The organism is Ruegeria sp. AM2 (assembly GCF_056540685.1).
Window position 1 is genome coordinate 733996 of the sequence record NZ_JBQFXE010000001.1, and the last position, 112593, is coordinate 846588.

A 112593-nucleotide genomic window follows, 5' to 3' on the forward strand; every position below is an offset into this window, starting at 1 on the left:
GGATCAAACCGCCAGAAACCCGCAAGTTGCTCTTAGGCGTTCAGCCAGCGTTTCGCCTAGGGTAGATCGTCAAGCAGCATTGGATATAGAAGGTTTCCGGCATTTGGGCCCGCGCCCAGGTAATCCACCCATTGGTCAGTGGACTCGTTATAGCGCCTGTACCGCTCGATTTTGTCGTAAAGCCCATTAACGATCGTTTGTTGTTGAGAAATCGGCAGGCGCACCCAGTCGTCCTCGGTGATTGACATGATCTGAGACTTGTAAGGCAAGTCAGAGAGATATTCGTCGAGGGCCACCGCCTCGGCGAGGCTGGGGTCTGACTGCCGTGAGACTTTATCAGGCCTACGGCTCATATCCGCAGCGACTCCCAGCACCTGGGTGAAGAACTGGTCTGGGTTGACCACGTTCCTTTCGGCCTGATCGACAATAATCCTGAGCGCTTCTTCCAGATTGCTCAGATCAGCTTTGGAAATCAGCAACCGGATCGATAACGGTTTCAGCCCGGTTCGATCAAAATCGCGATCCGCAACAAATGCTTCGAACAAATCCGGCGCGCGGGCGTTTTCCGTCTTTCCCAGATAGGCAAGCTGCATGGTGCGACCGGCAGTGTTCAACCCGCTGAACGTGCCGCCATCCTCGTTAACGATGGCATCTTCATTCAGCACTTCGTCCCCACCACTGCGACGGTACGACGAGGTTTGCTGCGCCACGATCTGCCCCAGATTGCGCGCCGTTTCCTGGTATAGCGCGGGATCCCCATTCTCAATCGGGAAATACAATGGTGCCGAATTCGGATAGGCTGTCAGCTGCTTATACGCCGCCTCGGCCGAGGGGTGATCCTTTGCGCCACGCGGTGTTCGCAGGTGCATAACGGCCATGGCACCTCCGATACGTTCCCGTATGATACGGTTCAGGCTTTCCGCGCTCAGTCCTGTGGCCGAGAATTGGTCGTCGAATTCGCGCGGACCCGCATCTGTGACAAGCACGATGAACCGCGCGCCGAATTCGCCCCAATCCATGTCTTCCAGAGCGTGCTCAATGCCGCGATAGCTGTCCTCGCGGAAATTCTTGCTGCTGGTATCGGCTTCTTGCATCTGATCGATACCGTTTAGGAAATTCTGAACAGACAAGCCCTCTTGCAGATCGACAAACGTGCGCACGTCGTAGCCCAGCGCGGGTGCCGCAGACAGGTTGTCGCGATAGCCGACCAGCCCGAAGCTGACGGCATCGGCTGCATCTGAGCCAGCGGCTTCCTTGTAGACCTCTTGCAATGCCTCGCGCGTGGCTCGGATGTAGGGTTCCATCGAAATCGTCGTGTCGACCACGAAAACAACGGCTGTTTTCAGGTCGCCTGCGTCTTGAGAAATCGGCAGGTCTGCGGGCTTTGGAGCATTTGCGCTGGCCACTGCCACCTGTAGCAGATTGACGAAGGGTCCGATGTCGAACACCGCTTCTTCGACCGAAAGGATCGGCATGACATACAGGTTCTGCCGCTGGTCAATCACCTCGCGCGGGCCAAGCGCAATCACCGTTTCAGATGGCGTGCCGCCGGTTTCGGCCTTTAGCGCTTCATCCCGCGCGCCCTCGGCCAATTGGGCGGGGTTTTCGCTTTCGATGATGTCGTAGATTGGATCAATGTCATTGAAGAACAAAACCCTGCCGACATTGTCGCTGCCTTCCAGCGTCGCGACAATGTTTTGGTTCCACGCAACGGACGCCGATTCAGGAATCCACACCAAGTTTTCACCCTGGTCATTGGGCCCGATCTGCATCCAGTCTCCGTTGCGATCATAAACGAAGAAAACTTGCAACGGTGACAGCGCCTGAACGCCCTGCTCGCTTTCTGGCTCGGCTGTAGCCTGCACTTGTTCACGGATGAGCACGCGCTGGAACAGATTGGTCTTCCCTTCGATCGGCAAGGGTGATGGGTTTTGTGCCACTGCAGCGCCTGCCGTGACCAACAAAAGCACGCCCAGAACATGGATCAGTTTTGGTAGATGCATCATATCACTCCCCCAGCCGATTCACGGCATCCTGAGCCGGTGCAGAACCCAGGTCCGCCGCCCGGCGATAAAAGCGCAGCGCCGCCGCCGGATCGGGGCGCGGAAATGGCGACGTTGTTGTGGTGTGCGTTTTCGGATCGTACATTTCGGCAATCAAAACGTTTGCGTCGGCTCGATCTTGTTGCGCGATCTCTTGATTGTTTGTGATCTCCATAAGCGCGCCAAGCGCAGCCTCAAGGTTTTGGGTGCCTCCCTCGTCCAACAAGGCTCGCGCAGAGGTCAATGGATCATCCGAAGCAACCGCCTCTCGCGCCACAACTACGGATTGGTCGACCTTAGCCGACGACCCGCCTGCACCGTTCAAGAAATACCAAGCGCCCCCGGCGATGATGGCAAGCCCGACCACAGCAGCAGCGATCAGGGGCATTTTGCTTCCGCCTTCGGTATCACCCTTAGGCTGGGGTTTTCCCGAAGGCTCGGCGCCAGAGGGCTTGGCCTGACCGGACGCACCGCCCAGCGCCTTTTGGAAGAGACCAGGAAGATCGCTGGGGCGATCCTTGGGATTAGCCTTCAGCAACTGTTCCAGAGCCATTTTCAAGCCAGGAGAAACCTTGGAGCCATCAATGTGCACATTCGTTTTGCGATCCTCGACAGCAGCGAACCCCTTGCCCTCTCCGGGTAATTCCAAACCAGCGGTTCGCATCAGGACCAGACCCAGAGCATAAGCATCAGTGGCCGCCGAAACATCATTCCCGAACAGACCCAGCTGTTCTGGAGCGCAATAGCGGAGTTTGCCCGCAAAACTATCTCCGATGATCGACTTGTCGGTGCCCACGCTGTCTGAGGCCAAACCGAAATCAATGAACTTGGCCTGGTTGATGTCTTCGTGCGAGATCATGACATTGTCGGGCGCCACGTCTCGGTGCACGATCCCCAGCTTGTGGATAGCCTCCAGCCCCTCGGACAGGCGCAGCCCCAGTTTCAGGACGTCCTCTGGCGACAGCCGCGCGCCCTTCTTCAGATAATGAGACAGCGGATGACCGGGAACGAATTCCATGACCAAAAACAAACGCCCGTCCTTGTCCAGCATCGAAGTTTCGAACCGCACGACCGCCTCGCTGCGGACAGTACGTAGCAGATTGGCCTCGCGGCGAAACAAATCCACCGCCTTTTTGTTTTTTGCGAATTCAGGGGTCATGACCTTTATGGCCACCTCGTGCCCACTGGCCCGGTTCAGGCCGCGAAAGGTCGCCCCCATGCCGCCTTCGCCCAACAGAGACTTGATCTCATACGTATCCTGAAGAACGCTGCCGGGGCGCAAACCCAGTACCGAATGTTCCATATCCCCTCACCTCCGGTTTTTCAGACTTATCGCGGCGTGTTTTGTAAAGTTGCGAATGTCCATGATTTGAAAACAGATCCCGGCGAATACCAGCGACCACGTGATGCCGAACACAACCGTCAGGAAGGCTCCGATGATAGTCTTGAAATCCGGTCCGAAAGGCGGGATCTGCAGCAACACAATCGCCGCGATGCAGAAGAACAAGATAAAAAACCCAGCCGCGATCCAGACTAGAACCTCAAGCGATTTACTCAAAACATCCCGCATCTCATCACCTTTCAATATCAATCTTCAACAAACGACAGCGCCACATCCTGAAAGTTCTGTGCAATCTCATCGAGGTCCGAGAACCCCGCAACAGTGCGTGCGCCGATATGATCCTGTACCATGGCAAGGCAATTCTCGCGCTCGCGACCGCGACCGGCCTCGGTCGGGTAGATGAAGTCGATTTGTTTGCGCAGCAGCGTCGGTGAATACTGGTCTACCAGACCCTCAATCAGGTTTGCGTATTCGACGATATCCGCTTTGGCCTTGGCCTCCAGTTCAGCCAGCTTTGCCTGCGCGTCGGCCTTGGCGGCAAGGACTTCTTCCAAAAACTCCTGATCGCCACTTTCCCGTGCCTCGGCTTCCAGCGCATCCAGCTCGGGCTGGATGGTCAGCGACGAGACCAAGGCATTCAGATAACGGCGGATGGCCTGACCGCAGACCAGAACGCCAGAGGTCAGGATCAACCGGATCGACTGGTCGCGCTGTGCGTTCCGCTCGACCCGCCCTCGATTAAGCGTGTCCTTGATGACCGCCAACTGAGTTTTGGTCCGGTCTGAAAGGGTTTCTGCTGAAATCTCGTCCAGCAAATCCATGGCTTCTTGTTCGCTGGCGGCAACGGCAAGGCCTTCATCGGGGCGTGCCAGTTGATCCAACCCGTCTATCAGCGCCTGATCCTGATCGGCTGACGTGATCGCCAAACCCTGTAAAACAAGCCGGGTGCCGGTGAACCGATCTACTGACGCCGTGTTCGAAAGAATGTCGAAAGGCGGAACTTCATACCGGGTGGCCGAGTTGATGTCGGCAAGCGGTGTGCGTGCGTCCCCGCCCCGTTTGACAAAACCACCCGCCTGACCGTGCAAACGCCCATGCCGCACCAAAGCAAATGGATCGCCCACGATCTCGGCAGCGTTTCCAAGCATGTCATGCAAGCCCAGCGGATTAGGCTTCAAAGACCCGATCACCTGAACCTTGCCGCCTGCTGACGCCGTTCCGCCATGGGCGATATACTCATCCTGAGGCGTGCCTTCGGGAACAGGCGGCAATGGCGCACGAAACAGCGCCTGGTCGACGGACAGGCCGCCACGAACGGAATATTCCCACTCTTCTTCCGTGGGCAGGCGCAGATAGCCACGTGTGTCGCCGACACGCGGCAAGGCCTCTGGCGCATTTTGCATGAGCCACAGTGTATAAGCCTCGGCGAAACGTTGAAAATCCAGCCGCGTCTGTTCTACGGCTGGAACAAAGGCGCGTCGGCGCGGTTCCTTTTCCGGACATGTCGCAGTCATGACGACGTCCCATTGCGCCTGTGCCAACTCATATTTGGCCATATAGAAGTAACCCTTGGCGGCGCCGTCCTCATCTTCGAAGGCCCCTGACACAAAAGCCCGCCGCAAACCGTTGAGATAGGGTTGCTCGCCACCTTCCTGCCCCAGTACAACGGCCACATCACCGATCACGCCATCGGTGTTCGGCGTTGCAACCTTTCGGAATGTCATCGCACCACCGCACGGCATCGGCAGCGTAAGATCTCCGTCGGCAGGTTGAGGGTTATAGTATTTTTCGCGCCAGGTGATGTCCTGTGCCTGTGCTGTAGTGGCCAGGACCACCAGGCCAATTAATGGGGCAAGTGTCAGTCTAAGCATGGGTCAGCACCTCTTGAGGTTCAACGTTGCGCACGGCGATCACCGCCCAAACCGCCGCCGTCACCGCAGTAACTGCACCCAGCAAAAGCGTTGCGGCAACATCGCCGACATAAAGGCGAGCGACAGCCTCGCCGGTGGTGTCGAAGGTCACATTGATGGCCAGCAAAAACGGAGCAATGATGACCAAAGTTGCAGCCACGCCGCCCATGACCAAAGCCAGGCTTTGCACGACCGGGATCAGACACCTTTGGCGTTCGGGCATTGTCAGCATCGAAAACAGGCTGAAAATCACACGCTGACGCTCGACCATGCCGCGCAAGTTTGCAGACATTGCCGCCCAAAACCCAAAAACGGCCAGCGCGGCAATTGCCGTGAACAGGATGTTGAGGTTGCGACGGAACGACAGCAACAAAGCTGCGTTTTCAGCGCGGGGCCTGGACTGCACCCCGACCGAGGTCAGGTATTCCGACACAGCGCCGATGTCGTCCAAAGATCGCGTATACAATCTGAAACTGGCGTAGTTTTCAGGTTCGTCCACCGGTTCGGTCCAATTTGCCGGGGTGGCTGAAAGGTCGTCGCGAAACCGCTCCACTGCAAGCAAATCCGGGACCGACAAAAAAACGGCCGCGCGGGGCCAGATTTCCGACGGCACAATGCCGATGATCTGTAGATCACGCCGGGCATTTTCGCGCTGACCATCGACTTCGCGGCCAATGATCATGTCCAGACTGTCTCCTGGCTGTGCGGAAAGATCCTCGGACAAGGTTTCTGAAATCCAGACCCGCCCGCCTTCGACCGGCTCACCGCTGATCAAGGGATCACCAGCCGCAGAGGGGATCAACGGCACGGCGCGTTCAAGCCTGCGGGCAGCCTCATGGCGAATGGCATTGGCAGAGGTGTTGATGGATCGTGTGGCTGGTACGACGAACGCAACATCGTCGCGCGCATTCAATGCAGCAAAGAACGCCGCATCATGTTGATCCGCGCCAATAGCCAGAATTTCCCGGTTCGACGGGTCCTCGATCAATCGACCAACCATGGTGCCAATCACGCCGTTCTTCAGGGCCAGAACAATCAGCAATGGTCCCAAAACCCCGGCAAGCGCGGCGATAAAACACAGCGCTGCCTGCCAGTCATGCCGCAGTTCACGCAACGCCAAAGTGACAGGTATCCGCATCGTCAGGCCACCTTTATCGCCGCCCGACCTGCGGTCGAGAAAATGGAATAAGCCTGCCCTTGATGATTGACTATCCGATGGTCGGCACGTGGCGTCAGCGCGAATTCTCCGGTCTGGGCCTGATGGCTGGCGAGAACGACAGCAGACCCAGCCTCGGCCGCCAGATGAACGATCAAAGCCTCGACCTCGGTGACATTTGCCGGGTCCAGCGCGGAAACCGGTTCATCAAGCAACAGCAGTGCAGGTTGGCCAAGCAACGCGCGCGCCACCGAGACCCGCTGTCTTTGCCCGACGGACAATTGACCGGGCTTCCGCGCGGTGAAGTCGCGCAATCCCAGTGCCCGGATCAAATGATCCAACCAGTCCCGGTCCACCGAACGTTCCGCGACTCGCATCGGCAGTGTGACATTTTCCAATAGATTAAGATAAGGTACCAACGTGTTGGTTTGCAGAACAAACCCCAATTTGTCCGGGCCCGCGAAATCGGAACGGGGCATCTTTGGGTTGATACGCACGCCGTCGATGATGTGCCGCGTGTCCGGCAGTTCAGCCAGAGGCAGCGCGCCCGCGATCAGACCCAACGCCGTGCTTTTACCCGCACCGCTTACGGCGTCCAGAACGATGCTTTCACCCGCGCGCAGGTCAAGTTCCTCGATCACCACAAAAAACCCCGGCGCACGTTCTATACCCAGATTCCGGACTGACAGAACGGTCCGTGCGGTGTCAGGTTCGTCTGAGGACAAGATCGATCCCTCCCAGCGCAACTTTGGATTTGGTGTTGATCTGCACCGGTTCGTTTGGTTTCAGGCGACGCCCGTCGACTTTGGTACCGTTGGACGAACCCAGGTCGGTCAACATGATCTTGCGTCCCTGCAACGAAAGGCTTGCGTGACGGCGGCTGAGGTCACGATCGCCGACCACAAATGTGTTCTCGCTGGCCCGACCGATCGTGACCCCTGCGCGCAGCTGGGCTGCACTGACATTCAGAGATTTGCCACCGAGTGACAGCGACAAGATTGCGGCACCCTTGGCCTTTGCAGCTTTGGTACTGCCAGATATCAGGCCAGCGCCTTCCCGAGAATTGGATGCGACATAGTACATACCGCCGACAACCGCCGCGCCAGCGCCACACAAAACCGCCAATATGACCCACAGATTGTCGGGCGATGCGCCAACGCGGACAATGTCTGGATTGTCAGGATCGCAGCTGTTCGGGTTGGACGTAAACGGAAAGTTGTTGTCCCTGAGGAATCTGCTGATCGAGTTTGCTGATGACGCGAAATACGTCCCGTCTGCCAGGGATGTATTAAGTCCAAGCGTCGTGCCGCAAGAATCAATCGTGGGACCGCCCGAATTTCCCTTGTTGAACGCGGCCGTGTGCTGAATAATCTCCTGTGTGCCGCGATCATCAAGAATTGTGCCCTGAGAGACCTTGCTTACATGGCCTTGCGTGAGGGTGGTTTCAAAAAGCGCCTGCTCATTGCGGCTTTCGTTGGACAAATCCGACGTGTAGGGAAACCCCACTGCGGCCACAGGTTCACCCTTTTTGATCTCGCCCTCTCGAATGGTCAGTATCTGAGGGGTGTGATCAAAGTTTTCTCTCGGCCTGATCTCCAGAACTGCCATATCCCTTTCGTATGAGACGGATGCAACTGAGACGTCGTATTTGTAGACCCTGTTATTCTTTTTGAAACCGACATAGGCGCTGACGAGGCCCTCAATGACGTGCTGGTTGGTCAGAAAGTAGTATCCATCACCGTCGGGCAACGGAGCGAATACAAATCCTGAACCGAACCCACAGCACCCCTGTTTGCCTGTGACCATTACGCGCCCGACCGCGCCATCGGCCAGTTCGACCACCTCAGAGTTCACCTGAGCATCCGCTTTGGGCGAACCAACGGCAATCATTACTGCGATTGCAAACTTCAAATATCTAAGACAAGTCACAATTTTCACAACATAATTCCACTTGCAATGACGGCGAGCGCCACAATCAGGATGAACATCAAAACCAGTATTGCTGCCCGCTGTCTGCCGCGCGGTCGGGTTGTTCCCGCCCCTGGACGGCGCTGCGGCTTCTTTTGGGCTTTGCGTTTGGGTTTTTCTTCTGACCGTTTCTGGCCACCAAGTTCGATTCCGGCAGCGCGGGCATAATCGCGGGCGGAATGGATACGATCCCGCGGCAACAGGTTGCAGCCCAGATCGATCACGTCCAGCAGCGCATCATCGTAACGCGCGGATACCCTGTTTCGGGTTAGGTTCTGTCTCACCGGCACATAAGGATCACGCCCGGATTTCCGGACCTCCCGCCAGCGTTCTTCTGCATTCGGCGGCAGGCTTTGCGACACCATTTCATAGAGGATCACCGACAACGCAAAGAGATCGCTCCAGGGACCTTCCTGAACATTGCCGCCCAACCCGGTCTTTTCCGGAGGAAACTGTTCTATGGCTGCATACTTACGCGTGAACATTGACCCCGTCGCACCAGCCTTTCCCATGACCCGCGCGGCGCCAAAATCGATCAGAATGGGTTGCCCGTCTTTACGGATCATCACATTGGCGGGCTTCATGTCCCGGTGGACCACACCAATGGTATGGACCGCATCCAGCGCGCCAAGCATGGATTGCAGAAAAGTCAGAACCAGCTCCTGCGGCACATGCCCCCGGGCATCGATCATGCGCGACAGCATTCGGTCCAGAGGATCGCCGTGGATATACTCCATGACGCAATAGGCCGTGCCATGTTTGCGAAAGGCCGCACGCACCCGCATCAACCCCTGTTGCGAAGGCAGATCGCGCAACAGTTCAGCCTCTTCCAAAAACGCCTCAAGGCCCAGCCGGAACAATTGCTGCCCTTCGTTGGTCGGCGTCACCAGGTTGTCGGCCGCGCGTTGCGCGTAATCTGCCGGGAAATACTCCTTAATGGCAAATTTTTCGCCGCTCTTGCGATTGCGCGATTGGTAGGTGATGCCAAACCCGCCCTGCCCCAGCACGCTACCAAGAACGTAACCGGCAAATGTCTCTCCCTTTGGCAGGTGAATAGACACAGGTGTCCTTACCTTTCTGGTTCAACGGGTTCGCCCGGCGTTTCGTTGATTTCGTCGGGTGCGCCTTCCGATTTCGGAGGCACCGTTTCGGAGTCCGGCGTCACGGATTCATCAGGCGGTTCCGTCGTCGAGCCGTCCTCGTCCGGCCCTTGCGGGTCGAGCGGCTCTTGCGGTTCCAAGACCTGGTCGTTTTCATTTATCGGAGCACCTTGCTCAGGCTCCTGTTCGACGGGGCGGTCACCGATTTGCTGTACTTGTCGCGGGGCGGTCTCTTCGGCCGGTTTTTGGGCCTCTTCAGATACCTCAGCGTCGTCACCGCCCGACATCGTTATCGCACCGATCGTTGCACCGATGGCCAGGGCACCCAACGCAATCGACGCGTATTTAAGGGTCTTGTTCCGCCCCGCGCCTTCGCCAAAATTCCACTGGCTGCCACGCAACAGACTGCTCATGCCCTCCTGGACATGAACGTAAACAACCACAGTCGTATTGTCCTGTTTGGGCTTATTCTTGGCTTCAACGGCATTCAGTAAATCCGACGCCACACCACGGGCGTCGTGCCCCTTGCCGCCTTTCAGCAGCGATGCAATCTCCGACGGTGCCAATGTGTCCAGCCCGTCCGAGCACGCCAGGATCATATCACCAGGCTTGAGGTGAACCGCGTTGGCGTCGATCAGCGAAATCTTGTCGCCCATCAAGGCCGAACGCAGCGCATTTCGACGAGGATGCCTATCGGCTTCGTCCTGGGTGATCGTTCCTGCGGCCACCATCTGCAGTAACTCGCCATAAAGCGAATGGTCGGCATTCAGCTTGCGTAACCGCCCTTCGCGCATCAGGTAAAGGCTGCTGTCGCCAACCGAGACCCAGACAAGCCGGTCACCCAGCTTGAGCGCGGCAATTAACGTGCACCCCATTCCTTTCAGGTCGGGTTGACTTGCAATCCGCTGACGCAGCGCTTCATTCGCCGCGTGCAACGCTTCCTGCAACCTTTCACGGGGGCGCGGCGCGGTCGAACCCTCGACGAAGTGCTTTTTGAATGCGGCCAATGCCAGGTTGGCCGCCACCTCGCCGCCTGCGTGACCACCCATTCCGTCCGCAACCAAGATCAGGATATCAGACTTTGGGTCACGTTCGTTCTGATAAACGACGTCAAACGCGTCTTCCTGATTGTCCCGCCGCCCCAGAAGCTGTTTGCCGCTTATCACTGCCATGTGGATCAGTCGTCAGAGCTTTCGGCCAGTTCCGACCAATCGAAATCTTGGTTGCAGAAGGCGACAAATCGGACATGCGTCTGTTTGGACAACTCGATCAAAGCATAGTTTTCAAGCGGCATCGTGTTGGCAACGATCTGGCCGTTTATGCGGCTGATATTGCGGCCCGTCCCTGGTGCAGCAAAAAACACGCGGTTGGCGTCGTCAAAGATGATGCGGAAATGGTCCTTGCCGGAAATCATCTTGTCACCAAAATCCAGCGAAACCCGTTCATCACCATCGCGGCCCAGCGTGTTCATGCCCGAACCCAGATTGACCGACTGGCCCAATCCTGGCCCTTTGACGACCACCAGCCAGCCCGTGATCGGATCAACCATCGGATCAAACTCTGCTTTGCCAGCAAAATTCTTGGCCAGACCGCCGTGATAAATTTCCGTCTTTTCGGATTCGACATATTCCGTCGGAGCCTCGCTGAACGAAGATCCGCCTATGGCATGCGTCGCATCATTGTCCGACCCTGAGATGCTTTCGGTGAAACCATCGCCCGCTTCGAAATCGAGGTCGTCATTTACGTCCTCTTCGTCCTTGTCGAACAACCAGCTTGTCTTGTTGTCATTCCCCATGTCTTTACCTTTCCTGTTCAATGGATCTCAGGCTCAGGCCCGGACCAGTTTCAGGCGTACGGACCCCAGGCCCACAATGTCACCTACGTTAATTCGCTGCGTTCCCTTGATCTTCCGGTCATTGACGAGCGTCCCGTTCAAGCTTCCCATATCATTCAGCGTGAAGCGCCCATCGGAAGAGCCGGTCAGCTCGGCATGAACGCGCGAGACACCGCCATCCGGGATCACGACAGCGTTCGAACTGCTGCGCCCCAGAGTCGCACGACCGGACGCCACAGGGAATCTGTGACCGTTATCCACGCGCACCAGAAATGCGATCGGAGGCTGCGCGGGGGCGACAATCGTCGCATCTCCTCCGCCCGAACGAACGCCCGGGTCATCAAGTTCCCCTTCAGAACCGTCAAGCTCCAGTTCGTCATCGCCTTCGCCCGAACCGCGGCGCAACAACAATACTGCCAGCAGAAGTAACAATAGCACCAGGACACCCGCCCCGATGTAAACATACATGGCTGGCAAGCCAAAAATCGTATCCTCATCGGTCTTGGTGTCGGTGTCGTCATCCACTACAGGCGCGGGTGGGACAACGGGACGGAATTCGGCAGAATACACCTGAGTTTTCGTGCGCCCCGGCCGCGCTAGGTCAGGCTCAATCATTTCAATGTTGATCCGCGCGGCGACCGGCTGGCCCACCGGCACGATCAGGCCGGACCCGCGGACCGAATTGCCGTAGGACCGGATGAAATCGGCAACCGCAGCGTCCACCGTTGCAGGGTTTTGCAAAAAGACCTCTTCGATCAGACCATCCTGCCCATCCTTCGGTTCGGTCAGCCGCTTGAGCACGTCAATCCCGCGCGTCGTGCGCGCATCGCCCTGCTCCCGCCAGAACATGCCGAGAGCAGAGACCGAGACACCGGCCGTTTCCGCCGCTTCCGTGATTTCCTCGACCGTGACCAGCCCCTCTTCGTCACCATCGGTGATCAGGATCAGGTTTTTCAGCAGCACATCGTTCTGCTGGTCAAGGATCTCAATCGCGCGGGCAGTGTTTGCGACAAGGCGCGTGTTCTTCTCGGTAATGTCGAGGTCGCTGATGACATCCTCGGCCCCCGAGCGGCGGGTGGAAAACGGAGATAACTCCACGATTTCGTTACCGAACCCGTAGATTGCCACCTTTTCGTCGGACGGAAGGTTCGAGACGACTTGCGCGATCAGGTCCCGTTCGCGATTCCATGTTCCGCGACGGCGGTTGAGCTCTCCTAAGGATAGGTCGATCAGCACCAGTGTCGCTGAAAGGGTCAAATCGCCAGGCAAATCGTCCAGCGACTTGACGAATTCAAACTCGGCCTCTTCGTTGCCCAGCGAAGAAAAGCTCATATTGCCGCGCTCATTGCCCGATGGAACACGAACCAGACAGCTGTCTTCGGGCGCGGGCGCGGCAGGTGCACAATCCAGGATGGCCAAACCTTCAGCCGGTGCCCGGGTTCGTCCGTCCTGTGCGTATGCAGATCCTGCGATGACAATTGCAGCCGCAGCAGCCAGCAGTTTTCGAGAAATTCCGTAAGCCAAAATCCAAGACCCCCCTCAGAAAACGTGCCCCGGACTGCGCGTGACATGGCAGGCGCAAACCGGGTATTTTGAACAACTTAAATTGACAGCGCGCGATATGCGGATTTGATCCGGCTCAGTTCGGACCGGGCAACCGCTGGATCCATGCCGCCCGAGATGTCGCGTTCGACCGCAATCAACTGGTTGTCCAGCGCTTTGACCTGCTGGAGTTTTTCCGGGCTCGACGCCGAAGCCGACCGTGCTTTTGCGCCCTGCGCCTTCACGTCCGCAATCTGCTTACGCAATGCGTCAATCTCACTTTGGTTGGAATTGCGCTGCGCAGCCAGTTGCGCATTGCGCTGCTCTGCCGCTTTGTTCTGCGCCAGAATTGCGTTGGCCTGCGCCTGGTTGCTGGCGATCTGCCGGTCATATTCCCCCGAGTTCAGGTTCGTGATGTTGTCAAACAAAGTCGCCGTGGTCGGATCGGTTGAACCCGTGCAAGCCGCAAGAAACCCTGCAGAAACAAACAATGCCGACCGGAATAAACGAGATTTAATGGATACCATCTTTTTCACTTTCACTTGGAAATTCCGCGCCCGAAACTCAGGCACGGAGTTTGAAAATCAAAGCAGCTTGATCGACGCCCGTGTCCGCGCAAGCCGGTTCTTATTGCTAACCGCGGCATTCGTTGCGCCTCCCAAACCAGGCTGACCCTTCTGCGAGGCCGCTCTTAGTTCGGTGATCGTGCCGTCCATGTTCTTTTCGCTGCGCGCGAGCTCATTCGAGACGACCTGACGGTTCGATTTAATCGCCTTCACTCGCTTGTTGTAGGCCGACTCGGACAGTTGACCGCCGTCCACTTGGCGGCGCAGAGACTTCAATTCGGCATCCTGAGACCGCAACACGGATCGCAGATTTGCTTCTACCGCATTCAATTGTTTGCTGACGTTGGACAGATCCGCAAGAACCTGTTTACTGTTTACGATTTCGACATTCTTGGCCGCAGTCTGCCGACCAACCTGATTGCCGCCAATGCCCCCGACAACGGCCCCGGCTGCGGCGGCAGTTGCGCAATCGCCACCGTCCCCGCCAAGCAACAATGCGACGCCGCACAGCGCGACCGCGCCGGCCAAAGCGCCTTGCACTGTATTGTTGACAATTATGTCTTTCGAGACTTGATCCAGGCTTTTGACCTGCTTCTCAAGCTGCTTTTCCTGTTGGGTTTTTCCTGCGGCGGACGACGAAGAAACCGATTGAAAGGCTTCGTCGGTACAGGCCGTCAAAAGCATGGATATGGAAGCAACGAGGGAAATCGTAACAGAACGCATCAACTTTCTCCGTAAGTACTTTTTTATTCATAATTGATTATGGAATCACATATTTTTTATTTTGGATCAACGATTCGCAAATTTTTACGACTGATTGAACACCCCGACGCGGCTCATGATCTGAGCCAATTTGATGAGTAACCTGCAGGTAAAAGCGATATGAAATTTCCCAAAGCCCTAAGGGACAAAGTGAATTTGACCAATGAACTGTTCGAGTTCGCAGGCAATATCGGTGCCGTTCTGGGGGCTGTTATGGCCTTTTTGGGCATCACATCGAATTTTGCCAGTAGAAAAGCAGGTTTAGCGCCCAGTATTGATGTAACCAGACTGTCGTTGCCGGTTCGTATGACCTTGTTGATGTTGACCGCCGCTGCGCTGGGATGGGGGATGGGCGCGTTGGTTGCCTGGCTCAGCAAAAGCCGGAAGGAAGCCCAGACATTCATCGCATATGTCGTCGCCTTAATTTGGGGTGGATTGATGGTTGGTGCGGCGGACTGGCTGGCGAATGTACCCATCCGACAAGTGTTGCCGGAAACTATGCTGTTCACGGTTGTCGGCTGCGGCGTCGCCTTGTGGGTGTCCGCTTTCCACTTTCGCAGCAACGCGGGACGCGACCGACGCGCCCTCCGTACTCGGTGCGATGCGCTTTTGCTGTTCTCGGTTGGATGTGCGGTGTTTTTGTTTCTGACGATGCTGGAGGCAGGTGCATGAAACTGGGAGGTGCTCTTGACGGTAAAAACGCAGCGCGTCTGCTGAGTGCTGCGGCGCTGTTGGACTTTATGTTTTTGGGGTTTGTTCTGGCGACCGCCGAACCAGCTTTGCGCCAGCTCGTGGGTGTCAGGGTCTCCAACCCGTCCCTTTTCATAGTCCCGTATATCGTTCTGGTTCTGATATATTGGCTGATCTGTGAGGTCATTCTAGGTGGGCACACTGTTGGCCGATTTGCGCTGCGCCTGACGATGCGAGACAAGAACGGAAAGCCCTTGTCATCGATCCGACGGTCGACACGGGCAGTAAAGAAGGTTCTCACTCTGGGTCTGACCGGTATTAACCCGAACGCTGCTTCTCGCTATGACAAAGCAGCAGGGGTAGTCTGGTACAGCCCGATGGCATCGCGGCCAATTGGTCATTGGCGTTTGACCGTATTGAATGGCGCCGATCGAGGTAAATCTTTGGTTTTCCACGAAGCTTCAGGATTGAAATCAACGCAAAGCATAAAAATCGGGCGCGATCCAGACTGGTCGGACCTTGCCCTGAGCCAAAGCGTCAAGGCCTCAGGTCGGCATTGCTTGTTACGCGTCGAAAAGTCGGGCGAATTGTTTCTGCGCGACATGGGCTCATCGAACGGTACCTGGGTCGGAAACCGCAAAGTTGGTCCGGACAGCTGGGTTCCGGTCGGCACCAGCGAGACGTTCCGCGTCGCCAATGTCCAGATTGGTATCCTTCGGTGACGCCTGCCGGAACCGGCGGTTCAGAGTGATCTGAACCCTTTGTCCAGAGATGCGACGATGACCGAAACGTCATCCTCGCTCAGGATCAACGGCGGGGAAAGGATGATGTTGTTTCCGGATACCCGCACCATTGCGCCAGCATCGTAGGCTGTTTTTTGGACCTGACCGATGGTCGCCTTGTCGATCGGCGTTTTGGTTGCGCGATCCGAAACCAATTCGAGTGCGCACATCAGGCCATATCCGCCGCGGACATCTCCGATCACGTCATATTGCTCGGCCAGTTCCTTAAAACCCTCGAACAGTTGTTGGCCACGTTTGGCGGCATTGTCCTTCACGTTCAGACGCTCGGTTTCCTTCAGGCAAGCGATGGCTGCGGCTGCGCCAACCGGATGGCCCGAATAGGTGTAACCCGATCCGATGGCGCCTTTGCCGCTGGTATCAGCCTCAAAAACCTCTGCGATTTCATCGCTGATCATCACGGCACCGAATGGGAAATACCCATTGGTAATCGCTTTGGCCGTGACCGCCATATCCGGCTGAACATCGAAACGTCGAGACCCGCTCCACGCTCCGGTTCGGCCATAGGCGGTGATCACCTCATCCGCGATCAGCAAGATTCCGTACCTTGAACAAATCTCGCGCACGCCGGGCATGAAGCTTTCATGCGGAGGGATCACCCCGCCCGCGCCCAGCACAGGTTCCATGATCATCGCTGCGATGGTCGACGGGTCCTGAAACTTGATTTCATCTTCCAGCGCAGCCAGGCAGAGTTGCGCCAGCTTCGCCGGGTCACTCTCACCGAACGGATTTCGGTAGGTGTACGGGGATGGGATGTGATGACAGCCCGGCATCAACGGTTCATATTGCGTGCGGAAATTGGGGTTGCCGTTGACCGAAGCGCCCAGCGTATGGGTTCCGTGATAGCCTTTCTTGAGGCTCAGGAATTTCACCCGTCCGCCATCACCCCGGACCTTGTGATATTGCCGCGCCAGGCGCAGGGCAATTTCCACCCCGTCCGATCCGCCTGATGTAAAAAAGGCGCGGGACAAGCCGTCAGGGGCAAAGAACTCTTGCAGCATCCAGCTGAGTTCGATGACCAGATCATTGGTCGTGCCTCGGAAGATCGAGTAGTAGGGCAAACGGTCCAGCTGCTTAGCAATCGCGTCTTTGACCGGTTGACAGGAATAGCCGAGGTTTACGTTCCACAACCCTCCGACCCCGTCGATCACGGTATGGCCATCTACATCCGTGATCTTGACGCCTTCACCGCCGACGATGATATCCGGCGGATTGGCCAGACTGTCGGCAGGATGCGCCATGGGATGCCACAGGTGGCGCGCGTTGTTTTCCTTAAGAAAATTGCTGTCCTTCATGAGATCACCTGTTTGTCCGTAGTTTCATTGCCCCATTCTGCCGGTAGCGGTTCGAAATCGGTGGGGAACCTGCCACCGAGGGCTGTTGAGGCGCGGCTTGCTTCTTTCAGAAGCATTAATGCGATGTCGTGCAGTTTGTTGGGCCTGATCCGCGCTGAGGGTACTGCGACAGCCAGCGATCCGACGACTCGACCGCCGTCGCCAAAAACCGGCGCACCGACGGAACTGACGCCTTCGTCAAAAGTTCCGGTCACGGTGCAGACACCGTATTGCCGGGCCATGTCGACCTTGGCTTTCAGTACAGCCGGGTCAGAAATTGTCTGGTCCGTAAATTTCGACAAAGGACGTGCCATGACTCGGCTGCGCAGGTCATCTGAAACAAACGCCAGTGCGGCAATGCCGGAAGATGTCGCGTGGAGGGGCAGCATCTCAGCGATGTCGAAATTCACTTGAACCCCATGCAGGCATGGGTCGGCATGGGCGACGGGGCTGAGTACCTCGCCCTGCAACAGGCTGGCATGCGCCAACTCTCCAATGGCCTCAGACAATTCGAACACAATCGGCTGCAGCAGTTTGCGCACAGGAAACAGAGTTTCACGCAGCGCAGACAATCGCAACAACGCCGGGCCCAAACGGTAGGCCCGTGTGTCGGGGTGCTGTTCCAGAAATCCGTTCTCGGCCAATTCGGTCAGATGGCGATGGACTGTCGCCTTGTCGCGACCGGTCAGCCGAACGAACTCGCCCAGCCCGATTTCAGCGCGATCCCGGTCGAAGAAACCCAACAGGTCCAGTGCTTTGGTGATCGTCCCCATTCAACGCACTCCGTTCTCGAAAAAGCCTGCGATCTCGCGCGCGAATTCCACGCGATCTACTGGCCCGGCTTCTACAGAATCCCGCGCGTCTTGCGTGACCTGCGGGCCAACGTGATCAGCATATTCTTCGATGAGGGACGCGATGAATTCCGCCGACATCTCGGGGTGATGCTGCACAGTGAAAACAGCGTCGCCTACGGCAAAACCTGCAATCGGACAACCAGGACTTTCGAAGATGCGCGAGGCACCAGCTGGCAACGCCCCAACCTGTTCGATATGCGAACCATAGAGGTGCAGGTCGCTCTCCGCGCGCGACCAGGGTGTCGCGCCCACGCGGCTCATTCCTATCCGACCATGCGCCCAGCCATTGGGGTTGCGAACAATAGGCGCGCCCAGCGACTTGGCGATGATCTGGTGACCAAAGCAAGCGCCGAACAAAGGAATTCCACCCCCAATGATCTGACCGATCAGGGTTTCAAGCTTTTGCATCCACGCTGCACCTTCGGTGACTGAGGCCGGGCTACCGGTGATCATCACACCGTCAAAAGCCGAAATATCGTCGGGGAATTCATCCCTGCTGACCCAGAACGCGGTGATGTCCCAATCCGGACGCACCTCATGAATGAGGGTGGCGAACTTCTCATCATCCAGCGGGTGCGCCTTGGCAAAGGCGCTGAAATCTGTGTTGGTGACAAGGGTTGCAAGTCTCATCTCAGACAAACCACACATAAAAATCCAGCAGAGCATCAGGCTCCAATTCGCGCGTCTTACGGAATTCGCGTTCCTTCATGAAGGCATGATTTTCGACAAGCTCGCGCCCGACCGCATCAACAAGCGGCGTGTCGGCCTGAAGATCTTGAATGGCTTTGCGCAGGTTGGGCGCAGTGCCGGTGCGAGCGTCCACCTTGTCAAACCCATCTCCGGTCTCGATGGACGGAAGGGTCATCTTGGCCTCGTATCCCAGACGCGCGGCCTGAAGAACGGCAGCACAGGCAGTGTATGGGTTCGCGCTGGCGTCTGCCATGCGGTGTTCCAGCCGTGCCTTTGCACCGCCTTCTCCAGAGACGCGCGTGGTCACTCCGCGGTGGTCCCCGCCCCAGTTCTTCCAATAGCCCGACAAGGACGCGGGTTGCAGGCGGCGGTAGGACCCGGCCGTTGGGGCGATCAACCCCGCCAACCCTTCGTGGTGATGCACCAGACCGGCCAGACATCCACGAGAGAGATCATTCAGATGATCTGGTCCTCCAACATCGCCAGTGGCGAGCGCGTTGTTGTCTTCGGCATCCTGGAACGAGAAATTGATGTGCATCCCAGATCCACCCAGCTCGGACAGAGGTTTGGGCAGGAAGGTCAGAACGATCCCATGATCCAACGCAATCTCGCGCGCCATCAGACGGAACAGCACGATATCGTCAACGGCCTTCAAAGCGTCATCGAAGGTCAGCGTGTATTCGAATTGCGGACTGTCATATTCGGCTGTGATCAGGTCCAGCTTGAACCCCATTTCCAGCGCCTTGTTCCAGATCACGTCATTGATCCGCATTGGGTCTGCGAATGGCCCGGTGCCGTAAACCCCCCCTCCTGGCGCGTCATAGGGGCGCAAACGGCCATCCTCGCCGCCTTGCAGGGCGTAGGCTTCAAGTTCAATGCCCAGCTTCGGCTTGAGGCCGTGCGTTTCCCAATCCGCAACCGCGCGCTTCAATGCTCCACGCGGACACAGCGACAATGGCGTGCCGTCTGCATCATGGAGGTCACCAACCACGATGGACGTATTAGGCTCCCATCCCGTGCGCACCTCCTCGCCGCGCCAGCGCAACTCCATATCCGGCGCCCCGTCGCGCACCTTGGCATGCGGGGCATCCAGCAGCAGGTCGCGATCGTAGTGCACGCCGAAGGTCGCGCGTGCAAAGCGCGTCGATGCGTCACCGATCTTGCTGGCGGGCATGTACTTGCCGCGCGGGATCGAGAGGTGATCGATAAAAAGGGCGCGTAAACGGTTTGACATGGATGACCTATTGCAAAGTGACGCGAACAGGCATCCGCTTGATGCCGTTTACAAAATTGGACCGAACAAACGCTTCGGGCCCGTCCGGTTCGATGGTTTTGATCCGCTTCACCAGTTCCTGAAACAGCACTCGCACTTCTAGACGGGCGAGGTGCATCCCTAGGCAGACATGCGGGCCGCCCTGCCCCCACCCCAACTGGCGGTTGGGTTTGCGCGACAGGTTCAGGCGATAAGGGTCTTCGAACATGCTCTCGTCGCGGTTGGCAGAGATGAACCAGTACAGAACCTTGTCGCCCTTCTTGATCTGCTTGCCGTGGACTTCGACATCCTTCATTGCGGTGCGGCGGAAATAAGTCGCGGGCGAGGCCCAGCGGACGATCTCATCGGCGGCGCTGCCCCAAACCTCGCCTGATTGCAGTTCTTTCAACAAACCCTCCTGACGAGCGATGGCTTGAATGCCCGCTGCGATAGAATAGCGCGTCGTGTCATTACCCGCCGCGACCAGCAGGCAGAAGAAATTGCGGAACTCGGTTTCCGAGATCGCCTCGCCGTTCTCATCCGGTTGCAGGATCAGGTGCAGAATACCGCTGGTGTCGCCGCTGGCGTTCTTCCTGTCCATCAACGTGCGCGAATACTCGTACAACTCGGCCCCGGCGGGCGAGTTGAAGGGCATCAGGCGGAACTCATCGGTTTGCATCTTATCGACGACGTGGTCGGTGAAATCGGGGTCAGAGTTGGCCATCAGCGCGTCACCCTTGTCGACCAGCCAGGGCAGGTCTTCGTCGGGGACGCCCAGAATTTGCCCCAGCATCCGCATCGGCAATTCCCGCGCGATGTCGCGTGTGGCGTCGAATGAGCTCTTGTCCAAGGCGCGGTCCAGAATGGGTCCGCACAAATCGCGGATCTGATCCTCGAACCCGGCGACGACCTTGGGCGAGAACGCCTTGGCGACCTTCATCCGTACCTTGCGATGCTCGGTCCCGTCCGTTTCCTGAAAGGTTCGGCGGGCCATGTATTCCTCGTAGGTCTGATCCTCCATCCGGATGCCCTGCGCGGAAGAAAACGTTTCGACATCCCGCACCATCTTGTCGATATCAGCATGCCGCGTGATCGACCAATATCCTTCGCCGCCCTCGAATTCGGACCAGTGACAGGGCGCTTCGCGACGCAGTCGGGCAAAGGTGTTGTACGGCGCGCCGTGGGCAAAGCTGTCATGCGAGCCAAGGTCGGCAAACCCGTCGTCTTCAGGAACCCACATGGTCATAAAAGCGCCTCCGTCTTTGTTGTTTCTTGCGGTTTTCGAAATGGCGGTGTGACCGGCCCGAGATGCGTTTCGCGAACGCGTTCGACGCCTTCTTTTGTGGAGAACGCCGATCAACCGGACGCCATTCGCGGCGAACCCGCCAGATGGTCGAGCCGATGATGATCAGGATCACGCAGAACAGCAGGAACGCGATGGGACGATCGATGAAATCCAGCGGCGTCTTGACCCGCGCCAACGAGGCCCGCAGTTTGACCTCCATGATGCCGCCCAGAACCATCCCGAGGATGATCGGTACGATGGGCATGTTCAGACGTTTCAGGATGAACCCCAGCAGCCCAAACACCGCGGCAATGATGCAATCCATCGCCGAATTGCGGATCGAATAGACCCCTACGAAACTGAGCAGCAGGATGCACATGCCCAAAAAGCGGTTTGGAATTCGCGTCAAGTGAACCAGCCAACCGGTTGAAACCAGGAGGAAACCCACGACGATGACGTTCAGGACCAGCAGAGCGATGTAGAGCGCGACAACAAAATCCATGTCGTTTTGGAACAGCCCAGGCCCCGGAACGACGTTGTGGACATAAAAGACCGAAAGCATCATCGCCGTCAGCGCCTCACCCGGAATACCCAGCGCCAGCAAAGGGATCATCGCAGCCGCAGGCACGGCATTGTTCGCGGTTTCCGAGGCGATCAGCCCTTCGGAGGACCCGTGCCCAAACGCTTTTGGGTTCTTAGAGAGTTTGCGGGCCGAGGTGTATGACATGAACTGGGCAGTGAACTCTCCGACCCCAGGGATCATGCCCATGACCACGCCGAAGCTGGCTGAAATCGCAGCCACGCGCGGGTGGCGGGCCAGTTCTCGGAACCCTTGGAACAACGACCCGCGCGAGCGCGGCAGGCGGATTTTTTCGTCATCCATCGTCAGCAGCAAGAAGGCCTGCGACAGCGCGAAGAGTCCCAGCACGACGACGATCAGATCAAAGCCCCCGGCCAGCCAGCTTTGGCCAAATGTGAAACGTCGGGTGTAGGCGGCAGGCTCCAGCCCGACGGTGCCGATCAAAATACCGAACCCAGCCAGCGCGGCGGCGATGGCCATTTGCCCCTTGTGGGCGACGACAACCAGCACAAGGCCCAATAGCGCGGCCAGAAAAATCTCACGCGATCCAAACATCGGAGCGATTTTGGCCAGAACCGGCGACAGGAAAATTAGGCAGATCACGGAAAACAGGCCGCCAAGAAAACTCGCCGAATAGGCCAGAGACAAGGCGCGGCGACCTTCGCCGCGCAGCGTCATTGGAAACCCGTCATAGGTGGTCAGCGCGTTGACTGCCGTACCGGGTGTGTTGATCAGGATCGCAGGGATCGAGCCGCCATACATGGATGACCCATAGATGCCCAGCAGCAGCGTCAGGCCAACAATCGGATCCATCGAAAACGTGGCGGGCAACAGGATGGCAATGGCGACCGCAGGACCAACGCCAGGGATGGCACCAATCGCGACACCCCCGACCGCCCCGACCAGCAGGGCCAACATCACGTCCCAGCGCGCCAGCACGTCAATGGCAGAGAGGATCAGCTCCATCAGAGATACACCAGAAAGAAGGTCCGGACGGAGTCCGGAAGAAATTCATAGACTTGAGCGCCGGGTATGTTCACGCCCAGAAAGCCCTTGAACAAGACCACCATCGCGATGGCGAACAGTGCGGCGATGCCAATTGCCGCGCGGGACCGATACCCAAGTCGCCAGGTCAGCGCGCATGCAAAGAGTATGCTCATCGGCATGAAACCCAGCCTCGGGACCGAGGCGACATAGACCAGAAACCAAAGCAGATATTCCAAGGGCTCCGCCCAGCGGCGCGCTTCGATCCAGTCCAGAGCGTTGGGCTTTCTGCGCCGCATCAGCCGGAAATGGATCACGAACCCCGCCAGCATCGTGACCAGCGCAATCGCGGGCCATAAGCGGGGCTGACTACCAATATTGCGAGCCTTTTCAGTCCATTCGGTCTGATTGCCGATCTGCGACAGCAGGATCAGCGTCAGCACCAGTCCCGCGATGACAAACACAACCTGACCAGAGGTCTTTGTCTTGACCTGTAAAAGCTCGGAATCGTCCATGAGATGACCTTTGATGGGTACAAGAGGGCAGCGCGCCGCCCTCTCAAAAAGACGCGGTTATTGACCCAGCGCCTGACCAATTGTGCCCAGCGTCGCCTTGTCTTCGGCAATCACCTCCGCGCTTTCGTCGGCATTCAGCCAATAGACCAGAGCACCGGTTTCCTCGGCCAACTTCTGCGCCCGCTCGCTTTTCACGGTCTTTTCGGCCACCGCCGCGATCTTGTCGCGCACATCTGCCGGGGTGTCCTTGGTGACAAACAGACCATTCCACAGTGAGATATCAAGGCTCGGCTCAACCTCTCCTATGGCAGGCGTATCCGGGACCTTGCTGATCCGCTCACCGGTGATCGAAACCAGAACCTGCACATCATCGAGGCATGGCAGGATCAGTTGCAACGTAGTGTTGATCACGTCTGCATCGCCTGAGGCCAGCGTGTTGCAGTCCAGAGCATCAAAGGCCGCGTCGCCGCCCCATTCAAACCCCATGGTCGACGACAGCGCCTTGGTGACCTGTGTCGGCGTCAGAACGTCACCGAAATGCCCCAGAAACACGTCATTTTCCTTAGCGTAATCAGCAAGTTCCTGCATTGTCGAATAAGGCGCATTGCCCGACGTCGCGACGACAAACGGATAGGTCAGAAAAATACCGACAGGGTCGAATTTTTCGGGCGTCAGTTCGGGAATGTCGATCTCGTGCCCGATCAAGGATACGGCCGGAACAAACGACCCGATCGTGTACCCATCCGCCGGAGCGGTCGCGACCTCTACAGCGCCGGGGAACGGGCCACCACCGCCACCGGGCTTGTTCACCACAGCAGCAGGCACGCCATATTCGGCCTGAAAATCCTCGGCAATCATGCGGGTCAGAACGTCTTCGAGATCGCCCGGAGGCCACGGGACGATAAAGCTCACGGGTTTTTCGGGGTACTCGGCCAGCGCCGGTCCGGCCAGACCAACGGCAAGTGCGGCCAAAAGGGCCTTAGTTGTTTTGGACATGTCATCTCCCTGCGATGCGCAACTTATTGGTTTATTATTTGAACCTTTAGTATCATTTATTCTGAATTGGATTCTTCACCTGTCAACAAAAAAATCATCATTGACAAATGCAGGTTTAAAATCTGACACTTTTTTTGACACCTTTGGTTCATTATTCAAACCGATGAGAGGCAACGTGGACACATCCAGAATAGAAGAGCTTCGGCACCGCTCCATTCCCGCTGCCAAGCATGTGATCAACGGGGCGCGAGTTGATGCATCAGACAGCGGCGTTTTGGACATCGTATCTCCGATAGACGGAACCGTTCTGACCACCATGCCCAGAGGGACGCGGGAGGATGCAGACAAGGCAATCCGATCCGCGCGCACGGCGTTTGAGGATGGGCGCTGGTCGGGTCTGGCCCCGGCGGCCCGCAAAAAAGCAATGCTGAAATGGGCCGATCTGATTGAGGCACAGGCCGAGGAACTGGCCGTTCTGGGTGTGCGCGACAACGGCACAGAAATAGGGATGGCTTTCAAGGCCGAGCCGTTCAGCGCCGTGGGGACAATTCGCTACTATGCCGAGGCGATCGACAAGATTTATGGTGAGATCGCCCCAACCACGCCAGGTGCCTTGGGGTTGATCCACAAACAGCCGGTGGGCGTGGTCGGCGCGATTGTGCCGTGGAACTTTCCTTTGATGATAGGCAGTTGGAAACTGGGGCCCGCTTTGGCCGCAGGTTGCACGGTTGTTCTGAAACCGGCGGAAACCGCATCTTTGACATTGATCCGACTGGCCGAATTGGCTTTGGACGCTGGTATTCCACCCGGCGTTCTGAACGTCGTGACCGGCGAAGGCTCGGTTGTCGGTGCGGCCATTGCCGAATCCCATGAAGTGGATGTGCTTGTCTTTACCGGGTCAGGCGCGACGGGGCGCAGGCTGATGGAGGCCTCTGCCCGGTCAAACCTAAAACGTGTTTATCTGGAACTTGGTGGCAAATCCCCCAACATCATTTTCGCCGACGCGCCCGATCTGGATGAGGCAGCCAAGGTTTCCGCCGCAGGGATATTCCGCAATTCCGGTCAGGTCTGCGTGGCCGGATCCCGGCTTTTGGTTCAGCGTGATATCCATGACGTATACGTCGAAAAGTTGGTCGCCCAAGCCGAGGCGATGCAAGTCGGAGATCCCCTGAACCCCGGAACCAACGCAGGCGCGGTCAATTCCGAGCGCCAGCTAGAGCAGAACCTCGCCTTTGTCGCCGAGGCTCAGGCCGCCGGGCGCACCATAGTCACCGGCGGGACCCGCATCCTTGAAGAAACGGGCGGCACATATATGGCCCCCACCATCGTAACCGGCGTCGAAGGTGATGATCGCATCGTACGCGAAGAGGTGTTTGGCCCGGTCCTTACCGTTCAGGCCTTCGACACCGAAGACGAAGCCATCGCGCTGGCCAATGCGTCCGATTTCGGCCTCGCAGCAGCGGTCTGGACATCGGATCTATCGCGCGCCCACCGGATGATCGCGCGCATTCAGGCCGGGGTAGTTCACGTCAACACCTATGGCGGCGCGGATGTGACTGTGCCCTTGGGTGGCGTAAAACAGTCGGGCAACGGGCACGACAAGTCTCTGCATGCCTTCGAAAAATATTTCGACCTGAAAACCGCCTGGATCAAGCTCTGAGGACCCTATGCGATGACAGACAAGACCATCCTACTCGTCGGCACCTATGACACCAAAGATGATGAGTTGAATTATCTGGCCGAGACGATCCGGGCGCAGGGCGGTCAGGTTCTGACCATGGATGTTTCGGTGCTTGGCGACCCATCGCAACCGACGGAAATTTCAAAACACACAGTCGCCGAAGCCGGAGGGCACAGCATTCAGGATGCCATCGACAGCGGCGATGAAAACACCGCCATGCAGATCATGGCCAAAGGCAGTGCAAATAAGGCCGCCCAGTTGGAATCCGACGGGAAGATTGACGGGGTTTTGATCCTCGGCGGTACAATGGGCACCGATCTGGCGCTGGATATCTGCTCGGCGCTGCCTGTGGGTGTTCCGAAATACATCGTCTCCACGGTTTCGTTTTCCCCGCTCATCCCGCCCGACCGCCTGCCTGCCGACATACAGATGATCCTCTGGGCCGGGGGGCTCTACGGATTGAATTCCGTGTGCAAATCCTCCCTGAGCCAAGCCGCCGGAGCCGTCTTAGGTGCGGCACGGGCAGTAGAAAAGCCCAATCGGGACAAACCTCTGATCGGCATGACTTCGTTTGGGAAAACGGTTCTGAAATACATGGTCGCGTTGAAACCCGCTCTGGAGGAGCGCGGATTTGAGGTTGCGGTATTTCACGCTACCGGCATGGGCGGGCGGGCGTTCGAGAGCCTGGCCGCCGAAGGGCGGTTCGCAGCTGTCATGGATTTCGCCCCGCAGGAGGTTGGCAACCATCTGATGGGTTCATCGATCTCGGCCGGGGCAGACCGGATGACCGCGGCGGGGCGCGCTGGGACGCCCCAGATGGTCTCAATCGGGTGCTACGATTTGGTGGATTTCGTCGGCTGGCAGGACACGCCGCCCAAACTGGAAGGTCAGGAAACTCATGCGCATAACAGGCTGTTGTCTTCTGTCATGATGACTGCCAATCAGCGGCGGGATATGGCGCGCGAGATGTGTCGCAAGCTGGGCGAGGCAACGTCTGCGACCACCCTTATCCTGCCGATTCAGGGGGGGAACGAATGGGATCGCCCTGGCGGCCCGCTGAGCGATCCTGACGGGTTGACCGCCTTTGTTGAGGAAATCCGTGGAAACTGCCCTGACAACGTGACGCTGATTGAGCTGGACGCCCACATCAACGATGCGGCCTTTGCCGAAACTGCACTGCAGGTCTTTGATGAATGGGTCAGCGCCGGGGTTGTCAAACCTGCGGGCTAGATCCTGCCTCAGGTTACCAACTTACGGAGTTCTGCTCCCGCCTGGGGCGTTGCCCTGCTCATCGGTTTCCATACCGGACGACAGCTTTTGCAGCAAAGCTACTAACAAATCGTGATCTTCATCCCCCAGCATTCTGCGATAATGCGCGGCGATTTGGACCGCATCCGGTAGGTGAAGATCGATGATCGACTGCCCTTTCGACGTGATCGAGATGTGCTGGCGACGGCGATCCTGGGCATCGGCTTCGCGGGTCACGTACCCCGCCGCCTCCATCGTCTGAACAATACGGCTCAGACTGGGCGGCATGAGCGCAGCGCGCCGCGCTAAATGTCCCGCGTCCTGTTGCCCGAACTCGCTGAGCACCCGCAAAACGCGCCATTGCTGCTCGGTGATCCCCGCCTGCAAAAGCATCTTGCGGATTGGGGCCATGGCAGCCTCACGCGCGCGGATCAGCGCGACAGGAAGCGAGCTCCGTGTCGGCGGCAGGGTTTGGCTTGCTTTTTCGTTCGCAGTCACGGGCGCACCCTCAGATTACATCACATGTTAAATAAATGGATTGACTCACGGCTGCAATATCCGCTAGCCATAATTTAATTAACATATCAAACAAACGCGGAGCGGGCCATGCCGCATATCCACATTGAATATTCCGGTAATCTGGAACAGGTGGTGGACATCGGCGGCCTGTGTGATGCGCTCAGGGCTTCGGCTGCGGATATCGACGCCCTCCCCCTGCCCGGCATTCGCGTTAGAGCCATTCGCGTGGATCACTATGCAATTGCCGATGGCAACCCCAAACATGGGTTCATCGACATCTCGGTCCGCTTGCGCGAGGGCCGCGCGACCGAAGTCAAACGCGACGTGATCACGAAGGTGTTCGACGCTGCCCGCGCCTATCTCAGACCGGCGATGGAGTCGCATTCGATCGCGCTGTCGGCCGAGCTGCGCGAGATCGACGCTGAACTTGCCCCAAAATGCGGTACGATCCGCGATCATCTGGAGGGATGATGATGTCTGCGCTGGAAAAGAACTTAGAAAAACTGGACGGCTTTCTGGCACGTTTCCGAGATGGCGGCATCCCGAACCGGATAGGCGGGAAAGACCAAGCCGGTTCTGGCGGCAGCTTTGACACCATCTCTCCGGTCGATAAAAGCGTCATCTGTCAGGTGGCCCAAGGCAACGCGGCGGATATTGACGCAGCCGCCAACGCTGCAGCGGATGCCTTTGCCGAATGGCGGGACATGCCTGCCATCCAACGGCGCAACATCCTGATCCGAATAGCCGACGCCATTGAAGACCGCGCAGAAGAGATCGCTCTGTGCGAGTGCTGGGATACTGGGCAGGCACTGAAATTCATGTCCAAGGCGGCCTTGCGAGGGGCCGAGAATTTCCGCTATTTCGCGGATCAGGTCGTGCAGGCGCGCGACGGTCAGCACCTGAAATCCCCGACCCTCATGAATATCACCACCCGCGTGCCCATAGGTCCGGTTGGAGTGATCACGCCATGGAACACGCCGTTTATGCTGTCCACATGGAAGATCGCCCCCGCGCTGGCGGCGGGATGTACGGTGGTTCACAAACCGGCTGAAGCCAGCCCGCTAACCGCACGCTTGCTCGTGGAAATCGCGGAAGAAGCAGGCTTGCCATCAGGCGTTCTCAATACGGTGAACGGGTTCGGCGAAGACGCAGGAAAAGCCCTGTGCGAGCACCCGAAGATCCGCGCAATCGCTTTCGTCGGCGAAAGCCGCACCGGCAGCCTGATTACCAAACAGGGGGCAGATTCACTCAAGCGAAACCATCTAGAGCTTGGTGGTAAGAACCCTGTCATCGTGTTCGACGACGCCGATCTGGACCGCGCTTTGGATGCTGTGATCTTCATGATCTATTCGATCAACGGGGAACGCTGCACCTCATCCTCGCGCCTGCTGGTGCACGATACGATCCGCGAGGAATTTGAGGCGCGATTGGTCGAAAGGGTGAACAACATTCGGGTCGGGCATCCGCTGGACCCGACCACTGAAGTCGGCCCGCTTGTGTCCGAGGAACACTTCACCAAAGTCACCTCGTATTTCGACGTCGCCAAACAAGATGGCGCGACCATTGCCGCGGGTGGCGAAACGTTTGGTGAAACGGGCTATTTCGTAAGGCCTACCCTGTTCACCAACGCCACCAACCAAATGCGGATTGCGCGCGAGGAAATTTTTGGCCCCGTCCTGACCTCGATCCCGTTTTCGACCGAAGACGAGGCATTGCAGATCGCCAACGACACGCCCTACGGGCTGACCGGGTATCTTTGGACCAACGACCTGACGCGCGCGCTACGATTTACCGACAAGCTCGAGGCCGGGATGATCTGGGTGAACTCAGAGAATGTCCGCCACCTGCCGACCCCATTCGGCGGTGTAAAATCCTCGGGCATCGGTCGGGATGGCGGCGACTGGTCTTTCGAATTCTACATGGAACAAAAACACATCGGCTTTGCGACAGGTCAGCACAAGATCGCCCGACTGGGTGTCTGACCCGTATCGCTACGCCCAATCGAAACCCCGAGTTCACCTGGAGTTTGCCATGCCAGTCCCCGCTCCGAACCTCTATCCGGATTTCAACACGATCCGCCTTAGCCATGTCTGTCTGAATGTTGCTGATCTGGACCGGTCTCGCGCTTTTTACGTCGACCTCTTTGGCCTTCAGGTGTCAGAGAAAACCGACAGCCATATCTACCTTCGTGCGCTCGAAGAACGGGGTCATCACAGCGTCATCCTGCAGAAATCAGATCAGCCCGGAACTGTCGAAGTTATGGGTTTCAAGGTCTTTGACGAGGCCGATCTGGACCGCGCCGAGGTCTGGTTTCGGGACCAAGGTCGCCCCACTCAATGGATCCACCGCCCACATCAGGGCCGCACGCTGCTAACGTCGGACAACATCGGAATTCCGCTGGAGTTCTATCACAAGATGGAGCGGCTGCCGACGATCCATCAGGAGTATGCCCGCTATCATGGCGTCCGGCCCTTGCGGATCGATCACTTCAATTGCTTCAGCCCCAATGTGGACGAAAGCGTCGCGTTCTATAACCTGATGGGCTTTCGCGTGACGGAATACACCGAGGATGAGGACAGCAAACGCCTGTGGGCCGCTTGGTTGCACCGCAAGGGTGGTGTGCATGACATGGCCTTTACCAATGGGACGGGGCCGCGGATGCATCACGTCGCCTTCTGGGTCGCCAACCCGCTGCATATCATCGATCTGCTGGATGTTATGGCGACAACCGGCTATGTCGAAAACATCGAACGCGGTCCCGGTCGGCACGGGATTTCGAACGCGTTCTTCCTTTATATCCTTGACCCGGACGGTCACCGGATCGAAATCTACAGCTCGGACTATCAGACCCTGGACCCGGATCACGAGCCGCTGAAATGGGACCTGAAAGACCCGCAGCGCCAGACACTCTGGGGGGCCCCTGCTCCGCGCAGTTGGTTCGAACACGGCACGCAGTTTGTCGGTGTCGAAACACGCACCGCGGAGCTGGCGGCGACGCCGATCATCGCGCCCTGAGGAGAGCGGAATGAACTGGGACGAATTCAGTCACTGGGGCAAGCACATTGCCGACTGGGCGGCGGATTACCACAAAGGCCTCGCCGATCTGCCGGTTCGGGCGCAGACGGCCCCAGGTGAGATCGCCGCGCAACTGCCGGATGCGCCACCGGACGGTGCCGAGGCCATGGACACCATCATGGCCGATTTCGAGTGCATCGTGATGCCGGGCATGACCCATTGGCAGCATCCCCGGTTCTTCGCCTACTTCCCGGCCAACGCAGCGCCGCCGTCCATGCTGGCGGATATGCTGATCACGACAATCGCTGCGCAATGCATGCTATGGCAGACCTCTCCGGCGGCGACCGAGATGGAGGGCGTCATGGTGGACTGGCTGCGACAAGCGCTTGATCTGCCATCAGAATACACCGGAGTCATTCAGGATAGCGCATCCTCGGCCACGCTCTCGGCGGTATTGACCATGCGTGAACGGGCAACGGGGTTCACCGGCAATCGCGATGGGCTGAACGGCAAGGGCGATCTGCGGATTTATTGCTCGGAACAGGTGCATTCCTCGATTGACCGGGCCTGCTGGGTGGCTGGCATTGGGCAGAACAACCTGATCAAAATTCCGACCACCGGGCCTCGGTTTTCGATGGATACAGATGCCTTGAGGAGGGCGATTACCGAAGATCGCGCTGCAGGGCATATCCCTGCGGGGATCATTGCGGCCACTGGCGGAACCGGCGTTGGAGCCAGCGATAGTCTTGCTGATGTGCTGGCGGTGGCTCGTGCCGAAGACCTCTACACGCATCTGGATGCCGCTTGGGCGGGCGCGGCGATGATCTGCCCCGAATTCCGGGGCGATTTCTGGAACGGAGTCGAAGGCTATGACAGCATCGTCTTCAATCCCCATAAGTGGCTGGGTGCGCAGTTCGACTGCTCGGTTCAGTTCCTGCGCGATCCGACGCCCCAGCTCAATACGCTGAAGATCGAACCAGAATACCTCAAGACGACCGGCGCCGAAGTGACCAATTATTCGGAATGGACCATCCCTCTTGGCCGCCGGTTCAGGGCTTTGAAACTGTGGTTTCTGATCCGATCCTACGGCTTGGACGGTTTACGTCAGCGCATTCGCAACCACGTGGCTTGGGCCAGTGAAGTTTGCGGGGAAATCCGCGCGATGGATGGGTTTGAAATCGTAACCGACCCCATTCTAAGCCTGTTTTCCTTCCGCTGCCCCGGTGACGACGCGGCCCAACAACGATTGGTGGATGCCCTGAACGACGACGGGCGCATCTATTTGACCCAAGGAATGTTCGACGGGCGCAAGGTCATTCGGTTTCAGGTCGGCCAGTTCGACACGACGCGAGATCACGTCATGATGGCCCCGGCGATCATCCGCGACGTGTGGGGAGCATTGCAATGAAGTTCGCAACCTTTTCAGCCGACGGCCAGATGCATTACGGTGCGGTCACCGAGGGCGGAATGATCGCGTTGGACGGTGACTTTCCCCATTGGCCCTCCCTGCTGGATGTCGTCAAGGCCGACGCATTGGGGGAACTGGCAACAGCAGCTCAAAGCAAACCTGTGTCTCATACCGAGTTTCGGTACGAGATGGTTTTGCCCAATGCCACGCGCATTCTGTGTGTTGGCGTCAACTTCCCGGACCGAAACGCCGAGTACAAAGATGGCAGTGCCCAACCGGACTATATGTCCTTGTTCCCACGCTTTGCCAGCGGCTTTACGGGGCACGAGCGCCCGCTGATCCGGCCGCCAGAGAGCGACAAACTCGATTATGAGGGCGAAGTGGCTGTCGTGATTGGCAAAGGCGGGCGCAGGATTGCGCAGGTAGATGCCTATGACCACATCTCGGCGCTGACGCTCTGCAACGAAGGCACGATCCGCGACTGGGTGCGGCACGCAAAGTTCAACGTCACGCAAGGCAAGAACTGGGACCGCTCGGGCGCGATGGGGCCTTGGCTGGTTCCCTTCACGGACGCGGCACAATTGGATGATGCGCGCATTCAGACCCGCGTGAACGGCGAATTGCGGCAAGACGATACGCTTAGCCGGATGATGTTCCCGATCCGGCGCGAGATCGAATATATCTCGACCTTCATGACATTGCAGCCCGGTGACATCATCGTCACGGGCACCCCCACGGGTGCGGGTGCCCGGTTTGACCCACCCCGGTTCCTGAAGCCCGGCGATGTGGTCGAGGTGTCCGTCGACGGCATCGGCACTCTGCGCAACACGGTCGAGGATGAGGCACCATGACCCCCCAAGATCACGAACGCGCCGCCGCCGATCTTTTGCAGGCGGAACGAACCGGAGACCAGATCGGTCTTTTGACCCTGCGCCACCCCGAGATGGGTATGGACGACGCTTACGAGGTTCAGAAGGCCATCCATCGCCAGAAACTTGCAGAGGGGCGCAGGGTGATCGGATGGAAGATCGGGCTGACCTCAAAAGCGATGCAATACGCGTTGAGTATCGACATTCCCGATAGCGGTATTCTGTTTGACGATATGGTCTTTGAAAATGGCAATCAGGTCCCCGCTGGCCGGTTCATCCAGCCAAGAATTGAGGCCGAGATCGCGTTCGTCATGAAGGCACCGCTCAGCGGTGCGGATGTGACGCGCGAAGATGTCATAGCGGCGACCGATTACGTTGCTCCATCCATCGAAATTCTGGACACGCGCATCCAACACACGGACCCGGACACCGGTAAAGCGAGAACCGTCTTTGACACGATCAGCGACAATGCAGCAAACGCAGGTGTCGTGCTGGGCAACCAGCGCCATGCGGTTGACGCATTTGACCTCCGCTGGGTCGGCGCATTGACGTTTCGCAATGGCGAGATCGAGGAAACCGGATTGGGCGCTGGCGTCCTGAACGACCCCGTGGAAAGCGTGGTCTGGCTGGCACGCCGCATGGCGCAATACGGACAGAAGATTGAAGAAGGTCACGTCATCCTGTCTGGAAGCTTCATCCGACCGATCGAGTGCCCGTCCGGGAGCGAAATCCAAGCGGATTTTGGATCATTCGGAAAAGTAAGCATCGGATTTGACTAGGCTGGTGCGTCGCAGTGCATTTAGCAAACTGGATATCGCGTGAAGCATAGTCAGTGCATGACCCAGAGCGCCTGACTGGTGAATTCACCAATCAATGCGCATCCGGGCCTTTTTGCACGGCTTCAGATCGGGAAGATCACTTTCTGGGAACCCACCCGGGACGCCGGAACACGTAGCCAATGGCTTCACCAAAGGTCCTTGCGCCTCTGATATCTCGGAACAATTGCGGCCATTCCGAGAACCAAACAGCTATTGGATTTCGACTGTCAAAATCGCGGGTCAAACCGTAGCGTGGCGTTTCTTCCTCAGCCTGGAATGTGTTCCAGATACGATCCCAAATGATCAGGATGCCTCCATAGTTTTTGTCCAGGTATTTGTCGTCACTTCCATGATGGACCCGGTGATGCGACGGGGTGTTCAGCACCCATTCCAACACGCCCAGCTTTCCTATCAACTCGGTATGCAGCCATGTTTGATAGGCCAACACGGTGACCACGCCAAAGATGATCGCCTCGGGTGCAAACCCGGCAAACGCCAGCGGCAGATGTGCGACCAGCGACCAGACACCTTCCAGAGGTCCGAACCTGACGCCCGTCACGATGTTCATGTCCTGAGAAGAATGGTGGACGGCGTGCTGGGTCCATAGAATCCGGACCTCATGCGCGATCCGATGCTCCCAATAATACGTTATATCGGCCAATAGCACGACCAGTGCCAGGCTCCACCATGTCACCGGAATTGACCACGGCATTGCTTGGGCGATGATCCAATACAACCCGTAAGCGCCGGTTAGAATGAACGTTTCGACCAGTATGTAAGGGATTTGCGTCGACGCACTCACCAACATCTCGCCAAAGGTCTTTGCCTTGAACTCGCGCTTGAACACCATTTCGGCGATCTCGATCAGCAAGATGGCTGCACCGATGAGGAAAAACGCCTCATCAATCTGAGTTGTCAGAATTTCAGGATTCACTGGGTTCCCTTTCTCAATCCGGTCGAAAACGTCCGCCACGCCAATTCCGCGGCCTGTTTCGGCGTGGCTTCGCCCGATTGCACCAATGTCCAGGCTGCGTAGATCAGGTTCTCGTAAACCTCGACAATCCAAGCATTTGGCAGATGCGCATCAAACAGCCCTTCGGCTTTTGCGTGCTCAACGTCCTCACAAAGCTCTTTCCTGCTGGCGGCGTAGGCTGCGGCGGTTTCGGGGTCGGCATCGTTGACCTCATTGGCGAGGAACCACTGGCGGCTTGCCAGCGGTACAATTGCAAACAGAGACAGGCGAAACCCCTCAGCATAGCTGTCCGCGTTGTCGGTCGCGTCTGACACCGTCGCCTCAAGTTCGGTTAATGCGACCCGCGCGAGGGCCTGCATCAACTCTGAGCGCCCGGCAAAGTGCCGATGGAGCGTCGCCCGTCCGACACCGGCGCGTTCAGCGATCTCGCCAAGCGATGCAGTTGGGTTTTCGTTAAACAACTCGAACGCGGCTTCGATAATTGCGTCACGTGTATTCAGGCGGAATTTAGTCATGAGACATAGATGTCCCATTTGGGACATCATTTCAATATTCGCCGCAACTCTTTTTTGCAACGCAGATCTATAGCACTGTATTTATTTATGAATTTTAGACCCCGCCAGCCCATCGGCCATCAAAAAACACAGGCTTCACGACTGATCAAAGTTCTTGGAACCGATAAACAAGAGAGTATGTCTAGCGTTCTCGCCTGAATCAGCGTGCCGTCTTTTCACAAAACCAGTTCGACGGATCGAAAAAGAACTTGCGGCAAGATTTTTATTTCGTTATTTCACGAAATATGGAAAAAGAAATCGCAGAACAACTGTCCATTCTAGGCCACCCGCAGCGAATATCGGTGTTTCGCTTGCTGATGCGACGTTATCCCGACGCCGTTCCCGCCGGAGAACTGGGATCGGAACTGGGGATCAAACCCAGCACGCTCTCAAGTTATCTCAATGCGCTGCATCGGTCGGGACTGGTGTCGCAAAAGCGATCCGGCACCTCCCTGCTTTATTCGATCGATATGAACGTTGTACGACACATGTTCGATTTTCTGCTCAACGATTGCTGCCGTGGCCGCCCTGATCTCTGTACCCCCTTTGCACAAGGAAAGAGCACAATGACGGATCGGAAATTCAATGTTTTGTTCATCTGCGTGGGCAATTCCGCGCGTTCGATCTTTGCAGAAACGATACTTCGAGAAACAGCCGGTGATCGTTTCAACGTATTTTCGGCTGGCACCCGCCCCAATTCGGAACTGAACCCATTCGCGGTGCAGGTTCTGAAGGACAAAGGGCACGATACATCCCATCTTCGGGCCAAGAACGTATCCGAGTTTTCCTCAGATAGCGGGCCGGATCTGGATTTCGTTTTCACCGTCTGCAACCAGGCCGCAAACGAAGACTGCCCCGCATGGGAAGGTCAGCCCATTAGCGGCCACTGGGGAATGGTGGATCCGGTCAAGGCAACCGGAACGGATGCCGAGAAGAGCCTGGCCTTTCAGAACGCATACGGAGCCCTAAAGCGGCGGATCGAAGCGTTTTCATCCCTGCCGTTCGAAAGTCTGGATAGGATCGCGTTGCAAAATGCCGTCGATGAAATCGGCAGAACACCTCTTGAGGACACAAAATGACGACTTATGCGGTAAACGGCCTTGGCCGAATGGGAAAGTTGGCGCTGAAGCCCTTGCTTGAAAAAGGCGCTGAAATCGCCTGGATCAATGACGGCGTTGGCGACCCTGAAATGCATGCGCATCTGCTGGAGTTCGACACCGTTCATGGTCGTTGGGATGCCGCGTTTTCTCATGACGCTGAAAGCGTGACCATCAATGGCACCCGGCTGCCGTTTATCGGCACCAAAAACCTCTCTGATCTGCCATTGGACGGCGTCGATGTCGTGATCGACTGCACCGGCGTCTTCAAAACCGAGGCCCAGTTGGCCCCATATTTTGAGGCAGGTGTGAAGAAAGTCGTCGTCTCGGCCCCTGTCAAGGACGGCCCGACCGCGAACATCGTGATGGGCGTGAACGAGGGCACCTATGACCCCTCTGAGCATCACATCGTCACCGCAGCCTCTTGCACCACCAACTGCCTTGCGCCAGTTGTGAAGGTCATCCACGAGAACCTGGGCATCCGCCATGGCTCGATGACCACGATCCACGATGTGACAAACACGCAAACCATCGTTGACCGCCCGGCCAAGGACTTGCGACGAGCGCGCTCGGCCCTGAATTCGCTGATCCCGACCACCACCGGTTCGGCCACGGCTATTACGCTGATTTATCCTGAACTCAAAGGCCGATTAAACGGCCACGCAGTTCGGGTCCCATTGCTGAACGCCTCGTTGACTGATTGCGTCTTCGAGGTTGAGCGGGCAACCACCGCCGAAGAAGTTAACGCGTTCTTCAAATCGGCCGCTGAAGGCGACCTGCAAGGCATTCTGGGCTATGAGACGCGCCCCTTGGTCTCAACCGACTACACCAATGACGAACGGTCCTCGATCGTCGATGCCCCTTCGACCATGGTGGTGAACGGGACGCAGGTAAAGGTCTATGCGTGGTATGACAACGAGATGGGTTATGCCCACCGCCTTGTTGACGTCGCACTGATGGTCGGGGCCTCGCTGTGACTCAACGGCCCGAAGGACTGTCGGCCTATATCGCGGTCACGGCGGCCTATTGGGCCTTTATGCTGACCGACGGGGCCCTGCGGATGCTGGTGCTGTTGCATTTTCATACGATGGGGTTCTCGCCGGTCCAGTTGGCATATCTGTTTGTTCTGTACGAGATCGCGGGGATGGTAACCAATTTGGCCGCTGGCTGGATAGCGGCACGGTTCGGATTGACCTCAACGCTCTACGCAGGGCTTGGGCTGCAAGTCGTTGCGCTGCTGGCGCTGACTCAGCTTGATCCGAACTGGACATTTGCCGTTTCCGTGGCGTTCGTCATGATCGTTCAGGGGGCAAGCGGTGTGGCCAAGGATCTGGCCAAGATGTCGTCCAAGTCGGCTGTAAAACTGCTGGCACCCACCGAGGGCGGGGGCCTCTTCCGTTGGGTCGCTGTACTGACAGGATCCAAGAACGCGGTGAAGGGGCTGGGTTTCCTACTGGGTGCCGCTCTGCTGGCAACGTTGGGCTTTACCTGGGCCGCTCTAGCGATGGCAGTAGTGTTGGCCGCCATTCAGGTGGCCGTTGTCTTGCTGATGCCGCCTGGGCTGCCAAAAGGGCGCAAAGGCGCCAAGTTTTCCGAGGTATTTTCGAAATCCGCAAACGTGAACTGGCTGTCGGCCGCTCGCGTCTTCCTGTTCGGCGCGCGCGACGTGTGGTTCGTGGTCGGTATCCCAATTTATTTCTATGCGGTCCTGTCTGATGGAACCGAAGAAGGCAACCGGGCCGCGTTCTTCATGATCGGGACCTTCATGGCTTTGTGGATCATCCTTTACGGAGGCGTACAGGCCAGCGCCCCCAAGATCCTGCGCGCGACTGAACGGTCCGAGGGCGACTTGATCCGCGCCGCGCGCAGCTGGGCCGCTGCTCTTTTCTGCGTCCCGGCCCTTTTGACTGTCGCAGTTGTGATGGCCGATGGCCCGCAGACATGGCTGACCATCACACTTGTCCTGGGCCTGTTGGCCTTTGGGGCGATCTTCGCTGTCAACTCATCGCTGCATTCCTACCTGATACTGGCATTTACCAAATCGGAACGTGTCACGATGGACGTTGGGTTCTACTACATGGCCAATGCAACGGGCCGCCTGCTGGGCACAGTCTTGTCCGGCCTGACCTATCAGATCGGAGGACTGCCCCTTGTTCTGGGAACAGCGGCGGCAATGGTTGCGCTGGCAGCGTTGACGTCCGGAAAACTGTCGGATGAGGGCAACGAAGCGTATCCGTAGCTACCATTTGCCCAAGTTTGATAGCGAAATGGCTGTCTAGAGACGAACCAAGCGTTCTTCTACAGGTGACGACTGTACGATCGAGGTGTTCGTCGCGCCGAAAGGCACGATCCGGTCAATGACGGCCTCCATCTCCGCGACATCACGCACATGGGCACGCGCGACAAAACAATCCTCGCCGGAGACACGATCACACGCGACGATCTGAGGGGTCTCGCGTATCGCATCGATCATTTTGTTCATCTCGCCGGGAAGCGGACGGGCACGTATGAGAACAGTCAATCCATACCCAAGTTTCGCAGGGTCGATCCGCGCCCCATAGCCGGTGATTACGCCTAAATCCTCAAGACGTCGCACGCGGTCCGCGACACTGGGCGCTGAAAGGCCGACACGGCGGGACAATTCGGCACGAGGAATACGAGCATCCGCCGACAGTTCTTTTACAATCATGGCATCAATCCTGTCCAAGCTCGATCCTTCGAATCGACGGCTATTTTGCCGGTTTCCCCTCTGTTCGCGCGTCAAGCTTGCAGTATTCACGCAACTTCCTCTCATACTTTCTTCCATTTACCTTATATCGCAAACTCAAAGCTTGTGAACTATGCCTCACGCCGCATTCCACCCCAAGACGGATGCTGGCGAGCCAAAGCATAGGCCTCGGACAGCCGTTTGCGGCACCACAACCACAAGGCGTCTGCCCGTTTGACGCAAGAATATCCAAGCGTGTGACACCCCGCGTGATTCGACTTTTTTGCCATTTTGTGAAACAATTAGTCAGCCGTTTATTTTGTTTGGAGTTTTGGGGGATGGTTCGGCTACCTCTTTTTTGTTTGACGTTTTTGATATTCAATTTTGGCATCTGGGCGCCTGACGCAACGGCACAGAACACCGATGAGTCTTCAATGATTGCTGAGGGTTCGGACCAGACGGCGGCTTCGTTGCGGAAAATTTTTGCGCTGTTGGAAGAAGAAATCGCGCGCGCGCAATCCACCCGAGACAGCCTGCTTGATGACATCGAAATTGCCAGCGACGACCTGGTTGCCCTGCGGATTCAGATTTCGGATGCGGATGCACAAAGGCTGGAACACGCGTCCCGAATTGCCGAACTTGAAGAGGCCAGAAATCAGCTCGCCTCCGAGGTTGATAGCACGCGAACCGCCCTGGACGCGCGCCGTTCCGAACTGGCCGAACTTGAGGCACAGGCCAACTCTGGCGAAACCTTGCTGGCTGATCTCAACCTCGAAATCGAGGCCGCGCGAACGGAAGTCGGTGTTCTGGATCAACTGAAACTTGAGGTTCTTGATCTTAAGGCAAGGATAGATTCTGACCGTGAAATTTCCGAAAACCTGAAGTCCGAAGTTGCCGACTTGCAGGGCAAATACGCCGAGGTGGAACGTGTCGACCAGTCGCTGGCGATGGCTCGGGCCAACCTGAGCTCGGCAACGTCGGAATTGTCCAGAAAGCACAACGAACTTGAATCGGTGACGTCCAAACTTGGCGGCAGTCAGGTTAAGCTGGAAACCACCCGGTCAGAATTGTCGCACCTTCAGCAAGAAATGACGGGCGTGACGTCCGAATTGAAACGCCTGCATGGTGCAGTTCAAAAGCGGCGCCAAGAAAAAGAGGCCCTGGAAGCCGCAATCAAAGCGGCAACTGAACGGCAACAGCAAGTCGCCGCAGCGCTGGACCCGTTGCAGCAGGAAGAGGCGCGTTTACGTCAAAATGTTAAGACCTTAGCTGCCAACCAAAGCGCGCTGTCTGATGCGGCCGATGCATCCGTGGCAAAACGCGATTTGGCTGATCAGTCTTACCAGATGCTGCAGGTTCAAAAAGGGTCGGCCGGAGCCGAGTTGATGCGAACAGCCGAGGCACATGCAGCGCTGAAGGCGAACATCGATGAAACCGAAAAGGCCTTGGACGCGCTGAGCGTCGAAAGACAAACTGCCGAAAGTGAACTTGCGTTGGGGACTGAAAGATTGTCCGACTTGCAGGCCCGGATCAACGCGGCGGATCAGACACTGCGCACAACAGTGGAACAAGCAACACGCGCCGAGAGTGAACTTGAACAGGCAGCACAAGCGCTTTCGGAATCGCAGGCGGAAAAGGCGGCGCTGGAAGGCGCAATCGCTGAACACAAGACCGAACTCGCAACCCTTGCAGATGATGTAAAACGCGCGCGCACGGACAGCGCTGCGTCCCGGACCATTTCGCAAGATCTCGCCCGGTTGTTGCAGGATCATCAATCCGCCGAGGACGCGCTGGCAAATGTTCAAAAGCAACTGGCGTCAAGCCGGGCCGAGCGAAAGGAAATCGACACCACGATTACCAACCTAACAATCCGCCGCGAGGCCGCCGAGGCTGAGCTTGCCCGCTTGTCCGACGAAAGCGCCCGCCTGAGGGATGCGGCCCAGGCGGCGGAAGGTGAAAGAGCGGCAGCGCAGACTGCCCTCTCAGACCTTCAGCAGAAGCTATTGTCTTTGCAAGAAGCGAACGATCCGGCGCGTCTGAACGCTGAGCGCTCCATCCTGGAAGACGAGATCGCCAGCGCGCGCGAAACGCTTGAAGGGTTGCAGGCGGACATTGCCACCGGTTCGGCCAAGCGCGCTGAGACGGCGCGGACCATCGAGACCTTGCGCCTAGAACACGAGCAATTGGCAGCCGATGTCGCGGTGTCGAAAGACACGTTAGCACAATCACAGCTTGCAATCACCGAGGCCGAAGGTGTTGTCCAAGAGCTGACCGCCACGCAGCAAGATCTGTTGAACCGGCTCTCCCAGATTCAGGCCCAGGTCGACGAAGGCTCGGTCGCCCAATCCGAGCTGGCAGACGCGCTGTCGCAGATCCGTAAGGAACATGACGATGCCGTCGCCAGTGTGTCTCTGGTCATTCAGGAACGAGACACCGCGCAGTCAGAGCTTTCCGAACTTCAAGAGCGGCGCGTGGACCTTACAGCCACAACAGCCGCCGCACGCGAAGAGCGTGAAAGAATGGTCGCGCTTTTGATGCAAACTTCGGATGAAACCGTTGCGGCAGAAAACGAACTGAGGGCACTGGTGCGCGATGTAGAAACAAAGCGCGCCCAGTTGGTCCAATTGACAACTGAAGTTGAATTGGCAAGTGAGCATGCCTCGGACCAGGAAAGCATGTCGTCGTTGTTATCCGAGATGAAGGCCCAGATTGACACCGCAAGCGCCGAGCTGCGCGACCTGCAAAGCGAAATCGCAGCAGCCCGGGACGATCTGAACCGGCTGAAAACACAAGCGTCGGATGCGGAAACGCGACGTGATGCAGCGGCGGCCCAATTGGCGGAACTGGAAGCCGCCAAAGCCAAAGCCCGACAGGACGTTGAGGCCCTTTCGTCTGGGCAGACCAATGCGACAGCGGACCGATCCGAGACCGAGGACAACGCGGGCACTGCCAGGGTAGAACTGGAATCGTTGCGATCACAAGCCGCAGCCTACCAGGACGAACTGACAAGGCTGACGGCCAGCCTAGAGGAACTGGAACGCCGTGCCATCGATGCGGACACGCGTTTCTCATCGCTGAGCAACCAGTTGGAAACCAACCAGGGCGACGCGTCGGCGACAAGCGACACGCAGACGTCGGCTGCGTCCAGAGACCTTTCGGTTGCGGCCAGACCCATTGAAGATATGCGCGCGCTGTTGATCGACGCCCCAGGTCTGACCGATTTGTCAGACGACATTATCGAAGATTTGATTGCCGAATTGGCAAGTGGCGCATGCGCCGTTGATGCTTTGAAATCCGCAACCGGCGAGATTAACCGCCAAACCCTGCGGCATTTGGTTAGATCGGGAGACATCTGTTAGTTTTTTTAGCTATTTTTGGGAGGGTAAAATGACATTGATTGAAATTGGGAAATTTCTGAGAGGCGTCGCGCTGCTATTTACGCTGAGCTTGTCGGTGCCAGCGGCAGCCTCAGCCTTTGAGCGCAACATTCTGACAGGTGGGCCGACGGGCACCTACATTCAGATCGGCCGCGATATGAGCGACCTTGCTTCGGCCTGCGGCATTGACTTGAAGGTGCGCGAGAGCGCCGGTTCGTTGGAGAATTTTCTGGGCGTCCGCAAACGCCGGCACACACAGTTGGGCATCGTGCAAAGCGATGTATTGGAATACCTCAAAACTTACTCCAGCGAAGACCCCGAGATTGCGCGGGCCATCTTTGGCGTCCGCATCGCCTTCCCGCTTTACAACGAAGAGGTGCATATTCTGGCAAAGCGCGACGTTAATTCTCTGGCCGATCTGACCGGTCGCCGCGTCGCCGTTGGTGTCGAAGACAGCGGCACATTTCTAACCGCATCGCTGGTTCTTGATCTGGCCGGGGTGGTCCCGGCGGAACGGCTGACAATCAATGCTGATACGTCGCTGCAGATGCTGCTTGATGGCAGCATTGATGCGTTTTTCTACGTTGCGGGCGCGCCCACAAAGATCTTTCAGACCGACCAGATTGATCCCGCGAAGCTGCACCTGTTGTCCATCACGGATCCGACCTTGTCAGCGGTTTACACCCCCTCTCGGATCCAAGCGGGCACGTATCCGTTTCAGCAACAGACGATCGATGTTGTGGCGGTCAAGGCGGTGCTCATGACGTATGAATACAATCCCGGTCGCAACGCGTATCATCGCGAGAGCTGCAAGGCGGTGTCTGACGCCGCGCACCTGATTGCAAAGGAATTTCAAGCCCTCAAACAATCTGGCCACCCCAAATGGAACGACGTTGATCTGAACGATATTCCACCGGGCTGGAACATCTCGGAATGTGTGAATCTGGGGTTGAGAGAAGACTATCAACTGACCTGCGGACCATCTTCCGCGCCTGCGCATTCCAGCATCGAAAGCGAAGCCAACGCGGCCTACCGTAACAGAATTTGCGCTGTGATCGGCTGCTGACAATTGCAGACAAACCGCTAAAGGTGGCCTAGTTGGGGCGTATTGCGATCCAGGGCGAGGCCGCCTTTTCTCCGCTGGCTTCATTGAAGGCGATGACACGCCATTGAAGTGCATCATCGGGTGCCGTCAGCCGAATGGCCGAGATCGTCACCGGCTGAACGCCCAAGGCGATGTCGCCGCCATCGCTTGAAAGCTCGACACGGTAGTAGGATGGGTCCGGCCCATGCGTGCTGGTCCAGACAAGCTCGACCGCCCCGCCCGGCAATTTCCCCGAGAACAATTGCGTCGGTTCGGACAACGCGCCGCTTTCGGATGCCACGTTCAGATCCATAAGCCTGTTGACCGCGCCGCGAATATCGGACCCGGCCATTTTGTACCACTCTTTCGCCAGCACAAGGTCAACCGGAACACCTTCGCCGGTCTCGTAAATCTGACCCAGATAATAGGCCGACCGTGCGTGCCCCGAAAGCGCTGCGCGGGCATAGCCAGCAACCGCCGCGTCAGCCGAAGTTTCAGCCAAATCCAGTGCGGCCAGATATTGACTGTCCGCAGACGCATCGGCGTCAGCCAAGGCGTCTGCAATCCGCGCAACTCGCGCCTGTGCAGCGGCCACCAATTGTGGATCGATTGTGGCCGGGACCGGGCGGGTGTCTGACCCCCCTGCCAAATTCTCGAAAATCCCGGACGATGCCGCTTTGATGTTGTCTTTCAGCGCCAGAAAACGGTCGGGTCCGTTCATGTAAAGCAACGAGACCGCCCCGCACAAAAGCGCAGCCCCGACCCCCATGGCGGCCTTGCGACCTGGGCGACCGATCTTTCGACCCCTGGCGCGCCGGGTTTCGTGGATCAAGACGGGCTGTGAATCGGTCGCCGAGGCCTCGGCCTCTGCGGCAATGCTTGACGTATCCGGCTTCGGTTCAGCCGCAGAATCCAGGTCGGCAGGCCGGTTTGGGTCCTCGAACCTGCTGACATGTTCTGGATAAATTTCGTCTATCCCTTGCCGGGCTGCAAATTTAAGAACACGGCTGCAAAGCCCGATGACCCTCGCCGGAACTCCTTCTGTCTGTACGAACACCTCGGAAATGGCACCTTCCGAGAACTTGGCAGCCTGCGGGTCTACTGTTGGCAGGCTTGTTTTCATGAACTCTGCCGCATCATCCTCGCTCATTCCGTTCAGCACGAAAGCGGGGCCGGTAAGGTCAGGTCGTTCGCTCGATAGCACGTCCGTCAATCCTGGACGACCGACGAAAACCAGCTTGAGCATGGGGCGGGATCCGATGTTCTGATCGCAAAGCGCGCAGATCTTTCTAAGGTAGATGCTGGACATCTGGTCGGCATCGTCGATGACCAACACCGGATAGCGGCAGGCAGAGTGTAATTCGTGCAAAAGCTTGGAAAGCTCGATCTGGTTTTGGTCGGTATCGCCGGGGTGGCAGCGGTCCGGGTCGAAAGCAGACAGAACATCGGACATGACCTCGCCCGACAATTCGTTGATGCGGTAAACGACACGCATCGTAATATCGGCAAAACCCTGTGCGGCCAGTTCATGTAACAATCTTGTTCGACCTGTCCCGAACTGGCCAATAAAAACTGTCAAAGGCGCACGGCTTGTGACAGCAAACCGCAATCGTTCAAATGCCAACTTGTGCACCTGACTCCAGTACATTGGACCGTGCTGCGCTTGCCCGGAAAGCGCGCCCACCGAGGACGCCTGTTGCGCTTTAATACCTTTCATGTGCCCCCAAAATTTCGCGCCAAAATCCAAAAAAACAAACAATGCGCTACAAGCCCGACGGCGGCTTGGAAAAGCTTGACCGGATTGAGAAAAACGACCCGTTCACGGCCAAAGAACGTGACGCATTTCCCCAGATTTTTTCGATCCCGGTTCTTTGCCCGCCGGGGCAGCAGCGCCAGTTATTGTGCCGGAAAACAAGAAAAAAATCCAGAAATTACTGAGATCTCCCCCTCCAAATCGCGCAGATTCATGGTTGGGTTGTGCGGCGCCGAATTCCAGTAGCGCCGACGCTGTTCGACGCTACTGGATTTGCCATATTGTTTCCGAAATCCGGTCAGGCCCTGACCTCTCGTTCCATGCGCTCTGCCCACGAGTCGGCCAGATTGGCAAGCACGGTTCTGAATTGTCGCTTTGCCGCGGCAGTAAACAGCGTTTTGACAAGAACGTTGCCCTTTGGTTCAGCCTCGATTCTGATTGCAAAAACGGATCCGCTACCGTTCGGGGCGACGCTCCATTCTCCATGCAAATCGGAAATCGGGTACGGATAGTCATCGGCTTCGGTGTGTATACGGAACCCAAACGCGCGCCCTTCCTCAAATAGATCGCAGGTCTCCAGCCAATTCTCACCTTTCAGGCCGTAACACCGTCGCTGCATCCCGAACCCCTTGCCATCCACTACCTCAACTTTGGCAATGTTGTCAGCGACATCGGCATAGCCAGGATGATCGGTCATGACACGCCAGACCACGTCGCTGGGCGCGTTGACAGGTCGGCTTACCGTTGCCAGCAGTTTTCCCTTGGAGGATGAGACCGAAGCTTGACTGAGCCGCGTCGTAATCGCACGCGCGCCCAGGTATTGACCAAGTGCAAACACGGCCACAAAGACCGCTACTACACCAATCGCGACCCGGCCCATACCAGTAAATATTTGCCCGTAGAACATCAGCAAGGCGATACTGCCCAAAACCCAACCCACATCCATTGCGGTGATCAACATGACCTGGGCCCTGGTGATAAACGGGTTGGTTGCCATCAGACACAAATCCAGCCCGAATATCAGCAGACCAACGGCCAACACTCGCAAAATTGGCGTTTGCCAACCCTCGGGTTCAGCAAACAATTGACCGACAACGGCGTTGGTACCCATCAAAAGAAAAACACCCAACACCAATGAAAACAGGGCGTTAAGCCCGAGGAATCCACGAGAGGTTTTTGAATTTTCCATGACTCAGACTTTCTGATCAGTTAACGGCTGCCCCGATACTGACGTCTGAAGCGACCTTCTCAATTACGTCGCGGGTAATCGACCAGCCGCAGTTTTTCATGCAGGATTGGACCATGAGCTATGATCCAAGCATACCCGAGCCTGCATTTCCCGCCTTTCTGAAAAGCTGGCGGCAGCGTCGCAGACTGAGTCAGTTGGAACTGTCCCTGCAATCCGGAATGTCCCAGCGGCACCTCAGCTTTCTGGAAACCGGGCGATCAAACCCCAGCCGGTTTGCCATTGCCCAACTGGCCGAGGCGTTAGAGATGCCGGCGGCAGAAGTCGACGCGATGCTGCTGTCCGCCGGATTTGCAGCACGGTCGTCGCGCCGCGGGTGGGATGGGGAATGGCAGCGGGCCATTGATGCATCGATCGACCATGTCCTGACCGGACATGCGCCCTTTCCGGCGGTTTCGATCGACCGGATTTGGACCCTGGTCAAGGCCAACCAGCCTGCGCAACGGTTCTTTGCCATGCTTGGTGCCAGAGGAGAGCCCAATCTTTTGATGGAAATCCTGTCTCCCGGTCCGGTTCGGGACAGTATTGTGAACTGGGACGACACCGCCCGCGCCTTGCTTCGGTTGTTGGAGCTAGAGGTCGCGCGGCGCCCTAACGACCATGAGGCACAGGGCTTTTTGTCCGAATTGAAAACCTTGGACGGTGTTGCGGACCTGCACATGCGTTCAGGCACCGCTTCGACCGCTCCGGTTTTGTCGATCCGATTTCGTGTTGATGATGTCGAACTGAACATGTTCTCCTTGATCGCAACAATCGGCATGAGCGCCGATGCAACGCTGGACGACCTACGCATTGAAACCCTGTTGCCAGCGGACACCGCAACCCAAACCTGGTTTCACGAGAACTTCACGCATTAGGCTGCCCGAGGAACGTCGTCGGCAATTGCAATACCCTTGCGACCGCCCGGCCCAAATGCAGACACCCAGCTTGATTGCCAAGGCCCCATTTGCGGCTCGCTCGGCACTCAGGGCGTTGGCCTAATTGAACATTTCCTTGGCGGCTGTCGCGGCACTTTGCGCCGAATTCTCGAAAGGTTGCGGCGCGGCGATTAGACCAATCAACCCGTCTCCGATCATCAAGCTTACGATGTCGCCGTTACTGGTGACGGCCTCGAACATCAGTGCGTAGTAGACGTCCAGCAACTCGATGGTTGCTTCGGGCGACAGGTCTTCGGACAAGGCCGAAAAATCCCCGGATGTCGCAGATCAGCACCGAGGCCGACATTCTGCGCCTACCAATCGAAGGGCCCGATTTCTGCAAGTCACGCGGAACTTCAAGTGTTGCAAATCCCTCCGGTAGTCGCCTTTGCCCGTCGCGCAGGCGCTTCTTTTCAAGGCTCGATGAAAGTCGAACTCACAGCAGTGCTGTGTTGACTGGCTTGGGCAAATAGTCTTCGGCACCTAATTCGATGCATCGCACAACAGATTGATCAGCGCCCTTGCCCCGAAAACGCTTACGTTTGACTTTATGGAATGCGCGGCGTGGCGGCATCCATCTGCAGCGCGGGCTGCGGCCGCGCATTGGGATCCAACACCAATCCCGGCAGTTCCTGCAGGATCGTGGTGACAAGCCCGACCGCGAACTCGACCCCGACTTCGGATTTCGGTTTGGGATACACGTCAAGATCAATGAGGTCCCCGGTCATGCCCCGCCCTTTCGCCTCTGAGGTGTATTGCGCAGCGCCTGGGTTAATTGTTCGCGCTTCCCCCTCACGCCGCATTAAAAGGCCATGGGCGGCACCGCAAATATCCGCCGCCGTTTCGGCGACCGTATCGAACACCGCTTGCACGTCCCCTTTTGACAGACCGATTAGATCGACGTATTTGGTCATCGCAGTAAAGGGGGCCGGTTCGAATTCCGGATCACGCGTGGGCGCGTGGTCATGTGCTTTCTGCGGCGACGATGTTGCCTTCCCAAATTCCATAAACTCGTCCACACGCTTCCCGCGTATCGCAAACCATGAATAGCCCATGCCCCATGGTAGAAAGAATTCGGCCATCCGCACATTGGGCCATGTCGCGATGCCAATACATAAATTGCCCGAGCCTGCGCAGGGCCTGACCGTCTGGGCCGCGCTATCTGCAGTAAGCCCCGGACTGTCTACGGGCCGTGTCAAAGTGGAAATGATCCTTGTGAAATCGATCAGAATCAGGTCCCAGAACAGTGCCGAATATGCCGCACGCCCCGCTGTGCAATTGACGCAGAATGTCGCTGGTTTCGTCTGTGTTCCACCCTTCCAGAACGCTGACGCGGGTCCCATTGTGCAGCACAAATTCCGAAATGTCGATTGCGCGGCCCCTGGCGTGCTCGGACAGGCTGGTGTGCCGTTGGTTGTTTTTGGTCCGGCAAGAATAATGCCCGGACAGACGCATGCCCTTCAGCCCTCCGCCAAAACCTTCAAACGCGGGTATTGCGGCGTATTCTACCCAGGTCTTAAGCGTCACCGCCGTCTGGCAATCCATCAACGCCAGCTGGCTAAGCGCGACATCGGCAACCTTATGAATGCGAACGGGTTCGACGATACCGCACCCTTGGAACTTGCCCGAGAATGAACTTTGCACCTCTCCAAGGATCATCCAATCGCCGCACACCGCGCCACGCTGCTGCATCTGCGCCCGCCCGAGAGCGATTTTCTGAAACTTGCACGGCCGCAAAGCCGGTCTGAGGGAAACATCGACCAATCGACCCGAGACGCTGGACACAGCGACGGTTGGAAACTCGACAGTGCTCAGCGGCTCATACTTAATAAGTCGCGAAGGCTTGGTGGCCGGCTTATCAACACAGTTTGGAGCGGCATTCGCCGCGCCAGCGCAAAACAATAAAACAATAACAAACACATACATGGGATCAAATGGGTCCACTTCAATCGGAAACGCTCGTCTTCTCTTGCCTCGGACGTCACGCACACCGATGATCGCGCACCAGCGTCGCGACCAAGCCTAGCTGCTCAGTCAGGAGCCATCAACTTTTTCATGGGATTCGGCCTTGAACCTGCCGCACAGCGGGTGGTCAGGTCGTCAGCCTGCGTCCTGACGCAGGGTCAAACAGATGCGTTTGCCCCGACAGAACCGAAAAGCGCAGGCTTGGGTGTTTGCCTTCGATAGGGTGCACACCCGGCAAACTGACCGTTATGGCGCTGTTGGTTTCCGTCAGATGGCCGTGCAACAGCGTATTCGCACCCAAAGGTTCAGCCATCTGGATTATCGCCTCAAGCGGTCCGTTTTCGTCCTGAACCAGATGCTCTGGGCGAAAACCCAGTGTTACGGGCGCGTCCTCACCATTGGATGGGGCAATTTCGAGCGCGCCGATCCTGATTGACCCACTTTCGCGGCGCGCATCGAAGATGTTCATTGCGGGGCTGCCGATGAATTGTGCAGCAAACAGGGTCTGCGGCGTTTCATAGACTTCCAGCGGGGTCCCAATCTGCTCGGCGATGCCACCGTTCATGACGATCATTCTATCGGCCATCGTCATGGCTTCGACCTGATCATGGGTCACGTAAAGCGCTGTTATTCCAAGCTTCTCCTGAAGCTCCCGGATTTCAAGCCGCATTTGAACACGTAGCTTTGCGTCCAGGTTCGACAACGGTTCATCAAACAGAAATACCGCAGGCTCGCGTACAATTGCGCGTCCCATGGCGACCCGTTGGCGCTGGCCGCCGGACAGTTGCCGGGGTTTGCGGTCCAACAAAGGTTCAAGCTGCAGCAACTTGGCCGCCTCCTCAACCTTTTCGTTGATCTGCGCCTTTGGCAGCCCCGCGATCTTCAGCCCGTATCCCATGTTCTGCCGCACCGACATATGCGGATACAGCGCATAGTTCTGGAACACCATCGCGATGTCACGGTCCATCGGCTCTTTCTCATTGGCCCGCTCGTCGCCAATCCGAATTTCGCCGGAGGTCACGGTCTCCAGACCAGCCACCATGCGCAACAAAGTGGACTTGCCACATCCCGAAGGACCGACGATCACGATGAACTCGCCGTCCTGAATTTCGATATCGATGCCATGGATGATGTCTGTGGGGCCAAAGCTCTTTTTGACGTTTTCGAGTGATACAGTTGCCATTTCTTATTTCTCGCTATCGACAAGGCCGCGCACAAAGAGCTTTTGCATGGACACCACCACAATGACGGGCGGGATCATCGCCAGAATGGACGTTGCCATGATGACCGGCCATTCGGCCACATCGTCCCCCGATGGGAACATCTGTTTGATACCCATGACGATGGTGTTCATTTCCGGGTCAGTGGTGATCAGCAACGGCCACAGGTATTGGTTCCAACCATAGATGAACAGGATCACGAACAGCGCCGCGATATTGGTCCGGCTCATCGGAACAACGATATCGATGAAGAACCGCATGGGGCGGGCACCGTCGACCCGCGCCGCCTCGGCCAATTCGTCGGGAATCGTCAGGAAGAACTGGCGAAACAGGAACGTTGCCGTGGCCGAGGCGATCAGCGGAAAGATCAATCCGTAGTAGCTGTTGAGCATGCCAAATCCGGCCACGACCTCAAAGGTCGGCACAATACGCACTTCAACCGGCAGCATAAGCGTCAGAAAGATCAGCCAAAAGAAGGTGTTACGGCCGGGAAAGCGGAAATACACAATCGCAAAGGCCGACAACAGCGAGATGATGATCTTTCCGACGGCAATGCCGATGGCCATCACCAGACTGTTGAACAGCATCGTTGCGACCGGGACGTTTACCCCGGAAAACAGCGCCGCCTTGTAGTTGGTCCAAAACTGATCTCCCGGCCAAATGGGCATGGGGGGCGAGACGATTTCGGGCTGAGAAACGGTCGACGCAACAAAAGCCAGCCAGATCGGGAAAAAGATGATCAGAACACCCAGTATCATCAGGACATGCGTCATCCAGATGCCCATGCCCTGCTTTTCAACCATGCCGCTTTGCTGGGTCGCCATCAGTAATGCACCCTCTTTTCGACGTATTTGAACTGGATGACGGTCAACAGACCGACGACGATCAGCAAGATCACCGACTGCGCCGAGGACGACCCAAGATCCTGCCCGACAAACCCGTCCGAGAAGACTTTGTAGACCAGAATTGTCGTCGCCTGCTGCGGTCCCCCGCCGGTGATCGTGTGGATGACACCGAAGGTTTCAAAGAAGGCGTAGACGACATTCACAACCAGCAAGAAGAACGCGGTCGGGGACAGCAAGGGCAGGACGATGGTAAAAAACCGTCGCCAGAAATGCGCGCCGTCGATGGCCGCCGCTTCGATCACAGAGCGGGGAACGGATTGCAGGGCCGCGAAAAAGAACAGGAAGTTATAGCTGATGCGCCCCCACGCCGAGGCCACGACGACCAATCCCATAGCTTCGGTCCCGTTCAGGACATGGTTCCAGTCGTATCCCAGTTGGCCCAGATACCACGACACGACGCCAACGCGCGTGTTAAACATGAACAGCCACAGCACACCAGCAACTGCTGGCGCGACAGCGTAGGGCCAGATGAGCAGCGTACGATAAACGCCCGAGCCTTTGATCAGGCGATCAGCAATGACGGCCAGAAACAGCGCAGGGATCATCGAACATAACGTGACAAGCGTCGAAAACACGGCCGTCGTTACGAATGACGCACGATAGAATTTGTCGCTGAGTAGAAACTCGAAGTTTCCAAGGCCAACGAACTGGGAAGACAGTCCAAACGGATCAGGAATGAACAGCGACTGCCAGACCGCCTGCCCGGCCGGATAAAAGAAGAAAACGGCGGAGATAACGACCTGCGGCGCAATCAGCGCAAGTGGCAAAAGCCAACCGCGAAAGGTGACGCGTTTTTCCATTCTTCATACCCGCCAAAATAGAAAATGCGGGCCCCGGAAGGCCCGCATCGGTTCGTGACTTATTGATTGGCGGACTCAAAGCGACGCAGCAGGGCATCGCCGCGTTCCTTGGCGCTGTCCATCGCTTCCTGAGCCGTCTTTTCGCCGGACCAGACGGCCTCAAGCTCTTCGTCGATGATGCCGCGAATTTGGTCAAAGGACCCCAGACGCAAACCCTTGGAGTTTGCGGTCGGCTCTTTGGCAGTCATCTGGATTACGGCGATATCGGTGCCTGGGTTTTGCTCATAGAAGCCAGCTGCGCGGGTCGCGTCGCCTGCCTCTGCCGTAATCGGCAGGTAGCCTGTGTTCTGGTGCCAGTCGGCCTGAACATCAGATGTCGAAAGGAAGCTCAGGAATTCACCAACGCCCTTGTACTCCGGAGCATCGTGACCTTCCATAACCCAAAGCGAAGCACCACCGATAATGGTATTTTGTGGCTCGTTAATCAGGGCTTTCCAATAGGGTAGCGGACGTACGTCAAAGTCGAATTCGGCCTCTGAACTGATCCCGGCATAGCCCGCCGAGCTTTCCGTAAACAGCGCGCATTCACCGGCCCGGAAGTTCGCGCCACCTTCGTTTCTGCGTCCGGTGTAGATGAATTTGCCGTCCTTGGCCCAGTCACCCATCGCGGTCAAATGCGCCACTTGCGCCGGACCGTTCAGCATCAGCTCGGTATCCAAGCCGGCAAAGCCGTTGTCCTTCGAGGCAAACGGAACATCGTGATAGGCCGAGAGGTTTTCCAGGTGAATCCAGCTTTGCCACGCGGTAACCAGCGGGCAGTCCTCGCCCCCAGCCTTCAACTGCTCAAGAACCTCGCCCACATTCTCCCATGTCGACAGATCGGTGTCCGGATCAACACCTGCCGCCTCGAACGCATCGCGGTTCACCCACAGCACGGGAGTTGACGAGTTAAATGGCAAAGACAGCATGTCGCCGTCCGTCGTCGTGTAATAGCCTTTGACGGCACCGATATATGCGTCCTGATCAAACGAAGCGCCGCTGTCTGCCATCACCTCGAATACCGGTTTGATCGCGCCCTCGGCGGACATCATCGTCGCGGTGCCAACTTCGAAGACCATCAGAATATGAGGCTGTTCGCTGGCACGGAATGCAGCGATTCCCGCGTTCAACGTTTCAGAATAGTTACCTTTGTGGCTTTCGACGACAACGTATTCATCCTGACTGGCGTTGAACTCTTCGACCTGCGCTTTCACCAAATCCCCAAGGCGGCCGGTAAACGCATGCCAGAACTGAATTTCGGTTTGCGCCATTGCCGAGACCGGCAGCAAGGCAGTCGTAGCGGCCAAAACGCCGAGAAGTTGCTTTTTCATGGTTCCTCCCACGCATCCAAATCGATGCTTTTTGTTAGCGGTGCACGCATGGCGTATACGGCGACCTTAACATTTCTACGACGTTACCGCCCGAAAATCATAATTCAAGCCGAGATTTTTCGTAAAAAATATAACATTGCATTATATGCTGGCGGCGCAATGCGAAGAACCGAGTGGAACGACAATGGCTCAAGCCCCCAGAATTAGACAGCTCGAAGCGCTCATGGCTGTTGCAAGCAACGGGTCGGTGACCGGCGCGGCGACCGATCTGGGCGTCAGCCAGCCTGCGGTCAGCAGATTGTTGTCGGACCTGGAAAAATCGCTTGGGTTTCAACTGTTCGACAGACGTGAAGGCCGCCTGATCCCCACGCAAGAGGTTCGCTACCTTCAGCCGAGCGTCGAACGTGTTTTGGAACTTATGAAGCAGATTTCAGATGTCAGCCACGACATCACCCACCGCAAGGCCGGGCATATCCGCGTCGCGTGCCTGCCGGGGTTTGCCACAAGCCACCTTCCCGACGTGGTCGCGCAGTTTTTGAAAGACCGCCCCGGCGTCACAATGACGATTGAGCCGGACAGGCCCGAGCGTATTCTCGAATGGATGATAGGTGAGCAATATGATTTCGGGATCACCGATGGATTTCTTGGGCATCCGGCCGTCGAAAGCAGAAACGTGGACGTGCGAACGGTGTGTGTATTTCCTGAAGGTCACCACTTGCAGGCGCTTTCCGAAGTGACGCCATGGAATCTCACCGGAGAAAAGATCATCCATACAAGGCGGGACAGTGACTTTTTCGCCCGGCTTTCACGGGTTTTCCAAAATGCCAAGGTCGAGCTGGTTTCTCATATCGAGGTTCGGCAATTCACGGCCGCGTGCGAACTTGCTGTGAAAGGTGTCGGCGTCTCGGTAGTCAGCGAACTGGATGCCATTCAGTTCGCGGATCAAGGGTTGTGTCATCGGCCTTTTAGGCCAGCGCTGCCGCATACACTGTCTCTGGTCAGGCCGGTGCTGAAGCAACCTTCGCTCATCACATTGGAGTTCATCGAGCTGTTCAGCGAAAGCTTGCGACCTTTTTGGGCGCGGGACAAAAAAGCAAGGTAAGGCCGCCACATCAGCAAAGCCTGCGGCTTTTGTAGCCCGTGCCTGCAAGAAACAGCCGCCGGATTGTGTCCAGCGGCTGAAATCCTTTTTAAGCTTTTCGGTTAAAGAAGCCCGGGGCGCTGAATCGATCTACGCCCGCACAGCGCTGCGACCTGCATGCTGCGACAAAGACTGATCTCTGGCAATCACCCGCCCCATCATGTGAGCGTCGGCGAAACCGCCCGGACGTTTTGCGTACCGGCGCATCGTTCCTTCGATCTCAAAGCCAAAGGCTTCGTACAGAGCAATCGCGCGCGCATTGTCAGACCAGACCAGAAGGCCCGTGCGCTCCAGCTGTAGCCAGTTGTCGGTCAGATCGAGAACGGCGTTCATCAGCGCTTTGCCGACGCCTTTGCCCTGAAATCCGCTTCGGACGGCGATCAGATCGATCTCGCCGACATGGTTGTGTCGCGGGACGTCCTGGAACGTCCGCAACTGGCAATATGCGACCACTTCGGTTTCCGTTTCGGCGATAAGGCGATACAGCCCCGGTTCCGCCATGGTTCGTTCGGCAACCAGCGATTCAGCCACAAATGGCAACCGCATTGTACCCAGCATCACAGACGGGTCAGAAAACACCTTGGCGACGGCTTTTGTGTCCTCAATGGTGACGGGTCGGATTGAGAAATTCATTTTTGAAATCCTGTTTTCGGGGATGCGACCCAAAGCTACTCTGTGGTCGCATCCAAAGTTCAACTTACTATTGTGCAGCTACGGGCTGACTATGCGTGCAAGCGCGCCCCATGGCATCGACGTGGCGATGATCCGTGCCACAGCACCCTCCCATAACCCGCAGGTTCGGCAGAATTTCCATCAGCCTGCGATAATCCTCGCCAAGTTCCTGCGGATTGCCGTCATCCAGAACTTCGCTTTCGTCCAGTTCCGCGTGCGACATTCGCGAGGCATTCGCCCTGACCCCACCGATACGGTCGAGCCAATCGCCGCCCTTGCGCAGTTCAGCTTCGAAATGATCCGGGTGCGCGCAGTTGACCATGAAATAGCTGGCATATCCGTCGGTCGCGTCGTCGACTTCACGGATCGCCTCTGCCAAGGGCTGGCCGGTCGGCAGCTTTCCATCCGTTTCAACGGTGAACGCGATGACCGCAGGAACAGATTGCTGTTTGGCCGCCAGGACGATACCCGTCGCTTCGGGGACGTTGTTCATGGTGATCGCAGTGACAATGTCCGCACCCGCATTGGCCATCGCCGCGACCTGAGGGGCGTGATAGTCCCTTGCTTCGCTTGCCGTCATGATTTCACCGGGCACATATCCGTCGCCGCGGGGGCCAACGCAGCCGCTAATGACCAGCGAGGACATAGAGCCTTCATGCTTGTTGCGCAGCGTGCGCATCAGATAGATCGCTTCGGCGTTAATTCTGTCCAGATCTTTGGGACCATAGCCCAACTGTTGACCCCAATCGGGGCTGGACCGCCAGGTCGGGCTTTCCAAAATAAAGCCGAGCTTATGCGCTTTGGCGACCGCAATGTGACGTTCGAAATAGTCCGTCAGAGCCTGGCGTCCGTCTTCCGTTTCAAGCAGAACAAATGACGCGAACAGCGGAAGGTCGATATTGTCCTGGAAAATGAGCGTTGTCTCAATTCCGCCATCAGAGAGAAAGTACCCCTCTTCGGGCAAGGGAAAATCGGGCCGACTGGATGTTGATGATTGGTCATGCATAATTGCCTCCTACGGCAGGTTTCAATGCACTTGGACTAGTGCGGTTTCGACACTGCTGCTGGGAGACAGTCGGGAGATTTCAGGTATATTGCAGGGATTTCCATACCGATTATGCTTGAGACGCGCATATGCGGAAGTGATTTAGCGACGTGTCGTACTTGTTCGAACCCTTTCTATTGGACGGCTCACGCCGTGAGCTTCGGTGTGATGCGCAAACGGTGCACCTGCAGCCTCAGGTGTTCGACCTGCTGTGCCTCTTGGTTGAAAATGCCCATCGCGTCGTCAGTCGCGACGAAATTGTCGAGAAGGTCTGGAAAGGTCGCATCGTGTCGGATGACGCGGTGTCCAGCCGTGTCCGGGACCTCAGGCGGGCCTTTTCGGATCATGGGCAAGACCCCAAACTTATTCGAACGATCCGAGGGCATGGGTTCCGGTTTGTCGGCGACGTCGCATTACAGGCCGAAGCGCGACCCAAGGCTGAGGTGCCTCCGTCGAGCAGAGCGCCAGATCCTTCCGCGCAAGACGAAGCGCTGGGTCGCATTAGCACGCAGCCGTCCATTGCCGTGCTGCCGTTTCAAAGAAATGGCGACCTCGACCGGTTCGAAGCGATCGAAGAAGCCATCCCACGGGAACTGATATTGACCCTTGCCAGCCTCCGCTGGATCAAAGTTGTTTCCCACGGCTCTGCGTTCAAGTTTCGCGGCAGCCAAATTGACCTGTCCCAGGTCAACCGCATTCTGAACGCACGCTATTGTTTGACCGGCGTCATCGAGTTGATCGGAGACAGGATCACAATAGACACCGAGCTGTCTGATACCCTCACGTCCGAAGTGATCTGGGCATTGAGAAAAAGCGCCAGCATCGACGACATTCATGCGCTGCGCGCCGAAATCGCGGCAAACGTCATCATGGTTGCCGAACTTGAGATACCTCAGCACGTGAGCACGTCTCTGGTCGGGTCCAGCGCCGAGAACCTTGATGCATGGTCCGCGATGCATCTTGGGTTTCACTATATGAGCCAGTTCAGCCATGCCGGGAACGAAATGGCCGAGCAGATGTTAAGCCGGGCAATCGCGTTGGATCCGGCGTTGGCACGCGCGCAGGCGGGCATGGCCTTTGTGAACTTCCAGAACGCATTCATGCGCTATACGCCGGATGTTGCCAAAGCCTCTGATACGGCACGGCGTTATGCGGAACAAAGCGTCTCGCTGCAACCGCGGGACCCGTTTGCGAACTTCATGATGGGTCGATGCCATTGGCTGGACCATGATCCGGAGGGCAGCAAACCGTGGTTTTCTCAGTCAATTGACGTCTGTCCGAACTACACCTGGGGTTACTATGGGGCCAGCTGGGCGAGCGTGTTCACCGACGATTTCGATTACGCCTCGCAAGCTGCAAACCGTGCGATAGACCTGAGCCCGATCGATCCATTTCGACCGGGCATGACAGGCAACAAGATGTGGGTTCATATCGCACAGGAAGACTACGGCTCGGCCGCGAAATGGGCCGAGATCGCCGCGAGCACGCCTTGGTCGCACGCGGGAATGGCATTCTTTGCCGCGATGAGCAATTGGCTCAATGACGATCCTGCCAAGGCACAATGGTGGGTGAGCGAGGCACTGCGTCGCAATCCAGAATTGCGAAAGGATCACATCCTGGCGCTTGTGCCTGCATCAAGTATCCACTTCCGGCGTTTGCTGGATGAGGCGATAGACGCGCTGGGGGTTTGAAACCGCCTCGCATAGAAGACAACTGGATCATCCAAAAATGATTGAGCATCAAACCTCAACGCCCTTCACTTTGCCAGCCGCCAATTGAGCGTTCCACCAAGTATCGCAGGCCGCTGGAACCAGCCTTGAAGCCAGTCCGATACCGACCAATTCGCTCTGCTCTGGTTGCTCAACCTCACTGATCGCGACATCAGTCCCAACAACTTGAATCAAGAAACCCATTCCGCCGTTGCCGCGCACCCAGCCCTTAAGCCGATAGAGCACTTGGGGGCGGGACAGAAGGGCCGAAGACAGGCTTTGCTTGTCGAACGACTGGCCTCCGACGTAGGACCATTTCGCATAGGCAGGATGTGCAGTTTCATCCGCTTGTGACGCGTCCTGCGCTCCCAGCAGCAACTGTTCAACGCTCAGAGACTCGGCCATCATCAGCGTTGCTTGTGCGTTCAACGCGGATAGGTTTTCGCGAAGGTCTGAATCCAGTGCGGATTTCGTTACGGCGATCATATGGGCACATTCGATCTGGCTTTCCACCTGTGGCGCGATCAACGGATCAGTGCGCAAGTCATTGAACTGCTGGCCATCGACAACGGTGACAATTCCGGCGGGAAACAAATCCGGCTCTGCATGGGCCACGTTCGCGATACGGGCGGGATCCGCTATCCCGCTGGCTTCAACGATAAGGTAGTCGGGTCGAGGGGTTCGGTCCAGGGCGTCGCCGACCGCCAGGAACAGATCTGCCCCCATCGTGCAGCATACACATCCGTTGGCAAGCTCGATCGTATCCTCGTCTGCGGAAATCAGCAGCCCAGCGTCGATATTGATCGCGCCAAAATCATTGACCAGCACCAGAATGCGCAGACCATGATCCGCGGCCAGCAGCCGATTGATCAAGGTCGTTTTGCCCACCCCCAGATACCCCCCTATCACTGTCATAGGAAGCGGGTTCATATCCGATGCACCTCGCCCCCCAACACGGTCCCCATAATCGGAATGTCTTTCAGCGCCTCAGGATTTACGTCCATGGGATTGGCGCCAAGGATCGCAAAATCCGCGCGTTTCCGGGATTGAATCGAGCCGATTTCATCGTCCATCTTCAACGTCTGAGCGGCCCCTAAGGTGATGGCATAAAGGGCCTCTGACACAGAAATGCACTGGGCAGGACCCAGAGTTGTCCCGCTCATGGTCTGGCGGTTTACAGCGCACCATGCGGTGAACAACGGCCCCATGGGCGTTACCGGCGCGTCGGAATGGATCCCCGTGATGACCCCTGCATCCAGACTGTCCCGCACCGCATCCATCGCGCGGGCGCGGTCCGGACCGAGGGTCAGGGACACGTGCTGATCGCCGAAGTACCAAATGTGGTTGGCAAAGATGTTGCACGCCACACCCAACTCTGCCGCGCGTCGGAACAGGGCAGCATCCATCATCTGACAGTGTTGCAATACGTGTCGCGCTGATGGCCAAGGGTGTTTGCGTGCAGCGGCCTCAAGGGCATCCAATGTCACTTCGACTGCTTCGTCGCCGTTGACGTGGATATGCATCTGCACGCCGAGTTTCTGCATCTCTTCGCAGAGCTGAAAAATCATGTCCGGCGCGGTATTCCACAGGCCATTCGGTTGACCGCCGACATAACCCGGCGCACGCACACGCGCCGTCCAGCCCTGGATTGAGCCATCCGTCATCAACTTGACCGCGCCCAGCCGCAACTTGTCGGTCGAAGCCTTGCGCATCTCAAGTGCGGTGGCGGCAATCTCAGCTGGGGTGGCCCCCATAGCGCCCAGCGCCGGGACCAGTCTTACCGGAAATTCCACGCGACTGGTCGCTTGAACAAGACGCGAGACATCCTCTTGCGTGAGCGTCGCAAACAGGTCTGTGACCGTGGTAACGCCGGCGCGTTTGCACACTTCGCCATAGGTGTGAATGGCCGCATCCGTTTGCGTCAGCGCCCGGAAGTCTATGCCGGTGCGGCGCATGATCGGAAACATCGCCGCCATTTCCTGCAGCTCACCCATCGGCTTGCCACTGTCACCCTTGACCACGCCTTCCACGTCGGTGTGCTCATCGTAACCTGCCAAAGCCAACGCAGCGCTGTTGGCGCACAAAAGGTGGAAGTTCGAGTAAACGATCGCGATCGGTCGCTCCGTACTGACTTGGTCCAGATGGTGACGGTTCAAACGTTCGCCGGGCAAAAAGATCGGGTCGAAGCCCCAACCAACTAACGGTGCCTCTGGCGGTAATGTGGCTTCGAACACCTGTAGGCGCTCAATGACCTGCCCGATTTCCGTCATGCCCTTGTGCAACTGACCCTGAGGGTCGATCCGGTCGTGATAACCGCAATAAGCGTAGTCCCACATCGCACCCGCCATCATATGCGCGTGGCCTTCCACAAAACCTGGCGTCAGGACCGCGTCGGACAGATCGATGGCTTCATCGGCACCGCCCCAGGCATCGGCGCAATCAGGTCCGCCGACCGCCAAAACGCGCCCGTCTCGCACTGCGACATGCGTTGCGCTGGGCTGGTTTCGATCCATAGTCAGGACCGATTTCGCCTGGAAAAGAACGGTTTTTATCATGTGTGCCCCGCTGTCATTCTGAAACAGCTACCCAGATTTACTCAGTTGAAAAAATAGTATTAGTGTCTGAGTATCTCACAAAAAATATAGGATATAATGTGCGCTTTACCCTAAAACAGCTTCAATATTTCGACGCTGCATTGCGCACCGGATCGATCGCGCGCGCTTCGGTTGAGATGAATATCTCGCAGTCTTCGATCACGGCGGCCATCGACATGATTGAAAGCACGACCGGGGCAGAGCTGTTGCGCCGCATGCCCGCCAAAGGCATCGTGGCAACAGACATGGGAATCGAGATCGGCGCTCGGATTCGCGACTTTCTAGAACAAGCGCGCATTTTCGAATCTGATCTTTTGACGCTGACTGGTGATCCCGCGGGCACCTTGCGCCTAGGTTGCTACGCACCTACCGCGCCTTATGTACTGCCGCCCATCCTCAAACGCATTTCGCAGGAATTTCCGAAGATACGGGTTGAGATCAAGGAAGGCGACATGCTGAGCATGACCGAGATGCTAAACAGCGGCGTTGTCGATCTGGCCCTGACCTATCGCCGCGCGGCCCCCAAGGCCCAACCCTTCCTGCCAATGTTCAAGGCCGCGCCGATCGCGATGATCCCCGATGTCTCGCCACTGGCGCAAAAGACTCGGGTGGCGCTGTCGGAACTGGCTGATCTGCCCATGATTTTATTGGACCTGCCCAATGCCACCGAATACTTCGAGAGTCTTTTCACTGCCGAAGGCCTGCGCCCCCGTATCGCCCACACCACCAAAAGCTCGTCAGTTCTGCGCGGAATGGTTGCGGCAAATCTTGGGTACACCATCCTGAACATCTGCGGCCCCTTGGACCGCAAGGGGCAAAACGGCTATGTGGCGCGGCCGATTGCTGGGGAGCAAGACGCTCCGTATTATGGAGTTGCCTATACCGGGGCTGGCAAACGCTCGGCTCTGGTGCGTAAGGTGCTAGAGACGTGTCGTGAAATCTCGGACCAGGGCGGGTTTGACCACCTGTTAACCTCATCCGTGACGCAGACCGGTCAATAGCCTCAAAAAATGCAAGAATACCCGCAGAAAACAACTGTTTTCTGCATCAATCGGTATTGAGTAGCGTCACCATATCCCACTCACCGAACCGAAGGGCCCCAGACGCCCGTGTTTGGCAAGCCTTGACGCACTAGGATTTGCAAAATTCGACCTGCTCATAATAGGTTTGCGGAACATCAGGAAAAAACGGGGCGGCAAACGGCAAGATCAAACAACAAGAACGCACCAACCAGGAGGACTTCATGAAACTTTGGAACTTGAAATCAGTGACGATGCCGGTTTTGGCATTCGCACTATCCGCCACATCCGCGCTGGCCGCCGATATTACAATGAATGTCGGCTTTGGCGCGCCCGAAGAATCCCTCTATGGTCGGTTCGGCAAGATCTTTCAGGAAAAAGTGGCTGAACACACGGACGGCGCGATCGAGGTCAAGCTGCGTTGCTGCAACCAGATTTCCAGCGAGGATGAGGCGTTCAAGGCCATGCAGCTGGGCACGGTGGACGGTTTCTTCATTACCGCCAACAACGTATCCCCTCATTGGCCGCTGATGGATGTCACGGTTCTGCCATATATTTTCCAGAACGCCGAACACCTGGACCGGGTGCTGAACGGCGAAGTTGGTCAGCAGATGAAAGACCAGTTGCAGGCCGACACCAGCGTCCACCTGCTGGCCTTTGGTCCGGCGCTGTATCGTGATTTCTACAACTCGGTACGCCCGGTGAATACGATGGCCGATATGGAAGGGCTGAAAATCCGCGTGCCCAAGAACGAGGTGATGATCGCCACGTTCGAAGCCTTTGGCGCAAACCCCGTGCCGCTGGCATGGTCGGAAACCCCCACGGCGCTGCAGACCGGAACCGTTGATGGCGGCGACAATGGCACCTCGTTCATCCGCGACATGAAGTTCTTTGAGTTTGAGCCGCATCTGGTCATTCTCGAGCATTTCGTGGCTTTTGCGCCCTTGTTCGCGTCGGACAACTTCATGAAGAAGCTGAACGATGAGCAGCGCGCACAGATCCTGGCTGCCGCCGAAGAGGCCGGTGCGGAGTTTGCAGCGCAAGTCGCGACCGAAACAGAAGAGGTCCGCCAGTGGCTGGTCGATGAAGGCGGCATGGCCCGTACCGATCCGGACCGCACCGACTTTATCGCAGCCGCTCAGGGCGTGCAGCAGGAGTTCGCGGAAAAACGAGGCGAGGATTTCATCGCTTTGGTGAGCGCCATCCAGGCTGCGGCCCAATAAACAAGCTGGGCGCCATCAGGCGCCCTTTTTCGGCCCGAAAAGCGGACGAGGGACAATCATGGCTGCACTAAAGTGGCTCGAACGGCATTTCGAGGAACTGATCTGCTGTACCTGTCTGGCAGTGATCGCTGTGGCGGTCTTTGCACAGGTTGTAGCGCGGTATGTTTTTCAAGTCGCATTGCATTGGACCGAAGAAACGGCCGCCATGTGCATGGTCTGGGCGGTCTATATGGGCGCGTCTCTGTGTGTGCGCGAACGTTTTCACATCCGCATCATGGTGGCGGTGCAGGCTCTGCCCACTGGTTTTGGCAAGATCGTCATTTTCATCGCCGACATTTTCTGGGCGTTCTTTTGCCTGTTCATGCTGAGGATCAGTTGGGATTACCTGACCGTTTTCTGGCGCTTTCCTGAAACCAGCCCCAGTTTGGGCATCAACCAATTCTATCCGCAAACCATTCTGGTGATCGGCTACGGGCTGATGCTGATCCGGCTTGCGCAAACTTATTTCAACTGGTGGCGTGACGGGCGAAACGGCCTGCCGGGTATGCTGGCCGAGGAATGGGAAGCGACCACCAAGGATCAGGAGCATCAGATATGAGTGCTCTGATGGTTCTGGCCATCGCCTTTGTACTGCTGACGGTCATTGGTGTTCCGCTGTTTGTCTCGGTCGGTTTGACCACGGCGCTCGCGCTCTACTTAATCGACATTCCTTACACGCTGATGGCGCAAACCGGATACGGAAGTCTGACGCCCTTTCCCCTGCTGACCATTCCGCTGTTCGTGTTGGCCGGACGATTGATGGAAGTGGGTGGAATGGCCACCCGGATGATCTCAATCGCGACCAACCTTGTGGGGGCCTATCGCGGCTCGATGGGGTTGGTGACGGTCTTTGCTTGTATGCTGTTTGCCGCGCTTTCGGGCTCGGGCCCCGCTACCACGGCAGCCATTGGCTCGGTGACGGTTCCGGCCATGAAGCGCGAAGGCTATGACGTGCCCTTTGCCGCCGCCATTACCGCCAGCGCGGGCGCATTGGGCAGCCTGATCCCGCCCTCGAACCTGCTGATCATTTACGGGCTGGTCTCGGAAACCTCGATCCCGCGCCTGTTTCTGGCGGGGTTAATTCCAGGGGTCATGGTGACAATCTTGCTGATGATCACCACATACATCGTCGCCCGTCGGCGCGGGTACGGAGGCGATGGCGAGCGGTTCTCATGGGGGCCCTTCCTGCGCGCGGCTTGGGACGGCAAATGGTCGATCGGCGCACCGGTTCTGATCCTTGGCGGCATCTACGGAGGGGCCTTCACCCCAACCGAAGCCGCAGGTGTCGCCGTGTTTTATTCGCTGTTCGTCGGCTTCTTCATTTACCGCGAACTGACGATCAAAAAATTGATCGAGGCGCTGCGCTTTACCTCGCTTCTGACCGGCATCCTGATCCTGCTGACACCCACTCTGGCTTTTGGCCAACTGACCGCGTTCTACGACGTGCCTACTGCAGTGCAAGACGGGATCACTTCGATCACCGAAAACAAGTTTCTTGTCCTGTTGCTGATCGGCGTGTTCTACATCTTCATCGGTACATTCATGGAGTCACTGGCCCAGATCGTCCTGTTCACTGCCGTGTTCCTGCCGCTGGTCAGCTCTCTGGGCGTTGATCCGGTGATGTTCGGGATTTTCACCGTCATCACCTGCGAGATCGGGTTCCTGACGCCGCCGTTGGGTGCAAACCTGACGGTTGCGGCACGGATATCCGGCATCTCGATTGAACGCATATCCGTCGCTGTCTTACCGTTCATTCTGGCCTATGTCATCGGTATGGTGATCCTGATCTTTTTCCCAGATCTCACCACCTTCCTGCCCGATTGGCTGTACGGAGAAGCAAAATAGGAGGCTGACATGTTCGATCTTGTTCTAAAAGGCGGCACGATTGTCGATGGCACGGGACAAGGCGGATTTGTCGGCGACGTCGCGGTCACGGGCGAGCGGATCTCTGCAGTGCTGCCCGCGGGCGAATTGGAGACACAAAAAACCGCGCAAGAGATCGATGTTTCTGGCCTCGTGGTCGCGCCGGGATTCATCGACATGCATACCCATTCCGATTTCACCCTGATCGCGGATGGGCGCGCGGAAAGCCAGGTGCATCAAGGGGTAACGACCGAGGTAATTGGCCAATGCGGGATCAGTTGTGCCCCGGTCAACAGTCCTGCTGACATCAGTCGTGTTGCTCCGTGGTATACAGATCAGGCCAAGCACGACACATGGCTGGGCTTTGGAGATTATCTGGACGTTCTGGACAGAACCGAACTGGGTGTGAACGTCATGGCCTTTGTCGGCCACGGGACAGTCCATCGCGCGGTTCTGGGCGACCAGCTGCATCCGGGTGAAGCCGAGGACATAGTCGAAATGGCCCGTCTGGTGGATCAGTGCATGGATGAAGGCGCAGGAGGCTTTTCCTCGGGGTTGGAATACTTCCCTGGAAGCCTTGCCTCGCCCGAGCACTTGGTACCGATGTGCGAGGTCGCGGCGAAGCACAAACGCCTTTACGCCACCCATGTGCGCAACCGCGATACCCATTACGATCTGGGATTTGCCGAAGCCATCGCCACAGCCAGGCAATCCGGTGCCAAACTGCAGATCAGCCATATCCAACCGAAATTCGGTGCACCGGATTATGCGATGGACCACACCCTGGAGATGATCGAACTGGCCCGTCGCCACGATGTTGACATTGCCTTTGACGTCATACCGCATGACTGGAACCATACTTTGATGGCTGCGATCTTGCCTAAATGGGCGCAGGCCGGGTCGGTCGATGATGTCCTCAAGCGGTTGGCCGATCCCGAAGCCCGCGAAAAGATCAAAGCCAACCCGCAACCGATGTGGTTGATCGTCAAGGCCGAGAAATGGTCGGACATCATCCTGCTGAATGCCACCATCAACAAAGACATCGTCGGGGCAGACTTCGCCGAGATCGGGCGGATGCGCAATTGCCATCCCTATGACGCGGTGCTGGATATCCTGCTGGAAGAAGGCGACAACCTGATGGCCTGCATGTGGTCATCCAAATCGTTTCGCAACTCGGATGTCGAGCTGTGTCTGGAGCAAGCTGAATGCGCGGTGATCTCGGACACCGTGGCCATCGCGAACGAGGGTATTCTGAAAGACCACATCGGGTCTCTGTCCGGCTACGGTTGGGCGGCCCGGTTCCTGCAATATTATGTGCGCGACAAAGCTGCGCTGACCTTGGAACAAGGGATCGCCAAACTGACGTCGATCCCGGCGGATCGCCTTGGATTGAAGGATCGCGGGCGACTGCGCGCAGGCAATCAGGCAGATATCTGTGTGTTTGATCAGGTCAATATCGCCAGTAACGCAACGGCGAAGAACCCGCGTCGCTATGCATCTGGAATCGCCCATGTTCTGGTCAACGGACAGCTCTCGATGAAAAATGGCGCGCGCACCGCTGTCAACTCCGGCCGGGTTTTGCGCGAATTTGCTGCTGCAACGTGATCTGTCAGGCCACGTTGTTCGGGTTGCATTGAAACCAACCGCCGAAAGGCTGTTTGACATTCATCGCAAACCAAAGCGGATTTCAAATGCCAGCCTTCTTCGGGCGTTAGTACAACAGGTTGAGCATCAGCAGCGAAACAATCAGGAACAGGATGGTCATGACGCCGCCTGACCGCACAAAGTCCATCACCTTGTACCCCGCAGGCCCCATGATCAGTGCGTTAACCTGATGGGTCGGAATGATGAAGCTGTTCGAGGTCGATATGGCCACCGTAAGGGCAAAAACAGCAGGGTTGCCCCCAGCCGCAACTGCGATCGACACGGCAAGCGGCACCAGTAGAACGGTTGCTCCGACATTCGACATCACAAGCGAGAACGCGGTCGCTAGTATTGCGACCCCGGCCTGAAGCGCCCAGATCGGCCAACCGTTCAGCACGATCAGAATTTGTTGCGCAATCCAGGCGGCAGTCCCAGTGTTTTGCACGGCTTGCCCAAGCGGGATCAGGCAGGCAAGCAGAAACACCGTGTTCCATCCGACGGCCCGATATGCCTCATCCACACTTAGAACGCGGGTCAGCATCATCCCAGCCGCCCCGGTCAAAAGGCAAAGCGAAAGCCGAACGTCGGTGAACAAAATCAGCGATAGCGAGATCGCGAAGAACGCCAAAGCCCAGCCCACCTTCTGGGGCCGCAACTCATCCTGGGGAAAATCCGTTGTCACGACGACAAAATCCGGGTCCCGTTTGATCCGCATCAGGTTGTCCCATCTGGTATGCGCGACCAACATGTCCCCGGCATGGAACGCCTCGAGCCCGATCTGCGTTGATTGATGTGTGTCAGTTTCAACGTGGCTGAGCGTTTCCTCACCTCTGTGAATGGCCAGCAGCGACATGCCGTATGTCTTGCGAAACAGAAGTTCTCGCGGACACTTGCCGATCAGTTTGCTGTCCGGCGTCACGACAACTTCGGCAATCCCTGCGTTTGTCGGCGCGAATTCTTCGACAAAGATATCCAGCTCTGGCAGAACCGTCAGGCCAAACTTCTGGGCAAACTCCTCGACAACCCAGCGCCGCCCGATGATGGCCAACCGGCACGGAGCGGCTATTTCGGCGGTAAGAACCTGAACCATCGACGTTTTGCCGCGATAAAAGGTTGAGATTATGTACAAGTGGTTTTCATGGTTGATATCCGCCAGCACCTGTCCAACCAGCGGGCTGTCCGCGGGTACGACCACCTCAAAAACATCGGCTTTCAGACCGTAGACCCGTTGCAGATATTCCTGCGTACCCTGTCCTGTTCCCGTATTGTCCGAGCCGGTTTCGCCCGGCAGTACCCAACGCCCGAGCAGCAGAAAATACCCGATCCCGGTCAGGATCAAAGCCACCCCGATTGGTGTCACAGAGAACAGGCCAAACGGCTGGATTTTCTGCCCTTCGGGCAGCCCATCGTTCGCTGTCAAAACCAGATCGTTGAGCAAGATCAAAGGTGACGAACCGACCATCGTCATCGTGCCGCCTAAAATCGCGCAAAAGCCCATGGGCATCAAAAGGCGCGAAAGTGGAATTCCCGATCTTGAAGATATTCGGCTGACCACAGGCAGAAACAGCGCCGCCGCGCCGACATTTTGCATGAATGATGAGATCACGCCGACCGTACCCGAAACGATTGGCAACACCCGGTTTTCCGCCGTGCCACCGTATTTCAGAATAACCGCCGCCACTTTGTTCATGATGCCGGTCTTGTCCAGGCCCGCGCCGACGATCATGACCGCGATGATCGAAATCACGGCGTTTGAGGCAAACCCATCAAAGAGGTGAGTCACGTCCGCCAGGTTCCCCAGCCCCGGCGCGTAGCTAAGCAGCCCGACCAGCACCAAAACCAAAATGGCCGAGAGATCAATTCTGACAATCTCTGATACGAACAGGAATACGGTGAACGCCAACAGCGCGCAAACGACTCCCATCTCAAACGTAAAAACCAGCTGTTCCACAGAATTCACAAGGGTATTGTCTTCACATAATCTACCGTGAACATCTAGACGATCGCGAGGCTCTTGTCATGACGTTTCGATTTCGCGCTAGAAAACGCAACATAATTACCCCCAGTCATGAACCGACGCGCTCGGCAGATAGTCAAGCGTGACCCCTATGGGTGGTCCAAGCCGGTCTCAGCCCACCATAGCTGAGACCGGCGGATCAGCGCTACTTTGCTAGCCGCTTTTTCAACAGCAACACGTCTCCGGTGTAATAAGGCGGGGACGGATGCAATCGCACCGGCTCGCTGGCCACGACCCTGTAGCCAAGCCGCTCGTACAGACGCACTGCGCCCGTATTCTGACCGTAGACCTGTATGCTCATTTCTTCAAAACCGTTAACCAGCGCCTGATCCTCGGCCGCTTGCATAAGTCGGCTGCCAGTGCCACGGTTTTGCGCTTCGGCAAATACGGCAAGCGCGTTGATGTACCACGTGCCGACCGATTGCGCTTCGAGAGTGACAAACGGTGCAATCGGCGGCGGAAGGTCGTTGGGATCATCTTCAGGCGCATGTGAGATCGCGTAGCTCAGCACCATGCCTGCAGGTCGGCTGTTCTGTTCTGCAATCAAAGCGTTCGTATATGAAAACCCGCCGCTGGTGCGCTTGGCGCGTTCGGCTCCGATGTCCAACGGGTGCTGCCCCTCGACACAGGCGCGGGTCCACAGCCAGATGGGGATGCCCTCGCCCGCGAGGTTGATCAACTCCGCCAACGCCCTGGCGTCCTGAACCTTGGCGCTTCGGATTGTACTGGTCGTTTGAATGTTCATAACTCGTTTCCTTACTTCACTTTTTAAGTTGGTCGACGCGTCGTCGGCCGGTGCTACGTCGGCTCGGGAAATTGTCCGTCTTCGACAGGCCCCACAGGGGCGCCGGAGTCCCATTCAAGATGGTTACGCTCGTCCACCTCGGCATGGCGGCGTTTGATCCGGTCTACCGAAGATTCAAAACCGGGTTGATCTCCGTGAGACGCGCGAGCTTCAGCGGTTGAAATTAGCGTTTGTTTTTTGTTGTCAGAGCCCTCGGCAAAGACGGGGCCCACCAGAAAGAATGGGAAAATGGTCATCAGGGTCTTAAGCACTGTAACGCCCTATTTTAACTGGATTGGTTGGTAGAGAAAATCAGGCAGCAGTCCTGGCCGGATCCTGTCCGGCGATGCAACCGACATGCCGGTGATCGGTGCCACAGCACCCTCCGACCACGCGGATGTTTGGCAGATAGGTCAGAAGCTCGGTGCTTAGTTGACCAAGCTCAACCGGGTCGCCATCGTCCAGAACCTTGGCCTCATCGAGTTCCGCGTGGCTCATGCGTGACGCGTTCGAACGGAGGCCACCAATCCGGCGCGTCCACGCGGCGTCGGCATCCAGAATGTGCCGGAAGTGATCGGGGTGCGCGCAGTTGATCATGTAATAAAGCGGCCCATTATCTGTGGCTGCATCAACCTCGGCGATGGCATCCGCCAAAGACTGTCCGGACGGCAGATGCCCATCAATTTCAAGCGTAAAGGCAATGACAACCGGCACATCGATTTCCTTGGCCGCCTTAACGATGCCGGTGGCCTCGCTGGCATGGGTCAGGGTCATCGCGCTGATCATGTCCACTCCGGCCGCACCCAATGCGTGCACCTGCGGCGCGTGGATCGACTGGGCATCCTCAGCCGAAACTGCGGCTCCGGGTGCATACGCATCGCCCGCTGGACCAACCAGACCGTTGATCAGGATCGGACAGGCATCGCTTTCGTGCGTGTCGCGCAGGTCGGACACAAAGGCAACGGCCCGATAGTTTGTGTCCATGACCTTTCCAACGGATTGCCCCAGCGGCCCGGCCCATGCCGTACCCGCTCGCCATGTCGGCGCATCCAGAATGAATCCGCGTCCGGAAGATTTGGCGATTGAGATGAACCGCTCGAAATAGTCGGTCAGGTCCGCCCGCCCCTGCTCGGTGTCCAGCAGCACAGCCGCTGAAAAACAAGGGAGATCATACCCTTTGTCGAAAATCAGAAATGTCTCAAGCCCGCCATCTGACAGGAAAAAGCGGCGCGTTTCCGTAAGTCTTTGAATTCGCATTAAAGTGGTCCTTTCTTGTTCAATACGTAAGACCTAACGCCGCCAGTGCCTGTCAGATAGTTGTCGCATGGTCCGGTTGTGCGAGAATTGTTTTTACCGTATTTTCAGAGACTAAGCCCAAGCTTGATGCCGCCATTTTGGGCCGAACCCTCGGGAACTGGACTCGCAGTACAGTCGGAGCGTCAGAGATGGACCAGAAAGTCGATACCCGCAGCCGGATATTGGATATCGCCGAGGCTTCGGTTCTTGAGAAAGGGTTCGAGGCGACCTCGATCGAGGAGATCGTTGCTGGCGCCGAGATTTCGCGTGGCGGCTTTTTTTATCATTTCAAAGACAAGAACGCCCTCGCCCGCGCCATGCTAGAGCGGTACATCGAAGTGGAAAACGCGCTGTATGATGATTTGTTCGCCCGCGCGCGCGAGTTGAACGACGACCCGCTGCACTGCATGCTCATCGGCCTAAAGCTGCTGGCTGAAATGCTGCAAGAGATGCCGACCGGCCATCCGGGCTGTGTCATTGCTTCAACCGCCTATCAGGATCGATTGTTTGACGAAGGCGTTCGCGAGTTAAACCGACAAGCCATTCTTGGCTGGCGCAAACGTTTCCGCGGAATGTTCGAAGAGATCGCCGCTGTTTATGAACCGAACGAACCGGTCAATATGGATGCCCTGGGCGATATGGTGTCGGGTGTGGTCGAAGGCGGGCTTGTCCTACAGCGAGCCCTGCGCGAACACAACAATGCCTCGGAACAGATCATGTTGTTCCGGACCTATCTGAAACTGTTGTTTTCGCCAAAAACCTGAATGCTGCTGTTTGAATGCTTATGAAGCAGTTAGATGAATGCGCAGCATTGCACCACACAGATTTGCAGCCGTTGGCATACACCGAACAGGCTTTCGCCCAGTATCTCCGTCATTGCCAAGCCGTTTAAAGCGCGCGAAACTAGAGTATGGTATAGCGCACTACCACCTCCAAAACGAAGCGCCTGCAGTGACGGCAAACTGTGTCACACGGTTGTTGCCCAAGGCCTGCAAATAGCGCGTTGACCAACAACCTTGAAAGGTGATCCATGTCCTTCTCCAGCCGCTCTTCAATTTCGCGTCGCCAGTTTCTTGCCACAACAACCGCAAGTGCTGCGGCCATCACACTGCACCCCTTCTCTGCTGCTGCTGCCAGCAACCAGGCGCATTTGCGGATCATGGAAACCACGGATATCCACGTCCACGTCTTCCCGTACGACTACTACGCCGACAAACCCCGCGACACGGTGGGCTTGTCGCGCACCGCTTCGATCATCAACGAGATCCGGTCAGAGGCGACGAATTCGCTGTTGGTCGACAATGGTGATTTTCTACAGGGCAACCCGATGGGCGACTACATCGCTTATGAGCGCGGCATGAAAGAGGGTGACAGCCACCCGATCATCACGGCATTCAATACGGTCGGTTATGATGCCGCGACGCTGGGCAACCACGAATTCAACTATGGCCTCGAGTTTTTGGACAAATCATTGGCCGGTGCCGACTTCCCGGTAGTTCTTGCCAATGTGGCAAAAGAGAAAGGCGCGAACCCGCGCGATGACAAGACTTTGGTAAAGCCTTACGCCATTCTGGATCGTGAGATCGAAATGGGCGATGGCACCAAGCATCCTATTAAAATCGGGGTGATCGGCTTTACGCCCCCGCAGATCATGAACTGGGATCGCAAGCATCTGGAAGGCAATGTTGAGGCCCGCGATATCGTCGAGACCGCGAAAGCCTATGTGCCCGAAATGAAGGAACAGGGATGCGATCTGATCATCGCTCTGTCGCATTCGGGGATTGGTGACGCCAATCATGCAGACGGGATGGAGAACGCCTCGGTTGTATTGGCCGGTCTCGACGGCATCGACGCGCTGGTTACTGGCCACAATCACCTGGTCTTCCCTTCCGCGACCTTTGCGGATCGCCCTGGCATCGATGTGGAAAAGGGCACGCTGATGGGCAAGCCTGCCGTCATGGGCGGCTTCTGGGGATCACATCTTGGCCTGCTTGACTTGCTGTTGGAGCGCGACGGAAATGAGTGGCGCGTGGTGACCACCACATCCGAAGCGCGCCCCATCTCCAAGCGCAACGAAGACCGCTCGATCACTGCGTTGGTCGGGGACGATCAGAAGGTTCTGGATTCGGTTGCGCAGGATCATGACGAGACGCTGGCCTATGTGCGACGCGCGGTTGGCAAGACGTCTGCGCCTCTGCACAGCTATTTCGCGCTGGTTGCCGATGACCCATCCGTTCAGATCGTGTCGATCGCCCAGAAATGGTACATTGACGAGATGTTGAAAGGCACCGAGCACGAAGGTCTGCCCATCCTGTCGGCTGCGGCCCCCTTCAAGGCCGGTGGCCGTGGTGGCCCGGAATACTACACCGATGTTCCCGTTGGTGACGTCGCCATTAAGAACGTGGCCGACCTGTATCTCTATCCGAACACGGTTCGCGCGGTACGCGTTAACGGGGCTCAGGTGCGCGGCTGGCTGGAGCGATCAGCTGGTATGTTCAATCAGGTCGAAGCTGGGTCCAAGGACGCTATCCTTCTGAACCCGGAATTCCCGTCCTACAATTTCGACGTGATGGACGGTGTGACCTACCAGATCGACCTGTCCCAACCGTCGCGCTTCGGCCCCAAAGGCGAAGAGGTCAACCCTGATGCCGCGCGGATCGTGAACCTGATGTTCAACGGCGAACCGGTCACGGATGACATGGAGTTCATCATCGCCACCAACAACTATCGTGCATCCGGCGGCGGCTCGTTCCCTGGTGCGCTGGGTGACACCATCGTGTTCGAGGCCCCCGACACCAACCGCGACGTCATTGTGCGCTATATCGTGGAACAGGGCACAATCGATCCGAAAGCTGACGCGAACTGGTCGTTTGCGCCGCTTGAGAACACAACAGTGCTGTTTGAAACCGGCCCGAAGGCGCGGGATTACATGAATGACGTCAAAGGTGTCCAAATCGAGGACGCCGGCGACGGCGCAGACGGTTTTGCAGCGTTCCGCATCAAACTCTGATCCAAGTGCCTCGTGTCATTGAGGCCTTGTCTGCCGCCGGTTCATTCGGGCGGCAGGCTTGTTTGAGGCTGTGTCCGACAGCGCCTCACGCCAAGACAGAGGCGCAATGGGCCTAAAGGCGGTAAAGCTGCGAAACGCAAAGGCTCTCATCGTTCATTCAGAACGGCTGTCACCCAGAAATTAGTTCGGAAAACCGTTGGTCTTTCTGATGAAAGTCCTGTGGCGGGGAGACAGGGATTCGAACCCTGGGAACGCTCTCACGTTCAACGGTTTTCAAGACCGCCGCATTCGACCACTCTGCCACCTCCCCGCGTAAAGCCTCGTCTACGGTGAGTTGAAACCGGAGGCAAGTCACAATGTGGGAAAACTTGCCGAAGATACCGCAGCGGTCTTTCCATGACACAACTGGCGCGTTATTGTCTGCACAGAGGACCGCGCTAGACTGGCAAAAGAACCAGCGACAGCGGTTGAGGCGCGGCCCGTTGGGCCTTGTCAGGCAAGGGATGAAACGATGAAGCGAGCGACCAGCAAACGCCCTAAGCCGCAGCGGCTGGCGTTAGTGGCCTTGTGCATGACAGCATTGGCAGGCTGCGAGGAAGGGTTCAATCTGCAAGAGCCCGACGCTAAAGAAGCGACAGAGGAAGGCACAGTCGGCAAAAAGACGGTTGAACTGTTCCCTGAGACCGCTTCCGGTTCTCAACGCGATGTCGAGGCGCCAGAGGTGTTTCAGGTGACGGATGCCGGATTGTGGGACGGTCGCCCCTCGTTGGGTGGCATTTGGGTCGCACATCCGGATGTCGATCAACCTCAGCGGGTGCTGATCAAAAATACCTCCAATGACAAATCGATAACTGGTGCGTTGTTCCGTAGGGATCGAAATCTGCCTGGACCTGCCCTTCAGGTTTCGTCGTCTGCAGCAACCGAACTTGGCATGCTGGCCGGATCGCCTGCCAGAATTCAGGTTGTAGCATTGCGGCGGGAAATCATTGTCCCCGAAGCTCCGGCGGAGGACGCGCAGCCAGCGGACACCTCGCAAACGGCGGCAGCAGAGACGCCCGAAGCCTCGGCCAACGCTGATGAACCGGAAAAGCCAGCCAAGCGGAAGTGGTGGCAGAAAAAACCAGCGGCTGAGGCGGATGCGGCGGTCGCCGTCGCAACCGGGGCCGCCGCGGCGACTGCGATTGCAACGTCGTCGGACGAAACGGCCGACACGCCGACCGAAAGCGCCGAACTTTCGCAAGACGTGGAAACGGCGGAAGCCGAAAAACCGGCCAAGCGGAAATGGTGGCAGAAAAAGCCCGCCGAAGAAAGTGTTGCTGCGGCTGACGTTGCAGTGGCCGGAGCCGCCGCGGGCACAGCCGCTGCCGAGGTGGCCGAAGAAGGCGCTGCAGTAGAAACGCAAACAGCAGCTCTGACTGATCCCGAGGTAACTGCCCCCGCTGAAAAGCCCGCGAAACGGAAGTGGTGGCAAAAGAAAAAGCCCGACGAAATCACCACGACGAATCTTGATCCTATCGCTGGTGCGGAAGCGGCGATTGAGGCTGCCGATCCAACGCCAGTTGCGGCACCAGCTGCGGAAACTGCGGCCACGACATCCCCACTGGCCAAGCCCTTCGTACAGGTCGGCACGTTCAGCGTTCAGGAAAACGCCAACAGCGCGGCTCAGAAAGTCAAACGAAACGGTCTTTCCGCGCAAGTGTCCGAGCTCAAAACGGACGAAAATTCGGTCTGGCGCGTGTTGGTCGGCCCGGCTACAACCCGTGCAGAACGGCGGGCATTGCTGTCGGACGTTAAGGACCTTGGGTTCACCGACGCCTTTATCGCCAAAAAATGAAGAAAGGAGATCCAGAATGCTGACGGCACTGCGATCAACAACTTTCGCTTTTGGACTGGCTTTGTTGGCGTTGCCAGCGCATGCGTTCGATACGCAGGCAAAGGCGGCCTATGTCATGGACCAGAAAACCGGCACGGTCCTGCTGTCAAAAGAGGCGGATCAGCCGCTGCCCCCCGCATCAATGTCCAAGCTGATGACGTTGTATGTTGCATTTGAGGCGCTGCGGGAAGGACGCCTGACACTATCCGAAACTCTGCCCGTCTCGGAACACGCCATGAGCTATGGCGGATCGACCATGTTCTTGAACACGCAGGATCGCGTCACTGTCGAAGACTTGCTGCGTGGCATTATCGTTCTGTCGGGCAATGATGCCTGTGTGGTAATTGCCGAAGCGCTCAGCCCGGATGGTACTGAGGCCGGGTTTGCTCGCTATATGACTCAGCGCGCCCAACAACTTGGGATGAATGACTCGAACTTTGCCAACTCTAATGGCTGGCCCGCCGCAGGACATATGATGTCTGTCCATGACCTGGCCGTACTGGCAGACCGGTTGATCACCGATTTCCCCGAGTATTATCCGTTGTTTGCCGAGGAAGAATTCGAGTTTGATGGTCGCGCGCCCTCGAACTCTCGCAACCGCAACCCCCTGCTCAAACTGGGGATCGGCGCGGATGGTTTAAAAACCGGCCACACGCAAGAGGCCGGGTATGGCCTTGTCGGATCAGCCAAGCAAGGCGACCGCAGGGTGGTCTTTGTCCTTTCGGGCCTCGACAGCACTGCCCGTCGCGCAGAGGAGGCTGAGGCCGTGGTTAACTGGTCGTTTCGAAATTTTGTCGAGAGGACAGTTGCCAACGCGGATACGCCAATAGCCGAAGCCCAGGTTTGGATGGGTGCGCAAAAGACGGTTGGATTGGTGCCCGAGGGCGACATGACGCTTCTGTTCCCTGTTCTGGGCGACAAGAATATCGAGGCCGAAGTTGTGTATGACGGGCCGATCAATGCCCCCATTGCCAAGGGTCAACAACTGGCGGAACTGGTCATTCAGCCCGAAGGGTTACCGGAAATCCGCCGCCCGCTGGTGGCTGCGCAGGATGTCCCCGCCGGAGGTTTCGTGGTGCGCATGCTGACCGTAGGCGGCATTGTCCTGACCGACGTTATCGGCAACCCGCTGGATGCATTGTGACAGCAGCCGGGTTGTTTCTGACATTCGAAGGCATCGACGGATCAGGCAAGTCCTCGCAGGCGCGCCTGCTGGCAGACCATTTGCGTGGTTTGGGCCACGATGTCGTGCTGACGCGCGAACCCGGCGGCTCGCCCGGGGCCGAGGAAATCCGTAGGCTGGTTCTGGAAGGTGACCCGGACCGCTGGTCTGCCGAGACGGAAATCCTGCTTTTTACCGCCGCCCGGCGTGACCACCTTGAACGCACGATTGAACCTGCGCTGGCAGCGGGAAAAGTCGTGATTTGTGACCGGTTTGCGGATAGCACCCGTATGTATCAGGGTTTGTCGCGCGGAAATTTGCGGGGGCTGGTGGATCAGTTGCACACGCTCATGATCGGTCGCGAACCAGACATGACTGTCTTGATCGACATGGATCCTGAAACCGGTCTTTCACGCGCCAAAGGGCGACAGGGCACAGAAGAGCGCTTCGAAGATTTTGGCCTCGACCTACAGAAAAAGATGCGCGCAGGCTTTTTGTCCCTGGCTGACGAGTTTCCGGCCCGGTTTCGCGTGATCGACGGTAACCGAGACATGGACAGCGTGGCCCGCGATGTGACAGATATCGTTCTGCAAGCCTTGTGACAAACGATTGATGAGCGACGACACCCCAACCCCGGACCAAGCCCCCGGAGCACCGCACCCGCGCGAAACCCGGCGCCTGTTCGGGCAAGCCGAAGCCGAGCAAGCATTTCTGAGCGCTTACGCGTCTGACAGGTTACATCACGGATGGTTGCTGACCGGCCCGCGCGGGGTTGGCAAAGCGACGCTGGCCTGGCGAATTGCCAAGTTTCTGCTGGCGACGCCTGTCGCCCAGGATGACGGGCTTTTCGATGCCCCACCTCCGCCCGGAACGCTTGAGGTTGATGACAACCACCCGATAGCGCATCGCATACAGGCCGGAGCGGAACCCGGGCTGGCCGCCATTACTCGGTCGGTGAACGATCAGGGCCGGTTGCGGAACGAGATCGTGGTGGACGATATCCGCAAGCTGGGCAAATTTTTCGGGCTGTCCTCGGCGGATGGCGGACGCAGGGTCGTCATCGTCGATTCGGCTGACGAGATGAATGTCAGCGCCGCCAATGCCCTACTGAAAATGCTTGAGGAACCTCCGGCGCGCACGACCCTTTTGCTGATTTCACACCAACCCTCGCGTCTGTTGCCGACGATCCGGTCGCGGTGCCGAACGCTGCGCCTGTCGCCCTTGGGACCCGAGGACATGCAGGACGCTTTGGTGCAATCCGGTGCCGATGCGCCCGGCAACCCAGACCATTTGTCCGCGCTGGCAGCGGGTTCGGTTGGCGACGCCGTCCGCCTGATCACTCTCGATGGGCTGGAGATTTATGCCGAGATTATCGCCATCCTTGGCACCCTGCCCCGCATGGACCGTCAGCGCGCGCTGAAGCTGGCCGAGGCCGCAGCCCAACGCGGTGCGGCTGACCGATTTGAACTGTTGCTGACATTGATTGACGTGGCCTTGTCACGACTTGCTCTGACGGGCGCCACCGGTGCGCCACCCGCGCCCGAAGCTGCCCCGAACGAGGCCGAAGTCCTTTCTCGTCTATCCCAGTCCCCCCATCAGGCTCGCAAATGGGCCGAGGCGGCTGCTATTATCACAGCCCGCGCGCGACATGGTCAGGCGGTGAACCTTGACCCTGCTGCTTTGGTCCTAGATACGGTGTTCAAGATACAGGAAACCGCCGGTTAGAGCAGATGAGCGACACACCGCAAATTACCGACAGCCATTGCCATCTGGACTTTCCGGACTTTGACGGGCAACTGGACGAAATCATCGCAAATGCAGTCCAGGCTGGTGTCACCCGCATGGTCACGATCTGCACCCGTCTGCGCAACGAGCCAACCGTCCGGACCATTGCCGAAGCCCATGCACCGGTCTTCTACGCCGCTGGGACCCACCCCATGAGTGCCGCCGACGAGCCAATGGCCACGGTGGACGAACTGGTCACCTTGTCTCGGCATCCCAAATTCGTGGGTATCGGTGAGTCCGGGCTGGACTATCACTACACCGCTGACAGCGCAGATGTGCAGAAGCAATCTCTACGCGTCCATATCGAGGTCGCTCAGCGCACCGGCCTGCCGTTGATCATCCACGCGCGCGCCGCGGATGCGGACATGGCCCGCATTCTGACAAAAGAGTACCGCAACGCGCCTTATTCCTGTGTGATGCATTGCTTTTCTTCGTCGGCTGAGCTGGCCAAGGCGGCGCTGGATTTGGGTTTCTATCTGTCCATGTCAGGCATCGCCGCCTTCCCCAAAAGTCAGGATTTGCGCGATATCTTCGCCGCCGCACCCGTCGACCGCATTCTCGTCGAAACCGACGCGCCTTATCTCGCCCCGCCTCCATACCGTGGCAAACGAAACGAGCCTGCCTACACCGCACATACGGCGCGCAAAGGGGCCGAAGTGTTCGGCATGGACTATGCCTCATTTGCCGCGCAAACCCAGGCCAATTTCGACCGTCTGTTTTCCAAGGCCGCAACCTATCGGGCCGCCGCATGAGCGAGCTTCGCTGTACGATCCTCGGCTGCGGTTCATCCGGAGGCGTGCCCCGGCTTGGCGGTCATTGGGGTGACTGCGATCCGGACAACCCCAAAAACCGACGGCGGCGTTGCTCTTTGCTGGTTGAACGTGACGGGCCGGATGGTACCACGTCCGTTTTGATCGACTCGTCTCCGGACATGCGCAGCCAGTTGCTGGACACCGAAACCGGACGGCTCGACGGTGTCGTATACACCCATGCACATGCGGATCATGTGAACGGCATCGACGATCTGCGCATGATCGTCTTCAACATGCGGTCCCGCGTTCCGGTTTATGCGGATGGCGACACACAAAACGCGCTGCTTAGCCGGTTTGGATATGCGTTCATTCAACCCGACGGCTCGCCTTACCCTCCGATACTGGAGCTCCATGGGATTGACGGACCGTTCGAAATCGAAGGTCCCGGAGGCCCAATTCCATTTCATCCTTTTCGGGTAAATCACGGTTCAATCGATTCATTAGGTTTCAGGATCGGCGATCTGGTCTATCTGCCGGATGTGGCTGATCTTTACGAAGAAAGCTGGCCGGCACTGGAAGGTCTGGATTGCCTGATCATAGACGCGCTGCGCCGCGCACCCCATCCAACCCACACGCATCTTGAGAAAACGCTGGGCTGGATAGATCAGTTGAAACCCAAGCGCGCCGTGCTGACCAATATGCATATTGACCTCGACTACGCGACGCTCGATGCGGAAACGCCCGCGAACATCACCCCTGCCTATGACGGAATGGTGATCCGGCAACCGCTGAGGGCCTGACACCTGACCGGGCCCGCCATAGACGCCCAAAGCACAAGGGCTCTGCCATGTTTCAGAGCCTGATCGACGTTATCCTCCCGGTATTTCTGGTCATTGGCGCCGGATATACCGCAACCCGAGCGGGGTATTTTCAAGAGTCGCATATTGATGGGCTGATGAAATTCACCCAAGGGTTTGCGATTCCCTGCCTTCTGTTTCTCGCCATCGCCAATCTTGACCTGAGCGCCAGTTTCGACCCCCGGCTTCTGACAAGCTTTTATTCCGCAGCTGGCCTGTGTTTCTTGGCCGGAATGCTGGGTGCAAGACTGATCTTTGGCCGCGAATGGGAAGATTGCGTGGCCATCGGGTTTTGCTGCCTGTTCTCCAACTCGGTTTTGTTGGGCCTGCCGATAACAGAGCGGGCTTATGGGCCTGAAAACCTGACCGGAAATTACGCAATCATCGCGTTCCATTCGCCGTTCTGCTACTGCGTCGGCATCACCGTGATGGAGGTCTTTCGCCATCGGGGCAACGGCGGAGCACGCATGCTGCGCGCGGTTCTGACGGCGATGTTCAAAAACGCGCTGATCCTCGGAATCGCTTTGGGTTTCGTGGTGAATTTCTCGGGTATCGCAATCCCTGATGTCTTGGATGAGGCGCTTAACCTAATCACGCGCGCCGCCTTGCCGGGCGCTCTGTTTGCGCTGGGCGGCGTTCTGGTCAAATACCGACCCGAGGGCGATTTGCGCGCCATCGTCTTTGTCTGCGTAATCTCACTGATGCTACATCCAAGCCTGGTGTGGTTGTTTGGCACAACCTTATCCCTTCCCAACGACCTGTTCCGGTCGGGTGTTCTGACCGCGGCCATGGCACCCGGGTTCAACGCCTACATTTTTGCCAATATGTATGGGCGGGCCAAACGTGTAGCGGCGTCCTCGGTGTTGATCGGAACTGCTGCGTCCATTTTGACCGTCTGGGTTTGGCTGTCCCTTTTGGGGTAGCAGACAGATTGACTCTGCCGCGAAGCGGAGCATTTACAACAAGGCCAACTTCGGAGATCGAATATGCGTCACGCCGTTATCGTTGCACACGGCCAACCCTCTGACCCAGATCCCGCCGAGGCGGCTCTGGCGGATTTGGCCGGAAAGATTGATGGGTTGTGTGAAAATGTGGCCGTTCATTCGGCGACATTGGCCGCACCCAATGCGCTTGAGGCATGTCTGGACGCGTTGCCTGCGGGTACATTGGTCTACCCGCTATTTATGGCGCGCGGTTGGTTTGTCACAAGCGCACTGCCCAAACGCATCGGAAAACGTCAGGTTGACATTATGGAGCCGTTGGGAACGGATCCTTGCCTTCCATCTCTTGTGGCGGACGCGTTGCGGGCCAGATTGTCTGAAAATGCATGGAGGCCCGAGACAACAGATCTTGTTGTTGCAGCCCATGGTTCTGGCCGCAGCGCCAACCCTGCCAAAGTCGCAGCTTCCTTCGCCAACGAGGTGTCCCGTTTGGTGCCGTTCCGCCAGGTTCGCGTCGGGTTTGTCGAACAAACCCCATCAATCGCCGAAGCGGCCGACGGCCTTGGTGAAACGTCCATCTGCTTGCCCTTCTTCGCTTGCCGAGGGGGACATGTGCTGGAAGACATCCCCAACGAACTGGCCAATGCATCTTTTGCGGGTCTGGTGATGCCCGTGATCGGTGAATTGCCCGAAGTTCAGCAGCAGATCGCAAAGCGATTGGACAACAACCTCGTCGCTAGAAGTTGAAAATTTTTGACGGCCAAACGTCCTAGGTCACTCCGATTGCTGAGCCTCAAGCTGTTGGCAATAAAAGCGATGACAGGACCGCCCTTCGCGTTTCGCCTGATAAAGAGCCAGGTCAGCAGCCTGCAAAACACCTGCCCCGTTCGGGGTTTCAAACTGAACCGAGGTTGCGATACCAATGCTGCCGGAAATCGCGCAAACCGTATCCTCAAAGGTCATAGGGTGCTGAAGCTTATTGATGAGCCGAGCGGCAATCTTTTCAAGCCGCTCTTTTTGGGTCAGGCCCTTGAAAATGAGAACGAATTCGTCACCACCGATCCTGGCGACAGTATCATCGCCACGCGTTTCTTCCAACATGATCGCCGCAGCCTGCTGCAAAACGTAGTCCCCGGCGGCGTGCCCCAATCGATCATTGACCGCCTTGAAATAATCTAGATCGAGATGCATCAACGCAAAAGATGTCTTCGCAGAAGCCAGGTGCCCCAATATGTGGTCCATGGCCCGACGGTTTTTGAGCCCGGTCAGGGTGTCGGTATACGCTTGTTCTTCCGCGGCGAGCATCGCGCCCTGCAGCCGCAGATTCAAAGATCGCGATGCCTCCATCGCGGCGGATTTGGCCTCGACGAGGTAGAGCAGCTCGATGGCCAGGTCCGTTCCCGAAAAGTCGGCCCGCGTTAACGCATAGTCGCGTACAGCGTCCAGAACGGAAATGCCGAAGGACAGGTTTATCACCGCACCCTCACCGTTCGGCAGCGGCGCGATCAACCCTTTGAGAGCCGTTTGGGGATTGTCACGGAATTTCAAATGCAGTTTCGCGCCGGCGGTCGACATTAATGCCGGAAGCGTCGTAACCGATCGGGGGCGGATTAGACGGAACATGTTCAGGAATTGTTGTCCCGCCATAGGTTGATCGGGTCGCAATTTTTGCAATGTTGGCCCCACTTGCCGGATTTGTCCGGTCTGATCGACCAGCACAAACATCGGGCACAAGGTTTCCAACAAAGCGGCGAGTTGATCCGAATTCATCACGGTTGACGCGCCCCTAGTTCGAATTGACGACCTTCTGCAAACGCGCTTTCCACGAGGGTGATTGAGATGACGTCGGCTTCGCCCTGCTGACCTTCGCCAGAAAGTATAGCCAGCGCGCCATAGTCATCCGCCATGGCCCTCAGGACGCCCGTCATGACATCGGAATACCCCGGAAGCCCGCGAAAGCAATGCAACCGATATTCCGATGCAGAGACCTCATGCAATTCCAAGGCCGGGAGTTCCAGATCCGACACTGCCAGCCTGACCCAGTCGGCAAGTTCGTCCAGCGAATGAAGAAATTCCACATACGACCCCCCGCCAAATCGCATCAGACGGCGCAACCCTTCCGTGTTGGGATGCGAGACCAGATAGGTCCCCAAATCCTCAAGAAACTCGGCCTGGGTGCGGTCAAGCTCGGCGCACAACGCATCCAGTACCCCGGCTGACATGTCCGCATCATAGACAAGCATCGCCTCAAACTCGACAAACCCCAACCCGGCTGCTTCGGTGGCCCGAACCCAACAGGTACGGCCATAGGTAGCGCAGACAAAGGATTGAATGGCCCTGTTGATCAGACCGTGCATGAGTCGCCCTCAGGTTGGATATCCAGTCCAACAGAGCGCAGAAAGTTTAACAAACGCACAATTCCGGCGCGAGGATAGCGAAAATGCGATGCAATATCACACTGATACGTTGACCTTTGGCGTACCGATCAGAAGTCGGTCGGTGCTCCGCCCTCGGCTTTGCGGCGCGCGACAAAATCGACCAGTTCGTCGCGGATTGCGTCGTCAATCGGAGGTGCTTCAAAGCTGCCGACGATTTCCTTGAACATGTGATGCGCGCGTTCCGCGGTCCAAATGCCGCCCGCCGCTTCCCAGCCTTCAAAGTTCTTCCAATCGCTCAGAAACGGTTGATAGAAGGCGGTGGTGTAACGATCCTGAGTGTGCTGAATTCCAAAGAAATGCCCATCATTTCCGACCGAGCGGATGGCGTCTAGCGCAATATCATCCGGCTGCGTTGCGCAAAGCTCTGGCTGCATATAGCGTTGAATTTGCTGTAATATCTCGCAATCCATGATGAATTTTTCGGGGCTGGCGATAAGCCCACCTTCCAGCCATCCAGCCGCATGATAGACCATGTTGGTCCCCGACTGAACCGCCGCCCACAGCGAGTTTGACGTCTCCCAAATTGCCTGCCCATCGGGCACATTCGCCGCGCACACACCTGATGAGCGCATTGGTAAGCCATAGAACCGCGCCATCTGGCCTGTCATCTGGGTCGAGCGCATATATTCAGGCGTGCCAAACGCAGGCGCGCCGGATTTCATGTCCACGTTCGAGGTAAACGTGCCGATCACGCAGGGAATTCCGGGCCGCACATACTGAAACAATGCGATCGCGCACAGCGCTTCGGCCAGGGACTGCGCAACTGCGCCTGCCATCGTGACCGGTGCCATCGCCCCGGCCAGTGTGAAGGGCGTCACGACAATTGCTTGCCCGCGCCGCGCCAGACGTAGGCACCCGTCGATCATCGGATGATCATGTTTAAGCGGGGAGGTCGAATTGATATTCGTATACATGCGCGGTTCGGCCTCGAATTCATCGTGGCTCAGCCCCCCCGCGATGCGGACCATTTCCATCACATCCTCGACGCGTTCCTTGCCCAGCGAATAGGCGTGCATTGCCTTGTCGGTCAGCGTTAGCTTGTCATAAAGCACGTCCAGATGACGAACGCTGGCATGGATATCCACCGGCTCAACCGGATAGCCGCCGGCAAAGTGAATGCAGTTGAAATACTGCGTCAGTTTCAGCAAATCCTGACACATCCGCCGCGTGCCCGGGACTTTCTTTCCGATCTCCATGTCCCAATAATTCGGTGGGGACGAGACATTTCCGAACAGCAGAGTGCGACCGCCAATTTCAATCTTGTGATCCGGGTTGCGCGGCGTGATGGTGAAAGACGCAGGCGCTTTTGCGACCATCTCCATCACAAAGTCCCGGCCCATACGCACGTTGTCGCCGTCAATGGTGCATCCGGCCTCGCGCAGAATACCGATGGCCTCCTTGTTATAGAATTCAATCCCGATCTCTTCGAGAATGCGCATAGCACCCTCGTGGATGGCCTGAATCCCCTCAGGCCCCAAGGGTTCGGTAGGAGCATCAGTATTGATGGGGGGGCTCCACGGCATCTGGTCGATCACCGCACTGCCCCGGCGTTCTGCTGCTCCGGCGCGTCCACCACTGCGACGTCTGCGGGTTTTCGTGTCGGCCATGCTGTCCTCCGAACTTGCCTACCTCAAGCAAGCCCGGAAGATCGGGGTATGGCCGCTCTGTCTGCGACAGTCTGTGTCGGTTTTGAATAGCAGAGCGCCGATTCTAGGCGTCGAACGGTCAGGTTTTGGACAACCAACCGGGGATGTGACCGATATCCGGCAAGACGACATCAGCCAAAGGTGCAAGCTTTTCGGCTGGCGCGAGGCCCGTCAGCACGCCGATTGTGACCATCCCGGCCGCACGCCCAGCCTGAAGATCGTGGCGGCTGTCGCCAACCATTGCGATACGTTGCGGTTCAATGTCCACATGCTTGGCGAAGGCCAGCAACTGGCCTGGACCGGGCTTGAAACCATGGCCGCTGTCATACCCCGCGACAAAGTCGAAATGGTCCTTGATCCCAACCGACTCCAGATGCTGCAAAGCCGGGTGTTCTGCGTCATTGGTCGCAACACCCAGGCGCAATCCGGACCGTCTTAAACCGTCCAAAAAAGGAACCAACGCCACAGACGGAACTTGCGTTGCCTCGGCTGCCACCTGATTCAAGAGCGCCACCAAATCCGACCAGGACATTTCGGGCAACTGTGGCGACAAAGCTTCGGCGATCTCATCCACCGTTCCCGCGATGACAACGCTATCCGGCGCATAGGTTTCGTCCTGGAAATTGAAGCCGATCGCCTGACCAAGGGAAGCAGCTTGCGTATGATCTCCGTCGGCCAGCCGCAGCATCGCGGCCCGCCCGAAATAACCCCAGGTCGCAGCGAAATCGAACAGTGTGCCATCCTTGTCGAACAGCAAGGCCTCGATGGGCATCAGCAATTTCTCCCTCAGGTCCAGTGCATTTCAGATGCACCGGATAAGACCGCATGCGCCTGACCCGGCAGGTCGTACGGCACCGCATTGGCGTCACAAAACGCAACCACCCACGAATCGTCAAGCATCAGAAAGCCAAGGATTGAGGCCAGAAACTCTGCCTCACCCGCCCGATCCCGCAGGTCCTGCGCCGAAGCCCCTGTTGCGCCCAGAAAAACCGGCATTAGTTCATCATTTCCGACCAACCAGCCCAACACGTTCAAAGCCATGGTTTCGGCGGCCTCGGGAGTTATTGCCATAATCTTGTCTCGGATTGGGAAATGGAAAGGGTTTATTAACCAGAGTCATAAACACTTTGGCAACGCATGCAATCTAACGGTGAGTGGCTATGTCCGTACAAGGCACGATACTTGTCCTAGACGGGGTTTCGACCAATCGCATCATGCTCAAGGTGCAGCTGACGGCGGCCTGGTACCATGTTGTGCAAGGGGAAAAAGTGGCGGGGCTGGCCGCCCTGTTGCGGCGTGCGCGGCCGGACCTTGTCCTGACCGCCCAGACCCTTCCGGACGGAACGGCCGCAGATGTCAAAAAGTTGCTGGCGCGGGACCCGTCGATGTCAGACGTGCCGGTCGTAGCAATTGCGCCGCAGAACGACAAAGCGGCCCGGATGCGAGCGTTGTCGGATGGGCTGGATGACGTTCTTGCCTATCCCTACCACGACGCGCTGCTTTTGGCTCGGGTCCGCAGCTTGCTGCGTGTGCGGGCAGACCGGCAGGAATTGAAGGTCAGGGATGATCCTCAGTCGATCGGGTTCGCGGAAGCTGGCGCGGCCCTGATTACGCCGCCCCCTACTGCCTCCATATCGGTCCTGACGCAAAATGCACGGACTGGAGCATTGTGGAGCAATGCGCTCGCCGCACACAGCCAGCATCAGCTGACATGCCATACGCTGCCCAATCTCAGGGGCATCCTGTCTGATCCCCCACCCGATGCCATAGTGATCGAACTTGGGGCGGATTCAGTCGGGATGAGCACCCTGGCCGATCTCCGATCGCGTGGGGCGACGCGGCACACGGTCCTGATCGCAGTCGTGCAGGGCGAGAACGCAAAGCTGGCCGCCGAAGCGCTGGATCGCGGCGCGGACGCGGTCTGTATGGGCGGGTTCAGCACGGACGAAGTCACGTTGCGGCTGGAAACCCAGATCGCACGAAAGACGCGTGACGACAGTCTGCGCGCCTCGATGCGTCGTGGACTGGCCGAGTCGCTGACGGACCCGTTGACCGGCCTGCACAATCGCCGCTATGCGATGCGGGCACTGGAGCAAGTTGCACGACAATCCCACCTTTCAGGCAGAGGGTTTGCCATCATGTTGGCCGACCTCGACCACTTCAAGGCAATCAATGACCGGTTCGGGCATGCGGGTGGTGATCTTGTCCTGACCGAAGCGGCCAGACGGCTGAAATGCTCGACAGGCGACAAGGGATTTGTGGCCCGCATCGGTGGCGAAGAATTCATGATCGTCCTTCCGGATTGCACGTCGAAACAGGCGATGCGAAACGCCGATATCATTTGCGGCAGTATTTGCAATCAACCCTTTCTGATGCCGGATCGGGTCGCACCGGTTCCGGTAACGATCAGCGTCGGCCTGAAACTATGCGCTCCGGTCGAAGTGCTCAGGTCGGACGGTTTGGTTGAAGGCTTGATCCGCTCGGCGGACCAGGCGCTCTATGCAGCCAAAAAAGCGGGCAGAAACCAGGTGCGCATTCGTCAAAGCGCCGCATGACTCCGTCTTAGTCCTTTTTCTTTTTCCGCTTGGGGCCTCTCTCCACCACCTCCTGAAGTCTAAGCGCGTAGCTTGCCCGTTCTTCGTCGTTCATCGCAGTAACTTGGCTGAGCCATTGCCGATGCAACGCGGCCTGCAGTTCGCTGGCGGCTTGCGCCTGTTGTTGCAACACCACGGCCACGGCGTTGGGATCAAATGGAACGGCCTGAAGCACCTGGCTCAAAGCCATGAAATCCTGCTTGCGGCGATCAGATCCTTTGACCCGCTTGCCTGCCAGCTCGCCTCGCAAAGCCTTTCGGTCTTCTTTGGGCAGGGCCGCATAAAGCGCCGGGCCAAAGCCGGGCGGTATGCCAACGTGGTCACTTCCGCGAAACCTGAGAACGGTGCCAAGCACTGCGCCCGCCACCAAAAGGTTCAAAGCAAGCGAGATCACAAGAACGATCGGCACCCACTTGCGTTTGGCTGTTGGTTTGTCGCTCATTCCGTCTCCTCCAGATAATCGATATCCAGGTTCAAATCCGCCATCAGATAGGTCGTCTCCTGATTGACAAGCAAACCCGCCGGATCAGGCAGAAACGATGGCGCTGAAAAACCGATCCAAACACCGGCGGCGCTTGCAGCAATCAGCCCACCCAATCCCTGCCAGCCTCCAACAACGGAGATCCATTGACGCATCGATTTAGGATGCGCGCGAGACGCCTGTGAAAGCCGGCCAAGCCTCACTTCTTCAGCATCGGTTTCAATCCGCACCGCCAAATCTTGCGGCAACTCGGGTCGAGACTGCCTGGCCTCGGCAAAAAGGTCTTCCAAATCTCTGTTGCTTTCAGCCATGTTCATACCCCAGTTCTTCCCGGCGACCCGACAGGATCGCTTTCAGAGACCTTTTCCCCCGCGCGGTCAAACTTTCAACCGCTTCAACGGAAATTCCCATGATCCCGGCGATTTCCGGGTTGGGCAATTCTTCGATATGCCTCAGGACCACGGCCTGCCGTTGGCGTTCAGGCAATTCATCCAGGGCCTGCTGCAACGCGTCTTTGCGGGCATCGTCCTGCATTTTGTCGACAACACTCGCTGCCTGGTCTTCGGGTTCAGGCTCGGTCTCAAGCGACGCGGGTCGCTTCTTTCGCCGCAGATCAACGCAAAGGTTCAACGTGACGCGGTACAACCAGGTCGAAACCTGCGCCTGACCCGATACCCAATCCGGCGCCATTTTCCATAGCCGCATCATCGCTTCCTGCGTGACGTCCTCTGCTTCGGCCCGATTTCCCAGCATGCGAAGTGCGACAGAAAAACAGCGCGGACCCAGGCGATCGGTCAAAACCCGCGCCGCTGACGGGTCGCCATCAGCATACTGGCCCAGCAACACATCGTCGCTGGGCCGCGGCATGGCAAATTCTTCGCCATGCTCAGATTTCGGCTGGGAGGTCAGATCCTCCATCCTGCATCAGTTGCTGTCCGAGTTCTGCTTACCATGCCGTTTCTTGTGGCGACCCATTTTGTCTTTCGCATCGGCATATTCCTGTTCCGATATTGAACCATTTCCATCCGCGTCGATCCTGTCGAACATCTTCGCGCCGCGACGCGGTTTGGGCAACTCATCTTCGCTCAGAAACCCATCCTGATTGGCGTCGTATTTTTCGAACATTTTATTGGTGCGGTCCGTTGCCTTCGCCTGCGCCGCAGTCTGCATTTCCTCAACGCTCAGTTTCCCATCGCCGTCGCTATCCGCGGCAGTGAAACGTTGATTGCGATGGGCCTCAAGTTCGGCCTTGGTGATCTCGCCGTTTCCGTCGGCATCCAGTTCCTGAAAGGTGGCTGGCTGACGATCGCCGGGACCTTTGGCCATGACCGAGGTGCCAGTCACCACGACTGAAGCCAGAACAATCGCAGAGATATATGTAGCAGTTTTCATATTCAGGTTTCCTTTGTTTGGCGTGCGTCATGCCGCCGTTGATACTTATTGAAACGCGGTCCACCCGGGTTTCCGTCGGCCGTCCCCAAAATTTTTTTTGCCGCCCCAATATTGTGCTTAAGACGCCTGAACCGCCGCAAAGCGACGCACCCCCTTTTAACTCGCGTCACGCAAAGACATTATAAGTGCAGACCGAACGCGTGAGATTCGAATGACCGACCAAACCATTGACACTCAGATTGTCGAGGATCGCCCGACCAAGCCCGCACTGATCAAGGGCTTTCGCTGCAAATGCCCGAATTGCGGCGAGGGCAAGCTGCTGCACAGCTATCTCAAGGTTAATGACACTTGCTCGAACTGTGGCGAGGAACTGTTCCATCACCGTGCAGATGACGGCCCTGCTTACCTGACCATTCTGATCGTCGGTCACCTGTTGGCACCCGCTCTGCATGTATCGTATGTGCATTGGCGACCGGGCCCGTGGACGATGGCGATTGGGCTGTCCGTCGCCTGTGTCGCGCTGTCACTTTATCTTTTGCCGCGTTTGAAAGGGGCCATTGTGGGCTATCAATGGGCCAAACGTATGCACGGATTTGGCAAGTCTGTATGACGCAAGACAAGACCGCAATCCGGGATGCGGCAACCGTTATCGTATTGCGGGATCGGTTCAAAGACCCGTCCATTTTGATGGGGCAGCGCGGCTCAAAAGCAGCGTTCATGCCGAACAAGTTCGTGTTTCCCGGCGGCGCGGTTGATCTGGCGGATGCCGATGTGCCGCTTGCGTCGCCTTTGCCGGATCTCTGCATCGATCGCCTGTCACAAGAATCCCAACCCGGGCTTCATGGCGCATTGGCCGCCGCTGCGGTCCGCGAGCTTTGGGAAGAAACCGGGTTGATCCTTGGCCAAAGCGGGCATTGGACCGACCCTGTGCCCGAGGACTGGCAGAGTTTCGCGGAGACAGGCCATGTCCCCGCTGCCCAAGCTTTGCAGTTTGTGTTCCGCGCAGTCACTCCGCCCGGTCGTCCGCGCCGGTTTGATGCCCGGTTCTTTTTGGTGGATGCCGAGGCCATTCAGGGCGATCTGGACGATTTCACCCACGCCTCGGACGAGCTGTCTCATTTACAATGGGTGAAGATACGACAGGCGCGCGAATTCGACCTGCCCTTCATCACCGAGGTCGTTCTAGCCGAAATCGCCGCGCGCGCAACAGACACGCGCCCACCGGAAACCGTGCCCTTCTTTCTCAACAACGAAGAAGCCAGCCTGTTCCTGCAGCTGCGCGGCTATCCGATGCCGTCCGAGCCCTAGCGCATCCGGCTCACGACGACAGTCACTTCAGGCTTCTTGCCGATCTCGGACAGCGCGCTTTGCCGTGCGATCCGTCGCAGACCTTCTTCCAGCTTGTCATCGTCGCGCAGGGTCTTGGCATCCGCCCGCATCAGGAACTGGTTCAGGTCTTCCTCGAGCACTTCGATCAACGCCGCGCGGGAAGACCCCGTTTCGGGCAGACCCATCGTATCACACCAAGGCTCGCCCAGCGGTTCGTCTTCTTCGTCCAGTATGACGGTAATCGTCACATGCCCGTTTAGGGCCATGCGGATACGGTCACGGACCACGCCGTCGAGCGCTCCGATCTGCACCGAGCCATCCAGATAGGTCCGGCCGGTTTCGACATAGTCCACCACTTTCGGAGCGTTTCCTGTCAGGTCCAGCATGGTGCCGTTTACGGCTAGAATGCCGGTGCGCCCGCCCTCTTCCGCCAGTTTGGCATGGGCGCGCAGATGGCGATGTTCACCATGCATCGGGATCACCATCTGCGGCTCGACCAGAGTATGAACACGCTCAAGATCGGGGCGGTTTGCGTGACCCGAAACGTGATAGAGACCCGAGCTGTCATCCACGACATCCACACCTTTTTCGCTGAGCTGGTTGATAATGCGGATCACACCACGTTCGTTGCCGGGGATGGTCTTTGACGAAAACAGGAACAAGTCGCCCTCTTTCGCCTCAAGCCCGCGATATTTGCCTCGGGCCAATTGGGCACTGGCAGCACGACGTTCACCCTGACTGCCGGTCACGATCAGCATCAGATTCCCGCGCGGGACCTCTTGCGCCTCTTCAGCACTGATAACCTTGGGGAAATCGGTCAGAATGCCCGTTTCCGTCGCCGCTTCGATCATCCGCCGCATCGCACGACCCAGCAGAACGACCGAACGGCCCGCCTTCTGCCCAGCCTCAGCCAGCGTTTTCACGCGCGCCACGTTCGAGGCAAAGGTGGTCGCAATCACCATGCCGCTGGCATCTTGCACCAACCGCGTGATCTCCGGGCCGACCTCGGATTCCGAGCGGCCGGGATGGGTCGAGAACACATTGGTGCTGTCGCAAACCAGCGCTTTGACACCCGGCTTTGCCGCCTCGGCCCAAAGATCGGTATCAAAAGGCTCACCAACGATCGGATCGGCATCCAATTTGAAATCGCCTGTATGCACGACCCGACCTGCGGGCGTGTCGATGATCAGGCCCGCGCTTTCGGGAATCGAGTGGGACACCGGCAAGAAGCCAACATTAAATGGACCCACCGTGATCTGTTCCGGCCAGGATGAGGCCGTTCGCACCGCCTCGGTCGGGTGGCCCTGATCTTCCATCTTGCGCCGCGCGATATTGGCCGTGAACGCCCGCGCATAGATCGGCGCGCCCAAGGCCTCATAGCAATGGGCCACCGCGCCTACATGGTCTTCGTGCGCATGGGTGACAAAGATCGCCTCAAGCTGATCCGCGCGTTCTTTCAGCCAGGTGATATCGGCAAAGATCAGGTCCACCCCGGGTGAGCTGTCCATATCCGGGAATGCGACGCCCAGATCGACGAGGATCAGACGCTCTTGCCCCGGCTTTCCATAGCCATAGACATAGGCGTTCATCCCGATTTCGCCGGCACCGCCCAGCGGCAGATAGATCAGTCGTTCATTGCTCATGTTGAGCCATTATCCTTGTTATAGCGATGGATCACGGTCAGACCGTGCATCGTCAAATCGTCTTCGATGGCGTCGAACCCCACATCCGCCTGATCAAACAGGGGCGCAAGCCCTCCGGTCCCGACAACTTTCATCGGCGTACCATATTCCGACTTGATGCGGGCAATCAGCCCCTCGATCAATCCGGAATAGCCCCAATACACGCCGGATTGGATACAGCCAACCGTATTCGTACCAATCACTTTATCAGGACGTGTTATGTCGATATGCGGCAAGGCGGCAGCACCCTGATGCAACGCCTCAAGGCTTAAGTTCACACCCGGCGCGATGATCCCGCCGACGTATGCGCCGTCCGACGCGACGACGTCGAAATTCGTGGCAGTTCCGAAATCAACAACCACGACATCTCCGCCATGGCGATCAAATGCGCCGACGGCGTTTGCCAGTCGGTCCGGACCGGGAATGGTCCCTTCATCAATGCGCGGTGCGACGGGCAGCAGGCACTCGGGTTTACCCACAACCAGCGGCCTGCAACCAAAGAACCTGTCCGCGAAAATGCGCAGGTTGAACACCACACGCGGCACGGTCGAGGCGATGACGACATCCTTGATTTCCGCCTCAATCCCGTAGTGTTTCACCAGCGTCGAGTACCACGTAAAATACGCATCCGCCGTGCGCGAATGATGGGTGGACGTGCGTAGGGTGCACAGGAACGTCTCACCATCCCAAATCGAGAAGACGGTGTTGGTGTTGCCGCAGTCGATTGCCAGAAGCATCTGAGCCTCCTTCAGAAAAACACGTCCGCCGCCGGTATGCTAATCCGGCCTTTGGCGGTGTTTAGGACAAGGTTGCCGCCTGCGTCCACTGTTTCAAACGTGCCAACCGTCTCGGACGCGGCGGTGCGGGCGGTGATGACCTCGCCCAAACGTGCAGCGCGGGCCAGCCATTCGGTTCGGATCGGCTCGAACCCATATGTGGCGAACTGAGCTTCGTACCGCGCATAGGCCGCCGCAAGTTCGGTCAGAAAATCCTCGGGCGTGACATCTGCCCCAGTCTCAGACAGCAATGACACAGGTCGAACAGCACCCGCCTCGACGGCATGCACAGGCGGGGCTTCCGAGAGGTTCACACCGATCCCAATCGCCAAATGAGAAATGTCCCGCCCCTGCCCGGTGCTTTCCAGCAGAATGCCCGCGAGCTTGCCGCCGTTTAACAACACATCATTGGGCCATTTCAGCGACAGCCCGGTTGCCCGTCCGGTCACGGCAACACACGCATCGAATAAAGACAGGGCGGCAACAAAACTGCGCAACGCCGCGTGTTCCGGGTTGCCGCTGGGCCGCATCAAAAGGGTCGCTGCAAGATTGCCCTTTGGGTTGGTCCACGCCCGGCCGCGACGCCCCCGGGCTGCGGTCTGGTGGTGCGCCATGATCCAGACCGGGCCTTGCGCCGAAGGCGCAATCCGCGCGGCCTCGTTCAGCGTGCTGTCGACTTCCTGCACGACATGCAGACCGTATCCTTGCGGCCACTGCGTCATGACAAAAAGGCCCGGTCGACCGACCGAGCCCCATTGCGTTGAATGATCATCGGATCAGTTGACAAGCGTCGCCGCCGCAGCCGCTGCCGCGCCTTCGACACCGAACTGATAGAACACGCCGATCAGCATCAGAGCGGCCGAGCCCATCAGTGCCACCCACAATACGGGGGTCGAGCGTGTCTCGATCGGGTCTTCGTTTTCGGCTCCGAAATACATGTAGAACACGATCCGCAGATAATAAAACGCACCGATGACCGAGGCGATGGCCGACACGATCACCAGCCCCATCAGCCCCGCGCTGACGCCCGCTTGCCAAACGCCGAATTTGGCGAAGAAGCCTAGCATCGGCGGCACGCCCGCAAGGCTGAACATCAGGATCAAAACGGCCAGAGCTTTGCCCGGATCACGTTTGGAGTATTGGCGCAGCGCATCAATGTCGGTGACGGGCTTGCCGTCTCGCTCCATCATAAGGATGAAGGCGAAGGTACCGATATTCATGGTCACGTAGATCGCCAGATACATCAGCATCGCCTTGATGCCCATTTCGGTGCCCGCCGCTAGACCAATCAGCGCATAGCCCATATGGGCAATCGACGAAAACGCCATCAGGCGCTTGATGTCACGCTGCCCGATCGCGGCAACCGCACCCAGCAGCATCGACAGAACTGACAGCAGAACGATCACTTGCTGCCAATCCTGGATCACGCCACCAAAGGCGTCGTGCAGCAGGCGTGCGAACAGTGCCATCGCGGCCACTTTCGGCGCAGTAGCAAAAAAGGCAGTGATCGGCGTGGGCGAACCCTCGTACACATCCGGAGTCCACATATGGAACGGCACTGCGGATACTTTGAAAGCGAGACCCGAGATCAGGAAGATCAGGCCGAATAGCAGGCCGAGCGAGACATCTCCGTGATGGACCGTCTGAATGATTCCCGAGAACAGCGTGGTGCCGGTGAAGCCGTAGACCAAAGACGCGCCGTACAGCAACAGCCCCGAACTAAGCGCTCCCAGTACGAAGTATTTCAGACCGGCCTCGGTCGATTTCGCACTGTCGCGGCGCAGCGCAGCAACGACGTAGAGCGACAGGGACTGCAGCTCCAGCCCCATGTAAAGGGACATCAGATCGCCCGCGCTGACCATCATCATCATGCCAACGGCGGCCAATGCGACCAACAAGGGGTATTCAAACCGCAGCAATCCACGGCGGGACATATAGTCCTGACTCATCAGCAAGACGGCGGCGGCAGACAGCAGGATCGCAACCTTGGCAAAGCGCGAGAACCCGTCATCCACAAACATGCCATTGAACGCGACGTTGGTGCCATCACCATTCGTTGCGATCCAGATCGCCAGCAAGGCCATCAGGCCCGATGTCGCCCAAACCAGAACGGGTGCCAGCCCGTCCTTGGTGGTGTAGACAGCCCCGATCAGAGCAGCCATCGCATACACGGCCAGAACGATTTCCGGCAAAATGATTGTCAGATCAGCTTGGATCATGTCTCCAAAGCCTCCTTAATGCGAAGCGGCTGTCTGGTTCACGGCCTCAGCCGCGGCCAGAGCCGTGTCATAATTCGAAATCAGCGCGGCGGTCGAGTTGCCGATCACATCGGTCACCAGCGAGGGGTAGACGCCCAGCAAGATCGTCATGATGATCAAAGGCGCGAAGATCAGCCGCTCGCGCGAGCTCATGTCGGTCATCGCCTTGAGGCTTTCCTTGATCAAGTCGCCGAAGACCACGCGACGATAGAGCCAAAGCGCATAGCCCGCCGAGAAGATCACGCCGGTCGCCGCCACTGCGGTCACCCAGGTGTTGACCTGGAACGCACCCATCAGGGTCAGGAATTCACCGATGAAGCCCGAGGTGCCCGGCAGGCCGACATTGGCCATGGTGAACAGCATGAAGACCAGCGCATAGGCGGGCATCCGGATGACCAGACCTCCGTATGCGTCGATATCGCGGGTGTGCATCCGGTCGTAGATCACGCCGACACATAGGAACAAGGCTGCCGAAATAAACCCGTGGCTGAGCATCTGGAAGATCGCACCATCAATGCCCTGCTGGTTCGCCGCAAAAATCCCCATGGTCACAAAGCCCATATGCGCGACTGAGGAATAGGCGATCAGCTTTTTCATATCCTCCTGCACCAGCGCCACCAGCGAGGTGTAGACAACGGCGATGGCCGACATCCACAGCACCAGATCGGTCATCACTGCCGACCCCACCGGGAACATCGGCAAGCTGAACCGCAGGAAGCCATAGCCGCCCATCTTCAAAAGGATCGCCGCCAGCACGACCGAACCCGCCGTGGGCGCCTGAACGTGCGCATCCGGCAACCAGGTATGGACCGGCCACATCGGCATCTTCACCGCGAAGGACGCGAAGAAAGCCAGGAACATCAGCGTCTGCATCCCGCCAACGATATAGACGCCCAACACGCTGAACCCTTCGGAGGAGAACTGATGGGTCATCAGCGCCTCGATATCGGTGGTGCCCGCATCCGCATACATCGCCACCATCGCCACCAGCATCAGCACCGAGCCGAGGAATGTATACAGGAAGAACTTGAAGCTCGCGTAAATCCGGTTCGCGCCGCCCCAGATGCCGATGATTAGGAACATCGGGATCAGACCGGCCTCGAAGAACAGGTAGAACAGCACAAGATCCAGCGCCATGAACACGCCCAGCATCAGCGTTTCCAACAGCAGGAAGGCGATCATGTATTCCTTGACCCGCTCGGTCACATTCCAGCTGGCCAGAATGGTCAGCGGCATGATGAAGGTGGTCAGCAGCACGAACAACACGCTGATGCCGTCGACACCCATCTTGTATTTCAGACCCAGCAGCCACGCGCCCTCTTCCACCATTTGGAAGCCGGTGTTGGACGGATCAAATCCGGTATAGATGCCGATCGAGACCAGAAAGGTCACAGTGGTTGCCACCAACGCTACCCATTTCGCGTTGCGCTGCGCGGCGTCGTCATCCCCGTGCAGAAACAGGGCCAGAATGCCTGCTGCAACGGCCGGGATGAAGGTGACGATCGAGAGAATATTGTCCATTAGTTTGCGCCCCCGATCGACATCCAGGTGACAAGGGCAGCAATACCCAGAACCATCCAGAAGGCGTAAGTAAAGATGTAGCCGGTCTGAGCTTTGCCTGCGAGGCGGGTGAAGAAAGGTACGACGCCCATCGCCACCCCGTTCAGGAAGCCGTCAATTGTATTGCCATCCCCGCGTCTCCACAGGAACCGGCCAAGCGCCAAGGTGGGTTTGACAAAGATCGCGTCGTAGATTTCGTCAAAGTACCATTTGTTCAGCAGGAACAGGTACAGCGGCCTCTGGTTCTGTGCCAGCCGCCCCGGCAGGGACGGGTTCACGATATAGAACCAATAGGCCACGACAAAGCCCAGCAGCATCGCCACAAAGGGCGAGACCTTGACCCATTTCGGAGCCGCATGCGCATCGTCCAGCACATGATTGTCCGGCGCCATGTACAGAGCACCCTCGCCCGGCTCACCCACAAAGGCATAGTGATGCTCGCCATGGGCATCTTTCTCACCGTGACCGTCATCGGCATGGGCGTCACCATGATCGTCGCCGTGATGTTCTTCTGCAGTACCGTCCGCCACATGTTCGGCATGCGTGTCCGCATCATGGCCTTCCGCGTGTTCAGACGCTTCGGCCACAGGAATTCCATAGAACTTGCCGACCTTATCCGCGTGACCAAAGAAGTTGCCGTACCAGATCATCCCGGCAAACACCGCGCCAAGGGACAGCACACCCAGCGGGATCAACATGGACATCGGGCTTTCATGCGCGTGTTCATGGGTGTGCTTGTCGCCACGTTCTTCACCGTAGAACGTCAGGAAGATCAAACGCCAGCTGTAGAACGAAGTGAACATCGCTGCGATCACCAGCATCCAGAAGGCATAGCCTGTGCCGCCCGCATAGGCGCTTTCGATGATGGCGTCTTTGGACAGGAACCCGGCAAAGCCGAAGGTGGTCAGCGGGATACCAACGCCGGTAATGGCGAGCGTGCCGATCATCATCGCCCAGAACGTATAGGGGATTTTCTTCCGCAACCCGCCGTATTCGGTCATCTCCTGCTCGTGATGCATCGCGTGGATCACAGAACCGGCCCCGAGGAACAAGAGCGCCTTGAAGAATGCATGCGTCAGCAGGTGGAACATCGCCGCCGAATACATGCCGACGCCAGCCGCGACGAACATGTAACCCAGCTGAGAACAGGTCGAATATGCAATGACGCGCTTGATATCGGTCTGCACGAGGCCCACGGTGGCCGCGAAAAATGCCGTCGAAGCCCCAAGGAACGTGATAAACCCGGTCGCACCTGGTGCGAACTCCATCAAAGGCGACATGCGGCAGACAAGGAACACACCCGCAGTCACCATCGTCGCGGCGTGAATCAGGGCTGATACCGGCGTCGGGCCTTCCATCGCATCCGGCAACCATGTGTGCAGGATCAACTGCGCCGACTTACCCATCGCACCGATGAACAGCAGGACGCAGATCACCTCGATCGCAGTCCATTCGCCCCACAGGAAGTGCAGTTTCTCTTCTGCGAGCGCCGGAGCCGACGCAAAAATGTCCGAGAAATTGATGCTGTCCGTCAGGAAGAACAGCGCGAAGATGCCAAGTGCAAAGCCAAAGTCACCGACACGGTTGACGATAAACGCCTTCATCGCCGCCGCGTTAGCGCTCGGTTTGCGATAGTAGAACCCGATGAGCAGGTATGAGGCGACGCCCACACCTTCCCAGCCAAAGAACATCTGAACCAGATTGTCCGCCGTCACCAGCATCAGCATGGCGAAGGTGAAGAAGGACAGATAGGCGAAGAAACGCGGTTTATAGCTCTCGCCCTCGCGCCATTGCGGGTCGTGATCCATGTAGCCAAAGGAATAGAGGTGCACGAGCGCCGACACAGTCGTCACAACGATCAGCATGATCGCGGTCAGCCGGTCCAGACGAATGGCCCAGCTTGTCGACAGCGAGCCGCTCTCGATCCAGCGCATGATCTCGATCTGTTGGGTGACGCCATCGAACGTGAAGAACACGATCCACGATAGCAAACAGGCCAGAATCAGCAGGCCCGTTGCGGTCCACATGGCCGCCTTCTCTCCGATAAAGCGCCAGCCAAACCCGCAGAGCAGCGCGCCCACCAATGGGGCAAAGAGGATGGTGGTTTCCATAGTTCTCTTAGCCCTTCATCATATTGACGTCTTCAACCGCGATGGTGCCGCGGTTGCGGAAGAAGCAGACCAGAATAGCCAGCCCAATCGCCGCCTCGGCCGCCGCAACGGTCAGCACGAACAGCGTAAACACCTGCCCGACCAGATCGCCGAGGAAACTGGAGAACGCCACAAGGTTGATATTCACCGCCAGCAGCATCAGTTCGATGCTCATCAGCAGGATGATTACGTTCTTGCGGTTCAGGAAGAGACCGAAGATGCCAATGACGAACAGCGTCGCCGCGACCGTAAGATAGTGTTCGAGTCCGATCATAGCTTCGCTCCTGGCGAGTCGGGGTAGTAGAGTTTACAGCCGCACAATTGGCTGAAACGATCTTTACGTTTCTCTGTTTTGAAACGTTTGTTCAGGTCATAGTGAACTTTGAGGTCACTTCGAGTGGCGCGTTCGGCTAAATCAACCAAACGCCCTTCTGCGCTTGGTATGAGCCTAAGCGGTAGAGGCCAAATCTGGTCAATATCGATCTCAGGGCCACAAGAGTCCCAGCCAACGACAGGGCCAACAATATTAATGCCAGTCCCATCGCTGCAGTCTATTACACTGACACTCTCGTCTACCATTTGGGCAACAAAGTCGTTCCCCAAATCCTCGACAGCTCCACCTTCGATCCAGTCAAACTCACCGCCATTAACGAAACTGCAATCCCTATTTTGGGCGACACGTTCATTCTCCCAAGGCTCTGGGAAGATCATTGAACATGCCTTCGCAGACGTACTCACTACGCACATTAGAAGAGCAACCGAAATAGGATGGAGAGATAGGCCCATCACAGCCCCTGCCCCGGTTTCACGTCCTTCAGCTCCATCGCCTTGGCCGGGTCGCGCATCATCTGGCCGATGATGTCCTGACGCTTGATGTCCTGACGGTGGCGCAGGGTCAGCACGATGGCTCCGATCATGGCCACCAGAAGGATCAGGCCCGCAAGCTGGAACAAAAGGAAATATTGATCGTAAAGAATGACGCCCAGCGCCTCGGTGTTGTGGCGGTCGGTCGGAACCGGCTGGGCCAGATTGGCCGCCGCGCCTTGGGCGCTGTCCCATGCGCCAAAGGCCATGACAAATTGCATCAGGATGACCAGACCGATCAGTAGGGCCAGCGGCATATAGCGCGCCATCTCGGCCTTGAGCTCGGCAAAGTCCACGTCCAGCATCATGACCACAAACAGGAACAGCACCGCGACCGCGCCCACGTAGACGATAATCAGCAGCATCGCCACGAACTCGGCCCCCAGCAGCACAAACAACCCCGCCGAGGACAAGAAGGACAGGATCAGCCACAGCACCGAGTGCACCGGCTGGCGGCTGATCACCGTAAACAACCCGCCGGTGATGGCGCTGATGGCAAACAGATAGAAGGCAAAGACGGTCATTGATCCTCATCCTCGTTATCGCCCAGAACCTCTTGCGCCAGATCCAGCGCGCGGGTCATGGCCGGGATGCCGGCAAAGACCGACATCTGACCGATCGTTTCCACGATCTCTTGTTTCTTCGCGCCCGCTTCCAAAGCATGCCGCACCGTTTGACGCACCGCTGTATCCGCCTGCGCGCCCTGACAGGTCAGCCCCGCCAGCGTCAGCAACAGGCGGGTTTTGGCATCCAGCCCGTCGGTGTTGACCGCGTTGCCAAACATCATCTCCATGACCTCTTTGGGCATGGTCGGCCACAGCGCTTCGAACCCCTTGGGCGAGAAACTCTCCATCGCAGGGTTCAGCGCCTTGGCCATGTCCTGGGCCTGCTTCATCATCAGCTCAAACGGGTTTGTCGGCGTGTCACTCATCTGTACGGCGCGTCCATTTCCAGATTTCGGGCGATTTCGGCTTCCCAACGTTCGCCGTTGTCGAGCAGTTTTTCCTTGTCGTAGAACAGCTCTTCCCGGGTTTCCGTGGCGAATTCGAAGTTCGGACCTTCGACGATGGCATCAACCGGGCAGGCTTCTTGGCAGAAGCCGCAATAGATGCACTTGGTCATGTCGATGTCATAGCGCGTGGTGCGGCGGCTGCCGTCTTCGCGCGGTTCAGCATCGATGGTGATGGCTTGCGCCGGGCAGATCGCCTCACACAATTTGCAGGCGATGCAGCGTTCTTCACCGTTGGGATAGCGACGCAGCGCGTGTTCGCCGCGGAAGCGCGGGGACAGAGGGCCTTTTTCGTGCGGGTAGTTCACCGTGGCCTTAGGGGCGAAGAAGTATTTCAACCCCAACTTCATTCCGACCCAGAAATCCTGCAGCAGGAAGTACTTGGCAGCGCGGGTATAGTCGATTTGGGTCATATCAGCCTCCTACGCTCCAACGCGCGAATGCGCCCCAGAACCAGTCGAACCTTGCCGCGAAGGCCACGAACACTACCCAGACCAGGCTGAACGGCAAGAAAACTTTCCAGCCCAACCGCATCAGTTGGTCATAGCGGTAGCGAGGCGTGATCGCCTTGACCATCGCGAAGAGGAAGAAGAAGAACGCCATTTTGGCGACCATCCACAACACGCCATCCGGCAGGCCGGGAATCGGCGACAGCCAACCACCGAAGAACAGCAGTGAGATCAGCGCGCACATCAGGAAGATGGCGATGTATTCCCCTGCCATGAACAGCAGGAAGGGCGTGGCCGAGTATTCAACCTGATAGCCTGCGACCAGTTCCGATTCCGCCTCGGGCAGGTCAAACGGGGGCCGGTTGGTTTCGGCCAGCGCCGAGATAAAGAACAGAAAGACCATCGGGAAATGCGGCAGCCAGTACCAACTGAAGAAACCGAAACGCCCGTCTTGCGCCTCGACGATGTTGCCGAAGTTCATCGATCCGGTCGAAATGATCACTCCGATGATGATCAGACCCAGAGAGACTTCATACGAGATCATCTGCGCCGCAGATCGCAAGGACCCAAGAAACGGATACTTTGAGTTCGACGCCCAACCGCCCATAATTACGCCATAAACTTCCAGTGAAGACACCGCGAAGACATAGAGGATAGCGACATTTAAATCCGACAACACCCAGCCGTCGTTGAACGGGATCACCGCCCAGGCGATCATCGCCAGAACGAACGATGTCAGCGGGGCAAGTATAAAGACAGTGCGGTCGGCGCCCGCCGGGATCACCACCTCTTTGACCACGTATTTCAGCGCATCCGCCACCGATTGCAGCAAGCCATAAACGCCCACCACGTTCGGGCCGCGGCGCATCTGTACCGCCGCCCAGATTTTGCGGTCTCCATAGACGAGAAACAAAAGCGAGATCATCACGAAGGCCACAACCGCAAGCACTTGCGCCAAAATGATGATGGCAATTCCGCCTGGGGTGTTAAAGAATTCAGCCATTGGTCCTCACACCGTGGGTATTCCGTTTTCCGCGCGCGATGCTAAGGCCAGATGCCTGCGCCATCAGCGGCTGGGTCGGCGCGTTGGTGTAAACAGCATATGATGCCGTAGCGCCACCCTTAATCTTGAGTTTCACCCGCAAATCCGGCGCGGCTATCGGCCACCCTGCAACCGCGCATGTCGGAGATATGAAAGTTGCCAGAGTCATTCTGCCGCAATCTTCCCGGATTTAATTGCCTGAGATTGCGCCGAAAGTTCGGCCATCAGTTGCGAAGCCCTCGCGATGGGGTTGGTCAGATAGAAATCCTTGATCGCGTTGCGGAAACTGGCATCACCCAGTTTTCCCGCCTCCAGTTCAACCATTTCATTTTCGATCACCTCATCGATGCGGGCCAGATGTGGAACGGCCTCGATAAGCTTTGTTCGCAGCTGAGCCAACGAGTCGAAGGGCAGCGTTGCGCCCAATTCTGCTGACAGCGCACGCAGGATCGCCCAGTTCTCTTTGGCTTCCCCCGGCGCAAAACCGGCGCGCATAGCCAGTTGCGGGCGGCCTTCGGTATTCACGAACAAACCGTTTTCCTCGGTATAGGCGGCGCCAGGCAATATCACATCTGCGCGGTGGGCACCCCTGTCGCCATGGCTGCCTTGATAGATCACAAAGGCCCCATCGCCGATTTCAATTTCATCCGCACCGAGATTATAGATTACATCTGCGGCGCTTAGGGCGTCCATGCCGGCTGCGTTGGTGGCATCCACATCCATCGCGCCCACACGCGACGCGGCGGTGTGCAGGATGATCAGCCCGCTTTCGGTATTGGCGGCAATAGCTTGAGCGGCGGCCAGAACAGCGGCCCCGTCAGCCTCTTGCAGCGCTCCCTGACCGACGATGACCAGGGACGCCTTGCCCTTGATCTCATCATCGGCGCCCATATCCAGCGCGGTTTGCAGCGCCGCGCGGTCGTCACCCATATGGTGATAGGGATAGGTTAGATCGGCGGCGGGCCCAACCAGGGCCACCTCGGCCCCCTGCGCCCACGCCTTGCGGATGCGCGCGTTCAGAACCGGAGCCTCATCACGCGGATTGGTCCCGATCAACAGAATGCGTTGGGCCCCGTCGATATCTTCTATCGCGGCGGTTCCGGCATAAGCCCCGCGATTGCCCGCTGGCAGCTTGGCCCCGTCGGTGCGGCATTCGACAACACCGCCCTGCCCCTCGATCACTTGTTTCAGCGCGAATGCGGCCTCGACCGGAACCAAATCGCCCACGATGCCCGCAGGTTTCTCGGCCCCTTTCAGTGCCTCGGCGGCCTTGGTCAGCGCCTCAGGCCAACTCGCGGCGCGCAGCTTGCCATTTTCGCGCACGTATGGCCGATCCAGACGCTGACGACGCAGACCATCCCATACGAACCTTGTTTTGTCGCTGATCCATTCCTCATTCACGCCGTCGTGGTTGCGCGGCAGAAAGCGCATGACTTCGCGCCCCTTCGTGTCCACGCGGATGTTCGAACCCAGAGCATCCATGACGTCAACGCTTTCGGCTTTGGTCAGTTCCCAAGGACGGGCCGTAAAGGCGTAAGGTTTGGACGTCAGCGCCCCAACCGGGCACAGGTCGATGATATTGCCTTGCAGGTTCGATTGCAGCGTCTCGTTCAGATACGAGGTTATCTCGGCATCCTCGCCGCGCCCGGTCTGACCCATCTGAGTGATTCCGGCGACCTCGGTCGTAAAGCGCACGCAGCGGGTGCAACTGATGCAGCGCGTCATCGCGGTTCCGACCAGCGGCCCCAGATCCAGATCATCGACCGCTCGCTTTGCTTCCTTGAAGCGTGAGCCGGACACACCGTAAGCCATCGCCTGATCCTGCAGGTCACACTCACCGCCCTGATCGCAGATCGGGCAATCAAGTGGGTGGTTGATAAGCAAGAACTCCATCACACCTTCGCGGGCCTTTTTGACCATGGGTGAATTCGTCTTTACCACCGGCGGCTGGCCTTCCGGTCCCGGACGCAAATCACGCACCTGCATCGCGCAGGACGCGGCAGGTTTAGGTGGTCCACCCACAACTTCAACCAGACACATCCGGCAGTTCCCGGCAATAGACAGACGCTCGTGATAGCAGAAACGCGGCACCTCGACCCCGGCTTGCTCACACGCCTGGATCAGGGTCATGGCCCCGTCGACTTCGATTTCCTGTCCGTCGATATTCACTTTGCGGAGGTCAGACATTGTGACTTTAACCTTTCAGGAATGTGCCGATGGTGGAGTTTTTGGCGATCTCACTTCGGCCCGCCGAACACATCGTCTCTGGTACGCCGATCACGATCCCGTTGTCCTGGATATAGCGGATCGCATCATCCTGTATGCGTTTTCGAGGCAGGTTTCGTTCGAGGTATTTGAAGTCGCTTTCCCGATAGCCCTTGGCTTCCAGGTCGTCTGCGACAGCTTTCATTCCGCGTGCTATTTCCGAAGGGTTCCGAGACAATGTCGGGCATCCGTTTGCAATTTGCTCTGCCATCGCATTTGCAAAGGCAACGTCATAAAGGTTTTCCGGCATTTCAGACCGAAATTGAGCGCGCGAAGAGGCGGTTTCCTGCGTCTCGCTAGTGGTTGTTTGGCATCCCGCCAAGACCCCCAGCAGCAAGCAGGTACCGAACCCCTTGGTCAATGCAACCAACTTCATTCTCAATTCGCCCTCAAGTAAACGCCGATGGCGCTGTTTCTATCAATTTCCATCTGGCCCAAAGTACAGAAGGTCTTGGGGTTCTCATAAGACACGCCATGCTGGGCCAAATACGCCCCGCCTTTTGCCCGCATTCGGTCTTTTTCGGCATCCGAGTCCACATAGGCCCGGATTTCCTTGTCCGAATACCCCAGTTTGTTCGCTTTGGACCTTAGGTCCCACATCACACCAATCGCCTTTAACCGACGCCCGCTGATAGACGGGCATTGCTCGGAAATCTCATTTGCGATCGCGATGTAGTAGAGCTCATTGTCGATTTCCTTGACATCGCGCAAGGGCGGTTTCGCCGCGACCACCGTTGGCATCGTCACCGCGACCAGCAGCGCAATCGTTTTCATACCGGACATGATTGTTCCTTTCGTCTTGGGAAACCCAAGACGATCGGCAGGCGGGTTGCTATGCAATAACATCGCAACGACCTGGGCCCGATATGAGGGAACTCGGCTCATGGTCTCTTGCAGCTTCCGGCAAAGGTCAGTTTGTCATCGCTGATGCGAAGGTTCTGTGGCTCGGTTTCAGGGCCAACTTTCCACGCAATTCTCGAAGACCCAAAATTCTGAATGCAGAACTTGGTGCCCTCATACCGTCCCGCTTCGCGCGCGCCATCCAATGATTTGGAAACGCCATTCACAACGACCGTGAATTCGGTGGGCGCAGCTTTTTTGTCGACCGGTTTTGCCTTGGCGCGAAAATACTGCCCGTCAAAAACAGCCCGATCTGGCGGTGGGCGCACGACCCCGCAGGCCGAGGTCAATGTCAGCGCACCCAGCGCGCCGAACATCGCGATGCGTTTCAACAAAGGCATTGACCGCCTGGTATGATGTCCCCTGCCGGCTTGCATCAAAACGCGGCCACCAACGCCATAAGACCCATCAGGAACATGCAAGCCCAACCCACAACATAAAGAGTCGACCGCAATCCTGCGTTAGGTTTTCCAATGCCGCGAATATGCACGAACAGCATGATCAAACGTGCAACCAAAGCCACCGAGGCCAACAGGTTCACCCAAAAAGGACTAGCCCCCATCAGAATCGCGGCAACTGTGACGGTCACATAGGCTGGCAGAGTTTCAGTGCCATTCAGATAAGCGCGGTTCAGGCGATAGGCGTTGTCCGAGTAATCCTGTTCGGGTGTGGCGCCGGGGGCCAGACCCTTGCCGGTTTTGGCCAACGCCGAAAAAGGCGCCAAGAACAAGACAACCAGCGTGAAAATCACTACCGAGGCGACCGCGTGGCCATATTCTGCAAAAATGTCCATCATGTTTACTCCGCTGCCATTGCGCCCATGCGACCCGACTTTTGCGCCTTGATGCGATCTTCAATCTCTTCACGGAAGTTGCGGATCAGGCCCTGGATCGGCCAGGCCGCCGCATCACCAAGGGCGCAGATCGTGTGGCCTTCGACCTGTTTGGTCACATCAAACAGCATGTCGATCTCTTCCAGTTCGGCCTCGCCGCGCACCAGACGGTCCATCACACGCATCATCCAGCCGGTGCCCTCTCGACAAGGTGTACACTGACCGCAGCTTTCGTGCTTGTAGAACTTCGACAATCGCCAGATCGCCTTGATGATGTCTGTGGACTTGTCCATCACGATCACCGCTGCCGTCCCAAGCCCCGAGCCCAGGTCGTTGCGCAGGTGATCGAAATCCATGATCGCGTCACGCATGTTCTCACCGCGCACACAAGGCACGGACGAGCCACCGGGGATCACCGCCAGAAGATTGTCCCAACCGCCGCGAATGCCACCGCAATGGGTCTCGATCAGTTGTTCAAAGGGGATCGACATCGCCTCTTCAACGACGCAGGGATTGTTCACATGGCCCGAGATAGCAAACAGTTTGGTGCCCGCATTATTCTGACGGCCAAAGCCTGCGAACCAGTCCGCCCCACGGCGCAGGATCGTCGGCACAACAGCGATCGATTCCACGTTGTTCACCGTGGTCGGGCAGCCATACAGCCCCGCACCTGCCGGGAAAGGCGGTTTCATCCGCGGCATACCCTTCTTGCCCTCAAGGCTTTCGATCAGGGCGGTTTCCTCACCGCAGATGTAAGCGCCCGCGCCGTGATGCAGGAACAGATCGAAATCCCAGCCCGAACCAGCCGCGTTCTTGCCCAGAAGACCGGCGTCATAGGCTTCATCAATCGCAGCCTGCAGCGCCTCACGCTCGCGAATGTATTCGCCACGCAGGTAGATGTAACAGGTATGCGCGTTCATCGCGAATGAAGCGATCAGGCACCCTTCGATCAGCGTGTGCGGATCGTGGCGCATGATCTCACGGTCTTTGCAGGTGCCGGGCTCGGATTCATCGGCGTTTACCACCAGATAGGCCGGGCGACCATCGCTTTCCTTGGGCATGAACGACCATTTCAGACCGGTCGGAAAACCCGCCCCGCCGCGACCGCGCAGGCCGGAGTCCTTCATCGTCTGAATGATCCAGTCGCGACCCTTTTCGATCAGGCCAGCGGTGCCGTCCCAATGCCCCCGGGCCTGCGCGCCGCGCAACGTGCGCTCATGCATCCCGTAGATGTTGGTAAAGATCCTGTCCTGATCCTTCAGCATGGCTCAGTTACCCTTGGCTATCCTGACGCATGCGCCAGAGTTGAAATATGTTGACGCCCGCATAGATGAACCCTGCCAGAGCGGCAAAATCAAACAGCAGCGCATAGCGCCCCGGCAAGTCCAGCGCGGGGCCGATAAACAGTGTCATGGCAAGCCAAATCACCATCGTCACCGCGATGACGACGCCGATATGTCGACCCTTGCGGGCTATGGCCTGATCCTTGTCCATCTCATCCCAGTGCCCCGAACGGGCACCCGTCCTAGTCTTCGTAAATGCCGTCTTTCTTGGCGCGCTTGGCAAACTCGGTTTCTTCACCCGCCGACAGCTTGGCCGCCTGTTCGATCCAGCCGTCGCGCTCGATCCGGCCCTTGAACTTGAGGCGCGCGTCAACCCAGGCCACCTGTTCCGGCGTCCAGGCGGCGATCTGGTCATAGTGATAGAATCCCAGCCCGTTCAGAGTTTCCTCCAACTTGGGCCCGACACCTTTCAACAGTTTGAGGTCATCCGGCTTGCCATCCCGCGCGCCGGTCAGCGTCTCGGGTTGGTCTTCTTGAGCCGCTTTCGCCTCTGCGGCCTGTTTCACCGCCGGTTTCGGCGTCTTGGGCGCTTTCGGAGGGTTCGGAGCCGCAGCACTTGCCTTGCCATCCTTGCCCATCCAAGGGGTCAGGATCGGAACCTCGGTCCCGTCGATGCGCTTGACAGTGTCGCCCAGGTCGGTCGCCAGCGCCACGCTGGCATTCTGGTCGGGCTTACCGGCCTCGTGCTCGGTCAGACTGGTCAGCCCTTTCAATGGTTCCGCCGCATAGCGCCCGTTTTGAGGGCCCGGCGTCGGAACCTTGCCCGCAGACAGATCATCAATGATCTTGCCAAAGCTTTCGGCGGTCAGGTCCTCATAATAATCCTTACCGATCTGCGCCATCGGCGCATTGGTGCAGGAACCGAGGCATTCCACCTCTTCCCAGCTCAGCTTGCCATCTGTGGACAACTCATGAGGCTTGGCGGCGATCTTTTCCTTACAGACGGCAATCAGGTCCTCGGCCCCGCAGATCATGCACGACGTCGTGCCACACACCTGAATATGTGCCACCGATCCAACCGGTTGCAGCTGGAACATGAAGTAGAACGAGGCGACCTCAAGCACGCGGATATAGGCCATACCCAACATGTCGGCGACCGATTCAATCGCCGGACGGGACAGCCAGCCCTCCTGCTCCTGCGCGCGCCAGAGCAAAGGAATGACCGCACTGGCCTGTCGGCCTTCGGGATACTTGGTAACCTGCGCTTCGGCCCATTGCTGGTTCGCAGCGGTGAAGGCGAAGCTTTCGGGTTGTTCGGGGTGAAGACGGCGCAGCATCAGGCGGCTCCTTCGGTCAATCGGGCGGTGGCCGTGACAGCAAATGCAACCACGGACAACGCACCGGCAATCAGATGTTTAGTCGTGTCCTGCCCGGCCCGGCGATAGATCAGCGTATCGACAAATGCCATCACAGCGCAGGCCGCAAAAAACACAAGCACGACATTGAGGTCATTATAAAGCGCTGCGAACGTCCCGATCAGAGCAAAGGCAAGATAGCGGTCCGCCATGACATGCGGCAGTTGTTCCTTGTGGTGCCCGGTCTGCGCAAAGCCCTGCGCCGGGTTGGCCCAGAACAAAGCGCCCAGCAAAACCAGAAACGCGCCGCCGATACCGGCAAAAATCATGGCAAGCAGTGTCAGGCTCAACGATCAATCTCCCCGAACACCACGTCCATCGTCCCGATAATTGCGGCCACATCAGCCAGCTGGTGTCCTCCGGCGACATGGTCCATGGCTTGCAGGTGCAGGAACCCCGGCGCGCGCAGTTTGGCCCTGTAAGGCTTGTTGGTGCCGTCGGCGACCAGATAGACGCCGAACTCGCCTTTGGGGGCCTCGACGGCGGCATAGACCTCGCCGGCAGGGACGTGGAAGCCTTCGGTATAGAGCTTGAAGTGATGGATCAGGCTTTCCATCGAGGTCTTCATGTCCGAGCGTTTCGGCGGGGTGATCTTTCCTCGCGCCAGAACGTCCCCGGGGCAGTCGCGGATTTTGGCGATAGCCTGACGGACGATCAGCAGCGACTGGCGCATCTCTTCCATTCGGCAGAGATAGCGGTCATAGCAGTCGCCATTCTTGCCGACGGGAATTTGGAAATCGAATTCGTCGTAGCATTCATAAGGCTGCGCGCGGCGCAGGTCCCAAGCAAGGCCCGAACCTCGGACCATCACCCCCGAGAAGCCGTATTTCTGAATGTCATCCTCGGTCACAACGCCAATATCGGCGTTGCGCTGTTTGAAGATACGGTTTTCTGTCAGCAATCCGTCAATATCGTCGAGAACGTCGGGGAATTCGTGGCTCCAGGCCTCGATATCGTCCAGCAATTCGGGCGGCAGGTCCTGATGCACGCCACCGGGGCGGAAATAGGCGGCGTGCAGGCGGGCGCCACAGGCCCGTTCATAAAACACCATCAGCTTTTCGCGTTCTTCAAAGCCCCACAGTGGCGGGGTCAGAGCGCCCACGTCCATCGCCTGCGTGGTCACGTTTAACAGGTGGTTCAGGATGCGGCCAATCTCGGAATACAGAACCCGGATCAACGAACCGCGGCGTGGCACCTCGACCCCGGTCAGCTTTTCGATGGCCAGACACCAAGCATGTTCCTGGTTCATCGGTGCCACGTAGTCCAGACGGTCGAAATACGGCAGGTTTTGCAAATAGGTCCGGCTTTCCATCAGCTTTTCAGTGCCACGGTGCAGCAGGCCGATATGTGGATCGCAGCGCTCGACGATCTCGCCGTCCAGCTCAAGCACCAGACGCAAAACTCCGTGCGCCGCAGGGTGTTGCGGGCCGAAGTTGATGTTGAAGTTGCGGATCTTCTGTTCTCCGCTCAGCGCGTCCGTGCTGCCGTCATCGTATCTTGAGCCGTCCATCAACGCCCCCGTTTCTTCTTTGCTTCGGCCCGCACCCGGACCTTTTCAGCCTCGGCCGCCTTGGCTGCGGCCCCGGCCAGCAGAACGCCCAACGCGCCTAGAATGATCAATTCGCCCATCATCTCAGAGGCGCTCCAGCTCTTGCAGTTTGATCCCGACCCACCACAGCAGCGCGATCGTGCCAAACGGGATCAGACACAACAGGCACCAGTATTTGTTGATCCCGAAAAACGGCAAAATCTTCACCATCGGGATGATGGTCAGCGCAGACAGGATCAACCACCAGATGCCACCCATTATTCGCTCTCCTGTTTCTCATCCCCCGGCAGAATGTAGTTCGCACCCTCCCACGGAGACATGAAATCGAATTGACGGTATTCCTGCACCAGGCTCACGGGCTCATAGACCACGCGTTTTTGGGCTTCGTCATAGCGGACCTCAGTATAGCCCGTGGTCGGGAAATCCTTGCGCAGCGGGTACCCACGGAAACCATAATCCGTCAGAATGCGCCGCAGGTCCGGATGGCCCGAGAACAGGATGCCAAACATGTCGAACACCTCACGCTCGAACCAGTTGGCCGAGGGGTGTACGTCGACGATCGAGGGCACCATGTCTTCCTCGCGGATCGAAACCCGCAGGCGAATGCGCTGGTTCTGGTACATCGAAAGGAAGTGATAGACCACATCAAACCGCTTGGCGCGCTCGGGGTAGTCGACACCGGTGATGTCCACGAGGGACGAGAATTTGCAGTTCTGGTCGGTTTTCAGGAACTCGATGAATTCCACAAGATTCGATGGGGCCACATCGACGTTCAATTCGCCATGGGTCACATCCCAGGACAGAACGCAATCGGCTCTTTTCAGCTCCAATTGTACCCCAAGTTCCTTGAGTGCTTCGCTCATCCGCCCTCTCCCTCAGCGTACGATGGTGCCGGTGCGGCGGATTTTGCGTTGCAGCTGCATCAGACCATAAAGCAGCGCCTCGGCGGTTGGCGGGCAGCCAGGGACGTAGATATCCACCGGAACGATCCGATCACAGCCGCGCACGACCGAATAGGAATAGTGATAGTACCCGCCGCCATTGGCGCAGGACCCCATCGAGATCACATAGCGCGGCTCGGGCATCTGGTCGTAGACCTTGCGCAACGCCGGAGCCATCTTGTTGGTCAGAGTCCCGGCCACGATCATCACGTCCGACTGTCGCGGGGATGCGCGCGGCGCGATGCCAAACCGCTCGGCATCATAACGCGGCATCGAGGTATGCATCATCTCGACCGCGCAACAGGCCAGACCGAAGGTCATCCAGTGCAGCGATCCTGTGCGGGCCCAATTGATGATGTCTTCGGTCGAGGTCAGCAGGAAACCCTTGTCCTGCAACTCGGCATTCAGGGCCTGGGTGGCGACTTCTTTGTCGACGCCGGCGGTGTTTGCACCCGTCATCACTCCCATTCCAGGGCCCCCTTCTTCCATTCATAGGCAAAGCCGATGGTCAGCACCGCCAAGAACACCATCATGGACCAGAAGCCTACATCGCTGATGTCTTTGAAGCCCACGGCCCAAGGGAA

General features: G+C 57.6%; 115 protein-coding genes and 1 tRNA gene (1 of these 116 only partly in view). 37 read left to right on the plus strand and 79 right to left on the minus strand.

Features of this window, described 5'->3' with window-relative positions:
• Window positions 1-56: 56 nt before the first annotated feature.
• From ACR0CR_RS03700 to ACR0CR_RS03760, 13 genes are all read right to left on the minus strand, one after another.
• Window positions 57-2006 carry a vWA domain-containing protein gene (locus tag ACR0CR_RS03700; RefSeq protein ID WP_480596840.1) on the minus strand — a complete coding sequence of 650 codons (1950 nt, stop codon included), beginning with the start codon at window positions 2004-2006 and terminating at the stop codon, window positions 57-59.
• 1 nt (window position 2007) lies between these two features.
• Window positions 2008-3345 carry a serine/threonine-protein kinase gene (locus ACR0CR_RS03705; protein WP_480596843.1) on the minus strand — a complete coding sequence of 446 codons (1338 nt, stop codon included), beginning with the start codon at window positions 3343-3345 and terminating at the stop codon, window positions 2008-2010.
• 6 nt (window positions 3346-3351) lie between these two features.
• Complete coding sequence (locus ACR0CR_RS03710; RefSeq protein WP_480596845.1) at window positions 3352-3612, minus strand: hypothetical protein; 261 nt, start codon at window positions 3610-3612, stop codon at window positions 3352-3354.
• A gap of 17 nt (window positions 3613-3629) precedes the next feature.
• Window positions 3630-5255 carry a formylglycine-generating enzyme family protein gene (locus ACR0CR_RS03715; RefSeq protein ID WP_480596847.1) on the minus strand — a complete coding sequence of 542 codons (1626 nt, stop codon included), beginning with the start codon at window positions 5253-5255 and terminating at the stop codon, window positions 3630-3632.
• Window positions 5248-6432 carry an ABC transporter permease family protein gene (locus ACR0CR_RS03720; RefSeq protein WP_480596849.1) on the minus strand — a complete coding sequence of 395 codons (1185 nt, stop codon included), beginning with the start codon at window positions 6430-6432 and terminating at the stop codon, window positions 5248-5250. Before ACR0CR_RS03720 ends, ACR0CR_RS03715 begins: the two co-directional genes overlap by 8 nt.
• A gap of 2 nt (window positions 6433-6434) precedes the next feature.
• Window positions 6435-7175, minus strand: coding sequence for an ATP-binding cassette domain-containing protein (locus ACR0CR_RS03725; RefSeq protein ID WP_480596851.1), 741 nt, complete (start codon window positions 7173-7175; stop codon window positions 6435-6437).
• Complete coding sequence (locus ACR0CR_RS03730) at window positions 7156-8340, minus strand: trypsin-like peptidase domain-containing protein (protein WP_480596853.1); 1185 nt, start codon at window positions 8338-8340, stop codon at window positions 7156-7158. The genes ACR0CR_RS03725 and ACR0CR_RS03730 overlap by 20 nt, the downstream gene beginning before the upstream one ends.
• Window positions 8341-8384: 44 nt before the next feature.
• Window positions 8385-9479 (minus strand): serine/threonine protein kinase, encoded by a 1095-nt coding sequence (locus ACR0CR_RS03735; RefSeq protein WP_480596855.1) that lies wholly within the window; start codon window positions 9477-9479, stop codon window positions 8385-8387.
• An 8-nt stretch (window positions 9480-9487) separates the two neighbouring features.
• Window positions 9488-10690, minus strand: coding sequence for a protein phosphatase 2C domain-containing protein (locus tag ACR0CR_RS03740; protein ID WP_480596857.1), 1203 nt, complete (start codon window positions 10688-10690; stop codon window positions 9488-9490).
• A 5-nt stretch (window positions 10691-10695) separates the two neighbouring features.
• Window positions 10696-11313: an FHA domain-containing protein gene (locus ACR0CR_RS03745; RefSeq protein WP_480596859.1), complete on the minus strand. Its 618-nt coding sequence runs from the start codon at window positions 11311-11313 to the stop codon at window positions 10696-10698.
• A gap of 33 nt (window positions 11314-11346) precedes the next feature.
• Complete coding sequence (locus ACR0CR_RS03750) at window positions 11347-12876, minus strand: FHA domain-containing protein (RefSeq protein WP_480596861.1); 1530 nt, start codon at window positions 12874-12876, stop codon at window positions 11347-11349.
• Between the two features lie 77 nt (window positions 12877-12953).
• Entirely contained in the window at window positions 12954-13421 is a 468-nt protein-coding gene (locus tag ACR0CR_RS03755; protein WP_480596863.1) for a hypothetical protein, read from the minus strand.
• 57 nt (window positions 13422-13478) lie between these two features.
• Window positions 13479-14183 carry a hypothetical protein gene (locus ACR0CR_RS03760; RefSeq protein WP_480596866.1) on the minus strand — a complete coding sequence of 235 codons (705 nt, stop codon included), beginning with the start codon at window positions 14181-14183 and terminating at the stop codon, window positions 13479-13481.
• Window positions 14184-14342: 159 nt separating this feature from the next.
• On the opposite strand from ACR0CR_RS03760, the gene ACR0CR_RS03765 reads away from it, so the two are divergent.
• Window positions 14343-14894, plus strand: coding sequence for a hypothetical protein (locus ACR0CR_RS03765; protein WP_480596868.1), 552 nt, complete (start codon window positions 14343-14345; stop codon window positions 14892-14894).
• On the plus strand, window positions 14891-15634 hold the full coding sequence (locus ACR0CR_RS03770; RefSeq protein WP_480596870.1) for an FHA domain-containing protein: 744 nt from the start codon (window positions 14891-14893) through the stop codon (window positions 15632-15634). Before ACR0CR_RS03765 ends, ACR0CR_RS03770 begins: the two co-directional genes overlap by 4 nt.
• Before the next feature lie 20 nt (window positions 15635-15654).
• Here ACR0CR_RS03770 and ACR0CR_RS03775 read toward each other — a convergent pair whose 3' ends face one another.
• Genes ACR0CR_RS03775 through ACR0CR_RS03810 form a run of 8 tightly spaced genes read right to left on the minus strand, consistent with a single transcriptional unit; the run spans window position 15655 to window position 24202 of the window.
• On the minus strand, window positions 15655-17007 hold the full coding sequence (locus ACR0CR_RS03775; protein ID WP_480596872.1) for an aminotransferase class III-fold pyridoxal phosphate-dependent enzyme: 1353 nt from the start codon (window positions 17005-17007) through the stop codon (window positions 15655-15657).
• On the minus strand, window positions 17004-17819 hold the full coding sequence (locus tag ACR0CR_RS03780; protein WP_480596874.1) for an IclR family transcriptional regulator: 816 nt from the start codon (window positions 17817-17819) through the stop codon (window positions 17004-17006). Before ACR0CR_RS03780 ends, ACR0CR_RS03775 begins: the two co-directional genes overlap by 4 nt.
• Window positions 17820-18530, minus strand: coding sequence for a type 1 glutamine amidotransferase (locus ACR0CR_RS03785; RefSeq protein WP_480596876.1), 711 nt, complete (start codon window positions 18528-18530; stop codon window positions 17820-17822).
• 1 nt (window position 18531) lies between these two features.
• A complete protein-coding gene (locus tag ACR0CR_RS03790; protein ID WP_480596878.1) occupies window positions 18532-19824 on the minus strand; it encodes a type I glutamate--ammonia ligase in 1293 nt (430 codons plus the stop codon).
• A gap of 7 nt (window positions 19825-19831) precedes the next feature.
• Window positions 19832-21088: a cytochrome P450 gene (locus tag ACR0CR_RS03795; RefSeq protein WP_480596879.1), complete on the minus strand. Its 1257-nt coding sequence runs from the start codon at window positions 21086-21088 to the stop codon at window positions 19832-19834.
• Window positions 21069-22673 carry a tripartite tricarboxylate transporter permease gene (locus tag ACR0CR_RS03800; protein ID WP_480596881.1) on the minus strand — a complete coding sequence of 535 codons (1605 nt, stop codon included), beginning with the start codon at window positions 22671-22673 and terminating at the stop codon, window positions 21069-21071. Before ACR0CR_RS03800 ends, ACR0CR_RS03795 begins: the two co-directional genes overlap by 20 nt.
• Window positions 22673-23206: a tripartite tricarboxylate transporter TctB family protein gene (locus tag ACR0CR_RS03805; protein ID WP_480596883.1), complete on the minus strand. Its 534-nt coding sequence runs from the start codon at window positions 23204-23206 to the stop codon at window positions 22673-22675. The genes ACR0CR_RS03800 and ACR0CR_RS03805 overlap by 1 nt, the downstream gene beginning before the upstream one ends.
• A 57-nt stretch (window positions 23207-23263) precedes the next feature.
• Window positions 23264-24202: a tripartite tricarboxylate transporter substrate-binding protein gene (locus tag ACR0CR_RS03810; RefSeq protein WP_480596886.1), complete on the minus strand. Its 939-nt coding sequence runs from the start codon at window positions 24200-24202 to the stop codon at window positions 23264-23266.
• Between the two features lie 175 nt (window positions 24203-24377).
• Here ACR0CR_RS03810 and ACR0CR_RS03815 point away from each other — a divergent pair, with 175 nt between their 5' ends.
• The gene (locus ACR0CR_RS03815; RefSeq protein WP_480596889.1) at window positions 24378-25862 is read left to right on the plus strand and encodes an aldehyde dehydrogenase; all 1485 of its coding nucleotides are present in this window, start codon (window positions 24378-24380) and stop codon (window positions 25860-25862) included.
• A gap of 12 nt (window positions 25863-25874) precedes the next feature.
• Window positions 25875-27113, plus strand: coding sequence for a Tm-1-like ATP-binding domain-containing protein (locus tag ACR0CR_RS03820; protein WP_480596891.1), 1239 nt, complete (start codon window positions 25875-25877; stop codon window positions 27111-27113).
• Between the two features lie 21 nt (window positions 27114-27134).
• On the opposite strand, the gene ACR0CR_RS03825 is transcribed toward ACR0CR_RS03820, so the two are convergent.
• Entirely contained in the window at window positions 27135-27629 is a 495-nt protein-coding gene (locus ACR0CR_RS03825) for a MarR family transcriptional regulator (RefSeq protein WP_480596893.1), read from the minus strand.
• Window positions 27630-27737: 108 nt separating this feature from the next.
• Between ACR0CR_RS03825 and ACR0CR_RS03830 the strand changes: the two genes are divergently transcribed.
• Genes ACR0CR_RS03830 through hpaH form a run of 6 tightly spaced genes read left to right on the plus strand, consistent with a single transcriptional unit; the run spans window position 27738 to window position 33721 of the window.
• Window positions 27738-28121, plus strand: a complete 384-nt coding sequence (locus ACR0CR_RS03830) for a 5-carboxymethyl-2-hydroxymuconate Delta-isomerase (protein ID WP_480596895.1) — start codon at window positions 27738-27740, stop codon at window positions 28119-28121.
• Window positions 28122-28123: 2 nt separating this feature from the next.
• Entirely contained in the window at window positions 28124-29632 is a 1509-nt protein-coding gene (gene hpaE, locus ACR0CR_RS03835; RefSeq protein ID WP_480596897.1) for a 5-carboxymethyl-2-hydroxymuconate semialdehyde dehydrogenase, read from the plus strand.
• A gap of 49 nt (window positions 29633-29681) precedes the next feature.
• Window positions 29682-30665 carry a 3,4-dihydroxyphenylacetate 2,3-dioxygenase gene (gene hpaD / locus ACR0CR_RS03840; RefSeq protein WP_480596899.1) on the plus strand — a complete coding sequence of 328 codons (984 nt, stop codon included), beginning with the start codon at window positions 29682-29684 and terminating at the stop codon, window positions 30663-30665.
• 10 nt (window positions 30666-30675) lie between these two features.
• A complete protein-coding gene (locus tag ACR0CR_RS03845; RefSeq protein ID WP_480596901.1) occupies window positions 30676-32073 on the plus strand; it encodes a pyridoxal phosphate-dependent decarboxylase family protein in 1398 nt (465 codons plus the stop codon).
• Entirely contained in the window at window positions 32070-32924 is an 855-nt protein-coding gene (locus ACR0CR_RS03850; protein WP_480596902.1) for a fumarylacetoacetate hydrolase family protein, read from the plus strand. The genes ACR0CR_RS03845 and ACR0CR_RS03850 overlap by 4 nt, the downstream gene beginning before the upstream one ends.
• Window positions 32921-33721: a 2-oxo-hept-4-ene-1,7-dioate hydratase gene (hpaH, locus tag ACR0CR_RS03855; protein ID WP_480596904.1), complete on the plus strand. Its 801-nt coding sequence runs from the start codon at window positions 32921-32923 to the stop codon at window positions 33719-33721. The genes ACR0CR_RS03850 and hpaH overlap by 4 nt, the downstream gene beginning before the upstream one ends.
• 136 nt (window positions 33722-33857) lie before the next feature.
• Here the strand turns inward: hpaH and ACR0CR_RS03860 are convergent, their stop codons facing one another.
• On the minus strand, window positions 33858-34733 hold the full coding sequence (locus ACR0CR_RS03860) for a sterol desaturase family protein (protein WP_480596906.1): 876 nt from the start codon (window positions 34731-34733) through the stop codon (window positions 33858-33860).
• Window positions 34691-35248, minus strand: a complete 558-nt coding sequence (locus tag ACR0CR_RS03865) for a TetR/AcrR family transcriptional regulator (RefSeq protein ID WP_480596908.1) — start codon at window positions 35246-35248, stop codon at window positions 34691-34693. The genes ACR0CR_RS03860 and ACR0CR_RS03865 overlap by 43 nt, the downstream gene beginning before the upstream one ends.
• Window positions 35249-35532: 284 nt before the next feature.
• Between ACR0CR_RS03865 and ACR0CR_RS03870 the strand changes: the two genes are divergently transcribed.
• The 3 genes from ACR0CR_RS03870 to arsJ are packed head-to-tail and all read left to right on the plus strand — an operon-like array spanning window position 35533 to window position 38623.
• Window positions 35533-36366, plus strand: coding sequence for an arsenate reductase/protein-tyrosine-phosphatase family protein (locus tag ACR0CR_RS03870; protein ID WP_480596910.1), 834 nt, complete (start codon window positions 35533-35535; stop codon window positions 36364-36366).
• Window positions 36363-37361, plus strand: coding sequence for an ArsJ-associated glyceraldehyde-3-phosphate dehydrogenase (locus tag ACR0CR_RS03875; RefSeq protein ID WP_480596912.1), 999 nt, complete (start codon window positions 36363-36365; stop codon window positions 37359-37361). The genes ACR0CR_RS03870 and ACR0CR_RS03875 overlap by 4 nt, the downstream gene beginning before the upstream one ends.
• A complete protein-coding gene (gene arsJ, locus ACR0CR_RS03880; RefSeq protein ID WP_480596914.1) occupies window positions 37358-38623 on the plus strand; it encodes an organoarsenical effux MFS transporter ArsJ in 1266 nt (421 codons plus the stop codon). The genes ACR0CR_RS03875 and arsJ overlap by 4 nt, the downstream gene beginning before the upstream one ends.
• A gap of 36 nt (window positions 38624-38659) precedes the next feature.
• On the opposite strand, the gene ACR0CR_RS03885 is transcribed toward arsJ, so the two are convergent.
• On the minus strand, window positions 38660-39163 hold the full coding sequence (locus ACR0CR_RS03885) for an Lrp/AsnC family transcriptional regulator (RefSeq protein WP_480596915.1): 504 nt from the start codon (window positions 39161-39163) through the stop codon (window positions 38660-38662).
• A gap of 362 nt (window positions 39164-39525) precedes the next feature.
• Between ACR0CR_RS03885 and ACR0CR_RS03890 the strand changes: the two genes are divergently transcribed.
• Both ACR0CR_RS03890 and ACR0CR_RS03895 read left to right on the plus strand, forming a co-directional pair.
• Window positions 39526-42450 carry a coiled-coil domain-containing protein gene (locus tag ACR0CR_RS03890; protein WP_480596917.1) on the plus strand — a complete coding sequence of 975 codons (2925 nt, stop codon included), beginning with the start codon at window positions 39526-39528 and terminating at the stop codon, window positions 42448-42450.
• Window positions 42451-42478: 28 nt separating this feature from the next.
• On the plus strand, window positions 42479-43534 hold the full coding sequence (locus tag ACR0CR_RS03895) for a TAXI family TRAP transporter solute-binding subunit (RefSeq protein WP_480596919.1): 1056 nt from the start codon (window positions 42479-42481) through the stop codon (window positions 43532-43534).
• Between the two features lie 28 nt (window positions 43535-43562).
• On the opposite strand, the gene ACR0CR_RS03900 is transcribed toward ACR0CR_RS03895, so the two are convergent.
• Window positions 43563-45269: an AAA family ATPase gene (locus tag ACR0CR_RS03900; protein ID WP_480596921.1), complete on the minus strand. Its 1707-nt coding sequence runs from the start codon at window positions 45267-45269 to the stop codon at window positions 43563-43565.
• A gap of 41 nt (window positions 45270-45310) precedes the next feature.
• On the opposite strand from ACR0CR_RS03900, the gene ACR0CR_RS03905 reads away from it, so the two are divergent.
• A complete protein-coding gene (locus ACR0CR_RS03905; RefSeq protein ID WP_480596923.1) occupies window positions 45311-45490 on the plus strand; it encodes a hypothetical protein in 180 nt (59 codons plus the stop codon).
• Between the two features lie 113 nt (window positions 45491-45603).
• Here ACR0CR_RS03905 and ACR0CR_RS03910 read toward each other — a convergent pair whose 3' ends face one another.
• Window positions 45604-46494, minus strand: a complete 891-nt coding sequence (locus ACR0CR_RS03910) for an SRPBCC family protein (protein ID WP_480596925.1) — start codon at window positions 46492-46494, stop codon at window positions 45604-45606.
• Window positions 46495-46607: 113 nt separating this feature from the next.
• Between ACR0CR_RS03910 and ACR0CR_RS03915 the strand changes: the two genes are divergently transcribed.
• Window positions 46608-47408: a helix-turn-helix domain-containing protein gene (locus ACR0CR_RS03915; protein WP_480596927.1), complete on the plus strand. Its 801-nt coding sequence runs from the start codon at window positions 46608-46610 to the stop codon at window positions 47406-47408.
• Between the two features lie 120 nt (window positions 47409-47528).
• On the opposite strand, the gene ACR0CR_RS03920 is transcribed toward ACR0CR_RS03915, so the two are convergent.
• The 7 genes from ACR0CR_RS03920 to ugpB all read right to left on the minus strand — a co-directional run bounded on the left by ACR0CR_RS03920 (window position 47529) and on the right by ugpB (window position 53728).
• Window positions 47529-47729, minus strand: coding sequence for a hypothetical protein (locus ACR0CR_RS03920; protein ID WP_480596929.1), 201 nt, complete (start codon window positions 47727-47729; stop codon window positions 47529-47531).
• Between the two features lie 287 nt (window positions 47730-48016).
• The gene (locus tag ACR0CR_RS03925; RefSeq protein WP_480596931.1) at window positions 48017-48475 is read right to left on the minus strand and encodes a hypothetical protein; all 459 of its coding nucleotides are present in this window, start codon (window positions 48473-48475) and stop codon (window positions 48017-48019) included.
• Between the two features lie 151 nt (window positions 48476-48626).
• Entirely contained in the window at window positions 48627-49160 is a 534-nt protein-coding gene (locus tag ACR0CR_RS03930) for an extensin-like domain-containing protein (RefSeq protein ID WP_480596934.1), read from the minus strand.
• Between the two features lie 400 nt (window positions 49161-49560).
• Window positions 49561-50616 (minus strand): sn-glycerol-3-phosphate ABC transporter ATP-binding protein UgpC, encoded by a 1056-nt coding sequence (gene ugpC, locus ACR0CR_RS03935; protein ID WP_480596937.1) that lies wholly within the window; start codon window positions 50614-50616, stop codon window positions 49561-49563.
• 3 nt (window positions 50617-50619) lie between these two features.
• Entirely contained in the window at window positions 50620-51456 is an 837-nt protein-coding gene (ugpE, locus tag ACR0CR_RS03940) for a sn-glycerol-3-phosphate ABC transporter permease UgpE (protein WP_480597522.1), read from the minus strand.
• 20 nt (window positions 51457-51476) lie between these two features.
• Entirely contained in the window at window positions 51477-52358 is an 882-nt protein-coding gene (ugpA, locus tag ACR0CR_RS03945) for a sn-glycerol-3-phosphate ABC transporter permease UgpA (protein ID WP_480596940.1), read from the minus strand.
• A gap of 59 nt (window positions 52359-52417) precedes the next feature.
• Entirely contained in the window at window positions 52418-53728 is a 1311-nt protein-coding gene (ugpB, locus tag ACR0CR_RS03950) for a sn-glycerol-3-phosphate ABC transporter substrate-binding protein UgpB (RefSeq protein ID WP_480596942.1), read from the minus strand.
• Between the two features lie 184 nt (window positions 53729-53912).
• On the opposite strand from ugpB, the gene ACR0CR_RS03955 reads away from it, so the two are divergent.
• Complete coding sequence (locus ACR0CR_RS03955; RefSeq protein WP_480596944.1) at window positions 53913-54830, plus strand: LysR substrate-binding domain-containing protein; 918 nt, start codon at window positions 53913-53915, stop codon at window positions 54828-54830.
• A gap of 129 nt (window positions 54831-54959) precedes the next feature.
• On the opposite strand, the gene ACR0CR_RS03960 is transcribed toward ACR0CR_RS03955, so the two are convergent.
• Together ACR0CR_RS03960 and ACR0CR_RS03965 are read right to left on the minus strand one after the other, a co-directional pair.
• On the minus strand, window positions 54960-55502 hold the full coding sequence (locus ACR0CR_RS03960; RefSeq protein ID WP_480596946.1) for a GNAT family N-acetyltransferase: 543 nt from the start codon (window positions 55500-55502) through the stop codon (window positions 54960-54962).
• A gap of 67 nt (window positions 55503-55569) precedes the next feature.
• A complete protein-coding gene (locus ACR0CR_RS03965) occupies window positions 55570-56547 on the minus strand; it encodes a homocysteine S-methyltransferase family protein (RefSeq protein ID WP_480596948.1) in 978 nt (325 codons plus the stop codon).
• 149 nt (window positions 56548-56696) lie between these two features.
• Between ACR0CR_RS03965 and ACR0CR_RS03970 the strand changes: the two genes are divergently transcribed.
• On the plus strand, window positions 56697-58277 hold the full coding sequence (locus ACR0CR_RS03970; RefSeq protein ID WP_480596950.1) for a winged helix-turn-helix domain-containing tetratricopeptide repeat protein: 1581 nt from the start codon (window positions 56697-56699) through the stop codon (window positions 58275-58277).
• A 48-nt stretch (window positions 58278-58325) separates the two neighbouring features.
• Here the strand turns inward: ACR0CR_RS03970 and ACR0CR_RS03975 are convergent, their stop codons facing one another.
• Both ACR0CR_RS03975 and ACR0CR_RS03980 read right to left on the minus strand, forming a co-directional pair.
• Window positions 58326-59225 carry a CobW family GTP-binding protein gene (locus tag ACR0CR_RS03975; RefSeq protein ID WP_480596952.1) on the minus strand — a complete coding sequence of 300 codons (900 nt, stop codon included), beginning with the start codon at window positions 59223-59225 and terminating at the stop codon, window positions 58326-58328.
• Window positions 59222-60850, minus strand: coding sequence for an amidohydrolase (locus ACR0CR_RS03980; protein WP_480596954.1), 1629 nt, complete (start codon window positions 60848-60850; stop codon window positions 59222-59224). The genes ACR0CR_RS03975 and ACR0CR_RS03980 overlap by 4 nt, the downstream gene beginning before the upstream one ends.
• A 98-nt stretch (window positions 60851-60948) precedes the next feature.
• On the opposite strand from ACR0CR_RS03980, the gene ACR0CR_RS03985 reads away from it, so the two are divergent.
• The 5 genes from ACR0CR_RS03985 (at window position 60949) to ACR0CR_RS04005 (ending at window position 66638) form a co-directional block, all read left to right on the plus strand.
• Window positions 60949-61890: a LysR substrate-binding domain-containing protein gene (locus ACR0CR_RS03985; RefSeq protein ID WP_480596956.1), complete on the plus strand. Its 942-nt coding sequence runs from the start codon at window positions 60949-60951 to the stop codon at window positions 61888-61890.
• 242 nt (window positions 61891-62132) lie between these two features.
• Window positions 62133-63131 carry a TRAP transporter substrate-binding protein gene (locus ACR0CR_RS03990; RefSeq protein ID WP_480596958.1) on the plus strand — a complete coding sequence of 333 codons (999 nt, stop codon included), beginning with the start codon at window positions 62133-62135 and terminating at the stop codon, window positions 63129-63131.
• A gap of 58 nt (window positions 63132-63189) precedes the next feature.
• Window positions 63190-63729: a TRAP transporter small permease gene (locus ACR0CR_RS03995; RefSeq protein ID WP_480596960.1), complete on the plus strand. Its 540-nt coding sequence runs from the start codon at window positions 63190-63192 to the stop codon at window positions 63727-63729.
• The gene (locus ACR0CR_RS04000) at window positions 63726-65015 is read left to right on the plus strand and encodes a TRAP transporter large permease (RefSeq protein ID WP_480596962.1); all 1290 of its coding nucleotides are present in this window, start codon (window positions 63726-63728) and stop codon (window positions 65013-65015) included. The genes ACR0CR_RS03995 and ACR0CR_RS04000 overlap by 4 nt, the downstream gene beginning before the upstream one ends.
• A gap of 9 nt (window positions 65016-65024) precedes the next feature.
• Window positions 65025-66638 carry an N-acyl-D-amino-acid deacylase family protein gene (locus ACR0CR_RS04005; RefSeq protein ID WP_480596964.1) on the plus strand — a complete coding sequence of 538 codons (1614 nt, stop codon included), beginning with the start codon at window positions 65025-65027 and terminating at the stop codon, window positions 66636-66638.
• A gap of 106 nt (window positions 66639-66744) precedes the next feature.
• Here ACR0CR_RS04005 and ACR0CR_RS04010 read toward each other — a convergent pair whose 3' ends face one another.
• The 4 genes from ACR0CR_RS04010 to ACR0CR_RS04025 all read right to left on the minus strand — a co-directional run bounded on the left by ACR0CR_RS04010 (window position 66745) and on the right by ACR0CR_RS04025 (window position 70735).
• On the minus strand, window positions 66745-68628 hold the full coding sequence (locus tag ACR0CR_RS04010; protein ID WP_480596966.1) for an SLC13 family permease: 1884 nt from the start codon (window positions 68626-68628) through the stop codon (window positions 66745-66747).
• A 211-nt stretch (window positions 68629-68839) separates the two neighbouring features.
• Window positions 68840-69439 (minus strand): GNAT family N-acetyltransferase, encoded by a 600-nt coding sequence (locus tag ACR0CR_RS04015; protein WP_480596968.1) that lies wholly within the window; start codon window positions 69437-69439, stop codon window positions 68840-68842.
• A 53-nt stretch (window positions 69440-69492) separates the two neighbouring features.
• Window positions 69493-69750, minus strand: a complete 258-nt coding sequence (locus tag ACR0CR_RS04020; RefSeq protein ID WP_480596970.1) for a hypothetical protein — start codon at window positions 69748-69750, stop codon at window positions 69493-69495.
• 40 nt (window positions 69751-69790) lie between these two features.
• Window positions 69791-70735 (minus strand): homocysteine S-methyltransferase family protein, encoded by a 945-nt coding sequence (locus tag ACR0CR_RS04025; RefSeq protein ID WP_480596971.1) that lies wholly within the window; start codon window positions 70733-70735, stop codon window positions 69791-69793.
• Between the two features lie 188 nt (window positions 70736-70923).
• Between ACR0CR_RS04025 and ACR0CR_RS04030 the strand changes: the two genes are divergently transcribed.
• Complete coding sequence (locus ACR0CR_RS04030; RefSeq protein WP_480596973.1) at window positions 70924-71538, plus strand: TetR/AcrR family transcriptional regulator; 615 nt, start codon at window positions 70924-70926, stop codon at window positions 71536-71538.
• A 266-nt stretch (window positions 71539-71804) separates the two neighbouring features.
• Complete coding sequence (locus ACR0CR_RS04035; RefSeq protein ID WP_480596975.1) at window positions 71805-73784, plus strand: bifunctional 2',3'-cyclic-nucleotide 2'-phosphodiesterase/3'-nucleotidase; 1980 nt, start codon at window positions 71805-71807, stop codon at window positions 73782-73784.
• A gap of 220 nt (window positions 73785-74004) precedes the next feature.
• On the opposite strand, the gene ACR0CR_RS04040 is transcribed toward ACR0CR_RS04035, so the two are convergent.
• Window positions 74005-74094: transfer RNA gene (locus ACR0CR_RS04040), tRNA-Ser, on the minus strand.
• Window positions 74095-74295: 201 nt separating this feature from the next.
• Between ACR0CR_RS04040 and ACR0CR_RS04045 the strand changes: the two genes are divergently transcribed.
• From ACR0CR_RS04045 to ACR0CR_RS04080, 8 genes are all read left to right on the plus strand, one after another.
• On the plus strand, window positions 74296-75618 hold the full coding sequence (locus ACR0CR_RS04045) for an SPOR domain-containing protein (RefSeq protein ID WP_480596977.1): 1323 nt from the start codon (window positions 74296-74298) through the stop codon (window positions 75616-75618).
• Window positions 75619-75634: 16 nt separating this feature from the next.
• Window positions 75635-76801, plus strand: a complete 1167-nt coding sequence (locus tag ACR0CR_RS04050; RefSeq protein WP_480596979.1) for a D-alanyl-D-alanine carboxypeptidase family protein — start codon at window positions 75635-75637, stop codon at window positions 76799-76801.
• The gene (gene tmk / locus ACR0CR_RS04055; RefSeq protein WP_480596981.1) at window positions 76798-77421 is read left to right on the plus strand and encodes a dTMP kinase; all 624 of its coding nucleotides are present in this window, start codon (window positions 76798-76800) and stop codon (window positions 77419-77421) included. The genes ACR0CR_RS04050 and tmk overlap by 4 nt, the downstream gene beginning before the upstream one ends.
• Before the next feature lie 10 nt (window positions 77422-77431).
• On the plus strand, window positions 77432-78544 hold the full coding sequence (locus ACR0CR_RS04060) for a DNA polymerase III subunit delta' (protein ID WP_480596983.1): 1113 nt from the start codon (window positions 77432-77434) through the stop codon (window positions 78542-78544).
• 5 nt (window positions 78545-78549) lie between these two features.
• Window positions 78550-79356, plus strand: coding sequence for a TatD family hydrolase (locus tag ACR0CR_RS04065; protein WP_480596985.1), 807 nt, complete (start codon window positions 78550-78552; stop codon window positions 79354-79356).
• Window positions 79353-80156, plus strand: coding sequence for an MBL fold metallo-hydrolase (locus tag ACR0CR_RS04070; protein ID WP_480596987.1), 804 nt, complete (start codon window positions 79353-79355; stop codon window positions 80154-80156). Before ACR0CR_RS04065 ends, ACR0CR_RS04070 begins: the two co-directional genes overlap by 4 nt.
• 47 nt (window positions 80157-80203) lie before the next feature.
• Entirely contained in the window at window positions 80204-81136 is a 933-nt protein-coding gene (locus tag ACR0CR_RS04075; protein ID WP_480596989.1) for an AEC family transporter, read from the plus strand.
• A 63-nt stretch (window positions 81137-81199) separates the two neighbouring features.
• The gene (locus ACR0CR_RS04080) at window positions 81200-81901 is read left to right on the plus strand and encodes a CbiX/SirB N-terminal domain-containing protein (protein ID WP_480596991.1); all 702 of its coding nucleotides are present in this window, start codon (window positions 81200-81202) and stop codon (window positions 81899-81901) included.
• Between the two features lie 27 nt (window positions 81902-81928).
• On the opposite strand, the gene ACR0CR_RS04085 is transcribed toward ACR0CR_RS04080, so the two are convergent.
• From ACR0CR_RS04085 to ACR0CR_RS04105, 5 genes are all read right to left on the minus strand, one after another.
• Window positions 81929-82924, minus strand: a complete 996-nt coding sequence (locus ACR0CR_RS04085; protein ID WP_480596993.1) for a diguanylate cyclase domain-containing protein — start codon at window positions 82922-82924, stop codon at window positions 81929-81931.
• The gene (locus ACR0CR_RS04090; RefSeq protein ID WP_480596996.1) at window positions 82924-83511 is read right to left on the minus strand and encodes a heme NO-binding domain-containing protein; all 588 of its coding nucleotides are present in this window, start codon (window positions 83509-83511) and stop codon (window positions 82924-82926) included. The genes ACR0CR_RS04085 and ACR0CR_RS04090 overlap by 1 nt, the downstream gene beginning before the upstream one ends.
• A 128-nt stretch (window positions 83512-83639) precedes the next feature.
• Window positions 83640-85199: a trimethylamine methyltransferase family protein gene (locus ACR0CR_RS04095; RefSeq protein ID WP_480596999.1), complete on the minus strand. Its 1560-nt coding sequence runs from the start codon at window positions 85197-85199 to the stop codon at window positions 83640-83642.
• A 118-nt stretch (window positions 85200-85317) separates the two neighbouring features.
• The gene (locus ACR0CR_RS04100) at window positions 85318-86010 is read right to left on the minus strand and encodes an HAD family hydrolase (protein ID WP_480597001.1); all 693 of its coding nucleotides are present in this window, start codon (window positions 86008-86010) and stop codon (window positions 85318-85320) included.
• A 14-nt stretch (window positions 86011-86024) separates the two neighbouring features.
• Window positions 86025-86309, minus strand: coding sequence for a DUF3572 domain-containing protein (locus tag ACR0CR_RS04105; RefSeq protein ID WP_480597003.1), 285 nt, complete (start codon window positions 86307-86309; stop codon window positions 86025-86027).
• Between the two features lie 89 nt (window positions 86310-86398).
• Here ACR0CR_RS04105 and ACR0CR_RS04110 point away from each other — a divergent pair, with 89 nt between their 5' ends.
• On the plus strand, window positions 86399-87793 hold the full coding sequence (locus tag ACR0CR_RS04110) for a diguanylate cyclase domain-containing protein (RefSeq protein ID WP_480597005.1): 1395 nt from the start codon (window positions 86399-86401) through the stop codon (window positions 87791-87793).
• Window positions 87794-87800: 7 nt separating this feature from the next.
• Here ACR0CR_RS04110 and ACR0CR_RS04115 read toward each other — a convergent pair whose 3' ends face one another.
• From ACR0CR_RS04115 to ACR0CR_RS04130, 4 genes are read right to left on the minus strand one after another with little or no spacing between them, the layout of a single operon-like run.
• Window positions 87801-88274 (minus strand): periplasmic heavy metal sensor, encoded by a 474-nt coding sequence (locus ACR0CR_RS04115; protein WP_480597007.1) that lies wholly within the window; start codon window positions 88272-88274, stop codon window positions 87801-87803.
• Window positions 88271-88624: a hypothetical protein gene (locus ACR0CR_RS04120; protein ID WP_480597009.1), complete on the minus strand. Its 354-nt coding sequence runs from the start codon at window positions 88622-88624 to the stop codon at window positions 88271-88273. The genes ACR0CR_RS04115 and ACR0CR_RS04120 overlap by 4 nt, the downstream gene beginning before the upstream one ends.
• On the minus strand, window positions 88617-89231 hold the full coding sequence (locus ACR0CR_RS04125) for an RNA polymerase sigma factor (RefSeq protein ID WP_480597011.1): 615 nt from the start codon (window positions 89229-89231) through the stop codon (window positions 88617-88619). The genes ACR0CR_RS04120 and ACR0CR_RS04125 overlap by 8 nt, the downstream gene beginning before the upstream one ends.
• Before the next feature lie 6 nt (window positions 89232-89237).
• Window positions 89238-89705 carry an EF-hand domain-containing protein gene (locus ACR0CR_RS04130; protein WP_480597013.1) on the minus strand — a complete coding sequence of 156 codons (468 nt, stop codon included), beginning with the start codon at window positions 89703-89705 and terminating at the stop codon, window positions 89238-89240.
• A gap of 211 nt (window positions 89706-89916) precedes the next feature.
• Between ACR0CR_RS04130 and ACR0CR_RS04135 the strand changes: the two genes are divergently transcribed.
• Both ACR0CR_RS04135 and ACR0CR_RS04140 read left to right on the plus strand, forming a co-directional pair.
• Window positions 89917-90315 carry a DUF983 domain-containing protein gene (locus ACR0CR_RS04135; RefSeq protein ID WP_480597016.1) on the plus strand — a complete coding sequence of 133 codons (399 nt, stop codon included), beginning with the start codon at window positions 89917-89919 and terminating at the stop codon, window positions 90313-90315.
• The gene (locus tag ACR0CR_RS04140; protein WP_480597018.1) at window positions 90312-91013 is read left to right on the plus strand and encodes an NUDIX hydrolase; all 702 of its coding nucleotides are present in this window, start codon (window positions 90312-90314) and stop codon (window positions 91011-91013) included. Before ACR0CR_RS04135 ends, ACR0CR_RS04140 begins: the two co-directional genes overlap by 4 nt.
• Here ACR0CR_RS04140 and ACR0CR_RS04145 read toward each other — a convergent pair.
• From ACR0CR_RS04145 to ACR0CR_RS04275, 27 genes are all read right to left on the minus strand, one after another.
• The gene (locus ACR0CR_RS04145; protein ID WP_480597020.1) at window positions 91010-92677 is read right to left on the minus strand and encodes a ribonuclease J; all 1668 of its coding nucleotides are present in this window, start codon (window positions 92675-92677) and stop codon (window positions 91010-91012) included. The two genes, ACR0CR_RS04140 and ACR0CR_RS04145, sit on opposite strands and share 4 nt — an antisense overlap.
• Window positions 92674-93453, minus strand: a complete 780-nt coding sequence (locus ACR0CR_RS04150) for a type III pantothenate kinase (protein WP_480597022.1) — start codon at window positions 93451-93453, stop codon at window positions 92674-92676. Before ACR0CR_RS04150 ends, ACR0CR_RS04145 begins: the two co-directional genes overlap by 4 nt.
• Window positions 93454-93464: 11 nt before the next feature.
• Window positions 93465-94214 (minus strand): biotin--[acetyl-CoA-carboxylase] ligase, encoded by a 750-nt coding sequence (locus ACR0CR_RS04155; RefSeq protein ID WP_480597024.1) that lies wholly within the window; start codon window positions 94212-94214, stop codon window positions 93465-93467.
• Window positions 94215-94268: 54 nt separating this feature from the next.
• Window positions 94269-95711, minus strand: coding sequence for an NADH-quinone oxidoreductase subunit NuoN (gene nuoN / locus ACR0CR_RS04160; RefSeq protein ID WP_480597025.1), 1443 nt, complete (start codon window positions 95709-95711; stop codon window positions 94269-94271).
• A gap of 15 nt (window positions 95712-95726) precedes the next feature.
• Complete coding sequence (locus ACR0CR_RS04165) at window positions 95727-97271, minus strand: NADH-quinone oxidoreductase subunit M (protein WP_480597027.1); 1545 nt, start codon at window positions 97269-97271, stop codon at window positions 95727-95729.
• Window positions 97271-99421 (minus strand): NADH-quinone oxidoreductase subunit L, encoded by a 2151-nt coding sequence (gene nuoL, locus ACR0CR_RS04170; protein WP_480597028.1) that lies wholly within the window; start codon window positions 99419-99421, stop codon window positions 97271-97273. The genes ACR0CR_RS04165 and nuoL overlap by 1 nt, the downstream gene beginning before the upstream one ends.
• Window positions 99422-99428: 7 nt before the next feature.
• Window positions 99429-99734 (minus strand): NADH-quinone oxidoreductase subunit NuoK, encoded by a 306-nt coding sequence (gene nuoK / locus ACR0CR_RS04175; protein WP_005984024.1) that lies wholly within the window; start codon window positions 99732-99734, stop codon window positions 99429-99431.
• A complete protein-coding gene (locus tag ACR0CR_RS04180) occupies window positions 99731-100171 on the minus strand; it encodes a hypothetical protein (protein ID WP_480597030.1) in 441 nt (146 codons plus the stop codon). Before ACR0CR_RS04180 ends, nuoK begins: the two co-directional genes overlap by 4 nt.
• Before the next feature lie 74 nt (window positions 100172-100245).
• Window positions 100246-100848: an NADH-quinone oxidoreductase subunit J gene (locus ACR0CR_RS04185; protein WP_008755476.1), complete on the minus strand. Its 603-nt coding sequence runs from the start codon at window positions 100846-100848 to the stop codon at window positions 100246-100248.
• A complete protein-coding gene (locus ACR0CR_RS04190; protein WP_480597032.1) occupies window positions 100845-101255 on the minus strand; it encodes a carboxymuconolactone decarboxylase family protein in 411 nt (136 codons plus the stop codon). The genes ACR0CR_RS04185 and ACR0CR_RS04190 overlap by 4 nt, the downstream gene beginning before the upstream one ends.
• Window positions 101252-101746 (minus strand): NADH-quinone oxidoreductase subunit NuoI, encoded by a 495-nt coding sequence (gene nuoI / locus ACR0CR_RS04195; RefSeq protein WP_039524264.1) that lies wholly within the window; start codon window positions 101744-101746, stop codon window positions 101252-101254. The genes ACR0CR_RS04190 and nuoI overlap by 4 nt, the downstream gene beginning before the upstream one ends.
• Window position 101747: 1 nt before the next feature.
• Entirely contained in the window at window positions 101748-102785 is a 1038-nt protein-coding gene (gene nuoH, locus ACR0CR_RS04200) for an NADH-quinone oxidoreductase subunit NuoH (RefSeq protein WP_480597034.1), read from the minus strand.
• Window positions 102786-102989: 204 nt separating this feature from the next.
• Window positions 102990-105011 carry an NADH-quinone oxidoreductase subunit NuoG gene (nuoG, locus tag ACR0CR_RS04205; protein ID WP_480597035.1) on the minus strand — a complete coding sequence of 674 codons (2022 nt, stop codon included), beginning with the start codon at window positions 105009-105011 and terminating at the stop codon, window positions 102990-102992.
• A 7-nt stretch (window positions 105012-105018) separates the two neighbouring features.
• On the minus strand, window positions 105019-105465 hold the full coding sequence (locus tag ACR0CR_RS04210) for a DUF5333 family protein (protein ID WP_480597037.1): 447 nt from the start codon (window positions 105463-105465) through the stop codon (window positions 105019-105021).
• A gap of 2 nt (window positions 105466-105467) precedes the next feature.
• Window positions 105468-105872 (minus strand): DUF5333 domain-containing protein, encoded by a 405-nt coding sequence (locus ACR0CR_RS04215; protein ID WP_480597039.1) that lies wholly within the window; start codon window positions 105870-105872, stop codon window positions 105468-105470.
• Window positions 105873-105970: 98 nt separating this feature from the next.
• Window positions 105971-106330, minus strand: a complete 360-nt coding sequence (locus ACR0CR_RS04220) for a hypothetical protein (RefSeq protein WP_480597041.1) — start codon at window positions 106328-106330, stop codon at window positions 105971-105973.
• Window positions 106331-106365: 35 nt separating this feature from the next.
• A complete protein-coding gene (locus ACR0CR_RS04225; RefSeq protein WP_480597043.1) occupies window positions 106366-106785 on the minus strand; it encodes an MAPEG family protein in 420 nt (139 codons plus the stop codon).
• A 2-nt stretch (window positions 106786-106787) separates the two neighbouring features.
• On the minus strand, window positions 106788-108086 hold the full coding sequence (nuoF, locus tag ACR0CR_RS04230) for an NADH-quinone oxidoreductase subunit NuoF (RefSeq protein WP_480597045.1): 1299 nt from the start codon (window positions 108084-108086) through the stop codon (window positions 106788-106790).
• A 7-nt stretch (window positions 108087-108093) separates the two neighbouring features.
• Window positions 108094-108315 carry a DUF5337 domain-containing protein gene (locus tag ACR0CR_RS04235; protein WP_480597048.1) on the minus strand — a complete coding sequence of 74 codons (222 nt, stop codon included), beginning with the start codon at window positions 108313-108315 and terminating at the stop codon, window positions 108094-108096.
• 31 nt (window positions 108316-108346) lie between these two features.
• Window positions 108347-109441 carry an NADH-quinone oxidoreductase subunit NuoE gene (gene nuoE, locus ACR0CR_RS04240; RefSeq protein ID WP_480597049.1) on the minus strand — a complete coding sequence of 365 codons (1095 nt, stop codon included), beginning with the start codon at window positions 109439-109441 and terminating at the stop codon, window positions 108347-108349.
• Window positions 109441-109809: a hypothetical protein gene (locus ACR0CR_RS04245; protein WP_480597052.1), complete on the minus strand. Its 369-nt coding sequence runs from the start codon at window positions 109807-109809 to the stop codon at window positions 109441-109443. Before ACR0CR_RS04245 ends, nuoE begins: the two co-directional genes overlap by 1 nt.
• On the minus strand, window positions 109806-111029 hold the full coding sequence (locus tag ACR0CR_RS04250) for an NADH-quinone oxidoreductase subunit D (RefSeq protein WP_480597054.1): 1224 nt from the start codon (window positions 111027-111029) through the stop codon (window positions 109806-109808). Before ACR0CR_RS04250 ends, ACR0CR_RS04245 begins: the two co-directional genes overlap by 4 nt.
• Entirely contained in the window at window positions 111029-111151 is a 123-nt protein-coding gene (locus tag ACR0CR_RS04255) for a hypothetical protein (RefSeq protein ID WP_257599041.1), read from the minus strand. The genes ACR0CR_RS04250 and ACR0CR_RS04255 overlap by 1 nt, the downstream gene beginning before the upstream one ends.
• A gap of 1 nt (window position 111152) precedes the next feature.
• Window positions 111153-111326: a hypothetical protein gene (locus tag ACR0CR_RS04260; protein WP_480597056.1), complete on the minus strand. Its 174-nt coding sequence runs from the start codon at window positions 111324-111326 to the stop codon at window positions 111153-111155.
• Complete coding sequence (locus tag ACR0CR_RS04265; protein ID WP_480597057.1) at window positions 111326-111931, minus strand: NADH-quinone oxidoreductase subunit C; 606 nt, start codon at window positions 111929-111931, stop codon at window positions 111326-111328. Before ACR0CR_RS04265 ends, ACR0CR_RS04260 begins: the two co-directional genes overlap by 1 nt.
• Before the next feature lie 12 nt (window positions 111932-111943).
• Window positions 111944-112477, minus strand: coding sequence for a NuoB/complex I 20 kDa subunit family protein (locus ACR0CR_RS04270; RefSeq protein WP_037307875.1), 534 nt, complete (start codon window positions 112475-112477; stop codon window positions 111944-111946).
• On the minus strand, window positions 112468-112593 hold the final stretch of the coding sequence (locus ACR0CR_RS04275; RefSeq protein WP_010442778.1) for an NADH-quinone oxidoreductase subunit A. 240 nt of this gene lie beyond the right edge of the window; 126 of the gene's 366 nt are visible here — the last part of the coding sequence; the start codon falls outside the window, past its right edge; it ends in the stop codon at window positions 112468-112470. Before ACR0CR_RS04275 ends, ACR0CR_RS04270 begins: the two co-directional genes overlap by 10 nt.

Bases quoted from the DNA above. Each gene is read 5' to 3' on its own strand.
- ACR0CR_RS04105 (WP_480597003.1), bottom strand. From the start codon at position 86,309: ATGGCAATAACTCCCGAGGCCGCCGAAACCATGGCTTTGAACGTGTTG.
- ACR0CR_RS03905 (WP_480596923.1), top strand. From the start codon at position 45,311: ATGCGCTACAAGCCCGACGGCGGCTTGGAAAAGCTTGACCGGATTGAG.
- ACR0CR_RS04140 (WP_480597018.1), top strand. From the start codon at position 90,312: ATGACGCAAGACAAGACCGCAATCCGGGATGCGGCAACCGTTATCGTA.
- ACR0CR_RS03775 (WP_480596872.1), bottom strand. From the start codon at position 17,007: ATGAAGGACAGCAATTTTCTTAAGGAAAACAACGCGCGCCACCTGTGG.
- ACR0CR_RS04075 (WP_480596989.1), top strand. From the start codon at position 80,204: ATGTTTCAGAGCCTGATCGACGTTATCCTCCCGGTATTTCTGGTCATT.
- ACR0CR_RS04185 (WP_008755476.1), bottom strand. From the start codon at position 100,848: ATGACCGTCTTTGCCTTCTATCTGTTTGCCATCAGCGCCATCACCGGC.
- ACR0CR_RS03850 (WP_480596902.1), top strand. From the start codon at position 32,070: ATGAAGTTCGCAACCTTTTCAGCCGACGGCCAGATGCATTACGGTGCG.
- ACR0CR_RS03895 (WP_480596919.1), top strand. From the start codon at position 42,479: ATGACATTGATTGAAATTGGGAAATTTCTGAGAGGCGTCGCGCTGCTA.
- nuoE (WP_480597049.1), bottom strand. From the start codon at position 109,441: ATGCTGCGCCGTCTTCACCCCGAACAACCCGAAAGCTTCGCCTTCACC.
- ACR0CR_RS03925 (WP_480596931.1), bottom strand. From the start codon at position 48,475: ATGGAATTTGGGAAGGCAACATCGTCGCCGCAGAAAGCACATGACCAC.
- ugpC (WP_480596937.1), bottom strand. From the start codon at position 50,616: ATGGCAACTGTATCACTCGAAAACGTCAAAAAGAGCTTTGGCCCCACA.
- ACR0CR_RS03745 (WP_480596859.1), bottom strand. From the start codon at position 11,313: ATGGGGAATGACAACAAGACAAGCTGGTTGTTCGACAAGGACGAAGAG.
- ACR0CR_RS03760 (WP_480596866.1), bottom strand. From the start codon at position 14,183: ATGCGTTCTGTTACGATTTCCCTCGTTGCTTCCATATCCATGCTTTTG.
- ACR0CR_RS03975 (WP_480596952.1), bottom strand. From the start codon at position 59,225: ATGAACCCGCTTCCTATGACAGTGATAGGGGGGTATCTGGGGGTGGGC.
- ACR0CR_RS03790 (WP_480596878.1), bottom strand. From the start codon at position 19,824: ATGTCAAACCGTTTACGCGCCCTTTTTATCGATCACCTCTCGATCCCG.
- ACR0CR_RS03810 (WP_480596886.1), bottom strand. From the start codon at position 24,202: ATGTCCAAAACAACTAAGGCCCTTTTGGCCGCACTTGCCGTTGGTCTG.
- ACR0CR_RS04015 (WP_480596968.1), bottom strand. From the start codon at position 69,439: ATGAACATTCAAACGACCAGTACAATCCGAAGCGCCAAGGTTCAGGAC.
- ACR0CR_RS04080 (WP_480596991.1), top strand. From the start codon at position 81,200: ATGCGTCACGCCGTTATCGTTGCACACGGCCAACCCTCTGACCCAGAT.
- hpaH (WP_480596904.1), top strand. From the start codon at position 32,921: ATGACCCCCCAAGATCACGAACGCGCCGCCGCCGATCTTTTGCAGGCG.
- ACR0CR_RS04145 (WP_480597020.1), bottom strand. From the start codon at position 92,677: ATGAGCAATGAACGACTGATCTATCTGCCGCTGGGCGGTGCCGGCGAA.
- ACR0CR_RS03870 (WP_480596910.1), top strand. From the start codon at position 35,533: ATGGAAAAAGAAATCGCAGAACAACTGTCCATTCTAGGCCACCCGCAG.
- ACR0CR_RS03805 (WP_480596883.1), bottom strand. From the start codon at position 23,206: ATGGACGATTCCGAGCTTTTACAGGTCAAGACAAAGACCTCTGGTCAG.
- ugpA (WP_480596940.1), bottom strand. From the start codon at position 52,358: ATGGAAAAACGCGTCACCTTTCGCGGTTGGCTTTTGCCACTTGCGCTG.
- ACR0CR_RS04155 (WP_480597024.1), bottom strand. From the start codon at position 94,214: ATGACGCAGTGGCCGCAAGGATACGGTCTGCATGTCGTGCAGGAAGTC.
- ACR0CR_RS03995 (WP_480596960.1), top strand. From the start codon at position 63,190: ATGGCTGCACTAAAGTGGCTCGAACGGCATTTCGAGGAACTGATCTGC.
- ACR0CR_RS04255 (WP_257599041.1), bottom strand. From the start codon at position 111,151: ATGATGGGCGAATTGATCATTCTAGGCGCGTTGGGCGTTCTGCTGGCC.
- ACR0CR_RS04120 (WP_480597009.1), bottom strand. From the start codon at position 88,624: ATGGCTGAAAGCAACAGAGATTTGGAAGACCTTTTTGCCGAGGCCAGG.
- ACR0CR_RS04035 (WP_480596975.1), top strand. From the start codon at position 71,805: ATGTCCTTCTCCAGCCGCTCTTCAATTTCGCGTCGCCAGTTTCTTGCC.
- nuoN (WP_480597025.1), bottom strand. From the start codon at position 95,711: ATGATCCAAGCTGATCTGACAATCATTTTGCCGGAAATCGTTCTGGCC.
- ACR0CR_RS03780 (WP_480596874.1), bottom strand. From the start codon at position 17,819: ATGGGGACGATCACCAAAGCACTGGACCTGTTGGGTTTCTTCGACCGG.
- ACR0CR_RS03740 (WP_480596857.1), bottom strand. From the start codon at position 10,690: ATGGCAGTGATAAGCGGCAAACAGCTTCTGGGGCGGCGGGACAATCAG.
- ACR0CR_RS03795 (WP_480596879.1), bottom strand. From the start codon at position 21,088: ATGACCATGTGGGTTCCTGAAGACGACGGGTTTGCCGACCTTGGCTCG.
- ACR0CR_RS04250 (WP_480597054.1), bottom strand. From the start codon at position 111,029: ATGGACGGCTCAAGATACGATGACGGCAGCACGGACGCGCTGAGCGGA.
- ACR0CR_RS04235 (WP_480597048.1), bottom strand. From the start codon at position 108,315: ATGGACAAGGATCAGGCCATAGCCCGCAAGGGTCGACATATCGGCGTC.
- ACR0CR_RS04050 (WP_480596979.1), top strand. From the start codon at position 75,635: ATGCTGACGGCACTGCGATCAACAACTTTCGCTTTTGGACTGGCTTTG.
- ACR0CR_RS04025 (WP_480596971.1), bottom strand. From the start codon at position 70,735: ATGCGAATTCAAAGACTTACGGAAACGCGCCGCTTTTTCCTGTCAGAT.
- ACR0CR_RS03715 (WP_480596847.1), bottom strand. From the start codon at position 5,255: ATGCTTAGACTGACACTTGCCCCATTAATTGGCCTGGTGGTCCTGGCC.
- ACR0CR_RS03930 (WP_480596934.1), bottom strand. From the start codon at position 49,160: ATGCAGCAGCGTGGCGCGGTGTGCGGCGATTGGATGATCCTTGGAGAG.
- ACR0CR_RS04115 (WP_480597007.1), bottom strand. From the start codon at position 88,274: ATGAGCGACAAACCAACAGCCAAACGCAAGTGGGTGCCGATCGTTCTT.
- ACR0CR_RS03915 (WP_480596927.1), top strand. From the start codon at position 46,608: ATGAGCTATGATCCAAGCATACCCGAGCCTGCATTTCCCGCCTTTCTG.
- ACR0CR_RS04065 (WP_480596985.1), top strand. From the start codon at position 78,550: ATGAGCGACACACCGCAAATTACCGACAGCCATTGCCATCTGGACTTT.
- ACR0CR_RS04270 (WP_037307875.1), bottom strand. From the start codon at position 112,477: ATGGGAGTGATGACGGGTGCAAACACCGCCGGCGTCGACAAAGAAGTC.
- ACR0CR_RS04085 (WP_480596993.1), bottom strand. From the start codon at position 82,924: ATGAATTCGGATCAACTCGCCGCTTTGTTGGAAACCTTGTGCCCGATG.
- ACR0CR_RS04210 (WP_480597037.1), bottom strand. From the start codon at position 105,465: ATGAAGTTGGTTGCATTGACCAAGGGGTTCGGTACCTGCTTGCTGCTG.
- ACR0CR_RS04100 (WP_480597001.1), bottom strand. From the start codon at position 86,010: ATGCCCATCGAGGCCTTGCTGTTCGACAAGGATGGCACACTGTTCGAT.
- ACR0CR_RS03960 (WP_480596946.1), bottom strand. From the start codon at position 55,502: ATGAATTTCTCAATCCGACCCGTCACCATTGAGGACACAAAAGCCGTC.
- ACR0CR_RS03890 (WP_480596917.1), top strand. From the start codon at position 39,526: ATGATTGCTGAGGGTTCGGACCAGACGGCGGCTTCGTTGCGGAAAATT.
- ACR0CR_RS03720 (WP_480596849.1), bottom strand. From the start codon at position 6,432: ATGCGGATACCTGTCACTTTGGCGTTGCGTGAACTGCGGCATGACTGG.
- ACR0CR_RS04000 (WP_480596962.1), top strand. From the start codon at position 63,726: ATGAGTGCTCTGATGGTTCTGGCCATCGCCTTTGTACTGCTGACGGTC.
- ACR0CR_RS03785 (WP_480596876.1), bottom strand. From the start codon at position 18,530: ATGAGACTTGCAACCCTTGTCACCAACACAGATTTCAGCGCCTTTGCC.
- nuoH (WP_480597034.1), bottom strand. From the start codon at position 102,785: ATGGCTGAATTCTTTAACACCCCAGGCGGAATTGCCATCATCATTTTG.
- nuoI (WP_039524264.1), bottom strand. From the start codon at position 101,746: ATGACCCAAATCGACTATACCCGCGCTGCCAAGTACTTCCTGCTGCAG.
- ACR0CR_RS03820 (WP_480596891.1), top strand. From the start codon at position 25,875: ATGACAGACAAGACCATCCTACTCGTCGGCACCTATGACACCAAAGAT.
- nuoK (WP_005984024.1), bottom strand. From the start codon at position 99,734: ATGATCGGACTCGAACACTATCTTACGGTCGCGGCGACGCTGTTCGTC.
- ACR0CR_RS04125 (WP_480597011.1), bottom strand. From the start codon at position 89,231: ATGGAGGATCTGACCTCCCAGCCGAAATCTGAGCATGGCGAAGAATTT.
- ACR0CR_RS04225 (WP_480597043.1), bottom strand. From the start codon at position 106,785: ATGATGGACATTTTTGCAGAATATGGCCACGCGGTCGCCTCGGTAGTG.
- ACR0CR_RS04135 (WP_480597016.1), top strand. From the start codon at position 89,917: ATGACCGACCAAACCATTGACACTCAGATTGTCGAGGATCGCCCGACC.
- ACR0CR_RS03705 (WP_480596843.1), bottom strand. From the start codon at position 3,345: ATGGAACATTCGGTACTGGGTTTGCGCCCCGGCAGCGTTCTTCAGGAT.
- ACR0CR_RS04220 (WP_480597041.1), bottom strand. From the start codon at position 106,330: ATGCCTTTGTTGAAACGCATCGCGATGTTCGGCGCGCTGGGTGCGCTG.
- nuoF (WP_480597045.1), bottom strand. From the start codon at position 108,086: ATGCTGAAGGATCAGGACAGGATCTTTACCAACATCTACGGGATGCAT.
- ACR0CR_RS04130 (WP_480597013.1), bottom strand. From the start codon at position 89,705: ATGAAAACTGCTACATATATCTCTGCGATTGTTCTGGCTTCAGTCGTG.
- ACR0CR_RS04070 (WP_480596987.1), top strand. From the start codon at position 79,353: ATGAGCGAGCTTCGCTGTACGATCCTCGGCTGCGGTTCATCCGGAGGC.
- nuoG (WP_480597035.1), bottom strand. From the start codon at position 105,011: ATGTCTGACCTCCGCAAAGTGAATATCGACGGACAGGAAATCGAAGTC.
- ACR0CR_RS03845 (WP_480596901.1), top strand. From the start codon at position 30,676: ATGAACTGGGACGAATTCAGTCACTGGGGCAAGCACATTGCCGACTGG.
- ugpB (WP_480596942.1), bottom strand. From the start codon at position 53,728: ATGAAAAAGCAACTTCTCGGCGTTTTGGCCGCTACGACTGCCTTGCTG.
- hpaE (WP_480596897.1), top strand. From the start codon at position 28,124: ATGTCTGCGCTGGAAAAGAACTTAGAAAAACTGGACGGCTTTCTGGCA.
- ACR0CR_RS03900 (WP_480596921.1), bottom strand. From the start codon at position 45,269: ATGAAAGGTATTAAAGCGCAACAGGCGTCCTCGGTGGGCGCGCTTTCC.
- ACR0CR_RS03700 (WP_480596840.1), bottom strand. From the start codon at position 2,006: ATGATGCATCTACCAAAACTGATCCATGTTCTGGGCGTGCTTTTGTTG.
- ACR0CR_RS04110 (WP_480597005.1), top strand. From the start codon at position 86,399: ATGTCCGTACAAGGCACGATACTTGTCCTAGACGGGGTTTCGACCAAT.
- ACR0CR_RS03730 (WP_480596853.1), bottom strand. From the start codon at position 8,340: ATGATTGCCGTTGGTTCGCCCAAAGCGGATGCTCAGGTGAACTCTGAG.
- ACR0CR_RS04180 (WP_480597030.1), bottom strand. From the start codon at position 100,171: ATGATCTTCCCAGAGCCTTGGGAGAATGAACGTGTCGCCCAAAATAGG.
- ACR0CR_RS04090 (WP_480596996.1), bottom strand. From the start codon at position 83,511: ATGCACGGTCTGATCAACAGGGCCATTCAATCCTTTGTCTGCGCTACC.
- ACR0CR_RS03830 (WP_480596895.1), top strand. From the start codon at position 27,738: ATGCCGCATATCCACATTGAATATTCCGGTAATCTGGAACAGGTGGTG.
- ACR0CR_RS03910 (WP_480596925.1), bottom strand. From the start codon at position 46,494: ATGGAAAATTCAAAAACCTCTCGTGGATTCCTCGGGCTTAACGCCCTG.
- ACR0CR_RS03955 (WP_480596944.1), top strand. From the start codon at position 53,913: ATGGCTCAAGCCCCCAGAATTAGACAGCTCGAAGCGCTCATGGCTGTT.
- ACR0CR_RS04265 (WP_480597057.1), bottom strand. From the start codon at position 111,931: ATGAGCGAAGCACTCAAGGAACTTGGGGTACAATTGGAGCTGAAAAGA.
- ACR0CR_RS04060 (WP_480596983.1), top strand. From the start codon at position 77,432: ATGAGCGACGACACCCCAACCCCGGACCAAGCCCCCGGAGCACCGCAC.
- ugpE (WP_480597522.1), bottom strand. From the start codon at position 51,456: ATGGTTGAAAAGCAGGGCATGGGCATCTGGATGACGCATGTCCTGATG.
- ACR0CR_RS03965 (WP_480596948.1), bottom strand. From the start codon at position 56,547: ATGCATGACCAATCATCAACATCCAGTCGGCCCGATTTTCCCTTGCCC.
- ACR0CR_RS04215 (WP_480597039.1), bottom strand. From the start codon at position 105,872: ATGTCCGGTATGAAAACGATTGCGCTGCTGGTCGCGGTGACGATGCCA.
- ACR0CR_RS03800 (WP_480596881.1), bottom strand. From the start codon at position 22,673: ATGGAGCTGATCCTCTCTGCCATTGACGTGCTGGCGCGCTGGGACGTG.
- ACR0CR_RS03770 (WP_480596870.1), top strand. From the start codon at position 14,891: ATGAAACTGGGAGGTGCTCTTGACGGTAAAAACGCAGCGCGTCTGCTG.
- ACR0CR_RS03865 (WP_480596908.1), bottom strand. From the start codon at position 35,248: ATGACTAAATTCCGCCTGAATACACGTGACGCAATTATCGAAGCCGCG.
- ACR0CR_RS04030 (WP_480596973.1), top strand. From the start codon at position 70,924: ATGGACCAGAAAGTCGATACCCGCAGCCGGATATTGGATATCGCCGAG.
- ACR0CR_RS03765 (WP_480596868.1), top strand. From the start codon at position 14,343: ATGAAATTTCCCAAAGCCCTAAGGGACAAAGTGAATTTGACCAATGAA.
- ACR0CR_RS03875 (WP_480596912.1), top strand. From the start codon at position 36,363: ATGACGACTTATGCGGTAAACGGCCTTGGCCGAATGGGAAAGTTGGCG.
- hpaD (WP_480596899.1), top strand. From the start codon at position 29,682: ATGCCAGTCCCCGCTCCGAACCTCTATCCGGATTTCAACACGATCCGC.
- ACR0CR_RS04165 (WP_480597027.1), bottom strand. From the start codon at position 97,271: ATGGACAATATTCTCTCGATCGTCACCTTCATCCCGGCCGTTGCAGCA.
- nuoL (WP_480597028.1), bottom strand. From the start codon at position 99,421: ATGGAAACCACCATCCTCTTTGCCCCATTGGTGGGCGCGCTGCTCTGC.
- ACR0CR_RS04005 (WP_480596964.1), top strand. From the start codon at position 65,025: ATGTTCGATCTTGTTCTAAAAGGCGGCACGATTGTCGATGGCACGGGA.
- ACR0CR_RS04260 (WP_480597056.1), bottom strand. From the start codon at position 111,326: ATGGGTGGCATCTGGTGGTTGATCCTGTCTGCGCTGACCATCATCCCG.
- ACR0CR_RS04190 (WP_480597032.1), bottom strand. From the start codon at position 101,255: ATGAGTGACACGCCGACAAACCCGTTTGAGCTGATGATGAAGCAGGCC.
- ACR0CR_RS04095 (WP_480596999.1), bottom strand. From the start codon at position 85,199: ATGGCCGACACGAAAACCCGCAGACGTCGCAGTGGTGGACGCGCCGGA.
- ACR0CR_RS03710 (WP_480596845.1), bottom strand. From the start codon at position 3,612: ATGCGGGATGTTTTGAGTAAATCGCTTGAGGTTCTAGTCTGGATCGCG.
- ACR0CR_RS03990 (WP_480596958.1), top strand. From the start codon at position 62,133: ATGAAACTTTGGAACTTGAAATCAGTGACGATGCCGGTTTTGGCATTC.
- ACR0CR_RS03980 (WP_480596954.1), bottom strand. From the start codon at position 60,850: ATGATAAAAACCGTTCTTTTCCAGGCGAAATCGGTCCTGACTATGGAT.
- ACR0CR_RS03755 (WP_480596863.1), bottom strand. From the start codon at position 13,421: ATGGTATCCATTAAATCTCGTTTATTCCGGTCGGCATTGTTTGTTTCT.
- ACR0CR_RS04150 (WP_480597022.1), bottom strand. From the start codon at position 93,453: ATGCTTCTGGCAATCGACTGCGGCAACACCAACACCGTCTTCTCGATT.
- ACR0CR_RS04045 (WP_480596977.1), top strand. From the start codon at position 74,296: ATGAAGCGAGCGACCAGCAAACGCCCTAAGCCGCAGCGGCTGGCGTTA.